Genomic DNA, 111,005 nt, shown 5'->3' with positions numbered 1-111,005 from the left:
GACTCACCGGAAACACGGGCGCCGCGGCGGCCCAGACGCTTCTCGGCCAGGGGGAGCAGGTTCGCGGCCTGGTCCGCGACCCCTCCCGCGCGGCGGACTGGGCCGCGCGCGGCGTCGAACTCGCCACGGCCGACCTGCGCGACACCGCGGCGCTGACCGAGGCCATGCGCGGCGTGGCGGGCGCCTATCTGCTGATCGCCGCCCCCGTCCAGGCGGAGGATGTGATCGGCGACTACATCACGATCGCCACCAGCATCCGCGCGGCGGCGCGGGCGGCGGGGTTGCCGCGCCTGGTGTTCCTTTCCTCGGAGGGCGCGCACCTCGCCTCGGGCACCGGCGCCGTGCGGGCGCTGTACATGGCCGAGGCGCTGCTGGCCGATGCGGCGCCCAGCGTCACCTTCCTGCGGCCTTCCTATTTCCAGGAGAATTGGCGCGGCGTCTTCGACGCGGCGCGGCATGAGGGGGTGCTGCCCAGCTTCCACCCTGAGGACGCGCCCCCGCGCGGCATGGTCGCCACCCGCGACATCGGGGCCGAGGCCGCCCGGCTGCTGACCGAATCCGCGCCGCCGCCGGTGGTGGAGTTCACCAGCGCCATCCAGGCCACCGACGCAGATGCCGCCGCCGCCGCCGCCCAGGTTCTGGGCCGCCCGGTCCAGGTGGTGCGCCCGCCGCGCGAGGCCTGGGAGGGCATCCTGCGTGGCGCCGGGCTGGGTGCCGATTACGCGCGGCTGCTGAGCGGCCTTTATGATGGCCTTCATTCCGGGCAGTTGCGCTTCAGCGGTGCCGCGCCCCTGCGCACCGGCCCCACCACCCTCTCCGAGACCATGCGCGACTGGGTGTAGCGGGGCGCTGCGCCGGCATGGCAGCCTGATGGCCATGCCGGACCCCGACGACATCGCCCATCTCCGCCACGCCTTCACCGTCGCCCGCCGGGCGCGGGCGAATGGAAAGCACCCCTTCGGCGCCACCCTGGTGGACGAACAGGGCCGCGTGCTGATGGAACAGGAGAACGCCTTCGACACGGAAGGCCGCACCGGCCATGCCGAGACGGTGCTGTCCCGCCGCGCCTGCGCCGCCTACAGCGCCGAGGAGTTGGCCCGGACCACCATGTATGTGAGCGCCGAGCCCTGCGCCATGTGCGCGGGTTCCCTCTACTGGGCCGGCATCGGCCGCCTCGTCTACGCGATGAGCGAGGAGAAGCTGAAGCGCATCATCGGCCCCCACCCCGACAATCTGACGCTTGATTTGCCCTGCCGCGTGGTGCTGGAAAGCGGCCAGCGGCCCGTGGAGGTGATCGGGCCCCTGCTGGAGGACGACCCCGAGGCGGCCGCCCTACATGACGGGGTCTGGGACCGCCCCCCCGGCTGCCATTGAAGCCCCACCCCCCGGGCTGTAGAACGGCGCCAACCCCCCTTCGCGCCGACAGGAATTGCCATGCCCGCCTACCAGTATGTCTATGTGATGAAGGACCTCACCAAGAGCTATCCGGGTGGGCGCGAGGTCTTCAAAGGCATCACCCTCTCCTTCCTGCCCGATGCCAAGATCGGCGTGCTCGGCCCCAACGGCGCGGGCAAGTCCACCCTGATGCGCATCATGTCAGGCCAGGACACGGATTACGGCGGCGAGGCCTGGGTCGCGGAGGGCGCGCGCGTGGGCTACCTCTCGCAGGAGCCGCAGCTCGACCCCGACAAGAATGTGGGCGAGAACGTCCGCGCCGCCTTCACGGAGCTTGAAGCCCAGCTCAAGCGCTTCAACGAGATCAGCGAGAAATTCGCCGAGCCGATGGAGGAGGACGAGATGAACGACCTCCTCGCCGAGCAGGGCCGCCTGCAGGAGGCCATTGATGCTGCCGATGGCTGGGACATTGATCGCCGCGTGGACATCGCGCTGGACGCCCTGCGCTGCCCGCCGGCCGAAAGCGCGGTGACCAACCTCTCGGGCGGTGAGCGCCGGCGCGTGGCGCTGTGCCGCCTGCTGCTGGAAAAGCCCGACCTGCTGCTGCTGGACGAGCCCACCAACCACCTGGACGCCGAGAGCGTCTCCTGGCTGGAAACCACGCTGCGCGAATACCAGGGCGCCGTGCTGATCGTGACGCACGACCGCTACTTCCTGGACAACGTCACCAACTGGATCCTGGAAGTGGATCGCGGCCGCGGCTTCCCCTACCAGGGCAACTACTCGGCCTACCTCGACCAGAAGCGCAAGCGGCTGGAGCAGGAGAACCGCGAGGACCAGGCCCGCATCCGCGCCCTGGCGCAGGAGCAGGAGTGGATCGGGCGCAGCCCCTCCGCCCGCCAGGCCAAGAGCAAGGCGCGCATCCAGCGCTACGAGGAGCTGCTGGAAAAGAGCCAGGAGCGTGGCCCCGGGGAGCTGGAAATCCTCATCTCGCCGCCGCCGCGCCTGGGCAACACCGTCATCGAGGCCGAGGGGCTGCGGAAGGCCTATGGCAACCGCCTGCTGATCGACGACCTGTCGTTCAAGCTGCCGCCCGGTGGCATCGTGGGCGTGATCGGGCCGAACGGCGCGGGCAAGACCACGCTGTTCCGCATGATCACCGGCAATGAGGAGCCCGATGCCGGCAGCTTGCGCATCGGCGAGACGGTGCAGCTGGGCTATGTGGACCAGTCGCGCGACAGCCTGGATGACAAGAAGTCCGTCTGGCAGGAAATCTCGGGCGGCGATGATGTGATCAACATCGGCAAGCGCTCCATCCCGTCGCGCGCCTACACCGCCGCCTTCAACTTCAAGGGCGCGGATCAGCAGAAGCGCGTGGGGGTGCTCTCGGGCGGTGAGCGCAACCGCGTCCATCTCGCCAAGATGCTGCGCACGCCGCACAACGTGCTGCTGCTCGACGAGCCGACCAACGACCTCGACGTGGACACGCTGCGCGCCTTGGAAGAGGCGCTGATGGAATTCGCGGGCTGCGTCGTGGTCATCAGCCACGATCGCTGGTTCCTCGATCGTCTCGCCACCCACATCCTGGCCTTCGAGGGCGACAGCCATGTCGAATGGTTCGAGGGCAACTTCCAGGCCTATGAGGCGGACAAGAAGCGACGCCTGGGCAAGGACGCGGACCAGCCGCACCGGATCAAGTATCGCCCTCTCGAACGCTAATCGCGTTCCCCGCAAAGTCGCTTCGCGCCTTTGCGGGGGCCCCGGTTTGGTGCCTTTCCTGAGCCCCTGCGCCAGTTGGCGCGGCGAAGCCGCGCCGCCTTCCTGCGCGGGCGCGTGGGTGGGACCTGCCTGTTCTTTTCTGTTCCTCTGGGGACGTCATGACGCACCAGCTTTTCCGTGCGCCGCGCACGGTCACCACGCCGCGCCTGTCCCTGCTGCCGCCGGGGCCGGAGCACCTGCCGGACCTCATCCGCCTCAAGGGGGATGAGGCCGTGTTCGGCTACATGCTGCACGGCACCCGCAGCGCCCAGCGCACGCGCGAGGAACTCGAGGACGACATGGATTTCTGGCAGGTGCGCGGCTACGGCACCTGGTCGGTCTTCGAGCGCGGCACGGGCGAGTTCCTGGGCATCACGGGGCTGATGGAACGGCCGGACGGGCGCGGCGTGGCCGTGCGCTTCGCCCTCTGGCCGCAGTGCCGCGGCAAGGGCTATGCGCGCGAAGCGGCCCGCGCCGCACTCGATTTCGGACATGCGGCGGGCCTGCCGCGCATCATCGGCGTGGCGCGCGAGACCAACCTCGCCTCGCGCGCGGTGCTCACCGATTGCGGGATGACGCTCTGCGCCGAGTTTCCGCATCGCGGCCACAACATGCTGGTCTACGAAAGCCTCGCGTAAGGCTTCGGGCCCTGATCTTCGGGCCCTAATCTTCGGGGCTGGGCGAAGCGCGGCGTATCGGCGCAGTCTATCCTCCGCACATGTCCAGCCTCGCCGCCATCGCCGCCCTGATCGGCGACCCCTCCCGCGCCGCCATGCTCCAGGCCCTGCTGCCGGGCGAGGCACTGACGGCCGGTGAACTCGCCCGCGTGGCCGGGATCGGCGCGCCCGCGGCCTCATCGCACCTGAAGGCGCTGGTCGAGGCGGGCCTGCTCCGCGTCCATGCCCAGGGCCGCCACCGCTATTTCGCCCTGGGTGGGGAGGAGGTGGCGGCGGCGCTGGAAACGCTGCTTTGCCTCGCGCGCCCTGCCGTTTCGGTGCGGCCCCCCTGGCCGCATGGCGAAGCTTTCCGCACGGGGCGCCTGTGCTGGCACCACCTGGCGGGGCGGCTTGGCGTGGCCCTCTACGCCCGCCTGACGGAAGATGGCTGGCTGGAACCCGCCCCCGGCGGCTGGGCCACCACGGCGCGGGGCGAGGCACGCTTTACGGAACTCGGCGTGGACCTCGCCGCCGCCCGGGCCGCCACCCGCTTCGCCTGTGACTGCATGGACTGGTCCGAACGCCGGCCGCATCTGGCGGGCGGGCTGGGGCGCGAGGTCACCTCCCTGCTGCTGCGCCGACGCTGGCTGAACCGCATCGAGCCCCGCGCGGACGAGGCCTTGCGCCGCCGCCGCCTGGAATGCACGCCCGAGGGGCGGCGCGCGCTGGAATCCGAATTCGGGCTGGCCGCGTGAGCCCTTCGGCGCGGCTGGGCCTCGGGCCTTCGGCGCGGCTGGGCGTGGCGCTCGCGGGCATGACGGTGGTGTCCCAGTTCCATCGCGCGGCGGTGGGGGTGGTGGCGCCGGAACTGGCGGCCGATCTCGGCATGGGGCCCGGTGCCCTGGGCGCCGCCAACACCGCCTTCTTCGGCGCGCTGCTGCTGGCGCAGATCCCCGTCGGCGTGGCGCTCGACCGGATGGGGCCGCGGCGCCTCGTCCTGGCGTTGACGGCCATCGCCGTGCCGGCCGCGCTGTTGCAGGCGCTGGCGCAGGATGGCGCGCAATTCCTCGCCGCGCGCTTCCTGCTGGGCCTGGGCTGCGCGGCCAGCTTCATGTCGGTGGTGGTGCTGGCCGGGCGCTGGCACCGGGGGCCGGCCATGACGGGGGCGGTGGCGCGCATCTTCGCCTGGAGCCAGTTGGGCATTCTCGCGGCCGGGGCGCCGCTGGCGGTGGTGTCGGGTGTCATTGGCTGGCGGGGGGCCTATGCGGCCTCGGCGGGGCTGACCCTGATGCTGGGCCTGCTGTGGTGGCGCTTCGCGGCCGATGACCCGCCTGGTGCCGCCCCCCGCATGGCCCCGCGCGAGACGCTGGCCGAGGTGCTGGCCGGGCAGTTCCAGGTCTGGGTCACGCCCGGCCTGCCGCGCATCCTCGCCCTGCACACGGTGGGCTATGGCGTGATGGCGACGTTGCTGGCCCTCTGGGCCGGGCCCTACCTGAACGATGTGCATGGGCTCGACCCCGCCGCGCGCGGGGCGGTGCTGCTGGCCATGGGCATCGCGGTGCCGGCGGGGCAGCTCGCCCTGCCGATGGCCGAACGTGCCCTGGGGCGGGAGCGCACGGTGCTTGCCATGGCGGGTGTCGCGCTGGTGGCGCTGCTGGCGTTGGCCTGGCCGGGGTTGGCGCTATGGCCGGCGGCGGTGCTGCTGGTCGCGGTGTGCTTCTTCTCGGCCTACCCCATCCTGCTGGTGACGCAGGGCAGGGGGCTGTTCCCCGAGCATCGGGTGGGGCGGGGCGTCACCACGGTGAACCTGGCGCAGGTGCTGGGCTCGGCGCTGCTGCCGGTGCTGGTGGGGGTGGCGCTGGACGGGTTCGGCGTGGCGGAGGCCGGCTACCGGGCGGGCTTCCTGCTGCTGGGGGGCGCGTTGGCGGCGGGGATGGCGGGGTACCGCTTCCTGCCCAGAGGTTAGTACATCGTGGTGCGGATGCGTTCCGGGTAGGTGGCGTCCACATCCTCGGCCGCCACGCGCCCGCCCATATGGCTGGCCATCAGCTGGCCCATGGTCGGCACGCCCTCGGGCCGCTTGCGCCCGTCCCACAGCTTCGAGCGCATCAGCGCCTTGGCGCATTGCATGAACAGGCTCTGCACCGCGATGACCAGCAGCGTGGCCGGCTCCTTGCCCTGGGCCACATGGGCGGCGCGCAGGGCGGGGTCGGTGGTGATGTGGGCGGTGCCGTGAACGCGCAGCGTCTCGGCCACGCCGGGCACCAGGAACAGCAGCGAGACCCGGTTGTCCTCCATCAGGTCGCGCAGCCCGTCAATGCGGTTGTTGCCGCGCCGGTCCGGCAGGATGAGGGTCCGCGGGTCCGCCACCGTCACGAAGCCCGGCGCGTCGCCGCGCGGCGTGATGTGCAGGCCGCGCGACCCGCTGGTGCCCATCAGCAGGAAGGGGCTGGCGGCGATGAAGGCGGCGGTTCGCGGGTCCACCTGATCCGTCACCTTGTTCTTCGCCAGTTCCGACACGGGTCCGTAGAGGGCTTCCAGCTCGGCCAGGGTGGAGATGCCGTGCGGGTCGGGAATGTGCGCGTCCATGGGGGCATGGTGGCGCAATGGGGCCGGGGCCGCTATATCAATCTCTTCCACCAATATCTGAAGTTTGCCATGGCCGGCCATTCGCAATTCAAGAACATCATGCACCGCAAGGGGGCGCAGGACGCGAAGCGCGCCCGCATCTTCTCCAAGCTGGGGCGCGAGATCACGGTCGCGGCCCGGATGGGGCAGCCCGACCCCGCCTTCAACCCGCGCCTGCGCGCCGCCCTCATCGCCGCCCGCCAGGCGAACATGACCAAGGATGCGGTGGAGCGGGCCATCAAGAAGGCCAGCGGTGCGGGCCAGGGCGATGACTACACCGAGGTCCGCTACGAGGGCCGCGGCCCCGCCGGCGTGGCGCTCATCGTGGAAGGGCTGACCGACAACCGCAACCGCACGGCGAGCGACGTGCGCTCCATGTTCAGCAAGCATGGCGGCGCGCTGGGCGAGACGGTGGCCTTCCAGTTCGACCGGCTGGGGGTGGTGCGCTACCCGGCCAGCGTCGCCGATGCCGACACGGTGCTGGAAGCGGCCATCGAGGCCGGCGCGCAGGACGTCATCAGCGGGGAGGAGGCGCATGAGATCCTCTCCGCCCCGGAAGATCTCAACACCGTGCGTGACGCGCTGGAGGCCCGCTTCGGCGAGGCGCTCTCGGCCCGGCTCGACTGGCGCCCCAACCTGACCGTGCCGCTGGATGAAGAAGGTGCCACCGCCATCTTCAAGCTGATCGAGGCGCTGGACGACCATGACGACGTGCAGAACGTCTATGCCAATTTCGAGGTGAGCGACGCCGTGCTGGCCAAGCTCTCCGAAGGCTGACCGCTGCCGCCCGTCCGCATCCTGGGGCTGGACCCTGGCCTCACCCATACGGGCTGGGGGGTGGTGGAGAGTGCCGGGTCGCATCTGCGCTTCATCGCGGCGGGCGCCATCAGCACCACGCCGGCCGAGGAGCTCTCCGCGCGGCTGGTGGTGCTGCATCGCGCACTGGCGGCGCTGATCGGCGAATGGACGCCCGATGAGGCGGCGGTCGAACACACCTATGTGAACAAGAACCCCGCCGCCGCGCTGAAGCTCGGCCAGGCGCGGGGCGTGGTGCTGCTGGCGCCCGCGCTGGCCGGCCTGCCCGTGGCCGAATACCAGGCGATGGAGGTGAAGCGTGCGGTCGTCGGCACCGGCCATGCCGACAAGGTGCAGGTGCAGGACATGGTGAAGCGCCTGCTGCCGGGTGCGGTGCTGAAGCGCGCGGACGCGGCCGATGCGCTGGCGATCGCCATCTGCCACGCGCATCACCGTGGCACGCGCGCCGCACTCGCCCGGATGGCGGCGCTGCCATGATCGCCTCGCTGACCGGCACGGTGCAGTCCACGGGCGAGGGGCAATGCGTGCTGGAGGTGGGCGGCGTGGGCTATCTCGTCGCCTGCTCGCGCAAGACGCTGGACCGGCTGACAGCGCGCGAGGGCATGCAGCGCCTGCTGGTGGAGGCGCGCTTCGCCGCCGAGACGGGCCTGACCCTCTACGGCTTCCTGGATGCGGCCGAGCGTGAGGCCTTCCGCGCGCTGAACGAGGTGAAGAACGTGGCCGCCAAGACGGCGCTGGCCGTGCTCTCCACCCTCTCGCCCGAGCAACTGGCGCGGGTGATCGCGGCCAAGGACCGCAAGGCACTCTCCGCCGCCAAGGGGGTGGGGCCCACCACCGCCAATCGCATCATTGACGAACCGGCCATGCAGAAATGGGCCGTGGGCCGCGCGACGCCGGAGGAGGGGGGCGAGGCCACGCTGGCCGCGCCCCTGCCGGCGCAGGGCGTGGAGGCGGATGCGGTCAGTGCGCTGTCCAATCTCGGCCTCAAGCGGCCCGAGGCGGAGCGCGCGGTGGCGCGGGCCAAGGCGCTGCTGGGGGAGGGGGCTGAGCTGAACGCGCTGATCACCCTGGCGCTTCGGGAAAGCGCGAGATGAGTGAACGCCTCACCTCCGGCGCCCGCCAGGATGAGGACGCGGGCGAGGCCTCCCTCCGCCCGCAGCGCCTCGCGGAATTCACCGGCCAGCAGCGGCTGCGCGAGAACCTGCTGGTCTACATCCAGGCCGCCTCCGCGCGCGGCGAGGCGCTGGACCATGTGCTGCTGCACGGGCCGCCTGGCCTCGGCAAGACCACGCTCGCGCAGATCGTGGCGCGGGAGATGGGCGTGGGCTTCCGCGCCACCTCCGGCCCCGTGTTGCAACGCGCGGGGGATCTCGCCGCCATCCTGACGAACCTGCAGCCGCGCGACGTGCTGTTCGTGGATGAGATCCACCGCCTGCAGCCGGTGATCGAGGAAACCCTCTACCCGGCCATGGAGGACTTCCAGCTCGACCTCATCATCGGCGAGGGGCCGGCGGCGCGCACCGTCCGCATTGATCTGCCGCCCTTCACCCTGGTGGGGGCCACCACGCGCTCGGGCCTGCTCTCCACGCCGCTGCGCGACCGCTTCGGCATTCCGCTGCGGCTGAACCTCTACGCGCCGGAGGAACTGTTCGGCATCCTGCAACGCGGCGCCGTGAAGCTTGGCTTCTCGCTCAGCGAGGAGGGGGCGCGCGAAATCTCGACCCGCTCCCGCGGCACCCCGCGAATCGCGGGAAGGCTGCTGCGGCGCGTGCGGGACTTCGCGGCGGTGGGCGGCCGCGTGGCCGACCGCGCGCTGGTGGACATGGCCCTGGACCGGCTGGAGGTGGACGCCAAGGGCCTGGACGCGATGGACCGCCGCTACCTCCGCCGCATCGCGGAGCACCACAATGGCGGGCCCGTTGGCGTCGAGACCCTGGCCGCCGCGCTGTCCGAAAGCCGCGACACGCTGGAGGATGTGATCGAGCCCTTCCTCATCCAGGAGGGTTTCGTGCTGCGCACCCCCCGCGGCCGCATGCTGGGCGAACCGGGGTGGCGGCACCTGGGCCTGACGCCGCCCGCCGGCACCACCGTCCAGCCGGACCTGCTCGATGAGTGACTTCGCCCATCGCCACACACTGCGCGTCTATTACGAGGACACGGATGCGGGCGGCATCGTCTATCACGCCGCCTACCTCCGGTTCGCGGAACGGGCGCGGACCGAGGCCCTGCGTGACATCGGCCTGCCGCATTCGCGGATGCAGGAAGAACATGGCTGCTTCCTGGTGGTGAAACGCGCGGCGCTGGAGTATGAGCGGCCCGCGCGGCTCGACGATTCGCTGGTGGTCATCACCCGGATCCGCCGCGCGGCCGCCTCGCTCCTGCTCGACCAGCAGGCCTGGCGGGGGGAGGAGAGGCTGGTGCGCATCGAGGTGAAGCTGGCCTGCGTGGACCAGGCCACCTTGTCCGCGCGCCGGTTGCCCGAACCCTGGCTGGGCGCGCTCCGCGCCCGCATATCCGACTGTCCCGCCGAAGGAGGCCTCGCGCCGTGAACAACGTGACCACCGCAGCGCTCGGCGCCACGCACGACATGTCGGTGCTCGGCCTCTTCATGATGGCCGACTGGGTCGTGAAGACGGTCATGATCGGGTTGCTGCTGGCGTCCATCATCGTCTGGGCCATCGCCTTCGACAAATACGGGCAGCTCCGCCGCGCCAAGCGCGACGCCGACACCTTCGAGGACGAGTTCTGGAAGGGCGGCAGCGTGGATGAGCTCTACAAGCGCCATGGCGAGGCGCCCACGCACCCGCTCGCCGCCGTGTTTTCCGCCGGCATGGGCGAATGGCGGCGCAGCACCGAGGCGGGCACCAGCCCCTTCCTGGTGGTCGGCACCAAGGAACGCGTCGAGCGCGCCATGTCCGTCACCATCCAGCGTGAGATGGAGCGCATCGAGAAGCGGATGACCTTCCTGGCCTCCACCGGCTCGGCCGCCCCCTTCGTCGGGCTGTTCGGCACGGTCTGGGGCATCATGAACAGCTTCACCGCCATCGCCGGCATGCAGAGCACGAACCTGGCCGTGGTCGCACCCGGCATCGCGGAGGCGCTGCTGGCCACCGCCATCGGCCTCGTCGCCGCCATCCCGGCCGTGATCCTCTACAACAGCCTCTCCTCCGAATCGGCCAAGTTCGCTGGGCGGCTGGAGGGTTTCGCGGCCGAATTCGGCGCCATCCTGGCCCGCCAGACCGAGGCCGCCGCCCAGGCGCCCCGGGCCGCGGCGGAATAACGTCATGGCAGGCCCCCTGATGAAGCGCGGCGGCGGTGGCCGCTCCCGCTACCGCCCCATGTCCGACATCAACGTGACACCCTTCGTGGACGTGATGCTGGTGTTGCTGATCATCTTCATGGTCGCCGCGCCCATGATGACCACGGGCGTGCCCGTGGACCTGCCGCGCACCGCCGCCCAGCCGCTGAACCAGGAGCAGGAGCCGCTGACCATCTCGGTCAACAGCGAGGGCGCCATCTTCCTGCAGGAGACCGAGGTGCCGTTGGATGGCCTCGTGGCCCGGCTGCAGGCCATCGCCCAGGCGCGGCCCGAGGGCACGCCGGAGCCGCGCATCTTCGTGCGCGGTGACCGCGCCATCTCCTATGGCCGCGTCATGGAGGTGATGGGCACGATCAGCGCGGGCGGGTTCAGCCGCGTGGCGCTGCTGGCCGAGCAGCAGCAGGCCGCGCCGGCACCGCGCCGCTGACCATGCCGCTCGGGACCACGGAGGAGGGGCGGTTTCGCCTGTGGGTGGGGGCGTCGCTCGCCCTGCACCTGGCGCTGCTCGGCCTCGCTTTGGTCCAGTTCGATTCGCGCCGGCTGGAGGAGCCGCGTGAGACGGCGATCGCGGTGGAACTCATCGCCCCCGCCCAGGTGGCGCAGGGCGATGAGCCCGCGCCCAGCCCGGCCCCTCCGCAGAATGTCCCGCAGCCTCCCACGCCGGAGCCGCCCGCGCCCGAGGTGACGCAGGCGACGCCGAGCCCACCGCCGCCTCCCCCTCCGCCACCGCCGGCCCCCGCGGCCTCGGCCGCGCCGCCCGCGCCCACCCCGCCCGCGCCGACGGTGATGCTGCCGGCCCCGCCGCCGCCCACGCCGACGCCGCCCGCTCCGGCCGCGACGCCGCCCACGCCCGCGACCCCCACGCCGCCCACCCCGGCCCCCGCGCCCACCCCGCCGCGCCCGGCCACCCCGCCGCCGCCGCCCGCCGCCGCGCGCCCCACGCCCGCCCCGCCCTTGCCCACGCCGCCGCCGCCCACCCCGCCGCCGCCGCAGCCCGCCCAGACGCCGGGCACCGGCCGCACGCCGCCCGTGGCGCGGCCGGAGGAGCGCAGCCAGAGCGTGCTGAACACGCTGGAGCGCCTGCGCCAGCAACAGCAGCAGCAGGAACCGCCCCGCGCCCGGCCCAGCCCGCCCCAAGGCGCCCCGCAGCGCGGCGGTGGCGCGCCCACGGGGTCCGCGCCGCTCACGGCCGGTGAGCGCACGGGCATCGCCGACCGCATCGCGGAATGCTGGGTGGTGGATGCCGGCGCGCCCAACCTGCGCGACATCATCGTGGAACTGCGCGTGCAGGTGGACGCGCAGGGCATCGTCCGCGTGGTGACGCCCAATGGCGCGGTGCCGAGCGACCCGCGCGCCCGCATGGTGTTCGAGGCCGCGCGCCGCGCCCTGCTGGACCCGCGCTGCAACCCCATGCCCCTGCCGCCCGACCGCCTGGCCGCGCTGCGCGACGCCGTCTTCCGCTTCAACCCGCGCGATGTGGGAATGCGCTGACGCGCGTCCGCAACCGTGTCTGCGTGAAAGCGTTACAGTCGCGCCCCTTGACCCATGCCTTGGACCGGCCGAAGTGCGGGCGGAGTATCAATGCGGTTGGAGTTCCGTCCCGGTGAAGACACCCGCCATCCATCGCCGTGCCCTCTTCGCCAGCGCGGCCGCCACGCTGGTGGCCCCTGGCATCTGGTCCACGCCGCTGCCCGCCGCGGCGCAGGGGACGGGCGGAACCGTGATCGACATCACGCGCGCCCGCACCGAGCCCATTCCGATCGCCGTGCCCGACATGGCGGGCGCGGGACCGGACGCGCAGCGCATGGGGCAGAACATCGCCCGCGTCATCGTGAACAATTTGCGCAGCTCGGGCCTGTTCCGCCCCATCGAGCGCGCGGCCTTCATCCAGACGCCCGAGGCCGCGGCCCAGGCGCCGCGCTTCCAGGACTGGCGCGTGCTGGGCGCCGTGGCGCTCACCACCGGCCGGGTGGAACTGTCGGGCGACCGGCTGCGGGTGGAGTTCCGCCTGTGGGACATCCTGCCCGAGCAGCAGGCGCTGGGCACCGCCTACAACGCCACCGCCTCCAACTGGCGGCAGATCGCGCACATCATCTCGGATGACATCTACAAGCGGCTGCTGGGCGAGGACGGGTATTTCAACACCCGCGTCGCCTATGTCAGCGAAAGCGGGCCTCGCGACCGCCGCACCCGGCGCCTCGCCATCATGGACCAGGATGGCGAGAACCATCGCTTCCTGACCGACGGCCAGTTCCAGGCCCTGACGCCGCGCTTCCACCCGAACGCGACCCAGATCGCCTTCATGTCCTATCTGCGGAATGAGCCGCGGGTCTATCTGTTCAACCTCCAGACCGGGCGGCAGGAGGTGCTGGGCAATTTCGGCGGCATGACGCTGAGCCCGCGCTTCTCGCCCGATGGGCGGTCGGTGATCCTCTCCGCCATCCGGGGCGGGGATGCCTCGATCTTCGTGGTGGATTTGGCCTCGCGGCGCGAGCGCCAGCTGACCAATGCGGCGGGCCTCGACGTGTCGCCCTGCTTCTCGCCGGATGGGCAGCAGATCGTGTTCAACTCGGATCGCGGCGGGGACCAGCAGCTCTACGTTATGGACGCCAATGGCGGCGGGGTGCGGCGCATCAGCTTCGGCAATGGCCGCTACGCGACGCCCGTCTGGTCGCCACGCGGGGACCTGATCGCCTTCACGCGCATCGGGCGCGGGCAGTTCGCCATCGGCGTGATGCGGCCCGACGGCTCGGGCGAGCGCATCCTGAGCGAGGGCTGGTCCATGGAAAGCCCCACCTTCGCCCCCAATGGCCGGGTGCTGATGTTCTACCGCGAGACCCCGGCACGCGACGCGCGTGGCGCGGGCTTCTCGGCGCGCATCTCCTCCATCGACATCGCCGGTTTCAACGAGCGCCAGGTCGTGACGCCCAATGACGCGACCGACCCGTCCTGGTCGCCGCTGCTCAGTTGACACCAATGGTTACACAATCACGGCACGCCGCCGTCTTCCCGCCATGTTTGCGCCATGCCCGCGCACCACTGGCCACGATTGATTAGAGGTTGCCGCGCATTTCTGCCGCCGCCCCCGGGATGGTCCGGGGGTGCGTGGCGCAGCCCCGCGCTGCTAGACAGGAGTTCATGATGTCCACCGCCAAGACCCTTCTCTCCCTGATGGCCGCCACCGGCCTTCTGGTTGCCTGTTCGAACACCGAACAGGCCGCCGTGACGGCCGGTGCGGGTGCCGGCGGCGCCGGCCAGATCCGCCCGGGCAGCCAGGAGGATCTCGTCGCCAATGTCGGTGACCGGGTGTTCTTCGACACCGACCGCAGCACCATCCGCGCCGACCAGCGCACGGTTCTGGACCGCCAGGCCTCCTGGATGCAGCAGAACGCCGCCGTGCAGGTGACCGTGGAAGGCCATGCGGACGAGCGCGGGACGCGCGAATACAACCTGGCGCTCGGCCAGCGCCGCGCCAATTCCGCCCGTGACGTGCTGGTGGCCGGCGGCGTCGCCCCCGCGCGCATCCAGACCATCAGCTACGGCAAGGACCGTCCGGAGGCGCTGGGCTCCAACGAGGACGCCTGGGCGCAGAACCGCCGCGCCGTCACCGTGGTGCGCTGAGGCATGACCATGCGCGTGGCCGCCACCTTCATCCTGGGGTTGACCCTCCTGGCCGGGCCGGCGGCCGCGCAGATGGAAAGCCGCGAGGGTATCGCGCTGCAAAACCAGATCCTGCAGTTGCGGCAGGAGATGGAGCAGGCGCTCCGCGGCCGTGGCGCGGCCCCGCCGATGGCCGGGCCCTCCATGGCCCCGCCCATGACGGGGTCCGCCAATGACCTCGTGGCCCGGCTGCTCGACCGGGTGAACGTGCTGGAGGAGGAGGTGCGCCGCCTGCGTGGCCGCACCGATGTCCTGGAAAATCAGAACACCCGCCTGCGCGAGGACCTGGAAAAGCTCCAGGGCGACATGGAGTTCCGCTTCAGCCAGCAGGGCGCGCCCGCCGCGGCCCCGCCGGCGGCAGCGCCCTCCCGCCCCGCCGCCCCGGCGGCCGAGCCCGCCGCCCGCCCGCCCCGCACGCCGGAGCGCGCGCTGCAGGAAGGTCAGACGGCGCTGGCCCGGCGTGACTTCCCCACCGCCGAGGCCGCCGCGCGCGAGGTGATCGCGAGCCGTGCCGCGCCCCAGCAGGTGGCGGCGCAGTTGCTGCTGGCCGAGGCCCTGTCCGGCCGGCGCGACCATGCCAATGCGGCCATTGCCTACAATGAGGCCTATGTGCGCGCCCGCACCGGCCCTCGCGCACCCGAGGCGCTGCTTGGCCTCGCCAACTCCTTCGCCGCGCTGAACAGTCGGCGTGAGGCCTGCGACACGCTGAATGATTTGCGCAGCCAGTTCCCCAACCTGCGCGCGCCGATCTCCGAACAGGCGGCGGCCGCGCGGCAGCGGGCCGGCTGCCGCTGACGGCCCCGGCCGAGCCCATCGGCGCGGCGGAATTCGCCGCGCTGATGGCGCCGCTCGGCCCCTTTGTTTTTCCCATTGCCATCGCCTGCTCGGGCGGGCCGGATTCGCTGGCCCTGACTTGGCTGGCCCATCGCTGGGCTGGGGGGAGGGTGATGGCGCTGATCGTGGACCATGGGCTGCGACCGGAAAGCGCCGCCGAGGCGGCCGGCGTCGCTGCCCAGTTGGCCGAACACGGCATCGCGGCGCGGGTGCTTGCGCTGTCCTTGCCGGGCGGCGCGGGCCTGCAGGAACGCGCCCGGGCCGCACGGCGGGCGGCGCTGCTGGAGGCCTGCCACGCGGCCGGCGCCGTCCATCTGCTGCTGGGCCACCACGCGCGCGACCAGGCCGAGACCATCGCCTTCCGTGCCCTGCGCGGCAGCGGGGCGCGCGGGCTGGCGGGCATGGCGCCGCTCTCCGTGGCGGCCGAGGCCCTGCTGCTGCGGCCCTTGCTGGACGTGCCGCAAGCGCGGCTGTTCGCCACCTGCGCGGCGGCGGGGCTGCGTCCGGTGACGGACCCCTCCAATGCCGACCCGCGCTTCGCCCGCGCCCGGTTGCGCCAGGTGGGTGGGCTGGAGGCCCTGTTGGCCGCCGCCCCCGCCTTCGCCGCGCGGCGCGCGCGAGAGGAGGCGGCGGTGCTGGCGCGCGCCGCGACCTGCCTGCGCCTGCTGCCCGAAGGTTGTGCCTTCCTCGACCACGCGGCCCTGGGCCGGGATGCCACGGCCCGCGCCCTGCTGGCCGCCCTGGTGCGGATGGTGGGTGGGCGGCCGCACGCGCCCTCCTCCAACGCCGTGGCGCGGCTGCTGGCGGCGGGCCAGGGCAGCCTGGGCGGCTGCGTCTGGCGGGGTGGCTGGCTGGCGCGTGAGGCCGCCGCCCAAACCATCCCGGCCCGGCCCGGCGCGTTGTGGGATGGGAGGTTCCGCCTGCCCCGCGACCCCTCCCTGGAAGACGGGCAGGTGGCCGCCCTGGGCCCGGCCGCGGCGGCTCGGATGCGCGCCCGCCACCGCCATCTGCCGAGCCTCGCCCTCGCGGCACTTCCCGTCCTGCGCGGGGGGGATGCAATGCTGGCCAAGGCCGCCCATCTCCCCTACCGTGAGACGTTGTGCGCGGGCTTGTCCGCCGCGCGCTTCACGCCCCTCGGCGGGCCGCTTGCGGGTTGAGTTTTTCCCGGCGGCCATTTCCGAACCAGGCGTAGACACTATCTCTAGGACGAGCCGGCCAGGGTCGCCGGTGAAGGGGAATGCGGATCGTGAGCAATTTCGGCCGGAACCTGGCCTTGTGGGTGATCGTGGCGCTGCTGCTGGTGGCGCTGTTCAACCTGTTCCAGCCTTCGGGCGGGCAGAACCGCGCCCAGCTCCAGGTGGCCTACAGCGACTTCCTGAATGAGGTGAACCAGGGCCAGGTGCGTGACGTGGTGATCCAGGGCCGCACCGTGTCGGGCCAGCTCACCGACGGGCGCAGCTTCACCACCTTTACCCCGGAGGACCCGGCCCTCGTCTCGCGCCTGACCGAGCGCGGCGTGCGCGTGGTGGCCCGGCCGGAGGAGAGCGACGTGAACCCGCTCTTCCAGATCCTGATCTCCTGGTTCCCGATGCTGCTGCTGATCGGCGTCTGGATCTTCTTCATGCGCCAGATGCAGGGTGGCGGCGGGCGCGCCATGGGCTTCGGCAAGTCCAAGGCCAAGCTGCTGACCGAGAAGCATGGCCGCGTGACCTTCGAGGACGTGGCCGGCATTGACGAGGCCAAGGCCGAGCTGGAGGAGATCGTGGACTTCCTCCGCGATCCCCAGAAGTTCCAGCGCCTGGGCGGCAAGATCCCCAAGGGCGTGCTGTTGATCGGGCCGCCGGGCACGGGCAAGACGCTGCTGGCCCGCTCCATCGCCGGCGAGGCGAACGTGCCCTTCTTCACCATCTCGGGCTCGGACTTCGTGGAGATGTTCGTGGGCGTGGGCGCCTCCCGCGTGCGCGACATGTTCGAGCAGGGCAAGAAGAACGCCCCCTGCCTGATCTTCATCGACGAAATTGACGCCGTGGGCCGCCATCGTGGTGCGGGCCTGGGCGGCGGCAATGACGAGCGCGAGCAGACGCTGAACCAGATGCTCGTGGAGATGGACGGCTTCGAGTCGAACGAGGGCGTCATCATCATCGCGGCCACCAACCGGCCGGACGTGCTGGACCCCGCGCTGCTGCGTCCCGGCCGCTTCGACCGCCAGGTGGTCGTGCCCAACCCCGACGTGAACGGGCGCGAGAAGATCCTGCGCGTGCACATGCGGAAGGTGCCGCTGGCCTCTGACGTTGACCCCAAGACGATCGCGCGCGGCACGCCCGGCTTCTCCGGCGCGGACCTGGCGAACCTGGTGAACGAGGCCGCCCTGCTGGCCGCGCGCACCGGCCGCCGCACCGTGGGCATGGCCGAGTTCGAGGCCGCCAAGGACAAGGTGATGATGGGTGCGGAGCGCCGCAGCCTCGTCATGTCCGAGGACGAGAAGCGCATGACCGCCTATCACGAGGCGGGCCACGCGCTGGTGGCGATGCACGAGCCGGAGTGCGATCCGGTGCACAAGGCCACCATCATCCCGCGCGGGCGCGCGCTGGGCCTCGTCATGTCGCTGCCCGCCGGCGATCGCTACAGCAAGCACAAGTCCAAGATGAAGGCCGAGCTTGCGATGGCCATGGGCGGTCGCGTCGCGGAGGAGGTCGTCTTCGGCTCCGACAAGGTCTCCAACGGCGCCTCGGGCGACATCAAGATGGCCACCAACATGGCCCGCATGATGGTCACCGAGTGGGGCATGTCCGACAAGATCGGCATGGTGGCCTATGGCGAGAACAGCCAGGAGGTCTTCCTCGGCCATTCGGTCACCCAGTCGAAGAACCTGTCGGAAGAGACCGCGCGGATCATCGACAGTGAAATCCGGGGCATCATCGACAGCGCCTATGTCCGCGCCAAGCACATCCTGACCGAGAACCGGGAGGAGCTGGAGCGGCTGGCCAAGGGCCTGCTGGAATACGAGACCCTCTCGGGCGACGAAATCCGCCAGGTGCTGCGCGGCGAGCCGGTGGTGCGCGTGCGCCCCGACGAGCCGACCAGCGCGGGGCGTGGCAGCGTTCCCAGCTCGGGCGGCGGGCGGACCCCGCGGCCGGACACGGGGGGCGGGCTTTCGCCCCAGCCCGCGGGCTGAGTTGACGCTGATCGAGCCGCACGGCCTGCTTGACGGGCCGGCGGCAGAGGCGGCGATCCGTGAGGGGCTCGCCCTGCCATTGCAGGGCGGGCCCTTTGCCTTCATGGGGCTGCGCGATGACACCGGCGCGCCCTTGCCGCTTGCCGCCGCATCCGCCGCGCTGACCGCCCCGCCCGCGCCCTTCGCCGGCATCGCGCGCCACCGCTTCCGGCCGCTGGTCATGGGCATCGTCAACTGCACGCCGGACAGCTTTTCCGGGGACGGGCGCGCGGCGCATGCGACCGCCATCGCCCATGGCCATGCGCTGCGGGCCGAGGGCGCGGACATCCTGGATGTGGGCGGCGAAAGCACCCGCCCCGGCGCCGCCCCCGTCACGCCCGAGGAAGAGCAGGCGCGCATCCTGCCCGTCATCGCGGCCCTGGCCTCGGGCGGGCCGGTCAGCGTGGACACGCGTCACGCCGCCACCATGCGCGCCGCACTCGCCGCCGGGGCCAGCATCGTGAACGATGTCAGCGCGCTGGCCCATGACCCGGAGAGCCTCGCCACCGTCGCCGCCGCCGGCTGCCCGGTGGTGCTGATGCACATGCGGACGCTCGACCCGCGCACCATGCAGCAAGGCGTCGCCTACACGGACGCCGCGCGCGAGGTGGCCGCGCACCTGGCCGCCCGCATCGCCGCCTGCGAGGAAGCGGGCATTTCCCGCGCGCGCATCGCGGTGGACCCCGGCATCGGCTTCGGCAAGCGGGTGCGGGACAATCTGGACCTCGTGGCGCGGCTGCCGCTTTTGGCCGCCTTGGGCTGCACCATTCTGGTGGGGGCCTCGCGCAAGGGCTTCATCGGGCGTATCACCGGCGTGGCCGAGCCTTCGCGCCGCGTGGCGGGAAGTGTCGCCCTGGCCCTGGAGGCGGCGCGGCGCGGGGCCCATATCCTGCGGGTGCATGATGTGGGCGCCACCGTCGAAGCACTGAAAATCCAGGAGGCCGTGACCATGGGCTGGACCGAATGAGCGATTGGCTTCCCCTGCTGGGCTTCTTCGCCGCCTGCTTCGCCACCGCGGCTTCGGGCGCCATCTTCACGCCGGGCGCCTGGTATGAGGGGCTGCGCAAGCCCTGGTGGCGTCCGCCCAACTGGCTGTTCGGCCCGGCCTGGGGGGTGTTGTTCTGCTGCATCGCCGTGGCCGGCTGGCTGGTGTGGCGCGAGGTGGGGTTCGGGCTGGCGCTGGCGGTCTATGGCGTGCAGCTCGTGCTGAACTTCGCCTGGTCCGCGCTGTTCTTCGGGATGCGCCGGCCGGACCTTGCCTTCTGGGATCTCTGCGCGCTCTGGGTGAGCATTGCCGTCTGCATTGCCCTGTTCGCGCCCATCAGCGCCGCCGCCGCCTGGCTGTTCGTGCCCTATCTGGCCTGGGTGAGCTTCGCCGGCTTCCTGAACCTCACCATGTGGCGACTGAACGGTCCCCGTCCGGCCTGAGCCGGGGGCTGGGGAGGGCAGCGCCCTACTCCCTACTCTCCGGATAGGCCGCGCGAAGACGGTCCAGCAGCTCGGCCACCCGGCTGCGGGCGTCGGGGTGGTTGTCGCGCAGCGCGCGCATCGCGGCGCGGGCCTCTTCCACGAAGCCCGCCCCGCCCAGGTGGCCCACGGTGCCCGCGATGGCGTGCACGGGGCCAAGAAGTGGCAGGTCGTTCACCAGGGCGGCGTCCAGCTCACGCAGGCGGGTGGCGAGTTCGCTCCGGAAGAGTGGCCGCAGCGCCTCCTCCTCCGGCAGGTCGCCCTGGCCGAGGGCGAGGACAATGCCGCGCATGAGTCCCACCCGCTCCACGGGCTTGGGCACATGTCCCGTCATGCCGGCCGCGTGGCAGGCGGCGATGTCCTCGGGGAAGCTGCTGGCGGTGACGGGGATGACGGGCACCTGGCCCAGCGCCCCGGGCAGGGCGCGGATCCGGCGCGTGCATTCCAGCCCGTCCATGCCCGGCATCACCACATCCATCAGCACGGCGTCGAAGGGTTGCCCGCTGGCGGCGGCGGCGGTGAGGGCCTCCAGCGCCGCGGGGCCATCCGTCACCGTCTCCAGCGTGAAGCCCGTATTGGAGAGCAGCGCGCGCAGGACGGAGAGGTTGGCGGGCGAATCATCCACTCCCAGCAGCCGAAGCCGCCCGCTGGGCCAGGGTGCCGTGGGCGGCTGGGACAGGGGCAAGGGTGCGGCCGCGGGCGGGGGCGGCGCCGCGGGGGGCGGCACCTCGCTGTAGAGGCCCAGGCGGAAGCCGCCTGGCAACGTCGCCGTACTGGCCAGCACCCAACGCCCATCGGGCTGTGGCTGCGGCTTGGGGCCTGGCGGAGGCGGCGGGTCGGTGAAGAGCGCGCCATAGCGGCTGTTGCAGCGCAGCAGCCGTCCCTTTCCATCCCAGAGGGCCACGGCGTGCGGGCTGCTTTCGAAGCCCGCAACGACGGGGCGATAGTCGGGGGAGGAGGGGGGGCGCCGGGGTTGGGGGCGCGTCCAGGCCAAGGCCAGCCCCGCGCCCAGCGCTACGCCGACGGCCATCAGGCCGACCGCACGCAAGGCCCAGCCAGATTCCTCCAGCAGACCGGGAAGCATCATGTGGCGCCAGCACCGGCGAAGGCGCGAGGCTCCGTCGGTCTGGCGCGTCGGCGGTGCAACATCTGGTTCCTGCGGCGCCTGGCGGCCGCCAGGGGATGGCCACCCCCATAGCGGCCATGCCCTGCCAGAATGTCAGGCGCGGGTTAAGCCTTCCCGAACACCCTCACGGCCTGATCAGCGTGCCGGCCCCGCCATCGGTCAGCAACTCGCGCAGGACGGCGTGGGGCAGGCGGCCATCCAGGATGACGGCGCCCTTCACCCCCTGCTCGACCGCATGGATGCAGGTCTCGACCTTGGGGATCATCCCGCCCGCGATCCATCCGGCCGCGATGCCGGCGCGCGCCTCGGCCACCGTCATCTCGGGGATGAAGTTCTTGTTCGCGTCCATCACGCCGGCCACGTCGGTCAGCATCAGCATCCGCTCGGCCCGGAGCGCGCCCGCGATGGCGCCCGAGACCGTGTCGGCGTTGATGTTGTAGGTCTGCCCATCCGCCCCCACGCCCACGGGCGCGATGACGGGGACGATGTCCGCATGGATCAGCAGTTCCAGGACGCGGGTGTCCACGCTCTCCGGCTCGCCCACCAGGCCGAGGTCCAGCACCTGCTCGATGTTGGAGCCGGGGTCCTTCATGGTGCGGGTGGCCTTGCGGGCGCGCACCAGCCCGCCATCCTTGCCCGAGATGCCCACCGCCATGCAGCCCGCCCGGGTGATGGCGGAGGCGAGCTGCTTGTTGACGGTGCCGGCCAGCACCATCTCGACCACCTCCACCATCTGCGCGTCCGTCACGCGCAGGCCCTGGACGAAGGTGGACTTCACGCCGAGGCGCGAGAGCATCGCGTTGATCTGCGGCCCGCCGCCATGGACCACCACGGGGTTCACGCCCACCTGCTCCAGCAGCGCGATGTCGCGGCCGAAGCGGTCGGCGGCGTGCTCCTCGCCCATGGCGTGGCCGCCATACTTCACGACGACGATCTGGTCGTCATAGCGCTTCAGGTAGGGCAGCGCGCCGATCAGGGTCTGCATCTGGGTGAGCGCGTCATCGGCCATCTGGCATTCCTCGAAACCTTGCCCGCGCTATCCGGCGCGGGGCGCGATCCGTCAAGCGAGGGCGGCGAGTTCCGCGCGCAGTTCATCCATGCCGCGGCCGGTGCGGCTGCTGGTGGTCAGCACCAGGGGGTGTCCGGCGGGGTGCTTGCGGGCCAGCGCTTCCACCTCCGCCTGGCGGGCGGCCAGGGCCGTGGGCTTCACGTCATCGGCCTTGGTCAGCACGAGCTGGAAGGCGACGGCGGCCTTGTCCAGCAGGTCCATCACCGCGTTGTCGGAAGGCTTGGTCTCGATGCGGGCATCGAGCAGCAGCAGCACACGGCGCAGATTGGGCCGGCCGCGCAGGAAGTTGAACATGAGGCCCTGCCAATCCTCCTTCACCGACTTGGCGGCCTTGGCGAAGCCGTAGCCCGGCATGTCCACCAGGGTGAGGCGGCCTTCGATGGTGAAGAAGTTCAGCTGCTTGGTGCGCCCGGGCGTGTGCGAGACGCGGGCCAGGGCGTTTTGCCCCGTCAGCGCGTTCATCAGCGAGGACTTGCCCACGTTCGAGCGGCCGGCCAGCGCCACCTCCACGCCGTCCGGCGGTGGGAGGTGGTCCAGCGCCTGGGCGGCGGTGAAGAAGGTGCAGGGCCGGGCGAAGAGCAGGCGCCCGGCCTCGATGAGGGCGGCGCGCTCCTCCTCGTCGCGCGCCTCCAGCAGGCCGCCGGCGGGAAGCTCCGTCACTTCTTCGCCGCGGCCGGGCCGGCCAGCTTGCCGCCCCCCTTGGGAGCGGGCGGGGGCGCGCCACCCGTGCCGCCCTGGGCCGGCGGCTTGGCCGCCTGCGCCTTGGCGTCGAGCCGCATGATGTACCACTGCTGCGCGATGGAGAGCAGGTTGTTCCAGGTCCAGTAGATGACCAGGCCCGCGGGGAAGCTCGCCAGCATGAAGGTGAAGATCACCGGCAGCCAGGCGAAGATCTTCTGCTGGATCGGGTCGGGCGGCTGCGGGTTCAGCTTCTGCTGCACGAACATGGTCAGGCCCATCAGGATCGCCCAGACCGGCAGGTGCAGGAACAGCGGCGGATCCCAGGGAATGAGGCCGAACAGCGTGAAGGCGTTGGTCGGGTCCATGTCCGAAAGGTCACGGATCCAGCCGAAGAAGGGCGCGTGGCGCATCTCGATGGTGACGAAGAGCACCTTGTAGAGCGCGAAGAAGACGGGAATCTGCACCAGGATGGGCAGGCAGCCCGAGGCGGGATTGATCTTCTCGCTCTTGTAGAGCGCCATCATCTCCGCTTGCATCTTCTGCGGGTCTTCTTTGTAGCGCTCGCGGATTTCCTGCATCTTCGGCGCCACCAGCCGCATACGGCTCATGGACTTGTAGGCCTTGTTGGCCAGCGGGAAGAACAGGATCTTGAGCGCCAGCGTGAAGATCAGGATGGCCACGCCGAAATTGCCGGTCAGGATGAACAGATAGTCCAGCGCATAGAAGAACGGCTTGGTGATGAAGTAGAACCAGCCGAAATCAATCGCCTTGTCGAAATCCTGGATTTGCAGACGGTCGCGGTAATCGTCCAGCAGGCGCACTTCCTTGGCGCCGGCGAAGAGGCGGCTGCCGAAGCCCGCACTCTGCCCGGGCGCGATCAGCTGCGGCGCGGCGGGCGCGATGTCCACCTGCCAACGGTCCACCCCGGCATCGGGGATGTGGCGGAAGGCGCTGCGGATACGCTCATTGCTGTCCAGGCGGGTCAGCGCCGTCAGCCAGTACTTGTCGGACAGGCCGGCCCAGCCTTCGGCCGCCTCGTTCTCCCAGGCCGAGCCCAGGGCGCGGCGGGAATTCCCCTGGTCGCGCCCGTTGCTGTAGGTCATTTCCGTCAGGCGGCCATCCTGCACGGCGATGAAGCCCTCATGCAGGATGAAGAAGCCCTGCACCTGGGGCGTGCGCTCGCGGCGGATGCGGGCCCAGGGCAGCACGGTCACGGCCTGATCGGAGGTGTTCTCCACCGATTGCCGCACCTCGAACATGTAGTTCGCGTCGAGCCAGACCACCGCCTGGAAGATCTGGCCCTGGCCATTCTCCCAGCGGAAGGTCACGGGGCTGTCGGGGCCGAGCGGGCCGCCCGTGATGGTCCAGTCGGTGTCGTTGTCGGGGACGGGGGTGCGGCCATCGGCCTGGGTCCAGCCCCATTGCGCGAAGTAGCCCTCCGGCCGGCCGCGCGGAGCCAGAAGGGTGACGTTCGGGCTGTCACGCTCCACCGTCTCGCGGTAGTCGCGCAGGATCAGCTGGTCGAGCGAGAGGCCGCGGGCCGAGAGGGCGCCCTGCACGCGGGTGTTCTCCACCTGCACGCGCTGCGCCGGGATGGCGGGCGGGGCGGCGGTGACGGCGGTCTCACCAGGGCTGGCCGCTTGCGGCGCGCCAGGCACCGCACCCGGCACCCCCTGGGGCGTGGCGGGCGCGGGCACGGCCGGCAGCGGCACATCGGCCTGCTGCGTGGCCACCGGGCGCGGCGGCGGCACCGGGGCGTTGCCGCGGTTCCACATCTCGAACAGCAGCAGGATGCCGACGGAAAGGGCGATGGCCGCCAGGAGGCGCTTCTGGTCCATGGGTCTCGATCAACTCTCGGGGCGGGTCGCTGGGCTTATGGAGGGGGGGCCGGCGGAAGGGGAGGCGGAACTGAGGCGATTGAGGCCCGGCCTGCGCGGCGGCACGGGATCATAGCCGCCGGCATTCCAGGGATTGCAGCGCAGGATGCGCCAGGCGGACATGGCGGCACCCTTCACCGCGCCGTGTTCGGTCACGGCCTCGATCGCATAGTGCGAGCAGGAGGGGTGGAAACGGCAATTCGCCCCGATGAAGGGGCGCAGCGTCCACTGATAGGTGACGATGGCGCCCTTCAGCACATGCTGCGCGGGGTTCATGTCGCGCGCACCCCGGCCTTGGCCAGGGCCGATTCGAATTCGGCCCGCAGGGTGGGGAAGGGGCAGGTCGCGGTCCCGTCACGGGCAATGAGCACCAGGTCCCAGCCCGGGGCCGGGGTGGCGTCCAGCGCCAGGCGCGCCATGGCGCGCAGCCGGCGCTTGGCACGGTTGCGGACCACGGCGTTGCCGATCTTTTTCGTCGCGGTGAAGCCCAGCCGCGTGGCCTCGTCGGCGCGCGGCAGGGCCTGCACGACAAGCGTCCCGCGCCCGACCTTGCGGCCTTCGCGCGCAGCACGGAGGAATTCCGCGCGGCGCTTCAGCCGTGCGGGCGGGGCAGCTGGCATCGCGGGGTCTCCCGCGCCGCGTGTGGCGCGATCAGGCGGAGAGCTTGGCGCGGCCCTTCGAGCGGCGGTTGGCCAGGATCTTGCGGCCCGCCACCGTGGCCGAACGGGCACGGAAGCCATGGCGCCGCTTGCGGACGAGCTTGGAGGGCTGATAGGTGCGCTTCACGGCAGGCTCCTGAACGGGCGTAAGGCAAATGGAAAGGGCGGGACCGCCATAGGCTGTCCCGTGCTGTGGCGGGTATAGGAAGGGGGCGGCCTCCGCGTCAACCTCCGGCCCACCCGGCACTGCTCGGGATCCCCCGGGGGGACGGGTTGTTGATGCGGTGCAGCAATGGGCCTATCCACGCGTTGTAAGGGTTTGGAGACAGGCGGCATGGAACGCATCCTCGAAGGCCAGGCGGCCCTCATCACCGGATCCACCTCGGGCATCGGCCTCGGCATCGCGCGGCTTTACGCCGAGGCGGGTGCCAAGGTGATGCTGAACGGATTCGGCAAGCCCGAGGAAATCGCCAAGGCCCGCGCCGAGATCGGCGCGCTGATGGGCGGCGGCGAGTGCCCCTACAGCCCCGCCGACATGTCCAAGCCCGCCGAGGTGCGCGCCATGGTGGCCGCGGCCGAATCCGCCTTCGGGCGGCTGGACATCCTGGTGAACAATGCGGGCATCCAGTTCGTCTCGGCCGTCCAGGATTTCCCGGACGAGAAGTGGGACGCCATCATCGCCATCAACATGTCGTCCAACTTCCACGCCATCAAGGCGGCCATGCCGGGGATGCTGGCGCGGAAATACGGGCGCATCATCAACGTGGCTTCGGCGCACGGCCTGGTCGCCAGCCCCTACAAGAGCGCCTATGTGGCCGCCAAGCACGGGGTGGTGGGCATGACCAAGTCCATCGCGCTGGAGATCGCGGAAAGCCCCATCACCTGCAACGCCATCTGCCCGGGCTTCGTCCGCACGCCGCTGGCCGAGGCGCAGGTCAAGCCGCTGGCCGAGAAGCACGGCGTCTCGGAGGAGGTGGCGTTGAAGGACCACCTTCTCGCCAAGCAGCCCTCCAAGCGCTGGGTCGAGGTGGAGGAGGTGGCGCGCATGGCGCTCTATCTGGTCGGCCCCGGCTCGGGCGGGGTGAATGGCGCGGCGCTGTCCATTGATGGCGGTTGGCTCGCGGCATGACGCCTTCAGAGGTCTCGGCCCCCGTCATGGTCGAGGAGGTGGCGGCCAAGCCCCCGGCCGCGCCCGCCTTGCGCGAGGTGAAGCCCCGCCGCGTCAACCTCGCCCTGCAGGGCGGCGGCACGCATGGCGCCTTCACCTGGGGCGCGCTGGACCGCCTGCTGGAGGAGGAGTCGATTGACTTCGACGGCCTCTCCGGCACCTCCGCCGGCGCCATCAACGGCGCCGTGCTGGCGCTGGGCCTGCTGGAAGGTGGGCGCGAGGGCGCCAAGGCCGCGCTGGACCGCTTCTGGCGGGCGCTGGGCGCCAAGTTCGCCGTCTCGCCGCTCCGCTCCACCCCCTTCGAGAAGGCGCTGTGGGGCTGGGACCTGACCTACAGCTTCGCCTACAACGCCTTCGACACCGCGACGCGGATGCTCAGCCCCTACCAGTTCAACCCCTTCCCGATGGAGTTCAACCCGCTGCGGAAGGCGCTGGAACAGAGCCTGGACCTTGAGCGCCTGCGGGCCGACCGCAGCGCCATGCGGCTCTATATTTCCGCCACCAATGTCCGCACGGGCAAGCCGCGGGTGTTCAATCGCGCCGAGATCACGGTGGATGCGCTGCTGGCCTCGGCCTGCCTGCCCAACATCTTCAAGGCCGTTGAGATTGATGGCGAGGCCTATTGGGATGGCGGCTACCTGGGCAACCCGGCGCTTTGGCCGCTCTATCATGACCGCCCGGCATCGGACATCATCATCGTCCAGTTGAACCCGCTCATCCGGCCCGAGGTGCCCACCACCTCGTCGGACATCATGAACCGGCTGAACGAGATCACCTTCAACGCCAGCCTGATGAGCGAGATGCGGGCCATAGACTTCGTGCAGCGCATGCTCGAATCCGGCCGGCTGGAGCAGCCGCGCTATCGCCGCATCTACCTGCACGCCATCGAGGACGAGGCGCGGATGCGCGCCTTCAAGCTCAGCACCAAGTTCAATGGCGACTGGGATTTCCTCTCCACCCTGCGCGACTACGGGCGCGAGGCGGCGGACAAGTTCCTGCGCGAGGACGCGTCCAGGCTGGGGCGCGAAAGCACCCTCGACATCCAGCGCTATCTGTAGCAAAGCCCGAGTCATGGACATGGGCATTGTGCTCCGCATCGGAGCGGGGGCGGTGGTGGCGTTGCTGGGCCTCGTGCTGGCGACGCGGACCACGATCGAGCTGCGGGTGACGCAGGAGCAACTGGGGGTCGTGCTGATCCTCGGCGGGGTGTTCTTCGCCTACCGGGCGGTGAAGGCCTGGTTCGACGCGGCGGACCATGACCGCCACGGCGACTGAGGCTTGGCGTCCGATCGTCCTCGGTGGGAAGCACCGAGGGCGTGAATCGGCCGCTGAGGCATGGCGTCCGATCGTCCTCGGTGGGAAGGCACCGAGGGCGTGAATCGGCCGCTGAGGCATGGCGTCCGATCGTCCTCGGTGGGAAGGCACCGAGGGCGTGAATCGGCCGCCCGGCAACGCCCTCAGGCGCAGACGCGCAGCCGCGCCGGCTGACCCTTTCGCAGCACCAGGATCGCCGCCTGCCGAAACCGTCGGGCCAGCACCGTCACCGCGCGCGGGTTCGCGGCCAGCAGCAGATTGTGTTCCTGCCAGCGTTTGGTGCCACTGAACCCTTCCGCGCGCGCCCAGCGCCGCGTGGCCGCGCGCAGGCGCTCCTGGGCGCGGTCGTTCCAGCCGCGCGGATGCCAGCGGCACATCGGGTTCCAGGCGGTGATGATGGCACCCGCCCGCGCGCCATGGGCCGCCAGCCAGGCATCGGCCGAGGGCGAACGCCGCCCGGCCCAGGCCACCACCGGTCCCGCGCGATAGGTCGAGGCGCGCCAGGCCCCTTCGCGCGTCATCGCAGCTGGAACAGCAGCGCCTTGAGGTAGGCGCTCTCGGGCAGCAGGGGATGCACCGGGTGGTCCGGCCCCGCGCCGCCCTGGAACAGCAGCCGCGCCTCGCGCCGCGCCCGCCACACCCCTTGCGCCACGGCATCGGCGAAGTCGGGCGGCGCCACATGGTGGGAGCAGGAGGCGATGAACAGCACGCCCCCCGGCGCCACCAGCTGCGCGCAAAGCCGCGCGAGGCGCAGATAGGCCCGGAGTGCCGCTGGGATGTCCTTGCGCGCCTTGGCGAAGGCGGGCGGGTCGGCCACCACCACGTCGAAGCGCCGGCCAAGGCCGACCATGCGTTCCAGCGCCTCCAGCGCCTCCCCGCGCTGGGCGGTGACGCGCTCGCCCAGCCCATGCGCGGCGGCGGTGCGCTGCGCGAGTGCCAGCGCGGGCTCCGAGCGGTCCAGCAGCGTCACATGCGCCGCACCCGCCTGTGCCGCCACCAGCCCGAAGCCGCCCGTGTGGCAGAAGGCGTCGAGCATGATGGCCCCCGAAGCCAGGGCGGCCACGCGGGCGCGGTTCTCGCGCTGGTCGTGGAACCAGCCGGTCTTCTGGCCGGAAAGCAGGTCCATTTCGAAGGCGAGGCCGCCTTCCTCGATGCGCGCCGTGGCGTCGGCGCCGTGCAGAAGACGGGATTCGAGGGCCAGGCCTTCCAGCGTCCGCACCGGGCTGTCATTGCGCGCCACCACCGTGCGGGGGGCGAGAAGGGCGTGCAGCGCCTCCAGCACCAGCGGGGTCGCGGCCTCCATGCCGGCGGTGTTGGCCTGCAGCGCCACCGCATCGCCGTGGCGGTCCAGGATCAGGCCGGGCAACCCATCGGCCTCGGCATGCACCAGGCGGCAATGGCGGGCCACGCCCAGGCGTTCGCGCAGGGAAAGGGCCTCGGCGATCCGCGCCCGGAACCAGGCGGCGTCCGGGCGCGCGGAGGGCTCGCGGTCCAGCACGCGGGCGGCGATCAGGCTGTGCGGGTTGAACTGCCAGATGCCGTGCTTCACCCCGTCATCGCCCTCCAGCCGCACCGCGCCGCCGGGGGGCAGGGCGCGGGCCTCGGGCGACATGGCCACCTCGTTGGAATAGGCCCAGGGGTGGCCCCCTTTCACGCGCCGGTCACGGCCGGGCAGCAGGCGGAGCAGGGGAAGGTCCATAAGTTACAATTCCAATCAGTGACGCGGGCGGGCGGGCGGCGGGCGCACCGCCAATGCCACGCCCAGCACGATGCAGGCCAGCGCCCCCCATTGCCGCCAGCCCAGCGCCTCGCCCACCAGCCAGGCGGCGCCGAGCGTGCCCACCACGGGCGTCAGCAGCGTGCCGAGTGCCGCGGTCGAGGCCGGCAGGCGCCGGAGCGCGCCGAACCAGGTCATGTAGGCGATGCCGAGCGGCCCCACCGCCATCCAGAGGAAATACCCCCAGCCGGCGGGGGAAAGCGCGGCCCAATCCACCTCCTCCCACAGCGAGGAGATGACGAACAGCGGCAGGCTGCCCAGCCCGAGCTGCCAGGTCACGGCCGAGAGCGGCGGCAAGGCCAGCGGCTTGCGCTTGGCGATGACCGCGCCCAGCGCGAACAGGAGCGCCGCCGCCAGAAGCATGACCCCGCCCAGCACCTTGTCCGGCCCGATGGCCACCTCCTGCGGGGTGAAGAGCAGTGCCACGCCGAGCGTGCCCAGCGCCAGCGCCGCGACCTTGGCCCAGCCCAGCGGCTCGCCCAGGATCAGCCAGGCCAGCAGCGCGGCCCAGACGGGCATGGTGTAGGCGATGATGGCGGCCTCGCCGGCGGCGAGCCAGAGCAGCGCCATCGAGGCGAAGCCCATCCAGGCCGTGACGTTCAACAGGGCGAAGAGCCAGACGCGGCCCCACTGCTCGCGCGGGACGGCGAGGCTTTCACCCCGCGCCAGCGCGATGACCCCCACCAGCGCCGCCGCGATGAAGCCCGCATAGGCGCGGGCGCCGAGCGGCGGCATCTCGGCCAGCAGCAGCTTGAGCAGCGGCCAGTTGGACCCCCAGCACAGCGCCGTCACGAACAGGAGAAGGAGGCCGGTGCTGCGTTGGGTCACGAAAGCGAGGCTAGCGTCTGATCCGCGAAGGCGTAATCGCCGAAGCGGTGAATCAGCCGCGAAAAGATGTCAGCCTCAATCCGGGAAGCCGGCCATGGCGCGTACCTCGGCGGGGCTGCGCCCGGCCTCGCGCAGGGCGCGCAGGGTGGGGGCCTTGTCGCGTTTCGCCAGTCGCCTCCCTTCGCCGTCGCGGATCAGGGTGTGATGGGCGTAGGAGGGTTCCGGCCAGCCCATCAGGGCCTGGAGCAGGCGGTGGATGTCGGTGGCCTCCAGCAGATCCTCGCCGCGGGTGACGAGGGTGACACCTTGCAGGGCGTCGTCATGCGTCACGCAGAGATGGTAGCTGGCCGGGATGTCCTTGCGCGCCAGCACCACATCGCCCTGGGCCGTGGGGTCGCAGCGGCGGGGGCCGTGGATCAGGTCCTGGAAGGTCAGTGGCCCGGTTTCGGCCAAGGCGCGCGCCATGTCGAGGCGCAGCGCATGGGCCTCGCCGGCGGCCACGCGGACGGCGGCCAGGCCCGGGTCCAGCCCGCGGCAGGTGCCCGGATAGATATGGGCCGGCCCGTGCTGGGCGGAGACGGCGGCGGCGATGTCGGCCCTGGTGCAGAAGCAGGGGTAGAGCAGGCGGCGGGACTGGAGACGGTGCAGCACCGCCCGGTATTCCGCGAAATGCGCCGATTGCACCCGCACCGGTTCCTCCCAGCGCAGGCCGAGCCAGGACAGGTCCTCGAAGATGGCCTCGGTGAACTCCGGGCGGCAGCGGGTGGCGTCGATATCCTCGAGGCGCAGCAGGAAGCGGCCCCCCGCCCGCGCGGCGAAGAGCGCCGCATGGGCATGGCCCAGATGCAGCAGCCCGGTGGGCGAGGGGGCGAAGCGGGTGACGGCGCCCTGGATCATGCCGACCATCCTCTCGCGCCCTTTCCCCGTGCCGGCAAGGGCTTGGTCGCGCGCGGATGTGACGGGCCGGTGAAACCGCCAAGCCCCGTCCGGCGCTTGGCTTGCGGCAGTGCGGCATCCCTGTCATGCCTGCATCGCAGTTGTGGCGCAGAACCGAATCGGGAGCGCGCCCGCTCCCTCCGGGTCCGGCTTCCGCGCCACGCGAGACGTGGAGGAGCTTCGCTTGCCCGACGGCAGCCTCATTCCGCAGATCACCGGCCCCGGCGGCTTCCCCGCCTTGGTGCTGAACGCGGATTTCCGCCCGCTATCCTATTTCCCGCTCTCGGTCTGGGCCTGGCAGGACGCGGTGAAGGCCGTGGTGCTGGACCGGGTCTCGGTGCTGAGCGAATACGAGACGGAGGTGCGTTCCCCTTCCTTCTCCCTGCGCCTGCCCTCGGTGATCGCGTTGCGGGAATACATCCCCGCCGCGCGACGCCCGGCCTTCACCCGGTTCAACGTGTTCCTGCGCGACCGCTTCGAATGCCAGTATTGCGGCGATGGCCAGCCGGCGCAAAACCTGACCTTCGACCATGTGATTCCGCGCAGCCGCGGCGGCCGCACCAATTGGGAAAACGTGGTCGCCGCCTGCGGCCCGTGCAATCTGCGGAAGGCCGACAAGCTGCCGCGCGAATGCCAGATGCTGCCCCGCGCCACCCCGCGCCAGCCGACGAGCTGGGAATTGCAGGAAAACGGCCGCGCCTTCCCGCCCAACCATTTGCACGAGAGCTGGCGGGACTATCTCTATTGGGACAGCGAACTGGAACAGGGCTAATTATTGTCCTAATGCCCTTAACTCTCGCTGTATAACTTCACCCACTTGGTTTGCCCAATTCAAGCTAGCGGGCGGTAACGATATAAGATTGCCAGCTTGTAGTAGATATAAACCGACACCGAGAATGCCGGCATATGCGGCCCGCGATACAGATTTTACTAATTTTGGTCGTAAATCAGAGTGAACATCAGCAACAAAATTTATCCCGTATCGGAGAATTGCTAAACATAAATTTTGGAGACTAGTAAGAGCTGCATATGTAGCGGCTTTTGTTTGTGATCCAAGCGCTTGCTTTATGCGGCGGAAAAATACCTGAGCATCATTTTCGAGAATATCATTTTTTTCCAAGATATTGGAAATAATCTGCTTAATGGATTCAGGATTTGTATCGGAAGATGGAGAAGACTAATAGTTACTCTGAAATTGCGACCATTCAGAGAACTGAGATATATACATCGATATCTGTTCAAGATGATTAAAAATGGTTGCCGTCTGGATACTTGAAAGTTCGTCCGTATCGCAGGCGGCAAGATAAGACATAGTAGTAATGTTTTCTAGACCAACAATAATTATGTTGTTTTCTTTATTTATAGCGTTTCCCAATACTTCGAACTGAGATACAATTTTTCGATCCATATTCGAATTTAATAGCAACATAAGAAGTTCAGAATGTTTTGATATAATGTGCTGCCGAAGTGCAGCAATATTTTCGGTAGATAAGAGGGGGCTTGCATTAGGAGTTCGAGCAATTCGAAGTTTTTCATCGAATATTTCGAATTGAACTGGAGCGAGAATTTGCGGCGGTGCGTTTCGATTCAATTCTATAGCTAGAGATTTTAGGTCGCTATCATTAATATCTGTAATATGTCGAGAAACGATAAAATCGAAATTTCTTATTGCGACTTCCAGTGACATCCCATCGCGCGGAGTTCGCGCCCATATTGATGGTGTTGGCAGAGATGTGTGAGGGCGTACTTTCTCAAGCGGAATTATAGTAAGATCTTTATACTTATCTAAAATATGGCGGCTGGCGCTCTGAAAATCATCTCTAAGTTTTTTAATAAAAATAAGGCGCATTGGAATTGCGGCACTTCCAGAAAATAATGCTCTATACTTATATCGAATTTCTTCTATTTTCATTAAGAAAGTAAATGCTGATCTTGGGGGTGATCTATTTTCGAATTCTCTATCAAATGAATGTTTGATAGAATCGAGAATTTTTCCCAATTCCGCAAAATCTCGTCTCGCTGAGGCGCGTTGTGAATCGCTCATGTCGCATAATTTACCATTTTTGAATTCGAGTGGCCATACGGAATTACACCGTGAGTGCGTATTGGCCTTGCACGCTCAACCGGGGACGGGATGCCAATGACGTTTAATCGTAGGCAAATTTGGTGCGCTTCGTTACCGATTCTGACCGGCGCTACGACTGTCCGCGCCCAGACGCGCGACCGCGTGGTGGTCTCCTCCAAGATCGACACCGAGGGCGCGCTGCTGGGCAACCTGGTCCTGGCGGTGCTGGAACGGGCCGGCGTGCCGGCCGAGGCGCGGCTTTCGCTGGGCCCCACGCGCATCGTCCGCGCTGCCCTGCTGGCGGGCGAGATTGACCTCTACCCCGAATACACCGGCAACGCCGCCTTCTTCCACAACCGCGCCGAGGACCCGGCCTGGAAGAACGCCGACCAGGCGCACGCCCTGGCGCGCGAGCTGGACGCGCCGCAGGGCCTGGCCTGGCTGGGCCGGGCGCCCGCCAACAACACCTGGGCCATCGCGGTGCGGCAGGACGTGGCCCGGCGCGAGAACCTGCGCTCCATGGAGGACCTGGCCGCCGCCGCAGGGCGCGGCGTGCTGCGCCTCGCGGCTTCGGCCGAGTTCGTGGAAAGCGCCGCGGCCCTGCCGAGCTTCGAGCGCACCTATGGCTTCACCTTCCCGCGCGACCGCATCGTGGTGCTGCCCGGCGGCGACACGGCGGTGACCATGCGCTCGGCCGCGCAGCAGATCTCGGGCGTGAACGCCGCCATGGTCTATGGGACGGACGGCGCCATCTCGGCGCTGAACCTCGTGGTGATGACCGACACCAAAGGCGCGCAGATCGTCTATGAGGCCGCGCCCGTGGTGCGCCAGGCCGTGCTGGACCGCTTCCCCGCCATGCGGGCGCCGCTGGATGCCGCCTTCGCCACGCTGGACCTCACCACGCTGCAGCGGCTGAACGCGCAGATCGCGGTGGAGGGCCGCCCGGCGCGCGACGTGGCCCGCGCCCATATGGAGGCCGCGGCGCGCTGAGGTGGCGCCCACCTGGCCGCGCCTCCTGCCGGCCGGGCTGGCGCTGGCGGCGCTGATCCTGGGGCCGGATGCGCTGTCCCTTGCCCCCAACCGGCTGATGCCCGGGGCGCCGCTGTCGGCGCACGATGTATTGCCGGGCTGGGCCTGGCTGGCCGTGCCCTTGCTGGCGCTGGGTGCCGCGCCTTGGCGCCTGGCGCCGCTGGCCGCCGCTGGCGCCTTGCTGGTGCTGTTGGCGGGGTTGGGTGCTGGCGCCGCCGCGCTGCTGGACGGTGCCGCGCCCGCGGCCCGCGCCACGCTGGGCAGCGCCGCCTGGGTGGCGCTTGCGGCCCTGGCGGCGCTGGTGTTCTGGCCGGGACAACGCCGCCTGCTGGCGGCGGCGCTGCTGGTGCTGGGCCTGGGCGTGCTGGCCTGGGGCGGGGTGTTGGACGGGTTCTCGCTCGCCGTCGAGTTCCGCGCGCGGCGCGAGGCGGTGGGGGCGGCGCTGGCCACGCATCTCTGGCTGTCCCTGTCCGCCCTCGGGCTGGCATCGGCGCTGGCCAGCCTGCTGGCGCTGGCGGGGCTCGCCTCCGCCCGGCTGGCCGCCTTCTTCGACGCGCTGCTGGGCGGCGTGCAGGTGGTGCCGGCCATCGCGCTGTTTGGCCTGCTGGTGCCTTTGCTGGCGGCGCTGCTGGGCGCCTTTCCGGGGCTGCGTGCGGCGGGCTTCGGCGCCATCGGGGCCACCCCGGCCTTGATCGGCATCGCGTTGTATCTCTCCCTGCCGCTGCTGCGCGCGCTCCGCACCGGGCTGACCGCGACCGACCCTGCCGTGATCCAGGCCGCGACCGCGCTCGGCATGGGGCGGGGGCGGATGCTGGCATGGGTGCGGCTGCCGCTCGGCCTGCCGCACTTCCTGGGCGGGCTGCGGGTGGCGGCGGTGCAGGCGGTGGGGTTGGTCACGCTGGGGGGGCTTGTCGGCGCGGGCGGCCTAGGTGCCCTGGTCTTCGAGGGCATGTCGCAGTTCGCGACCGACCTCATCCTGCTGGGCGCGCTGCCGGTGGTGGCGCTGGCCCTGGCGGTGGATGCGGGGCTGGGCGCCATGGAACGACGGGCATGATCGAATTCGACGATGTCACGGTGCGCTTCGGCGCGGCGGAGGCGGTGCGGGGCGTCTCCGTCACCATCCCGGCCGGCGCGCTGGCGGTGCTGGTGGGGCCATCGGGCTCGGGCAAGACCACGCTGCTGCGCCTCGTGAACCGCATGGCCACCCCCAGCGCCGGCCGGGTGCGGGTGCGGGGCGAGGATGTGGCGGCGGCCGACCCCGCCCGGCTGCGGCGCTCCATCGGCTATGTCATGCAGTCCATGGGGCTGTTCCCGCATTGGTCGGTGGCGCGCAACATCGGCACCGTGCCGGCCCTGCTGGGTTGGCCGGCGGCGCGCATCGCGGCGCGCGTGGAGGAATTGCTGGCGCTGGTGCGGCTGGACCCCGCGCTGGCCGGGCGCCGCCCGGCGGCGCTCTCGGGCGGGCAGGCGCAGCGGGTGGGGCTGGCGCGGGCGCTCGCCGCCGACCCCGACATATTGCTGATGGACGAGCCCTTCGGCGCGGTGGACCCCATCGTGCGGCGGGAACTGCGCGCGGAACTCACGCGCATCCATGCGGCGACGGGCAAGACCATCCTGCTCGTCACGCATGACCCGATCGAGGCGCTGGAACTTGCCACCCACCTCGTCGTGCTGCGCGAGGGGCAACTGGTCGCGGCGGGCGAGGCGGCGGCGCTGGCGGCACCCCCGGCACCTCCTTTCCTGCGCGCGCTGTTCGGGGCGGAGGCGCTGGCCCTGCGGCGGCTTTCCCTGCTGCGGGTGGAGGGGGCGGCGCTGGACGGCCCCGCGCCGGCGGGCGCGCCCGTGATCGCACCCGAGGCGAGCCTCGCCGAGGCCTGGACCCTGATGCAGGAACATGGCGCGCCCGTGCTGGCCGTGGGCGGGCGGCACCTGCCCTGGTCCGCGCTGCTGCCGCGATGAGGCCGCTTCCGGCCCTGGCCCTGGCGGCCCTCCTGGCCTTCCTGGCCAGCGCGCCGGGCGCCGCGATGCTGGCGCGGGGCCTGGGGCTGGAGGGCACCCCCTTCGACACCGCCCGGTTGCTCGGCCTCGCGGGGCAGCACCTGCTGCTGGTGCTGGGCGGCGCGGGGCCGGCCATCCTGCTGGGCATCGCGGTGGGCCTGTGGGTGACGCGGCCCTCCGGCGCGGGCCGCGCCTTGCGTCCGGTGGCCGATGCGGGTGCGGCCGCGGCCCAGGCCATCCCGCCCGTGGTGGTGGTGGCGCTGGCCTTCCCGGCACTTGGCTTCGGCGCGGCGCCGACCCTGCTGGCGCTGGCGCTCTACGCCGTGATGCCCGTGCTGCGCGCGACCATCGCCGCCGTCGAGGCCACGCCGCCCGATGCCGTGCTCGCCGCCCGCGCCATGGGCATGACGGAGCGCGAGGCGCTGTGGCGCGTCGTGCTGCCGCTCGCCTGGCCCGCCATGCTGCCGGGTGTCAGGACGGCGGTGCTGCTCGCGGCCGCCACCGCCGCCGTGGGCTCGCTCGCGGGGGCGGCGACGCTGGGCACACCCATCATCCTCGGCCTGCAGACGATGAACGAGCTGCTGATCCTGCAGGGGGCCGCGGCCACCGCCGCGCTGGCCTTCCTCTGCGACGCCGCGCTGGGCGGGCTTGCGGCGCGATTGACGGGGGGGCAAGGCGCTGCGATGCAAGCGGGAGGAGACCGAACATGACCTTGCAAGCCACCATCGAAGCCCTCTGGGACAAGCGCGACACGCTCAACAGCGGCACGCGCGGCGAGGCGCGCGACGCCATCGAGAGCGCCCTCGACATGCTGGACCGCGGCCAGGCCCGCGTGGCCGCGCCCACCGACAATGGCTGGGTGGTGAACCAGTGGCTGAAGCAGGCCGTGCTGCTCTCCTTCCGCATCGAGGACAGCGCGCCCATGGCGACCAGCGCCGGCGCCTTCGACAAGGTGCCGCTGAAGTGGTCCGACTGGGGCCCGAACCGCTGGAAGGAGGCGGGCTTCCGCGCGGTGCCCGGCGCCGTGGCGCGGCGTTCGGCCTACATCGCGCCCAACGTGGTGCTGATGCCCTCCTTCGTGAATCTCGGCGCCTATGTCGGCGAGAACACCATGGTGGACACCTGGGCCACCGTGGGCTCCTGCGCGCAGATCGGGAAGAACGTGCACCTCTCGGGCGGCGTGGGCATCGGCGGCGTGCTGGAGCCGCTGCAGGCCAACCCCGTCATCATCGAGGATGATTGCTTTATCGGCGCGCGCTCCGAAGTGGTGGAGGGCGTCATCGTCGAGAAGGGCAGCGTTCTCTCCATGGGTGTGTTCCTCAGCGCCACCACCAAGATCATCGACCGCAACACGGGTGAGATCTTCGTGGGCCGCGTGCCCTCCTATTCCGTGGTGGTGCCCGGCTCGCTGCCCGGCAAGCCGCTGCCCGATGGCACGCCCGGGCCGAGCCTCTACTGCGCCGTGATCGTGAAGCGGGTGGACGCGCAGACCCGCGCCAAGACCGCCATCAACGACCTGCTGCGGGATTGACCGCCATGCCGCTCACCGACCCGATTCCCCTGGCGCAGGACCTGATCCGCTGCCCCTCCGTCACCCCGGCCGACCATGGGGCGCTCGACGTGGTGCAGCGCTTCCTGGAGAGCCTTGGCTTCCAATGCTCGCGCCTGGTGTTCGGGCCGGATGAGTGGCGGGTGGACAACCTCTTCGCCATGAAGGGCGGCGGGGCCTCGCCGCACTTCATGTATTGCGGCCACACGGACGTGGTGCCCCCGGGAGACCCCGCGCATTGGACGGATGACCCCTTCTCGGGCGTGGTGCGGGAAGGCTGGCTCTATGGCCGCGGCTCCAACGACATGAAGGGCGGTGTCGCCTCCTTCCTCGCGGGGCTGAAGGACTATATCGCCGCCCACCCCGACCACCCCGGCACCATCAGCGTGCTGATCACGGGCGATGAGGAGGCGCGCAGCGTGGACGGCGTGGCGCGCGTCATGCCCTGGCTCGCCGAGCGCGACCTCGTGCCCGACATGGCGCTGGTGGGTGAGCCCTCCTCCGCGCGCAATGTGGGCGACGTGATCCGCATCGGCCGGCGTGGTTCGCTGACCGCGCGCATCACCGTGCAGGGCAAGCAGGGCCACAGCGCCATGCCTGCCCGCGCCGACAACCCGGTGCATCGCCTCATGGCCGCGCTGACGCCGCTGCTGGCCGCGCCGCTGGATCAGGGCACGGAGTTCTTCCCGCCCTCCACGCTGCAGATCACGGGCTTCGACGTGGGCAACACGGCGGCCAACGTCATCCCGGCCACGGCGCGGGCGATGCTCAACATCCGCTTCAACGACCTGCACACGCGCGCCAGCCTGATCGAGCGGCTGAACGCCGCACTCACCGCCGCCGGCTGCCGCTACGAGATGCAGGCCGACAGCAACGCCGACCCCTTCCTGACCGAGCCTGGCCCCTTCGTGGACGCACTCCAACGCGCCATCCGCCGCACGACCGGCGAGGAGCCGGAGCTGAACGCCGGCGGCGGCACCTCCGATGCCCGCTTCATCCGCGCCTTCTGCCCGGTGGCCGAGTTCGGTGACATCGGCGCGACGGGCCACCAGGTGGATGAGCGCGCGGGGGTGGAGAACCTCCGCACCCTGTCGCGCGTCTACACGGCCATCCTGGAGGAGTGCCTGGCTTGAACCCCAGCAGCGCCGCGGGCCTCGCGGCCGCATTGCTCTTCGCGCGCGGCCGGCCCGAGGGGCTGGCGCTGCTGCCCAATGACCTCGCCACCGCCCGCGCCTCTTTCCGCGCGGCGCTGATCTGCCTGCCGCTGTTCCTCGTGATGCGCCTGCTCTCCTACGGCACGCGCGGGACGCCGGAGGTGGGCATCCCCACCGCGCTGGTGGTGGAGCTGATCGGCTACACGCTCTCCTGGACGGCCTTCGCCGTGGTCTCGCTGCCGTTGGCGGCACAGGCGGGCCGGGCCGAGCAATGGCCGCAATTCATGGCCGCCTGGAACTGGACCAATGTCGTCCAGTTCATCCTGCTGGTAGCGATGGCCGTGTTGGCCGCGCTGGGCCTGCCGGGGTGGCTCGCGAACATGCTGGGGCTGGCGGCGCTGGGCTATGCCGTCTGGCTCGAATGGTTCGTGGTGCGGGTGGCGCTGAACGTGACCGGCGGCACGGCGGCGCTCTTCGTCATCACGGACCTGATCCTGGGCCTGTTCATCGGCGGCTATTCGGCGCGGCTGCTGGCGGGCTGAGGCGCCAGCTCCCTGAATTCAGCCGAGCGTTTCGAAGGCATCGCCCCGCGGCGCCACGCCCTCGACATGCACCCGGTGCCACAGCGCGTAGAAGAGCAGGTTCCACGCGGCGGCCCCCGCGCGGCGGTCGGTGGCGCGGCGGAACAGCGCCTCTGCCCGGCCCGGCCGGCAGATTTCCGCGACGCCGGGCTGGCGCGCGACCAGGGGCCCGAGCCGCGCCGCCTCCGCCTCCAGCCAGGCGCCGAGGGGCAGGCGCGGCGTCGTGCGCGGCGAGGGGGTGCCCAGCCAGCGGCGCAGCAAATGCTTGCCCTCGCCGCCCCGCACCTTCAGCGCATCGGGCAGGCGGAAGGTGGCGGCGACGACGCCGGCATCGAGGAAGGGCGCCCGCGCCTCGATCCCGTGCCGCGCGCAGCAGCGATCGAGCCCGCCCAGCAGACCGTTGGACAGCCAGTCGCCCATGTCCACCGCCTGGGCCACCTGCAGCCGGCTGCGGCCCGAACCGGCCTCGGCCGTCTCCGCGGCCGCGATGCCGTCGCGCCAGGCGCGGGGCTCGATGCCCAGCGTCTCCAGCCGGTCGAAGGCGCCGCGGGCGCGCATGGCCCGGCCCCAGAGCCACCAGGGGCGCATGGCGGCGCGGTGGCGGCCATGGCCGGCCAGCAATTCGCTCGATCCATCGGGGGTCAGCAGCGCCGGGACCTGCCCCCGCGCCGCCTCCGCCAGCAGCCAGTGCAGCACATGCGCGGGCTCGGCCGAGGGGTCGTCCAGCGCCTGGGCCAGGGCGGGCAGGCAGGCCCAGAAGGCGTCGCGCGTGACGGGGACGGGAATGGCGTCGCCGGGTGCCGCCTGGCCCTCCAGCACGGGCGCGAAGGCGGGCAGGGGGGGTAGCCCGAGGCGCGCCACGCCTGCGACCAGCGCGGCCGCCCCCGCGCCGCCGGTCAGCAGCAGGCCGGGGGTGGGACCTTCCAGCCGGGCGGCGAGGCTGGCCAGGAAGGCGGCCTCGAAACGCGCCAGCGCCTCGGGCTCGGAGATGGCCTCGGGGCCGCCCTCGGGCAGGGGCGGCGCGCGGCGGCGTTCCACGATGGCGCCGCCCGCGATGGCGAGGCATTCGGCCGGGAGCACGCGCTGGATGCCCTCAAAGATGGTCTCGGCGCCGGTGGTGAAGCGCAGTTGCAGCAATTCGTCGCGCGCGGCGGGGCGCAGCCGGGGTGTCGCGAAGCCGGCCGCGATCAGCGCCCCGGGTTCGGAGGCGAAGGCGACCCCCAGCGAGGTCTCCGCGAAATAGAGGGGCGCCAGGCCGAAGGCGTCGCGCGCCAGCACCAGGCGCCGCATGGCGTGGTCGGCGACCGCCAGCGCATGGGCGCCGCCCAGCCCCGCGCCGAAATCGAGACCCCGGCGGCGATAGAGCAGCAGCGGGAGTTCGGCGTCGCGCGCCTCGGGCAGGCCCTGGGCCGTGCGCAGCGCCTCGGGCGAGGCCAGGAGATGGCTTGCCACAAGCATCGCGGCGCCGGCCGAGAGGGGCTCGGCCGGCAGGCCGCGCCCCACCAGCCCGAGGCCCGGGCCCAGCACCGGCGGGCCGGCGGCGGGGCCGCGATGGGCCAGGGCGGCGGACAGCGCCTCCAGCGGCGCCGCATCGGGCACGCGCCGCCCGCGCAGGGCGAGGCCCGCGATGGCGCTCAATCCACGGCTCCGCGCGGGGGCATCAGGTCCAGGAAGCGGCGGGCGATGGCGTCGAGCAGAAAGCCCTCGTGCAGGCGGCGCGCGGCGGCCGCCCCCATGGCATCGGCGCGGGCGGGGTCGTCCAGCAGGGCGGCGAGGCCCGTGGTGACGCTGGCCTGGTCCAGGCCGTCGCAGAGCAGGCCGGTGACCCCCTCCTCCACAGCATCGCCCGCGCCGCCCTCGCGGCCGGCGAGCGAGGGGCGGCCATGCCAGGCGGCCTCAAGATAGACGATGCCGAAGCCCTCCACCGAGGCGCCCTCGCGCCGCACCGGCATGGCGAAGCAGGCGCACTCGGCCAGCAGCGCGGCCTTTTGCGCGTCATCCACCCGGCCCAGGAAATGGACGTGAGGGGTGACGCGCAGCTCGGCGGCCAGGGCTTCCAGCCGGGCGCGGTCCTCGCCCTCGCCGGCGATGGCGAAGGCGAGGCCGGGGTGGCGCGGCAAGAGCGCGGGCAGGGCCGCGATCACCCGGTCCACGCCCTTGCGCTTTTCGAGGCGGCACAGCGTGGCCAGCAGCGGCCCGTGGCCCACCCGCGCGCGCAGGGTGGCCCGCGCCTCGGGGGTGGCATCCGGCTGGGGGGCGATGGGGGGCGGGATGATCTCCATCCGCGCGCCGGGGGCGAGGTAGGGCGCCACCGCCGCCGCCGTGTGGCGCGAGATGGGCAGCACCACGCTCGCCTTTGCCAGGGCGGCCCGGATGCGGCGCACACGGCGCGGGGATGGGTTCGGGGGGAATTCCATGCCCATGGCCGGCACCAGCACGGGGGCGGTGGTGGGGGGCAGGATCTCGGCGCTCTTCCAACTGTCGCAGAGCACGCCGCGCAGGGTGGGGTTGGCCAGCGGCCCGCGCAGCGCCCAGCCCTTGCGCCAGCCGCGCAGCGGGTTGGGGCCGCCGAAGCGGTGCAGGGCGGTGTAGGGGTGGCCCTCAAGCTCAGGCCCGCCGCCGCGGATGCGGTGGGCGAAGACCTCGACGGGCCCCTCCGCCGCCAGCGCGCCGGCCAGCGCGTGCATCACGATGGCAATGCCCCCGATATCCGGCGCGAAATTCTGGGTGACGACGACGAACATGGTCAGGCCACCGGCTCGGGCGCCAGCAATTCGCGCGCACCCGCCAGGGCGGCCGAGACGCTCAAGCCCCGCATGGGCGCATGCCCGGCCCGGCCCGGTGCCACCACCGGGCGCGCGCGTGGGCCGATCGGCGCGTATTCGCTCACCATGGAGGGGCCGAACAGCCCGAGGGTGGGCGCGCCCGCCGCCGCCGCCAGGTGCATCAGCCCCGAATCATTGCCCACATAGAGCGCGGCGCGCGAGAGCAGCGCCGTCACCTCCGGGATGGAGAGCGTGCCGATCAGGGGCAGGGCCTCGGGCAGGGCGGCCAGCAGGGGGGCCGCCATGCGGGCCTCCTCCGCGCCCGGCCCGCCCAGGATCAGGATGGGTGCGCCGGGCAGGGGGCCGCCGGGCGCCGTCAGTTTCTGGGCCAAGGCCACGAAGCGCTCGGTGGGCCACATCTTGGGCGCCCAGGTGGCCGTGGGGCCGAGCACCAGGAAGGGTTCCTGGGGTAGCAGGGGTTCGACGCGCGCCAAATCCTCGGGCGCCCACCACGCCACGGGGCGGGGCGCGGGGGTGACGCCCAGCACTTCCGCGATGTGCAGGATGCGGTGGCCCGGCCGCCTTCCGCCTCGCTTCACCGCGCGCTTTCGCGCCGGCACCGTCCAGGCGAAGGCCGAGCCGCGCAGGTCCACCACCAGATCCCAGCGGCGCGTCACGCATGTCGCCCAGAGGCCCAGCCAATGCGCGGCGAAGCGCCGCTTGCGCAGCACCAGCGTGGCCACGCGCCCTGGCATGCGCTCAAACACCCCGGCCGCGGCGGGGCCGCAGGCGATGGTGAAGCGCGCTTCGGGGTGGGCCAGCCGCAGATGTTCGGCGAGGCCGGTCGAGAGCACGGCATCCCCGATGCGGCTCGAAGTGATGAACAGGATTTCCACCCGCGCGCTGTATCATGCATGGGGTTGAGGCGGGAGGCTCGGCCCCCGATATCCCGTTCATGACCATGGCATTCCTCCCCGAACGGGGCGTTGTGGAGGTGACGGGCGCGGACCGCGTCGCCTTCCTGCAAGGGCTGATCTCCAACGACGTGGCCGCCGCCGACGGGCAGGCGGCCGTCTGGGCCGCGCTGCTGTCGCCCCAGGGCAAGTGGCTGGCGGATTTCCTGCTGGTCGCGGAAGGCGAGGCATTGCTGCTGGACGCCGACCGCGCCCAGGTGCCGGAGCTGGTGCAGCGCCTCTCGCGCTTCCGGCTGCGCAGCAAGGTGGCGCTGCGGGATGCCTCGGAGGAGTGGCATGTCCATGCCGCCTGGGGCGCGGCGCCGGAGGCCACGGGGTTGGTGCGGCGTGACCCGCGCCATCCGGAGGCGGGCTGGCGGGTGCTCTCGCCCGCACCCTTGTCCAGCGACGCCACGGCCCAGGATTACGATGTGCACCGCCTGGGCCTTGGGCTTCCCGACGGCAGCCGCGACATGGATGCGGAAAAATCGGTGCTGCTGGAGGCGGGCTTCGACGAGCTGCATGGCGTCTCCTGGACCAAGGGCTGCTACATGGGCCAGGAGCTGACGGCCCGGACCAAGTATCGGGGCCTCGTGAAGCGCCGCCTGGTGCCGGTGCGGGTGGAGGGGCCCCTGCCGGCGCGCGGCACCCCCGTCACGCGCGGCGGCACGGAGGTGGGCGAGATGCGCTCCGGCCGTGAGGGGCGGGGCCTCGCGCTGCTGCGGATGGAGGCGCTGCGGGACGGCGCGCTCGATTGCGGCGCGGCCCGGCTGATCCCCGAACCGCCCTCCTGGATGACGCTGCCCGAGGGTGCGGCCGATGTCCCCGCCTGAGCAGGACATGCACGGCCCCGGCGTGAAGGTGCCGCCGCCGCTGATGGTGCTGGCGGGGCTGCTGCTGGCCTGGGCGCTGAACTGGCTGGCGCCCGTCATGCTCGGCCCGCCCGCGCCCGAACTCGGCCTGCCGGTGATGCTGCTGGCCTTCCTGCTGATGGGCTGGGCGCTGCTGGTGCTGGTCCGCGCCGGCAATGACCCGCGACCGGACAAGCCCGACAGCCAGTTCGTCGCGCGCGGTCCCTTCCGGCTGGGCCGCAACCCGATCTATTCGGGCTTCCTGCTGGTGGCGGCGGGCATGGCGCTGGTCTGGGGCACGCTGTGGGGGTGGCTGGCCGTGGGGGGCATCTTCCTGGCGCTGGATTTCCTCGTGGTCCGGCGCGAGGAGGCCTATCTGGAGCGCCGCTTCGGCCAGGACTACCTCGACTACAAGGCCAAGGTGCGCCGCTGGTTCTGAGGCTGGGCGGTCGCTTCAGCACGGTGGATCAGGCGCTATTCTCGCCAGTGTTCGGCCACCCAGTCGGGCCGGCGCAGCGACTTGTAGAATTTCTTGTACCACGGCGCGGGCCAGCGCCCGTCCAGCACGTCATGCACATCGGGCTTGCCGGTGAAGGCCACGAGGCGCGTGCCCGGCGCCAGCGCCGCCGGCCGCCACAGCCGCGCGGGCCAGGGCGGCAGCAGGGAATGCTTGAAGCTGACGCACCAGCCCTCGGGCCAGAAGGCGATGCTTTGGACGTGGCGCGAGATGAAGGCCTGCTCGATGCGGTGGGCGGCGAAGATGCCGTCGAAATCCGCCTCCACCGCGGCCAGCAGATGCGCGTTGGATCCCACACGCAGCCGGAAGCAGGAGGTGTTGCCGATGGCCCTTTCGCCAGACACGGGGGCGCGCGAGGTCCAGTTGCGGATCACCACGAAATCCTGTTCGGGCGCGTGGTCGAAGAAGCCATCCACATCGCCGGTCACAACCAGATCGAGGTCGAGGAACAGCACCTGGCCGATCAGGTCGCCCAGGGTCTCGCCCCAGAGCGACATCTTGCGCCAGGGAAAGCGCTGGTGGTGGGCGGGGATGCGGATGGGGGGAAGGGGCTGCACCTTGATGCCCGGGTGAAGGCCCGTGGCATCCTCGGTGAAGCAGACGAAGCGCAGCGGGCGCCTGGTGTTCCGCCGCACCATGGCGTGCAGGCGGTTGGCGTATTCGGGGCCATAGAGCGTGCCCCACTTCATGCAGATGACGGTCTGCACGCTCAGGTCGCCCCGTTGGCCACCGGGCGGGCGGCGAGCGCCAGGCCCAGCCCCATCAGGAAGACCCGCAAGGCCGCCTGGTCTATGCCCGCATAGGCGCCGGCCGTCGCCACCGGCCAGAGCGCGATCAGCGCCGACAGGAAGAGGCCGAGCCGCAGCGGATCGCCCAGCGCCCCACGCCCCAGTGCCCAGAGCAGCGCGAGGCAGGAGGCGGTGAACAGCACCAGCCCTGGAATGCCGGCATCCACCAGCGCCTCCAGGTAGAAATGGTGCACATGCGTGACGCACATCGCGGCCCCGCCGCCATCGCCCACGCCGCCCCAGCCGATGTGGAAGCGCGGGTCGTAGCAGCCGGTGCGGAAGGCCTCGGCGCCGGCGCCGAGCCAGGGATGGGCCTCGACCATGGCCAGCGCGCGGGCCAGGATCTGGCCGTAATGCGTCTCCGGGAAACCCGCCAGCAATTGCGGCAGGTGGACGGCGTAGCGGTAGAAGGTGATGGGGGCGAAGATGGCGGCCAGCCCCAGCATCCCCGCCACCCCCAGCACCGCCAGCAGCGCCGGCACCCGCAATGGCCGCAGCGCCAGCGCGGCGAGCCCGAGCCCGAACAGCACCATGATCAGCGGGCTGCGCTGCGAGGCCAGGATCACCGCCCCCACCGCCAGCGCCACCAGCGCCACCCCCGCGCCCCGCCCCCAGAGCCCATGGGCCGCCAGCGCCACCACCGCCGGCAGCAGCACGGGCCAGAGCGTCACGGAGAGATACCCCCCCGCCCGCGGCCGCAGGAAAGGCCCCGAGAGATAGCCAGGCAGCGCATCGCCCGAGCGAACCAGCCCATGCCCGAAGGTGAATTGCAGCCAGACTTCCAGCGCCACGAAGACCACCGCCCCCGTCAGCGCCCACAGCGCCAGGCGCTGCGCGCGCGCGCTGGCCAGCGCCCAGGTCGCGATGGCGAGCGTGGCCAATGGAAACCGCCCCCAGCCCAGGGCCGCCAGCATCTGGTCGGGGTTGGCGCCGGCCAGCGCCGTCACCAGCACCAGCCAGGCCCAATAGGCGGCCGCGAGCAGGAACCAGGGGGCGCGCAGCGGGGCGGCGTTGCGGGTGGCCAGCAGGTGAAGCACGAAGCCCAGGGCCAGCCCCGCCACCACCGCCTCGGCCACCGAGCGCGAGGCGGTGACCACCCAGGGGATCGCCACCCCCACCGCCATGGCCAGCACGCTGCCCGGCCCGTCGAGACGCCGCAGCCAGTTGGGCGGTGTCGTGCTGGTCTGCTCCACGCGACCTCCCTGGATTGCGGCGCGGTTATACAGGCTGGGGCCGGTGGGCCAAGGCTGGCCCCCCGCCGGTCCATTGTGTAAGCCGGGGACATGTTCGCCCCTCGGCGCGTCGCGATGGTCCTGCCCGCCAAGGAGCGCTTCGGCCCCCGGGGCGCGGGCGGCGTGGCGCTGGTGGTGCGCGACCTGGCCCGCGCGCCCGCGCCGGGCTGGGAGGCCATGGTGCTGGGCAGCCCCCTGCAGGACGCGCCCTTCGAGGGCTGCCGCTTCGAGGGGCTGTCGCCCGGCCCGCTGGCTTTTCTCGGCCGCAATCGCGCCCATGCCCGCGCCGCCGCGCGCCGGCTGCGCACCCACCCGGCCGATGTGGTGGAGGCGCACAACCGCGCCCCCCTTGCCCTGCATCTGGCGCAGGCCCTGTCCTGCCCGGTGGTGCTGGTGCTGCACAACGCGGCCTCGGGCATGGGGGGGCTGCGCCGCGCGGAGGAACGTGCCGCGCTGCTGCGCCAGGTGCGCGCGGTGGCCTGTGTCTCGGATTTCCTGCGGCGGGATTTCCTGGAGGGGTTGCCGGCCGCGCTGGCGCCCCGCGTCCATGTCATGCCCAACCCGCATAACCCTGCCGCCTTCCCGGCCGACCCCGGCCCGCGCGAGGCGCTGATCCTCTTCGTGGGGCGGCTCAATGCCGAGAAGGGCGCCGACAGCTTCGTGGCCGCCTGCGCCCGCGCCCTGCCGCGCCTGCCGGGATGGCGGGCGGAGATGGTGGGGGATGCGTGGTTCGGCGGCCGGGCGGACACGCCCTTCGTCACCACCTTGCGGGGCCAGGCGGAAGCGGCGGGGGTGGAGATGCTGGGCTACCTGGACCACGCCGCCACTCTCGCGCGGATGGCGCGCGCTTCCATCATCGTCATGCCCAACCGCTGGGCGGAGCCCTTTGGGCGGGTTGCACAGGAGGCGCTGGGGGCGGGGGCGGCGCTGGTCGCCTCGCGCCGGGGCGGGCTGCCGGAGGCGGCGGGCGAGGCCGCGCTCTACGCCGACCCGGATGAGCCCGCGGCCATCGCCGAGGCCATCCATCACCTCGCCACCCATCCGGAGGAACGCGCGTGCCGCGTGGAGATGGGGCGCGCGCATCTGGAAGGCTTCCTGCTGCCGGCCATCGCACGGCGATGGGCGGCGCTGCGCGAGGGGCTTCTGGCGGGCTGATGGCTTACCGGCGCGGCCGATTCACGGCTTCGGTGCTTCCACCGTAGCCGATCGGACACTACAGCACGGGCGGCTTCGCGGCCTCCGGGTCCACCGCGCGGACCACATGTTCGTCCATGTCGGGGCGGTAGCGGTTCCACATCAGGCGCAGCGCGGGCAGGGCGGCGTCGGCCAGGTCCACGCGCAGGTCCACATAGGGAAAGCGCTGCTCATGCACCACGAGCAGGCAGGCCGAGAGCAGGGGCCTTCCCTCGCCGCCCGCTTCCTCGCCGGCTTCCAGCGCGCGCATCAGGCGTTCGGCCAATGGTTCGCCGGGGTCCGCGGCGAAGGCGGTGGCCATGGCGGCGGGCACCCCCGTATTGGCCATGATGTTGCCGAGCGCCACGCAGCCCGGCGCATGGACGGCCGCGCGGGCGTGCTTCACCGCCTCGCCGTCGAAATGCGCCGTGCGGCCGGCGCGGTCCATGATGGCGATCTGCCGCCAGCGGTGGTGCGGCGTGCTGGCGACCAGGGCGGCCAGGGCCTCCTCCGCCGAGCAGCCGCTCCGCAGCAGGTCCAGGCCGCGCGGTCCCAGGCGCGGGTCAGTGCGGTGCTGCGTCAGCACGGCGCCCAGCCCCGCCTCGGCGAAGGGCACCCGGGCGCCCACGCCCATGGCCGAGGTGGTGACGGCGCAGCCGAACTGCCCCGTGCGGGCGCAATGGCCGATAAGGGAGAAGGTCATGTCCGATGGTGCGGGCGGCCTGGCGGCATTGGCAAGCCGGCCCCGCCCGCGGTGAAGCGCCCCACCAGCCGGTGCCGCCCGCCCGGGTGCCAGAGCCGCGCGAAAGTGACCGGAATCTCGCCATTCCAGGTGCGGCGTTCCACCACAAGGGCGGGCTCGCCCGGCGCCATGCCGAGGAAGCGGGCGATGCGCGCCGGCGTGCTTGTGGCGAGGATGCTGTGCTCGGCCTCGGTCCAGGCGATGTGGTCCAGCAGCCAGCGGCCGGGCGGGGTCTCGGTGAAGCGCTGCGCCGCCGCTTCGGGCGCGGCCTGGAGGTGGATGCGGCGTTCCTCCAGCTGCACGGGGCGGCCATCGGCCAGGTGGCGGGTGGTCAGGGCCAGGATGGGCGCGCCCTCGGCCACGGTCAGCGCCGCGGCATCGGCGGCGGTGGCGGGGCGCGTCCCGCGGTGCAGGATGTCATGGCTGTGGACGCCCCCCGCGGCCGCGATCTCGGCGCCGATGTCCCAGATCTCGAAGACGGCGCGGCCGCGCGCCTCGGGGCTTGCGGTGGTGCCGGCGCGGCGGTTGCGGCGGACCAGCCCCTCGGCGGCGAGCTGGGCCAGCGCCCGATGCACCGTCATGCGCGAGGCGCCGAACAGCGTCATCAGCTCCGCCTCGGACGGGATGCGCCCACCAGGCGGGATACGACCGGAGAGGATGGAATGTGCCACCGCGCGGCGGATTTGCGCGTGCAGCGGGCCCTCGCCATCCAGCGGGAAGTCGGTCATGCGGCCAGGATGCGGCCCAGCACCGCGGAGACGCGTGCCTCTGCTGCCGCGCGCAGGGGGTGGCGCCCATCCTCCACCACGCGGCGCCCGCGCACCCAGACCTCGCGGATGGGCGAGGTGCGCGTGGCGAAGACCAGCGCGTCCAGCCAGCGGTCGCCCTCGCGCGCGGCCAGCGCGGGGTGTGTGGGGTCGAGCAGCACAAGGTCCGCCCAGGCGCCGGGGGTGATGCCGGCGGGGCCGGCGGCCAGGGCCTGGGTGCCGCCCGCCAGCGCCGCATCCCACAGCGCGCGGCCGGTGGAGGCCCCGCGCGGGGCCAGCGCGTTGCGGGTCCGAAGCGCGAGGCGCTGCCCGTATTCCAGCGTGCGGAGTTCCTCCGCGGCGCCGATCAGCACATTGCTGTCCGTGCCCACGCCGTAGCGGCCCCCCGCCGCGCGATAGGTGGGCGCGGGGAAGATGCCATCGCCCAGATTGGCCTCGGTGACGGGGCAGAGGCCCACCACCGCGCCCGCCTTTGCCACGGCCGTAAGTTCCGCCTCGGTGCCGTGGGTCGCATGGATCAGGCACCAGCGCGCATCGAGGCCCACATGGTCCAGCAGCGCCTGGAGGGGCGGCGCGCCCAGGATGGCGCGGCACGCCTCGACCTCGCGCAGCTGTTCGGCGGCGTGGATGTGCAGAGGCTCGCCTGGGGCCAGCATGGCGGCCACATCGCGGATTTCCGCGAAGGTGGCGGCGCGCAGGGAATGGGGAGCGGCGCCCAGGACGGCCCCCGGCAAGGGGGCGATGGCGGCGCGGCTGGCTTCCAGCAGGCGGGCGAAGCCGTCGCGGTCGTTCAGGAAGCGGCGCTGCGCGGGCAGGGGGGCGCCGCCGCCCGCTTCGCCATGGGCATAGAAGCTGGGCAGCAGGGTGAGGTGGATGCCGGTGCCCTGCGCGGCGGCGGCAATGCGTTCGGCCAGTTCCGCGGGATTGGCGTAGGGGCGGCCCTCGGCATCATGGTGCAGGTAGTGGAATTCGCCCACACGGGTGAACCCCGCCTCCAGCATCTCGGCATAGGCCAGGGTGGCGAGGGCCTCGACATCCTCGGGCGTGAGCCGGCCCAGGAAGCGATACATCAGCTCGCGCCAGGTCCAGAAGCTGTCCTCGTTGGCGCCGGCCTGTTCCGTGAGGCCCGCCATGCCGCGTTGAAAGGCGTGGGAATGCAGGTTGGGCAGGCCGGGGAGGGCGATGGCGTGCTGGCATTCGCCGCCGGTTGCGTCAGGCTCCACGGCGGAGATGCGGCCCGTGGCATCGAGCGTGACCAGCACCTTGCGGCGCCAGCCTTCGGGCAGCAGGGCATGGGCGAAAAGCAGCTTGCGCATCGGCCATCTCCGAAGCAGATTATGTCTATACATTATCGCGCGGGCCGCAGGATAGCGGCACGTCCACCCATCGCAAGGAACCAACGTAAGGATTGGCGCATGGCGGGCATCCCGGCCGATCTGCTGTTCGAGGGCGCGCGGCTGGCCACCATGGGGGGCGCGGGCCTCGGCGTGGTCGAGAATGGCGTGCTGGCGGTGCGGGCGGAGCGCATCGTCTATGCCGGCCCGCGCGACGGCGCGCCGCGCTTCGACGCGGCCGAACGGGTGGATTGCAACGGCCGCTGGATCACGCCCGGCCTCGTGGATTGCCACACGCACCTCGTTTTCGCGGGCGACCGGTCGGAGGAATTCGCGCGGCGCCTGGCCGGCGAGAGCTATGCCGAGATCGCGCGCTCGGGGGGCGGCATCGCCTCCACCGTGCGCGCCACCCGCGCGGCGGATGAGGCGGCACTGCTCGCCGCCGCCCTGCCGCGGCTGGATGCGCTGCTGGCCGAGGGCGTCACCACCGTCGAGGTGAAGTCCGGCTACGGGCTCGACGAGGAGACCGAGCGGCGACAGTTGCGCGTGGCGCGTGCCCTGGCGGGGCAGCGGGCGGTGACGGTGCGCGCCACCTATCTCGGCGCCCATGCCGTGCCGGCCGACAACACGCGCGCCGGCTACCTCGACCTGGTGTGCGACCGCATGATCCCCGCCCTGGCCGCAGAGGGGCTGGCGGATGCGGTGGATGTCTTCCAGGAGGGCATCGCGTTCACCGGCGCCGAATGCGCCCGCGTCTTCACCGCGGCGCGCGCGGCGGGGCTGCCGGTGAAATCCCATGCCGAGCAGTTGAGCGACACGGGCGGTGCGGCGCTGGCCGCGCGCTTCGGCGCGCTGTCGGCCGACCATCTGGAATACTGCTCCAATGCCGGGGCCGCGGCCATGGCACAGGCGGGCACGGTGGCCGTCATCCTGCCCGGCGCCTTCCTCATGCTGAACGAGGCGCGCAAGCCGCCCATCGCGGCCTTCCGCGCGGAAGGCGTGCCCATGGCGGTGGCGACGGACCTGAACCCGGGTTCCTCGCCCATCGCCTCGCTGCGCGTCTCGGCGACACTCGCCTGCGTGCTGTTCGGCATGACGGTGGAGGAGGTGTGGCGCGGCATGACGCTGCACGCCGCCCGCGCGCTGGGGCTGCAGGCGGAGGCGGGCAGCCTGGAGGCGGGCAAGCGCGCGGACCTGGCGCTGTGGTCGGTGGACAGCCTGGCGCAGGTGGTGGCGCAAATCGGGCCCTCGCCGCTCTGGGCACGGTATCATGGAGGGGTGCGGGCATGAGCCTGACGCCGGGCGCGGTCACGCTGGCACAATGGCGCGCGGTGCTGGAGGGGGCGGCGACGCCGCTCGACGAGGGTGCGCGGGCGGCGGTGGAGCGTAGCGCGGCCGCGGTGGCGGGCGTCATCGCGCGGGGCGAGACGGCCTATGGCGTGAACACGGGCTTCGGCAAGCTGGCCTCGGTGCGGATCGGCGATGCGGACCTCGCGGCCTTGCAGCGCAACCTGATCCTCTCCCATGCCTGCGGGGTGGGGGCGCCGCTGCCGGCACCCGTGGTGCGGCTGATCATGGCGATGAAGGCGGCAAGCCTGGCGCGCGGCGCCTCGGGCGTGCGGTGGGAGGTGGTGGCGCAGATCGAGGCCATGCGCGCGCGCGACGTGCTGCCGCTGATCCCGGCCAAGGGCTCGGTCGGCGCCTCGGGCGATTTGGCGCCACTGGCGCACATGACGGCGGCGATGCTTGGCGAAGGCGCGGTGCTGCCGAACGTCCCGGCCACGCGGGCGCTGGCGGGCGCGGGGCTTTCGCCCGTGGCGCTCGGCCCCAAGGAGGGACTGGCGCTGATCAATGGCACGCAGGTGTCCACGGCGCTGGCCTTGGCGGGGCTCTTCGCCGCGCACCGCGTGTTCCAGGCGGCGCTGGTTTCGGGGGCGCTGACGGTGGACGCGCTGCGCGGTTCCGACACGCCCTTCGACGCGCGCATCCATGCGCTGCGCGGCCATGCCGGCCAGCGCGACGTGGCCGAGGCGCTGCGCGGGCTGATGGCGGGCAGCGCCATCCGCGAAAGCCACCGCGAGGGTGATGACCGCGTGCAGGACCCCTATTCGCTGCGCTGCCAGCCGCAGGTGATGGGCGCGGGGCTGGACCTGCTGCGCTTCGCGGCCCGCACCCTGGCGGTGGAGGCGAACGCCGTCACCGACAACCCGCTGGTGATGGAGGATGGGTCCATCCTCTCCGGCGGCAACTTCCATGCGGAGCCGGTGGCTTTCGCGGCCGACCAGATCGCCCTTGTGCTCGCCGAGATCGGCAACCTGGCCGAACGGCGCATCTCGTTGCTGGTGGACCCGGTGATGTCCGGCCTGCCGGCCTTCCTGGCGCGGGATGCGGGGCTGAATTCGGGGCTGATGATCGCGCAGGTGACGGCGGCGGCGCTTGCTTCCGAGAACAAGCAGCGGGCCGCGCCGGCCTCGGTGGACAGCATCCCGACCTCGGCGAACCAGGAAGACCATGTGTCCATGGCCACCCACGCCGCCTACCGCCTGCTGGAGATGGCGGAGAACGCGGCGGCCATCATCGGCATCGAGGCGCTGGCGGCGGCGGAGGCGCTGGAGCATCGGCGCCCGTTGACCTCCTCCGCCCCGCTGGAGGCCGCGCATGCCGCCATCCGCGCGCGCATCGCACCCCTGGTGGCGGACCGTTTCCTGGCCCCCGACATCGCCGCCGCCACATCCCTGGTGCGGGACGGCACGCTCGCCGCGGCCACCGCCCACCCCCTGCCCGAGCTGGACACCGACGCATGAGCCGCATGGCCAACAGCCGCATCATCACCGCCCCGCACGGTCCCGAACTCACCTGCAAGAGCTGGGCGGCCGAGGCGGCGATGCGGATGCTGATGAACAACCTCGACGCCGCCGTGGCCGAACGCCCGCAGGAATTGGTGGTCTATGGAGGCATCGGCCGCGCCGCGCGCGACTGGGAAAGCTTTGACCGCATCGTGTCCAGCCTGAAAGGGCTTGAGCCGGATGAGACGCTGCTGGTGCAGTCGGGCAAGCCCGTCGGCATTTTTCGGACCACCGAGGATGGGCCGCGCGCCTTGATCGCCAATTCGAACCTCGTGCCGCATTGGGCAACTTGGGAAAAATTCCACGAGCTCGATCGCATGGGGCTGATGATGTACGGCCAGATGACGGCCGGTTCCTGGATCTACATCGGCAGCCAGGGCATCGTGCAGGGCACCTACGAGACCTTCGCGGAAGTCGGGCGCCAGCATTACGGCGGCTCGCTCGCCGGGCGCTGGGTGCTGACGGGGGGGCTTGGCGGCATGGGGGGCGCGCAGCCGCTGGCGGCGACCATGGCGGGCGCCTCGATGCTGGCGGTGGAATGCCAGCCCTCGCGCATCGAGATGCGGCTGCGCACGCGCTACCTCGACACGCAGGCGGGGACGCTGGATGAGGCGCTGGCCATGATCGAGGCCGCGCGCGTCGAGGGCCGCGCCGTCTCGGTGGGACTGCTGGGCAATGCGGCGGAGGTCTTCCCGGAAATTCTGCGCCGCGGCATCCGGCCCGACGTGGTCACCGACCAGACCAGCGCGCATGACCCGCTGAACGGCTACCTCCCGGCGGGCTGGACGCTGGCCGAATGGGAGGAACGGCGCGAGCGCGACCCGGATGGCGTGGTGCAGGCGGCCAAGCGCTCCATGGCCGCCCATGTCGAGGCGATGCTGGGCTTCCACCGCCTGGGCATTCCCACGCTCGACTACGGGAACAACATCCGCCAGATGGCGCAGGAAGCCGGGGTGGCGGACGCCTTCGACTTCCCGGGCTTCGTGCCGGCCTATATCCGGCCTCTGTTCTGCCGCGGCATCGGGCCCTTCCGCTGGGCCGCGCTCTCCGGCGACCCGGAGGACATCGCGCGCACCGACGCCAAGGTGCGCGAACTGATGCCGGATGACGCCAACCTTCACCGCTGGCTGGACATGGCCGCGCAGCGCATCGCCTTCCAGGGCCTGCCCGCGCGCATCTGCTGGGTGGGGCTGGGGGACCGGCATCGGCTGGGCCTCGCCTTCAACGAGATGGTCGCGAAGGGCGAGCTGAAGGCGCCCATCGTGATCGGACGGGACCACCTGGACAGTGGTTCCGTCGCCTCGCCCAACCGCGAAACGGAGGCGATGCGTGATGGCTCGGACGCGGTGTCGGACTGGCCCTTGCTGAACGCGCTGCTGAACACGGCCTCCGGCGCCTCCTGGGTGTCGCTGCACCATGGGGGTGGGGTGGGCATGGGCTTCTCGCAGCATGCGGGCATGGTGATCGTGGCCGACGGAACGCAGGCCGCGGCGAAGCGCCTGGCCCGGGTGCTGTGGAACGACCCCGGCACGGGCGTGATGCGCCATGCCGATGCTGGCTATGAATTGGCCATCGAGCACGCCCGCCGCACAGGCTTGAAGCTGCCGGCGCTGGGAATCGGCACATGAGGCCGCGGCACCGCTTTACAGGCTGACACCGCAACCGCAGCATCGCCGCGCAGGGAGAGACCCGCATGGACCAAGCCGCCACCACCACCGACCCCGAGGTTCAGGCCTTCGCCGAGGATGGCGCCATCCTTCTGCGCGGCGCCTTCGCCGAGTGGGTGGAGAAGCTGCGCGCCGGCATCGAGACGCTGATGGCCCATCCCGGCCCCAATGAGCGCAGCTACACGCCCAAGGATGGCAGCGCGCGCTTCTTCCAGGACCTGTGCAACTGGCAGCGCATCCCTGAATTCCGCGCCTTCGTGGAACAGGGGCCGGGCGCCGCCATCGCCCGCCGCCTGATGGGCAGCCAGGGTGCGCGCTTCTTCCACGACCATGTGCTGGTGAAGGAGCCGGGGACGAGCCTCGTCACCCCCTGGCACCAGGATTCGCCCTATTACTGCGTGGAGGCCGAGCAGAGCGTCAGCTTCTGGATTCCCCTCGACCCCGTGGGGCGCGATGTCACGCTGGAATGCGTGGCGGGCAGCCATCTCTGGACCAAGGCGCTGAAGCCCAAGCGCTTCGACGGCACGGACCTCTATGAGGGCGATGACCGCGAGGACATGCCCGACATCGACGCCGAGCGCGCGCGCCACCGCATCCTGGGCTGGGAGATGCAGCCTGGCGATGCCGTGGCCTTCCACTACCGCACCATGCACGGCGCGCCGGCCAACACCTCGCCGCAGCGGCGGCGGCGCGTGTTCTCGGCGCGCTGGGTGGGCGATGACGCGGTGTTCCGCGACCGTGGCGGCCGAGGCTCACCTCCCATGCGGCATCTGCGCCTGGCCGATGGCGCGCCCCTCGAAGGGCCGGACTTCCCCCGCTTCACCTGACACCACCCACAAGAACACAAGAGGCAGAGACGAAGATGCAAAGACGCACCATCATCGGTTCGGCCGCGGCCGCGACCGCCGCGACATTGGCCACCCCCGCCCTCAGCCAGGGCCGGATCGAGTGGCGCATGGTCACCATCTGGCCGCGCAACCTGCCGGGGCCGGGTGTCGCGGCACAGCGCTGCGCCGACCGCATCGGCCAGATGTCGGGCGGGCGGCTGACGGTGCGTCTGTTCGCGGCCGGCGAGGTGGTGCCCCCCGCCGGCGCCTTCGACGCGGTGGCCGCCGGCACGGCCGACCTCTACCACGGCGTGCCGTCCTTCTGGATTTCCAAGTCGCCCGGCATCGGCTTCTTCGGCAGCTTCCCCTACGGCATGACGGCCTATGAGCGGCAGGGCTGGATGATGCATGGCGGCGGCCAGGCCATGTATGACGAGATGTATGCCCGCTTCGGCGTGAAGGGCTTCATCGTGGGCGACAGCGGCCCGCAATGGATGGGCTTCTTCCGCCGCGAGCTGAACAGCCTCGAGGACTTCCGCGGCCTGCGCTACCGCACCGCCGGCCTGGGCGGCGAGATGTTCCGCCGCGCCGGCGCCTCGGTCGTGTCGCTGCCGGCCGGGCAGATTTTCGCCGCGCTCCAATCGGGCACCATTGATGCCGCCGAGTTCGTCGGCCCCTTCTCGGACCTGCCGCTCGGCCTGCACCAGGTGGCGAAGAACTACTACTACCCGGGCGTGCAGGAACCGTCCTCCGCCGAGGAAATCGGCATCAACATGGGCCGCTGGAACGCCCTGCCGGACGACCTCAAGGCCGTGGTGCGCTTCTGCGCCCTGTCGCTGCACGAGGAGACGACCAGCGAATACGACGTGCGCCACCCCATCGCGCTGAATGAGCTGGTGACGCGCCATGGCGTGCAGGTGAAGGAAGTGCCGCGCGACATGCTGATCGCCTTCGGCAACATCGCGGGCGAAATCCTGGCCGAGCTGCGCGCCCACCAGGACCCGCTGGTGAAGCGCATCGCCGACAGCTACGCGGAGTTCCGCAACCGCAGCGCCGCCTACATGCTGCAATCCTACGCGGGGAACTTCAACTCGCGCGCCCTGCCCATCCGCTGGGGCTGAGCGGCTTGCGCTTTCTGCTGCGTGCCGCCGACGCGCATGACGCCCTGAGCCGCTTCCTGGCCCAGGGCGTCAAGTGGCTGGCGCTGGGCGTGGTGCTGGTGCAGTTCATCGTCGTGGTGCTGCGCTACGCCTATGGGTCCTCCTTCGTCTGGATGCAGGAGAGCGTGATCTACATCCATGCCACGCTGTTCATGCTGGTCATGGGCTATACCTGGATGGTGGACCAGCATGTGCGGGTGGATGTCTTCTACGCCGGCTGGTCCGTGCGGCGGCAGGCGGCGGTGGACCTCGTCTGCGTGATCGTTGCGGCACTTCCCTTCTGCGCGCTGGTGGTCTGGGCGTCCTGGGACTACGCGGCGCGGTCCTGGATGCAGAATGAGGGGCCCATGGCGCTGGGCGGCGTGCCCTTCGTGCCCGCGCTGAAATCGCTCATCCCCGCCATGGGGATATTGCTGGGCTTGCAGGCCGTCTCCATTGGCATCCGCTGCGTGGCGGTGCTGACCGGGGTGGCCACGAACCACTTCCCGCACCGCCAAAGGCAGGGCGAGGCATGAGCACCGCCGCCATCGGGCAGGTGCTGGACCTGCTCATGTTCGCCTCGCTCTGCGGGCTGATCCTCACCGGCATTCCCGTGGTGTTCCTGCTGGTGGGCTGCGCCATCGTCTTCGGCACGGCGGGCATCCTGCTCGGCGTCTTCGACACCTTCCTGCTCGCGGCGCTGGCGCAGCGCATCTTCGGCACCATGACGGGCGAGACGCTGGTCGCGATCCCGCTGTTCGTCTTCATGGGCATCATGCTCGAACGCTCCCGCATCGCGGAGGAGCTGCTGGAGGCCATGGGCCGCCTCTTCGGCACGGTGCGGGGCGGGCTTGCCATCAGCGTCTCGGTGGTGGGGGCGCTGCTGGCGGCCTCCACGGGCATCGTGGGGGCCACCGTCGTCACCATGGGGCTGATCGCGCTGCCGGCCATGTTGCGGCGCGGCTATGACAAGCGCTTCGCCTGCGGCACTGTGTGTGCCGCGGGGACACTCGGGCAGATCATCCCGCCCTCCACCGTGATGGTCATCCTGGGCGAGGTCATCTCGGCCGCCTACCAGCAGGCCCAATTGGCGCAGGGGCTGTTCTCGGTGCAGACGGTCTCGGTGGGGCAGCTCTTCGCCGGCGCCATGATCCCGGGGCTGATGCTGGTGGGGCTCTACATCCTCTACCAGTTGCTGCTCTGCCTGTGGCGGCCCGAAATGGGCCCGGCCATGGCGCCCGAGGAGGCCGGGCGCATCACCACCGGCCAGCTGCTGCGCGCGCTGCTGCCGCCCATCATTCTGGTGGTGGCCGTGCTGGGCTCCATCCTGGGCGGGGTGGCGACGCCGACCGAGGCCGCCTCGGTGGGGGCCATTGGTGCCACCTTGCTCGCGGGGCTGCGCCAGGCGGGCCCGCGCGGCTGGATGATCTGGCTGGCGGGGCTGGCCGCGGTGGGCCTCGTGATGCTGGGCATCTTCTTCGACATGCGGCTGGGCCGCGCCGCACCCCCGCTGTCCGATCGCATCGCCATCGGCGTCGCCGGCGTGCTGGTGGTGATCCTGGCGGCGGGCATCGCGCTGGCGCTGTGGCGCACCTTCCGGGGCGGCGTGCTCTCCGCCGTGTCGCATTCCACCATGACCATCACGGCCATGATCTTCGCGACCCTGATCGGCGCCACGCTCTTCTCGCTGGTGTTCCGGGGCCTGGGCGGCGACGAGACGGTGAAGGAGCTGCTCTCGCTCATCCCCGGCGGCGCGCATGGCGCGCTGGTCGCGGTGATGGTGCTGATCTTCCTGATGGGCTTCTTCCTCGACTTCGTGGAGATCACGATCATCGTGGTGCCCATAGTGGGTCCGGTGCTGCTGGCCATGGGGATAGACCCCATCTGGCTCGCGGTGCTGATCGCGCTGAACCTGCAGACGAGCTTCCTCACGCCGCCCTTCGGCTTCTCGCTGTTCTACCTGGGCGGGGTGGTGCCGGCGGGGGTGGGCACGGGGGACATCTACCGCGGCGTCGTCCCCTATGTGCTGTTGCAGTTGCTGGCCATCGCGCTTGTCATGCTCTTCCCGGCGCTGGCCACCTGGTTACCCGCGCAACTCTTCTGAGGCGGCGCGTGGTTTCAGAAGCGAGGACAACAACCTATCTGGCATGACTGTTGCTGCCGGACAATAAACCGCAAGTGTGCCATTTTTACTTCACTGTAACTGCTTGGCCCAAGCCTGAAATGCAGGCCGGAGGTGTGGCGGCGGGCGGGGTTTCTGTGTAGCTTGGCTGCCGCATCATACGGAAAGACCGAGTTCATCGCCTTCCCTCTGGACAGCCGAAGGCGCGCGACGTGACCCACGCCTCCAAATCCGCCGAGCTTCGGGTCACGGCCACGCCAAACGGCAGCATGCCGTCAGCCAGGCCGCGGGGCGATGCCCGGGCCGGCCTGCCGGATTCCCTGCGCGGCAATAGCCGGGCGCCACAAACCCGTGGCACGCGCCTCGTGCAGCTCCTGCCCCTCATGGCCGTGCTGCTGCCCCTGTGCATGCTGGGCGGCGGCGGGTGGGTGATGTGGCGCCTCACCTGGGCCGAGGCGGGCGAGGAACTGCTCCGCTCGGCCGAGGCCACCGCCGAATATGGCGCGCGCGCGCTCACGGGCTATGCCGTGGGTGCTGGCCGCATCAATGAGCGCCTGCGCGGGCTGACGGATGAGCAGGTCCTCAACGCGGGGCCGGGCTTGCAGGGCGAACTCGGCCGCATCATCCGCGAATTGCCGCATGCCGCCTTCGGCCATGTGGTGAGCAGGGAGGGCAGGGCGCTGCTCATCACGGGCCTGCCCATGCCGGAGGCGCCCGTCTCCATGGCGGACCGCGATTATTTCGAGGCCCTGCGCGCCGAGGACGCGCCGCAGGTCTTCGTCAGCCAGCAGTTCAGCGGCCGCGTCCAGGGCTCGCTGCTGTTCACCGTGGCGCGCCGCCGCGAGGACACCGGCAATGACCTCCCCTCGGGCGAGACCTTCGATGGCCTGATCGGCGTCTCGGTGGACCCCAACACCCTGGCCGAGGGCATGCGCCGCCTGCAGGCGCCGACGGACAGCCTGGCTCTCGTGCGCGACGATGGCTATGTGCTCAGCCGCAGCGTGGGGCAGACGGAGCCGCTGCCCCAGGTGTCGCGGGAAAGCCCCTTCCACGAGATCGCGGCGGGGCGGCGCCATTCGCACGTCTACATGTCCACGCGGACGCAGGACGGCCTGCCCGCGCTGTTCGCGGCCTATCCCATCGAGGGCTTCGACGCCCATGCGGTGGCGCTGCGCCCGCGGCAGGAGATCGTGGCCCGCTGGCAGCGCGCCATGCTGGGCTACTTTGTCTTCGGCCTGCCCGCCAGCGCGGCCCTGCTGTGGCTGAGCCTGCGCGTGCGCGCGGACCAGCTGCGCCTGCGCGCCGCCAATGCCGCCCTGGGCCGGGACCTGGAGCGCGACGCCGACCGGCTGAACCGCGCCGCGCGGCTGGGCTTGGTCGGCACCTTCGAGGTGGACCTCGCCACCGGCGTCAGCCTGCGCTCGCCCGAATACATGTCGCTGCAGGGCCTGGCCGCGCGCGCGGCCGTGGAAGGGCATGCCGACTGGGTGCGCCGTCTGCACCCCGATGACCGTGATCGGGCGGAATCCACCCTGCTGGAAGCCGTCTCCGAGACGAGCGGCATCACCGACTACGCGCAGAGCTATCGCATCGTGACGCCGGCGGGCGAGGTGCGCTGGATCGCGGCGCGCGGCGAGATCCAGCGTGACGCCGACGGCCATCCCCGTGTGCTGCGCGGCGCCCATGTGGACGTGACGCCGCTGCGCGAGACGCAGATGGCCCTGGCCGAGAGCGATGCGCGGCTGCGCCTGGCGCAGGAGGCGGTGGGCATCGGCACCTGGGAATGGTTCCCCGCCAGCCGCACCCTCAACTGGTCGCCCAAGATGATCGAGCTGTGGGGCTTCGACCCCGCCGAGGGCCAGCCCGACCTGCAGGAGGCGATGCGCCGGCTGCACCCCGCGGACCGGATGCGGGTGCGGCGCGAGATGGCGATGGCCAACCGCGCCGGCTGGCTGCGCAGCGAGTTCCGTATCAACCGTCCCACGGCGGAGGGTGGCGTCGAGACCATCTGGGTCATCGTGCGCGCGCGCCTCGTGCCGCCCGAGGGCGGACCCGGCGCACGGCTGATCGGCGTGGCCTATGACGTGACCGAGCGCAAGGAAGCCGAGGCGCACAGCGAGATGCTGGCGCATGAGGTCGAGCACCGCGCCAAGAACGCGCTCGCCGTCGTCACGGGCCTGCTGCGCGTCACGACCGCCGACACGCATGAGGAATATGTCGAGGTGCTGGAGGCGCGCATCCGCGCCCTGGCCGGCACCATGGCGCTGCTGGGCCGCCACCGCTGGAAGGGCGCCAGCGTGGGTGAGCTGCTGCGCCATGAGCTGGAGCCCTTCGGGATGGGTGAAGAGGATGCGCCCGTCACCCTGGACGGGCCGGAGGTGCTGGTCGGGCCCCATTTGGCGCAACCCCTCTCCATGGCGCTGCATGAACTCGCCACCAATGCCGCGAAATACGGCGCCCTCTCCACCGCCGACGGGCGGCTGGAAGTGCGCTGGTCGCTGCGCGGGCAGGAGGTGGTGCTGCACTGGCGCGAGAGCGGGGGGCCGCCGCTGGACGGCCCGCCGGAGCGCGTCAGCTTCGGCTCGCAGATCATCACCCACAGCTTCGAGGGCTCGCTGGGCGGAACCATCGAGCGCCAGTGGCGCCCCGAGGGGCTGGCCTGCGACATTCGCTTCTCGACCGACCGCGAGGCGCCCGTCGCCGGGTTGCGCGGCTGAAGCTGAAACCTCGCGGCCCGCGGGCCGTTGAGCGGGGAGATGAAGGAGATCCCCGCCATGGCGTCCCACGCCGCCTCTACCTGGCCGAACCCACCCCCGCCGGAGGTGCCGCCCGCCCCGCCGCCCGGGCCCGATGTGCCCCCGCCGGCGCCGGGCCCGGACCTTCCGCCCATTCCGCAGGAAATGCCGCCGCAGACGCCCGATGGCCCCACCGCGCCGCCGCCCGCGGGGCCGATGCTGGAGGGTAGCCGATGAAGGTCATCTGGTGGATCATCGTGCTGGCCATCGTCTCGATCGTGGCCGGCGTGCTGGGTTTGAGCGGGGTGGCCGCGGCCGCGGGCGGCGTCGCCAGCATCCTGTTCTGGGCGCTGATCATCTTCGGCGTGGTGGCGCTCCTGGCGGGGTTCGTCCGGCGCCGATAGCCGGCTGGCGAGCCGGGTTCCGGGAGACCATGGCGTGACCTTCGAACAGGAGCTTCTGGCGCTGCTGCCGCGTCTGCGGGCCTATGCCCGCAACATGGCCCGTAATGCGCATGACGCCGATGACCTGGTCCAGGATACGGTGCTGCGCGCCCTTTCGGCGCGGGAGCGCTTCGTGCCGGGCACCAATATGCGTGCCTGGCTGTTCACCATCCTGCGCAACCGCTTCTTCAACACCGTCGCGGCGCATGGGAGAAACAATGTTCCCCTGGAGGATGCGCCGCCCGAGGCCCTGGTTACGCCCCCGGCCCATGAATGGGCCTTCCGCCAGTCGGAGCTGCGGCTGGCGCTGGGCAAGCTGCAACACCTCCAACGCGAGGCGCTGCTGCTGAGCGTGGGGGCGGAACTGAGTTACGCCGAGATCGGCGAGATCATCGGCTGCCCGGTGGGCACGGTGAAGAGCCGCGTCTTCCGCGCACGGCAGGAATTGGCGGCGCTGCTGGACCATTCCAGCACCCTGGAACCGGACTCGGTCTGAACCCGTAACCCCGCCCACCCGCCGCGCGTTCAATGGCGATGGACATTCCCGCACAACCCCTGTCGGCCAGCCTGGACGCGCGCGCCCTGGACGTGGCCGCCTCGCTGCGGGCCGCGCCGCCGCGCGATGCCGCCGCCGCCCTGCGCCACTTGGCACCCTTGCTGCCGCTGGCGCGGGCCGCGCCGCATGCCTTTTGGCAGGCACTGGTGACGCTAGGCCATGCCGATCTGAGCGCGGGGCGGCTGTTCGAGGGACATGTGAACGTCCTCCGCCTGCTGGACGAGCATGGCGACGCCGCCCAGCGTCGGCGGGCGGAGGGGGTGGGGCTGCTCGCCATCTGGGGCGCCGACGACCCCGCGGCGCCCGTGCTGCTGGAGGGCGGGCGAATGTCGGGCCGCAAGCTGTTCTGTTCGGGCGCCACCTCGGTGGGCGCCGCGCTGGTCACGGCGCGCACGCCCGAGGGCCCGGTGCTGGTCTGGATCGAGCGGCCCGAGACGGCGCGCTTCACGGATGGACCGGCCTGGCCCATCGGCGGCATGCGCGCCAGTGAGAGCCGCGCCTGCGCGCTGGACGGGCTGCAGGTGCGGCCAGGGGATGTGATCGGGGGGCCGGGAGACTATTTGGCGCAGCCGTCCTTCTCGGGCGGCATCTGGCGCATCCTGGCGCTGCAACTGGGCGCGATGCGGCGGCTGGACGAGGCCCTGCGGGCGCACCTGCTGGCGCATGACCGCGCCGGCCACCCGGCGCAGCGCGCGCGGCTGATGGAGAACGCGCTGGACCTGGAGAGCACCCGCCTCTGGACGCTTTCGGCCGCCGAGGCGGTCGAGGCAGGCCATGACACCGAGGCCGCGCTGGCCCGGGTGGGCTTGGCGCGCGAGGTGACGACGCGCGCGGCCGAGGGCGTCCTGGCCCGCATCCGGCGCGGCATCGGGCTGCCCGGCAGCGTGATGGACGCAACCCCCGGCGGCGCGCCGATGGAGCGCCTGGCCCGTGACCTCGACAGCTTCCTGCGCCAGCCCGGCCCCGATGCGGCGCTGGACCGCGCGACGGACATCCTGATCGCGCGCGGCGCGGGGGTGCTGGCATGAGCCGCCCCTCGGTGCCTGCTGCCTATTTCGACCAGCTCTACCGCGAGCGGCCCGATCCCTGGGACTTGGCCGGCAGCGACTATGAGGCGCGGAAATATGCCGCCACCGTGGACGCCCTGCCGCCGCGGCACTTTGCCCGCGGGCTGGAGGTGGGGTGTTCCATCGGCACCCTCTCCGTCCTGCTGGCGCCGCGCTGCGGGGAGTTCATGGGCATTGACCACGCCGAGGCACCGCTGGCCGAGGCGCGGCGGCGCTGCCCGCGAGGTGTCTTCCACCATATGGCCGCGCCCGGCGAATGGCCGCAGGGCCGCTTCGACCTGATCATGTTATCGGAGATGCTCTACTACCTCGGCTTCGCCGATCTCGACGTGCTGGCGCGCCGTTGCGAGGACAGCCTCGCCCCCGGCGGCGTGGTGCTGCTGGTGAACTGGCGCGGTGAGAATGACGGCACCATGTCGGGCGATGCGGCGGCGATGGGCTTCCTGGCCGCGCTGCCGGCGCAGTGGCCCGCGCGGAACCTGGCGCTAGGGCCGCGCTACCGGATTGATGTCGCGGAGGCTGGCTAAACCAGCGCCCCCTCCGGCGGCGCCTCGGGCAGGGGGATGCCAAGGCGGCGCAGGGCGCGTTCGGCGGCCCGCGTCTGGCGCGCCAGTTCGAGGGCGGGCACGGGCACGGGTCGCAGGCGCGGCGCCGCGGAAAGCAGCCTGGCCCAGCTCTGGTCCTCTGACAGCCCTGCGGTGAGCGCCTCGGCCTCGGCGCCTGCAAGGCCGAGCCGCCCCGCCAGCCGCTCGATCTCGACACCCTCGCGCAGGGCGCGGCGCAGGCGGTGGCGGCGCAGCGCATTGGGCACGGGTTCGATGGAGGCGTCGCAGAAGGGGTCCGCATCGGCGGCGCGACGGCGGAGCGCATCGGCCATCCCCCCCGCCGCGCGCCCCTTCAGCCGGGCCGAGACATGCACCACGCAGTCGGGCGCGTGGCGGATGCGCGCGCCGATCTCGGCGAGGCGCGCGAAGAGCAGGCGGTCCTCTGCCAGCGGCACGTCGGGCACGCCGCCGCAGCGCCGATAGGCCTCGCGCCCCACGGCGAAATTGGCGCCGGAATGACCGGTGTGGCGGGGCCAGGGGTCCCAGGGCAGGGGGTCCAGCACGCTCGCCATGCGGTCGAGAAGTTGCGCGAGTCGTGCTTCCGCCCTGGCCCGCGCGCGCACGGCGGGCGGCAGGGCGCGGGCCGAGGCGCGGTCCATGATGGCCCAGCCGGCGATGGCATCCGAGCCTGCCGCATGGTGCCGCGCGAGCCCGGCGAGCCAGCCGGGCGCCGGCGTGGCGTCGGCATCGGTGCCGGCCAGAAGGCCTTGCTCGCCCAGCAGGGCGGCGGCGCGGGCCATGGCCAGGCCGCGCGCATGGCCCGCATGGCGGTCACCCACCGGCAAGGTCACTTCTTCCACATGGAGCGCGTAGGGCAGGCGGGGGGCGAGGCGCCGCGCCACCCCCGCCGTGTCGTCGGCGCAGTTGTTGGCCAGCACCACCACGGCGAAGGGCGGGGCGTCGCGCTGCGCGGCGAGGGCGGCTAGGCAGCGCGGCAGCATCCGCGCCTCGTCATGCGCGGGGATGGCGACGGCGAGGGTGGGGGTCACTTGGTCAGCCGCCGGATCGCGTCGTTGAGGGGAATGGCGGCGGCGTCGAAGCCGCGCCAGGGATCGCGCGGCATGGGCGCCTCTGCCAGGGCCGGCAGGGTCAGGGCGGCGGGGTCCAGCCCCGGCTTCACCGCCGACCAGACGATGGGGTGGGCCACCGCCGCACCCGGCCGCGCCCGAGGCGACCAGTTGGCGATGGCCGTCGCCAGCCTGTCGTTCCGCAGATAGTCCAGGAAGATCTTTCCTGTCCGTGCCTTCTTCGCCAGCGTCACCGTGTAGCGATCGGGTGCGTCACGCACCATCAGCGTGCAGAGCAGGCGCGCGAAGGATTTGGCCGCCGCCCAATCGGCCGCCGCCCCCCGCGCGGGGATGGCCAGCGGCACCACCAGGTGCAGCCCCTTGCCCCCGGTCACGCGCGGGAAGGCGGTGAGGCCCAGCGCCTTCAGCCGCGCTCGCAGCTCCTTGGCGCAGGCGATGATGGCGGGCATCTCCACGCCCTCGGCGGGGTCGAGGTCGAAGACCAGGCGGTCCGGGATTTCGGGGCGGGCGGCGGTGGCGCCCCAGGGGTGCAATTCCAGCGCCGACATCTGCGCCAGCGCGGCCAGGCCCGCCGCGTCGTCCACGGCCATGTAGGGCTTGTCCTGGCCTACGATGTGGACCTCGCGCAGGGCCGGCGAGGGGGCGTTGCCCGCATGGCGCTGGAAGAAGAGCGGCTTGCCGAGCCCGCCCGGCGCCCGCAGCACCGAAAGCGGCCGGCCCGCGACATGGGCCAGGATGCGGTCGGCGAAGCGTTCGTAATGTGCGGCCAGCGCCTCCTTCGTGATGGCGGGTGGGCCGGGCCAGAGGACGCGGTCGGGATTGGAGAGGTGGGCGCTGGTGGTGCGGCGCGGGGCAAGGGGCTTGGCGGGCGGCGCGGCCTCGACCTCCTCGGCCGGCTTGTCCTCGCGTTCCCCCAGGAAGCTGGCGTGGCGGAGAATGCCGTCCTCGGTCCAGCCGCCATAGGCGACTTCCACCACCAGCTCAGGTTCCACCCAGGTCACGTCGCGCAGGCGGGCGGGGGCGCCCTGTTCGAAGGGCGTGGCCTTGCGGCGCAGCGTCCCCAGCCGCTTCAGCAGGCGGGTGGAGGCGGCCGCGTTGAACCCCGTGCCGACGCGACCGGCATAGGCGAGGCGCCCCTCCCGTTGCAGCCCGACCAGCAACGCGCCGAGCCCCTTTCCCGAGGCCTGGGGCGAGAAGCCCCCCACCACGAATTCCTCGCGTCCGCGGCACTTGGACTTCACCCAGGCGCCGCCCCGGCCCGAGGCATAGGTCGCGTCCTGCCGCTTGGAGACGATGCCCTCCAGCGCCAGGCGGCAGGCGGAGGCCAGCATCTGCGCGCCCGGTGCGTCGAAATCCTCGACGAAGCGCCAGGGGTCGGCCTTGGGCAGCCATTCGCGCAACGCGGCCTTGCGGGCGTGCAGCGGTTCGCCCCGCAGGTCGCGCGTGCCGTCATGCAGCAGGTCGAAGGCGTGAAAGAGCAGGGGCGCGCGGCGTTCCCCCGCCAGATGCGCCTGCAGGGCGGCGAAGCTCGTCTCGCCCTTGCGGTCCAGCGCCACCACCTCGCCATCCGCCAAGCCATCGGGCAGGGCGCGGGCGGCGCGGGCCAGCGGGCCGAAGCGCGCCGTCCAGTCGAGGCCGGTGCGGGTCAACAGTCGCGCCTTCCCGCCCTGCACGCGCAGCTGCACGCGGTAGCCATCGAGCTTGGGCTCGTGCCGCCAAGCGCTGCCGCCGGGTGGCGTGTCCACCAGCCTGCAAAGCTGCGGTTCCACGAAGTCCGGGATGGCGGCGGTGCCGGCCTCGATGGCGCCGCCCTCTATCGCGGCAAGCGTCCTGCCGGTGGCGATGGAGGTCTCGGCCTTGAGCACCGCATCGCCCTCGCCCGGCCGGGCCATGCTGTCGCGCTCCTTGATGAGCAGCCAGTTGGGCTGGCGCGGGTTCTCGCCGCGCCGGGGCTTGAGGCGCACCAGCAGGAAGCCGCCACGCAGGCGTTCGCCGGCCAGCACGAATTTCAGCTCGCCCTTGGCGAGGTTCTCCGCCACGCGGTCGGCGTCGAGCGGCGCCCAGGCGCCCCGGTCGAACAGCTGCACCACGCCCGCGCCATAGCCGGGCTTGGGGATGACGCCCTCGAAGCCGGCATAGTCGAGCGGGTGGTCCTCCACCTCCACGGCCAGGCGCTTGTCGGCGGGGTCGAGGGAGGGGCCGCGCGTGACGGCCCAGGACTTCAAGACGCCCGCCCATTCGAGGCGCAGGTCGTAGTGCAGCCGGCGCGCGGCGTGGCGCTGGACGACGAATGCAAGGCGCCCCTGCTTTGCCGACGTGCCACCCTCCGGCTCCGGCGAGCGGCGGAAGTCGCGCTTGGCGCGGTAACGGTCCAGGGTGGCGCGGGGCATGGCTCAGCCGGCGGCGCGGCGCCGGGGGCCGGGCTTGGGCTTGGGTTTCGCGGCTGGCTTGGACTTGGCTTTGGACTTCGCGGCGGGCTTGGCCTTGGCCGCCGGGCGGGCCTTCGCGCCCTGGCCCTTGCCGCCACCCTGCTCCAGGCTGCGGCGCAGCGCCTCCATCAGGTCAATCACATTGTCCTCGCGCGGCGGCGCCGCCGTCACCCCGCCGCCATCGCCATCCTCCTTGGAGGCGATGAGCGCGCGCAGCGCCTCCTCGTAGCGGTCATTGAAGGCGGCGGGGTCGAAGGGGCCCTGCTGCTGCGCGATGATCTTCTCCGCGATCTCGATCATGGGCGCGTTGCGCTTGGTGGAGGGGATGTCGCCGAGGATTTCCTCCTCGTCGCGCATTTCGTGCAGGGCGCGCAGCGTGGTCACCAGCATGCCGCGCCCACGCGGCTCGATGGCCACGACGCGTTCGCGCGTGGTCAGCACCAGGCGCGCCAGCGCGACCTTCCCCGCCTCCTCCATCGCGGTGCGGATGACGGCGAAGGCGTCCAGCCCCGCCTTGCCGTCGGGCACCATGAAATAGGGGTCGCTCCACCAGATGCGGTCGATCTCCGAGGCATCCACGAAGCGTTCGATCTCGATGGCGCGGGTGCTCTCCAGGCGGACGGATTTCAGTTCCTCGTCGGTCAGGAGGATGTGGCGGTCCTTCTCGACCTCATAGCCCTTCACGAGGTCGCGCCGCTCCACCTCGCCCGCCTCGGGGTCGATGGTCTGCATGCGGATGCGGTTGCCGGTGGCGGGGTTGATGAGATGGAAATGCACCTCGTTCCCGGCGGTGGTCGCCGGGAACAGGGAGACGGGACACGCAACGAGGGACAGCTTCAGATGCCCCCGCCAACTCGGCCGCGACGCCATGGATGAACCTCCTGCTGCCAGGCCGGAACGCCGCGCCGCCCGCGGCGTTGCGCCGCGTCCCTGCGAGGGGCGCGACGCATGGCGGCTCAGGCCGCGACCTTGTTCACTTCCCGCGTGGCGATGCGGTTCAGCAGGGTGTCGGCCTTCTTCTCTTCCTCGAGCGTCTGGCGGAGAAGCTGGGCGGCCTCGTCATGGCCCATCATGGTGGCCCAGGCCGCGAGCGTGCCATAGCGTGCCATCTCGTAATGCTCGACGGCCTGGGCGCAGGCGATGAGGCCGGCATCGCGCACCTGGCTGGGTTCGGTGGCTTCCTCCAGCAGCTCCTCGGCTTCCTCGATCAGGCCCAGCATCGCCTGGCAGGTCTGGCCCTGGGCGCGCTTGCCGATGATCTCGAAGACGCGGGTAAGACGCGCCACCTGCTCCTGGGTTTCCTCGCGGTGGTCGGTGAGGGCTTGCTTCAGCGTCTCGCTCTGCGCGGCGCGTGCCATCTTGGGCAGGGCCTTCAGCAACTGGCGCTCCGCGAAATACACGTCCTTCAGGGTGGTCAGGAACAGCTTGTCCATCGAATACATGGGCGTTTCTCCGTGCATGAATCGGGCGTGTCGCCCGTGCTTCCGGAACCGGCATCGCGGCGGGAGGTTCATCCATGAAGTTTCAGACACCCAGGGCAACCCGTTGGCCCGGCTTTCGTTCCGGTTCGCGTCGGGTGCGGGAGGGGCGGCTTGATGGGGATGATGGAAAAATTGCCGGCGGGACGTTTCGCGGCCTCGCTGCGCGCGTCCGGCCCGGGCGCCGTGCTGCTGAGCGCGGGGCAGAACATGGGCCTCGCCGCGGCCGCGGCGCGCGACCTCGCGCGGGCCGGTTGGGACGTGCTGCTGCTGCACGCGCCCGCCGATGAGGCTCAGGCGCTGTCCGTGGCGCTCGATGTGGAGGCCGAGGGCCGGCGCTGCGAACTGGTCGAGGGCACCCTGGACGACATGGAGACCTGCGAGGAGGCCGCGCTGCACGCCGCCTTCCTGGGCCGTGGCCGCATCGCGGCGCTGGTCTGCGTGGAGGGTTCGACGCCCGGCGCGCGGCGTGAGGTCGCGGGCTTCGGCGCCGTGCTGTGCGCGGCGGTGCCACTGCTGGCGCCGGATGCGCGGGTGGTCCACCTCCAGCCCGAATTGCCGCGTGATGCGGGGCGAGAGGCGCTGTCCGCGCGGCGTCTGCTGCGGCGTTCCGCGCGGCGGATGCTCGGCCGACTGCGGCGTGAGCACGGGCTGCACGGGTTGCGCATGACCGCCGCCGTCGGATGGGGATGGGCGGCCGAACAGGGCCGCGCGGGGCTGGAGGCCGGATCCTGGGCACCTTCCGCGGGCTGAACGGGTAACCAACGCCGCCGCGTTGCGTTCTCCCTGCAAGCTGCCTCGTGCAGCGCAAGCAGGAGGATGACATGACCCAACGTAATTTCACGCGGCTACCGCTGCTCGCCGTCACGCTGACGGGTGGTCTCGCGCTTGGTGGCGCGGCCTTCGCGCAGCAGGCGCCCAATCCCACCGCCCCGCCCGCTTCGGCCACGCCGGGCGCGCCCCCCGTGGGCACCCAGGCACCGGCGACCGCCGGGCAGGGCCAGCAGGCGCCCGTTCAGCGCCAGGCGCAGCCCCCGGCCTCGGGTGAATCCGTGCGCCCCGCTCCGGCGGAACGCGGCGGCGTCGCGCCCGGCGGCATGGTGCCGGGCACGCGCGCGAGCGATTACCCCGGCATGCGTCCGCGTACGCAGCAGGATGGGGCCCAGCAGGGTGGAGCGCGGCAGGGTGGCGCGCAGCAGGGTGGCGCGGCGGGACAGGCGCCCGGTACGGGTGCCGGTGCCGCCACGACCGCCCCCACCGCCTCGGGTGGGCCGGCCGGCCCTAGCCCCGGCAGCCCGACCGCGACCACCGACCAAGGCGCGCCGGTGCCGCAGCAGCGGCAGGGCCAGCCGCCTGTCTCCTATGGCACGCCGCAGAATCCGGACAACCCCGCGGCCGCGGCGGCGCCCGGCCCGACCGGTGCGCCGGCTGCCCAGCCGCAGGTGAGCCCTGGCGCGGCGCAGACCCCCGCCACCCCGCCGCAGCAGCCGGACCGGACGCCCACGCCGCAGCAGCCCGCGCCCGCCGCGGGTGGCACACAGCCGGGCGGCTGAGGCCATCTTCCCACCGGGGCGGCGTTCCTCACGCCGCCCCTTTTCATGTCTGGAGTATTGCGTGTGTCGTTGCACCAATTGATCGGCCTCACCCTGCGCGGGACGGACCGTCACGTGCTGGGCCAGGTGGTGGACATTGTCTTCGTGCCCGTGACCCCCGGCCCGATCGAGGTGCCGCGGCACCAGGTCGAGGGCGGACTGGTGGCGTGGGCGATGGTGGCGCCGCCCGGTGGCGATGCCCGCCCCATGCCGTTCGAGATCACGCGGCTCGAGCATGACCCCGCGGGCGATGGGATCATCCCCGCCGCCTCAGCCGGCTAAGTGCATGAAGAACGGGGCGCATGAAAAATGGGCCGGGGCTGATGCCGCCGGCCCGTTTGATGTCCTGTGAGATCCTGTCGCGCGATCAGCGCAGCCCCAGGAAGCCCAGGATGAAGAGGACGATGACGACGGCGCCCACGATATAAACGATGCTGTTCATGGCATATCTCCTTTCCGATGGTGGGCTAACGGGAGTGACGCGACACGGTTGCAGCGCCGTCACGTTCAAGCTGCGAAAAATGAACGCCCAGTGGATCACTAAATATGCAATTGCACGCGTATGGAGCGTTTTCAGGCGTGGCGGCCAAGAAATGCCGATTTTCAAAACGTAAAATTTAGCTCGTGCCGCGGCGATGCACATAACCTCCAGGTGGTTTCACCCCCCGTGAGGACGCCATGCGCGAACCCAGCCATTCCGTCACCCGCCGCGGCCTGTTGGCCGCCCCCTTGGCCGCCGGGTTGACCGCCCCCTTGGCGGCGCCCGCCCTCGGCCAGCAGGCGCCGATCCGGGTCGGCGTGCTGCACTCGCTGTCCGGCACCATGGCCATCAGCGAGACCGCGCTTCGCGACACGGTGCTGATGATGGTGGAGGCACAGAACGCCCAGGGCGGGCTGCTGGGCCGGCGCCTGGAGGCCGTGGTGGTGGACCCCGCCTCCAACTGGCCGCTGTTCGCGGAAAAGGCGCGCGAGCTGTTGCAGCTCTCCCGCGTGGACGTGACCTTCGGCTGCTGGACCTCGGTCTCGCGCAAGTCGGTGCTGCCGGTCTTCGAGGAGCTGAACGGGCTGCTCTTCTACCCCGTGCAATATGAGGGCGAGGAGGAGAGCCGGAACATCTTCTACACCGGCGCCGCGCCCAACCAGCAGGCCATCCCGGCCGTGGAATACCTGCTGGGCGCCGATGGCGGCGAAGCCAAGCGCATCGCGCTGCTGGGCACCGACTATGTCTATCCGCGCACCACCAACCGCATCCTGCGCGGCTTCCTGAACTCCAAGGGCATCGCCGACGCGGACATCCTGGAGGAGTACACCCCCTTCGGCCACAGTGACTGGCAGGGCATCGTGGCGCGCGTGAAGCGCTTCGCGGGCGAGGGCAAGAAGACCGCCATCGTCAGCACCATCAACGGCGACGCCAACGTCCCCTTCTACCGCGAGCTGGGCAACCAGGGCATCCGCGCCGAGGACATCCCCTGCGTCGCCTTCTCGGTGGGCGAGGAGGAGCTGGCGGGCATCGACACCCGCCCGCTGGTGGGGCACCTTGCCGCCTGGAACTACTTCATGTCCGTGCAGTCGCCCGCCAACACCGAGTTCCTGACCATGTGGCGCAACTACATCCGCAACCCGCGCCGCGTGACCAACGACCCGATGGAGGCCACCCTCATCGGCTTCAAGATGTGGGCGCAGGCCGTCACCGCCGCGCGCGGCACGGGCGTGGATGCGGTGCGCGAGGCGCTCTACGGGCAGAAGGTGGCGGCCCCCTCGGGCTATGAGGTGGAGATGCACCGCAACCACCACCTCTCGAAGCCGGTGATGATCGGCGAAATCCGTGCCGATGGGCAGTTCGACATCGTGAGCCGCACGCCCACCGCCATCGTGGCCGAGAATTGGTCGCCCTTCATCCCCGAGAACGCGAACCGCCGCCGCTGAGGCGCAAGCATGGGGGCGGCTCCGCGCCGCCCCGTCCCGTCCCGTGGCGCGAAGAAGGGAAGCGGCTGACCTGATGCCCTGGCTCATCCCGCGCGGCCTCGCCGCCGCGCTGGCCTTGTTGTTGTTCCTCTCCGCGCCCGCGCGGGCGCAGGAGTATGAGGCGCTGCTGCCGGGCCTGGCCGGCGGCTTCGCGCAGCAGGCCGAGACGGTGGAGCGGCTGGGCCTGCTGGGCGACCCGCGTGCCATTCCGCTGTTGCAGGCCATGGCCGATGCGCGGCTGTTGCGCCTGGCGGATGGCAGTCTCGCCCCACAACAGGGTGCCACCCCGCCGGAGGGCGCCACGCTCATCCGCATCAACAACCGCGTGCGCGGCGCGTTGCGCGGTGCGCTGGGGCGGCTGCAACTGGTCTCGCCCGACCCGGCCGAACGGTCGCGCGCCGCGGAGGGTATCCTGCGCAACCGCAGTGCCGCCGACATCCCGCTGATCGAGGCCGCGCTGGCGCGGGAGGCGCAGCCGCCCATCCGCGCGCGGCTGGAACTGGCGCTGGGCGGGGCGCGCCTCGCGTCGGAGGATGTGGCGGTGCGGCGGGAGGGGATCGCGGCGCTTGGCGCCTCCGCCTCGCCCGAGGCGCGGGGACAGTTGCTCGCCGCCCGCGCCGCGAACGCCGAGTTGCTGCCGGACATCGAGGCCGCCATCGCCGCCATCGATCGCCGCCTGCAACTGCGCCGTGCGGCGGAGACGGTGTTCCAAGGGCTCTCGCTCGGCTCGGTGCTGCTGCTGGCGGCGCTGGGGCTCGCCATCACCTTCGGCGTGATGGGCGTCATCAACATGGCCCATGGCGAGTTCGTGATGCTGGGCGCCTACACCACCGTGGTGGTGCAGGAACTTTGCCGTGGCATTCCCGAACTCGCGCCGTGGTCGCTGCCCTTGGCCGTGCCGGCCGCCTTCCTGGTGACGGCCGCCATCGGCGCCGCGATGGAGCGCGGGCTGATCCGCCACCTCTACGGCCGCCCGCTGGAGACGCTGCTGCTGACCTTCGGCGTGGGGATGATCTTGCAGCAGGTGGTGCGCCTCGCCTTCGGCGCGCAGAACCGCGAGGTCATCAGCCCCGACTGGATGATGGGCACGCTGCTGCTGCCCGGAGGCGTCGCGGTCACGCAGAACCGCCTCTGGATCATCCTCTTCGCGTTGGCCGTGCTGCTGGCCTGCTTCGCCGCCATCCGGCTCACGCGCTTCGGGCTGGAGATGCGCGCCGTGGTGCAGAACCGGCGCATCGCGGCCACCATGGGCATCCGCACGGGGCGTGTGGACGCGATGACCTTCGCCTTCGGATCGGGCCTTGCGGGGTTGGCCGGCGTGGCGCTGAGCCAGATCGACAATGTCTCGCCCAACCTCGGCACGGGCTACATCATCGACAGCTTCATGGTGGTGGTGTTCGGTGGCGTGGGGTCGCTGATGGGCACGCTGATCGGGGCTTTCAGCCTGGGCCTGCTGAACAAGGTGCTCGAGCCCTATGCGGGCGTGGTGCTGGCCAAGGTGGCGGTGCTGGTCGGCATCATGCTGTTCATCCAGCGCAGGCCCAAGGGCCTGTTTGCGCTGAAGGGGCGCGCGGCCGACCAATGAACCGTCGCCTCGTCCTGATGCTGTGCGTGCTGGCGCTGGCGGCACTTCCGGCCTTCAACGCGCTGCCGGCCGACCATCCGCTGCATGTCCCGGATTTCCTCGTGAGCGTGGTGGGCAAGTGGATCTGCTACGCCATTCTCGCCTTGGCCATTGATCTCGCCTGGGGCTATGCGGGCATTCTCTCTCTGGGCCATGGGGCCTTCTTCGCGCTGGGCGGCTACGCGATCGGGATGCACCTGATGCGCCTGATCGGCCCGCGCGGCGTCTATGGCCACCCGGTGCTGCCGGACTTCATGGTGTTCCTCGGCTACACCGAACTGCCCTGGTATTGGCTCGGCTTCGACTGGTTCGCCTTCGCCTTCCTCATGGCGTTGGTCGTGCCCGGGCTGCTCGCGCTGGTGGTGGGCTGGCTCGCGTTTCGCAGCCGCATCACGGGCGTCTATCTGTCCATCATCACCCAGGCCATGACCTATGCGCTGATGCTGGCCTTTTTCCGCAACGACATGGGCTTCGGCGGCAACAACGGCTTCACCGACTTCAAGGAATTGCTGGGCATGCCGCTCAACACCGGCGCCACGCGCGCGGTGCTGTTCTATGCCTCGCTGGTGACGCTGGTGCTGGTGTTCTGGGGCTGCGCGCATCTGACGCAGACGAAGCTTGGCCGCGTGCTGACAGCCATCCGTGACGCCGAGAGCCGCACGCGCTTCCTGGGTTACAACGTGACCCGGCACAAGCTCTTCGTCTTCGTGCTCTCGGCCATGATCGCGGGGCTCGCCGGCGCGCTCTACGTGCCGCAGGTGGGCATCATCAACCCCTCGGAATTCTCGCCGGGCAACTCCATCGAGGCGGTGGTCTGGGTGGCCTTCGGCGGCCGCGGCACGCTGGTGGGGGCGGTGCTGGGCGCCTTCTCCGTCAATGCGCTCAAGACCTGGCTGACCTCGGTGGCGCCGGACCTCTGGCTGATCGTGCTGGGGTTGCTGTTTGTCATCGTGACGCTGTTGCTGCCCAAGGGGCTCATCGGCCTGTTGCGGAGGCGCGGGTCATGACCAGCCAGGGCCTCTATGTGGACGGCGTCACCGTCACCTTCGACGGCTTCCGCGCGCTGAACAACCTCTCCCTGCTGGTCGAACCCGGCGAGCTGCGCGCCGTCATTGGCCCCAATGGCGCGGGCAAGACGACGATGATGGACGTCATCACCGGCAAGACGCGGCCCGACACCGGCATCGTCCGCTTCGCCGCGCGGGATCTCACGAAGCTGGACGAGGCGGCCATCGCCACGCTGGGCATCGGGCGGAAATTCCAGAAGCCCACGGTGTTCGACGCGCTGACCGTCTTCGAGAATTTGGAACTGGCGCTGAAGGCCCCGCGGGGGCCCATCGCCTGCCTGCGCTGGGTGTTGTCCGGGGTCGCCCGCGCGCGCATCGAGGCCACGATGGAACAGATCGGCCTTGCCGCCCGGCGCGAGGATCTGGCCGGCCTGCTCAGCCATGGCCAGCGCCAATGGCTGGAGATCGGCATGCTGCTGATGCAGGAACCCGAACTCCTGCTGGTGGACGAACCCGTGGCCGGCATGACCGACCACGAGACCGAGCAGACCGCCGCCCTGCTGCGCGGCATCGCGGGCACGCGCAGCGTGGTGGTGGTGGAGCACGACCTGGAATTCGTCCGCGCGCTCGATTGCCGGGTCACGGTTCTGCACGAGGGCAGTGTGCTGTCCGAAGGTTCCATCACCCATGTGCAGGCGGACCCGCGCGTCATCGAAGTCTATCTGGGGCGTTGAGCCATGCTCTCCGTGGAAACCGTGGATCTCTCCTATGGCGCGAGCCGCTGCCTGAGGGGCGTCTCGCTGGCGGTGAAGCCCGGCGAGGTGGCCGCGGTGCTGGGGCGCAACGGGGTGGGCAAGTCCTCGCTGCTGCGCGCCATCATGGGGCTGGAGCGCATCCAGGGCGGCAGCATCACCTGGGAGGGGCGGAACCTCGCGGGCCTCTCGCCCGCCGACCGCGCGCGGGCGGGCATCGGCTATGTGCCGCAGGGGCGTGAGATCTTTCCCTTCCTCACCGTGCAGGAGAATTTGGAGACGGCGCTGGCCGCCGCGCCCCGAGGCAGCAAGGTGGACCCGGAGGTGTTCGACCTCTTTCCCATCCTGCGGCAATTCCTGCGGCGGCGGGGTGGCGATCTGTCGGGGGGGCAGCAGCAGCAGCTCGCCATCGCGCGGGCGATGACGGCGCGGCCGCGCATGCTCATTCTTGACGAACCCACCGAGGGCATCCAGCCCAATGTCATCAAGGACATCGGCAAGGTGATCCGCCATCTGGCGCGGGACCGCAACTTCGCGGTGGTGCTGGTCGAGCAGTATTTCGAATTCGCGCGCGACCTCGCGGACCACATCACCGTCATGGTCCGAGGCGAGGTGGCGCTGGCTGGCCCTACCCCTGCTCTGGACGAGGCCGCGGTGCGCCGGCTGCTGACGGTGTGACCTACAGCTCGGGCCGCTGGTCCAGATAGAGCCGCTGCACCATGATCATCACGACCACCATCAGCGGCGTCGCCACCAGCACGCCCATGAAGCCGAACAGCGTGCCGAAGACCAGCACGGCCATGATGGTCAGCAGCGGCGGCAGCGCCACCGCCCAGCGCTGGATGAGGGGCGTGATCACCTCGCCCTCCAGCTGCTGGACGGCGATGCACAGCAGCAGGACGTAGAGCGCCTGCATTCCCCCCTGCGTGAAGGCGAAGATGACGGCGATGGCCGTGAACAACGCGGCCCCGATGAAGGGCACGAAGCCCAGCAGCCCCGCCAGCACGCCGAGCGAGGCCGCCATGGGCACGCCCAGCAGCCAGAGCCCCACGCCGCTCAGCACGCCGATCACGGCCATGGACATGACCTGGCCCAGCAGCCAGCCTTGCAGGCCCTCGCCCGCCGCGCGCATCGCGTCCGCCACGCGCGGCCGCAGGTCATGGGGCATGAGCGAGACGAAGCCGCGCAGGTAGAAGTCGGGTGTCGCGGCCAGATAGACGCCCATGAAGCCGATCAGCACCGCGTTCACCACGCCGCCCACGCCGATGCCGACATAGGCCGCGAGGCTGGCCCAGGGCACGGTCGCGGTGGCATCGGCCGGATCGCCCAGCACCTCGCGCAGGCCGATGCCGAGGCCCGAATCCTCCCGCAGCCAGGCATCGGCGGTGTCCAGCGCCTCGGGCAGCGCGGTGCGGAGTTCGTTCACCTCGCGCACCATCTGCGGGCCCATCAGCGCCACCAGGCCGAGGAGCAGCGCCGGGATCCCCAGGACCACCACCGCCAGCGCCAGCCCGCGCGGCAGCCCCGTCAGGCGCGACAATGCGTTCGCCAGGACCGCGCCGGCGGTGGCCAGCAGGATGCCGGCAAAAAGCAGCAGCAGCACATGGGACAGCAGCCATAACAGCGCGAAGGCGCTGGCCACGGCGCCGAACTGTATGAGGCGGCGCGTGAAATCGTCGAGGCGGGGCAGTGGGGTATTCCTTCGCGGTGCGTGGTCCGTCGCTGCAACGCGCTACCCTGGGTGGGCGTTGCCCCGCGGCTTTGACATTCCCGCGACCCATCGCCGCCGTGGAATTGCCATCCGCACCGCCCATATGCGCGTGCATGACCGGAGGACGCCCCGCTTGATCGAGACCGTCGAAGCCTGGCTCACAGCCCATGGCGGCTGGGCGCCTCTCGTGGTGTTCCTGCTCACCTTCCTCGAATCACTGCCCGGCGTGAGCCTGCTCGTACCGGCCACGGCGCTGCTGGTGATGACCGGCGCGCTGCTGGGCGCCGGCACGCTCGACCCCTGGGGGGTGGTGGGCGGTGCCATCGCGGGCGCCATATTGGGCGATGCGGTGGGGTTCTGGCTGTCGCGCTGGCTGGGGCCGCGGGCGGTGCGCCGCATCCTGCCGCGCAGCCAGCGGCGCAACTACGCGCGCGGCCTGCTGCTGTTCCGCCGCTGGGGCTGGGCCGCGGTGTTCTTCGGCCGCTTCCTGGGCCCCATGCGGGCGGTAGCCCCCCTGCTGGCCGGCGTGGCCCGCATGCGGGAGCGGCATTTCCAGTCCGCCAACATCGCCTCGGCCTTCCTCTGGGCGCCGGCCATGCTGCTGCCTGGCTATGCGGCGGCGCGCGGGCTGGAGCAGGTGGCGGCCTCCGACCACCCCTTGCTGCTGGGTGCGGCCCTGTTGACGCTCGGGGGCCTGGCCTGGTGGGGATGGCGGCGCTGGCAGCGGCGCGTGCTGCCGGCGGATTGACCGGGTGCGCGTGACGAAGGGTAACCCTCCGCTGGCCAGGACGGGACCGCGCGTTATCTGCGAAGCATGACCTCCGCCCTTCTACGCCGCACGCTTCTGGGCCGCACGCTTCTGGCGGCGCCCGCGCTGATCCTCGCCCGTCCCGCCATCGCGCAGGAGGATGTGCGCGCCGCCGCCGCGCGGCTGGAGCCCCTGCGCGGCCTGATCGTGGCCCGCCAGGGCGAGATTTTGTTGGAACAGCGTATCGCGGGCCCGGCGCTGGACCGGCCGGTGAATGTGAAATCCGTCTCCAAGGCCATCATCGCCGCACTTGCGGGTGCCGCGATCGCGCGCGGGCTGCTGGAGGGGCCGGACCAGCGCATCGCCCCCCTTCTGGCCGACCGCCTGCCGCGCGATGCCGACCCGCGGCTGCAGCGCATCACGCTGGACCACCTGCTCTCCATGCGGTCGGGGCTGGAGCGCACCTCGGGCGTGAACTACGGCCGCTGGGTGGCCAGCCCCGACTGGGTGCGCCACGCGCTGGCGCGGCCCTTCGTGGCGGAGCCAGGCGGGCCCATGCTGTATTCCACGGGCAATTCGCATCTGGTCTCGGCCATCCTGACGCGCGTCGCGCGCCGCTCCACCCATGCGCTGGCCGAGGAATGGCTGGGGCGGCCGCTCGGCATCGCCATCCCGCCCTGGCCGCGCGACCCGCAGGGCATCTTCTTCGGCGGCAATGACATGCTGCTCTCGCCGCGTTCCATGCTGGTCTTTGGCGAGATGATCCGCGCGGGCGGCCTGCATGAGGGCCGCCGCGTGTTGCCCGAGGGCTGGGTGGCCACTTGCTTCGCGCCGCGCACAGCCTCCGTCTTCACGGGGGCGGCGCATGGCTATGCCTGGTTCACCGCGACCGGCCCCGGGCCGGTACGGCACTACGCATGGGGTTTCGGCGGGCAGATGATCCATGTGGTGCCCTCTCTGGGCGCCACGGTGGTGATGACCTCGGACCCGACCCAGCGCTCGGGCGGCGCGCAAGGCCATGCGCGGGCGCTGCACGGGCTGATGGAAGGCACCATTCTGCCACTGCTGGCGCAGGGCTGAGGCGCGGCGCGCCTCACCGCAAGGGGAGGTGGTGGCCGTGGAACAGGAGGGCCGCCAGCAGCGCGGCGGCCCCCACCGCCGCGAATGCCAGGGCCCACCCACCGGCGCGTCGCCGCAGCAGCGCGACCAGCAGCGCCGCGACGGTCCAGATACCCGTCAGCGCGAACAGCAGGAGGGCATGGACCGGTCCCGACAGGTCATAGCCGCCGCCGCCGATCCCGGGGGAAGCGGCCCCGAAATCGCCCAGCAGACCGAACAACAGGACCGTCGGCGCGCCAAGGACGATGACCCAGGCGAAGAATGCCCCGCGGCTCATCCGCGCGGGCCCCGTGGCCAATGGGGGTGGATGTTCCTGGGCTGCTGTGTGCTTTCGCCCATGGGCGGTGGAATGGCATGGGCGATCCTGCGGGCTTTCCCCAGGCTGGAGGCTAGACGGCAAACTCCGCCGCGGGAACGTGCCCCTCGGTCTCCGCCCCGGCTGGCCAGGGTGAGCGCTGGCCGTGCGAAGGGCGCGCGGACACCAGCGGTGGAAGCCCGGAATCCAACCGGCACCTGCGGTTCCTTGTGTCGCCGCACGGGTTGCGGCCCCTTGCCGCATGGCTTTTCCTGCCGGCCCAACCGGCTGGGAAGGAGACCGCCATGCCTCGCCTGGCGCCTGTCATCGCCGCCCTGGCATGGCTCTGCCTCGGCCAGGCCGCCGCTGCCCGCCTGGTCATTGCCTGCGGCGCGGTGGGCACGGAGGCCGCGCTGTGCCGCGAGGGCGCCGAGGCCTGGGCCCGCGCCGAGGGGCGTGAGGTGGCGCTGGTCGCCATGCCGGCCGGCAGCACCGAGCGCCTGGCGCTGATCCAGCAGCTTCTGGCCGCGCGGTCGGCCGATATCGACGTGTTCCAGCTCGACATCGTCTGGCCGGGCATCCTGGCGCGGCATCTGCTGGACCTCGCCCCGCATCTTCCGCCGGAGGAGGTGGCGGCCCACCTGCCATCCCTCATCGCCAACAACACGGTGGGCGGGCGGCTGGTGGCGCTGCCCTGGCTCGCCAATGCCGGGCTGCTCTACTACCGCGCCGACCTGCTGGCGCGGCATGGGCGCGGCGTGCCCGAAAGCTGGGAGGCGCTGGAGGAGATGGCGCGGCACATCCAGGCGGTCGAGGGCGGCTGGGGTCTCGTCTTCCAGGGGCGTGCCTATGAGGGGCTGACGGTGAACGCGCTGGAATGGCTGCACGCCGCGGGTGCGGGCCGCATCGTGGAACCCGATGGCCGCGTTAGCATCGCCACCCCCGAGGCCGCGGCCGTGCTGCGCCGCGCCGCCGGCTGGGTCGGCACCATCGCGCCGCGCGGCGTGCTGAACCACGCGGAGGAGGATGCGCGAGGCATCTTCCAATCCGGCCAGGCCGTCTTCATGCGGAACTGGCCCTATGCTTGGCCGCTGCTGGAGGCGGAGGGCAGCGCCGTCGCGGGCCGCGTGGGCGTGGCACCGCTGCCCGGCGGCGGCGCCGTGCTGGGTGGCGAGCAACTGGGCGTCTCGCGTCATTCGCGCCAGCCCGAGGCCGCCATCAGCCTGGTGCGCCACCTGACCGGCGCGGCCGAGCAGCGCCGCCGCGCGCTGGCGGCCGGCGCCCCGCCCACGCGGCCGGCCCTGTATGACGACCCCGAGCTGCAGGCCGCCAACCCGGCCTTCGCCCTGCTGGCCGTCGCGCTGGAGGGGGCGGTGGCGCGGCCATCGGCGGTGACGGGCAACCGCTACAACCAGGTCTCGGCGGAGTTCTGGAACGCGGTGCACAACACGCTTTCGGGCCGGCTGGAGGCGGAGGTGGCCCTGGCCCGGCTGGATCGCATCCTGGCGCGCGTGGGGCGCGACGGCCAATGGTGACGCCGCGCACCGCCTGGCTGTTCCTGGCCCCCGCGCTGCTGGTGCTGGCGCTGGTGGCGGGCTGGCCGCTGGGGCGCACCATCTTCTTCTCGCTGACCGATGCGCGGCTGGATGCGCTGGAGGAATGGCGGTTCGCGGGCCTCTCCAACTACGCCTTCCTGCTGACGGACCCCGACTGGTGGGGCGCGGTGCGGGTGACGCTGGTGTTTGCCGTGGTGTCCGTCTCCATCGAGACGATGCTGGGCCTCGTCATCGCGCTCACCTTGAACGCGCGCATGCGGGGCAGGGGGCTGGTGCGGGCGGCCATGCTGGTGCCCTGGGCCATTCCCACCGTGGTCTCGGCGCAGATGTGGGCCTGGATGCTGCATGACCAGCACGGGGTGGTGAACGCGGCGCTGATGGGAATGGGCGTGATCGCGCAGCCGCTGGCCTGGACGGCGGAGCCGGGCCTGGCACTCGCCGCCGTCATCGCGGTGGATGTGTGGAAGTCCACGCCCTTCATGGCGCTGCTGATGCTGGCCGCGCTGCAACTCGTGCCCAATGAACTGTATGAGGCCGCGAAGGTGGACGGGCTCGGCCCCGTCGGCACCTTCTTCCGCATCACCCTGCCGCTGATCTGGCCCGCGCTGCTGGTGGCCATCCTGTTCCGCACGATGGATGCGCTGCGCGTCTTCGACCTGATGTATGTGCTGACGGGCAACAGCCGCGCCACGGCCTCCATGTCCGTCCATGCGCGGCAATTGCTCGTGGACTTCCAGGATGTGGGTTATGGCTCGGCCGCGGCCACCATGGTGGCGCTGGTGGTGGCGCTGGTGGCGGTGGCGCTGGTGACGCTCGGGCGGCTGCGGCTTTCGCCGGCGGGGCGGGCATGAGGCGCTGGGCCGGCAAGCTGGGTTTCGCGCTGCTGGTGGCGCTGATCCTGTTCTACACGCTGTTCCCCTTCTACTGGGCGGTGGTGTCCTCGCTGAAATCGGGGGCGGACCTCTTCCTCGTGGAGGCCTGGCCGCGCGCGCCCGCCTGGGGGAACTACACGGCGGTGTTCCAGGACCAGCCCTTCGGGCGGAACATCCTGAACTCGGTCTTCGTGGCCGGGGCGGTGGTGCTGGTCTCGCTGGCGCTGGCGGCCTCGGCCGCTTTCGCGCTGGCGCGCGTGAGCTTCCGCGGGCGGGGCCTGCTGCTGGGCACGCTGCTCTGTGTCTCGATGTTCCCGCAGGTGGCGGTGCTGTCGGGGCTGTTCGAACTGATCCGGGCGCTGGGTCTCTACAACAATCTGCTGGGCCTGGTGCTGAGCTATCTCATCTTCACGCTGCCCTTCACCATCTGGGTGCTGACCGCCTTCCTGCGCGAATTGCCGCTCGAACTGGAGGAGGCGGCGGCGATGGATGGCGCCACCCCCTTTGTCACATTGACCCGCATATTCCTGCCCCTGATGGCGCCGGCTATGGTCACGACGGGTCTGCTCGCCTTCATCGCGGCCTGGAACGAGTTCCTCTTCGCGCTCACGCTCACGCTGACGAACGAGATGCGCACCGTGCCCGTCGCCATCGCGATGATCACGGGGTCGAGCCGCTATGAATTGCCCTGGGGGCTCATCATGGCGGCTTCCGTCATCGTGACCGTGCCGCTGGTGCTGCTGGTGCTGGTGTTCCAGCGGCGGCTGGTGGCAGGGCTGACGGCGGGTGCGGTGAAGGGCTGAGACAAGCCCGTCGCGCAACCTTGGGCAGGGCGCCGCGCTGATGAGGTGACGCGGGGCCTGCTGCGGCCTGTGCCGCGCGCACCGCCGGGGGAAGCCAGGAGTATTGCCGTGTTCGACCAGTTCAATGCCGCCGCGCGAAGTGTCGTGCTGATGTTCTCCTGGGCGCCGCCATTGGTTGTCAGTGCAGGCGTGTTGATCGTGGCGGTCCTGGTCGCGCTGGCGCTGCATCGGCTCGTATTCCGCGGAATGACGCGGCTCGCGCGGGACCAGGACCTGTTTTGGCGCTCGATCGTCGCGCGGACGCGCGGGCCCACGCGGCTGGCCATCATCATGTTCTGCCTGTCCATCGCCGCGGGGATCGCGCCGCTCACACGGGTCGAGACCGGCATGGTGCGCCACTTCCTATTGATCTGCTTCATCTTCCTGGTGGGCTGGGTCGCGCGAACGGCCATCCATATCTGGTCCACCCTCTACCTGCGCCGCTTCAAGCTGGACGCGGAGGACAATCTCCTGGCCCGCAAGCACACCACCCAGCTTTCCATCCTGAAGCGGGTGGCGACGCTCCTGGTGCTGGTGCTGACCTTCGCGGCCGCGCTGATGACCTTCGACGGCGTGCGGCAATATGGCGTGAGCCTACTGGCCTCGGCCGGTGCCGCGGGCATCGTGGTGGGCTTCGCCTTGCAGCCGCTGCTGCGGAACCTGGTGGCGGGCATCCAGCTCGCCATCACGCAGCCCATCCGGATTGATGACGCGGTGATCGTGGAGAATGAGTGGGGCAATGTGGAGGAGATCTCCTCCACCTATGTCGTCGTGCGGCTGTGGGACTGGCGGCGCATGGTGCTGCCACTGACCTATTTCATCGAGACGCCCTTCCAGAACTGGACGCGCGAAAGCTCCTCCCTGCTGGGCACCGTGCTGATTCATGTGGACTACACGGCGCCCGTGGCCGCCATGCGCCGCAAGCTGGAGGAGATCACGGCCGCCTCCGCGCTATGGGACCGTCGCGTGGCCGGGCTGCAGGTGCTGGAGCTGCGGCAGGACACGATGGAAATCCGCATGCTGGTCAGCGCCACCAGCGCCGGCCGCGCCTTCGACCTGCGCTGCGAGGTGCGCGAGAAGTTGATCGCCTGGCTGCAGGCCGAATATCCGGGCGCCCTGCCGCGCCGCCGCACCGAGATCGCGAGCCTGCCCGAAGGCGCGGCCTGGATGCCCGATGCGCCGCCCAAGGCACGGGCAGCCTTGGACGGGAATTGAGGCGCGGGCCTCAGTTCGCGGAGGCGGTGGGCCGGATGGTGATCTCGGTGGTGTCCACATTCGCCGGCGCCTCGATCACCTGGCGCACCGCGTGGGCAATGTCGGCCGGCTGGAGGGCCGTGGCACGGTAGCCCGCCATCATCGCCATGGTTTCGGCGTGGGTGATGGTGGAGGCCAGTTCACTCTCGACCACGCCGGGATTGACGCAGGTGACGCGGATGTGCCGGCTTTCCTGTCGCAGCCCGTCCGAGATGGCCCGCACGGCGAACTTGGTCGCGCAATACACCGCCGCCGTCGGCACCACCTGCAGGGCCCCGATTGAGGCGATGTTGATGACGTGGCCGCTGGCCTGCGCCTCCATCACCGGCAGCACGGCCCCGATGCCCCACAGCACGCCCTTGATGTTGACGTCCACCATCCGCTCCCACTCATCCTGCTTGCCGGCCGCGAGCGGCGATAGGGGCATGACGCCCGCATTGTTGATCAGCACATCCACGCGGCCCCATCTCTCCACCGCCGCCTGCACGAAGGCGGCCATGGAGGGGCGGGAGGTGACGTCCAGCTTCCGCGCCTCGGCGATGCCGCCCATGGCCTGGATCTGTGCCGCGATGGCCTCGATGCGGTCCAGCCGGCGCGCGCCCAGCAGCACCTTGGCACCCGCGCCCGCCAACTCCCGCGCCAGGCCTTCGCCGATGCCGCTGGAGGCGCCCGTGATGAGGATGATCTTGTCCATGTCCATCTCCTTGAACGGTGTGTGGGAACAGATGGACCCGGCGGATTGGTGCTGGTATCCGCCTTCTGCTGGACTTGGTGGTTAGCTACGCTGGACAATGAAGACCGACCTGAACCTCCTGCCGCTGTTCCTGGCCGTGGCGAAGGAACGCGGTTTCCGCGCCGCCGCGGATCGGCTGGGTGTGACGCGCTCCGCCGTCAGCCAGGCGATCCGGCGGCTGGAGGATGGGCTCGGCATCGCGCTGGTGATGCGGACCACGCGTTCCGTCCATCTGACGGAGGCGGGGGAACGCCTGCATGCCGCCCTCTCGCGCCCGCTGGGCGAGGTGGCGCAAGCCCTGGAGGATGTGGCGGCCCAGGACGCGCCGCATGGTCTGCTGCGGATCGCGGTCACCTCCATCGCGCAGCGTTTCCTCTCGGGGCCGCTCATCGCCTCCTTCGCGGCCGCCCATCCGGGCGTCACCCTCGACGTGACGGTGACGGATGAGGAATTCGACATCGTCGCCGCCGGCTATGATGCGGGTGTCCGGCTGGGCGAGGTGATCGCGCAGGACATGATCGCCATCCCCGTCACCGGGGAGCAGCGCGAGATGGCGGTCGCGAGCCCGGCCTACCTGGCGGCGCATGGCGCGCCCGCGCATCCGCGCGAGCTGGTGCGTCACCGCTGCATCGGCTGGCGCCCCGCGCCCCAGGTGCCGCCCTATCGCTGGGAATTCGCGGAGGGTGGCATTCCCTTCGACGTGGCGGTCGAGCCGCAGGTCACCACCAATGACCTGACGCTGATGCTGCGCACCGCACTGGCGGGGGGTGGGATCACCTTCGCGCCGGAGGATGTCTTCCGGCCCCATGTCGAGGCGGGCGAACTGGTGCCGCTGCTGGGCGACTTCCTGCCGCCCTTCCCGGGCTTCTTCCTGTATTTCCCGCAGCGCCGCCACATGGCGCCCAAGCTGCGGGTGCTGATCGAGCATGTGCGACGGGCTGGTGCCGCATGAGGGGGGCACGCGGCGCGGCAGGAGCGCGGTGGCTGTGGGTCGGGTTCAGGCAAGCCGCGATGCGAGAGCTGGCACGATGGCTCCGGCGGTAGGCCGCGTTACCGCCCTACTCCCCGTCGGCAAGTGGCGTGAGGCTGTCGGGGTCCGGCACCACACGCACCGCGTCGCCCTGCACCGGGCGGGCGCCGCGGTTCAGCAACGCCACCTGGAACAACGCGCCATCCGGCAGGCGCACCGTCACGTCGAGCGTCGTGCCGTGGTAGGCGACGTCGGTCACCACGCCTTCCAGCCCAGGCCCCCCGCCCGGCGCGGCCAGCGTGGCGCGTTCAGGGCGGTGGCAGAAGGTGAAGCTGTGCGCGCCATCCGGCAGCGCCGGCGTGGCAATCTCCGTTCCCGCCAGCACCGGCCCCCCTGTGTGGAACATTCCGGCGCGCACCTCGCCATGCAGGCGCAGCAGGTTGCTGCGCCCCAGGAAGCCCGCGACGAACTGGTTCACCGGCCGGGCGTAGAGCGCCTCGGGCGGGCCGATCTGCTGGATGCGGCCATGGTTGAGGATGGCGACCTGATCGGAGAGGAACAGCGCCTCCTCCTGGTCATGCGTGACATAGATGAAGGAAAGGCCCAGCTCGCCATGCAGCCGCTTCAGCTCCTCCTGCATCTCGGCGCGCAGGCCGCGGTCCAGCGCCGAAAGCGGCTCGTCCAGCAGCAGCAGCCGCGGCGAGAACACGATGGCGCGCGCCAGTGCCACGCGCTGCTGCTGCCCGCCGGAGAGCTGGCGCGGCAGCCGCGACGACAGCCCCTCCAGGCGCACCATGGCCAGGGCGTCGGCCACGCGCCGCTCGCGCTCAGCGCGGCCCATGCCGCGGATGCTGAGGGGAAAGGCCACGTTCTCCGCCACGCTGAGGTGGGGAAACAGTGCGTAACCCTGGAACACCATGCCGAAATCCCGGCGCTCGGGCGGCAGTTCCAGGATGGAGGCGCCGTCCAGCGTGATGTCGCCCCGCCCCACCGCCTCGAAGCCCGCGATGCACATCAGCAGCGTGCTCTTGCCCGAACCACTGGGGCCGAGCAGCGTGACGAAGCTGCCCGGCCGCACGTCGAGCGAGACATCGTGCAGCACCTCCACCGCGCCATAGCTCTTGCTGACGGCGCTGATGCGCAAGCCGCCGGCCTGGGTCGCCGTGGCGTTGGCTTCGCGCGGAAGGTTCATGTCCATCCGCATCACTTCCGCGCGCTGGTGGCGTAGAAGGGCGTGGGCGCCGCGTCGGGCAGATAGCCGCGGTAGAAGTCGCGCATATAGGGCGCCACGCGGCGGGAAACGCTGCGGCGCAGCTCCTCCTCCGGTGTGCGCGGGCGGCCCGTGCGCGCGGCCAGCTCCGCCAGCGCGGCATCCTTGTCCACGCGGGTGAAGCGGCGGTCGCGGTAGATGACCTCGCCCTCCACCATCACGGTCTCCACGCCGCCCGTCTTGGCGCGCTGGACCACGGCGGAGAGCACATCCGTGTCCTCGTCCAGGAAAGGGTAGGCCAGCTGGCGCCAGTCGAGCAGCACCACATCCGCCCGGGCGCCCGGCACCAGGCGGCCGATGCTCTCACCGAAGCCGGTGGTGGCCGCGCCGTGCTCGGTGGCCATGCGGAAGACCTGGGCCGGCGTGGGGACGTCCTCCGGGTCCATGCCGGGCGTGCGGTGCTGGCGCAGCACCATGCGCATCTCCACCAGCATGTCGCGGTCGTCGTTGAGCCCCGCCTCGTCAATGCCGATGGCGACGCGCACGCCGCGCTTTTCCCAATGGTTCAGCGCGGCTACGCCCGAGCGAAGCCGCAGGTTGGAGGAGCAGTTGTGGCAGATGCGCGTGCCCGTCTCGGCCACGCGCTCCACCTCCGCCTCGGTCAGCCAGACGCCATGACCCAGCGTGCAGTGTGGCCCGAGCAGGCCCGCGCGATCGAGCTGCGCCAGGGCACCCATGCCTGCCCGCCTGTGGGCGTATTCCTTCTGATACTGCGTCTCCAGCAAATGAATGTGGTGCGGCACGCCGGTCGCCTCGCAGACCTGCCGCACGCGTTCGAGTGCCGCGTCGCTGCACCAGTGCAGGTTGGCCGGCGAGACCTGGATGGAAATGCGCGGATCATCGGCGAACTTCGCGCGTAGCGCGTCAAACAGAGAAAAGTTGTCTTCGAGTGGCACGAGCTGCCGCGCCAGCATCGGCGCCAGGTCGCGCGCCAGGTCGGGCGGGAGGCGTGCGAGAAAATCCTGGTCGGCCTCGTAGACCAGCAGGTTCTGGTCGCGGATGGTGTGCGCGTAGGAGACGCGCATGCCGATGTCCTGGTAGGCGCGCAGCGTGTCCGAGGCACCGGCCACCATGCTGTCCAGCGGCGGCGGCAGGCGGCCTTGCAGGTGCTGAACGGTGGTGATGCCGCTCTCCACCATCTCGAAGGCGGAGTAGAGCGTGTCCAGGTGCAGGTCCACCGGGCGCGCGGCGAGCCGGCTGCCGAACCACAGCTCCAGCGGCAGGTCGGGCGAACCCAGCTGCAGCGGCGTCAGCCCGACGTGGTGGTGCGCGTTCACGAAGCCGGGCATCACCACGTGCTGGTCTGACCCCAGCATGTCCGCCTGCGGGTGGCGGCGCACGAGGTCCTCGAAGCCGCCGACCTCCACCACCATGCCGTCGCGGACCAGCACCGCGCCGTGCTCAATGATCTCGGCGCGGTCCCGGTCGAGCGCGCGGCAGATCACCCATTTGCCGCGGATCAGCGTGGTGGTCATGGACGGTCCTTCAGTTCGGCGCGGGCGCGGAGGGCCAGACGCGGCTGTAGAGGAAGCGCAGCGCCTCACCCGACTTCATCTCGTCGAACTTCGGCGGGTTGTCGGCGTCCACGCAGGTGGGCAGCGGGCGGATGATGGTGTGGTAGTCCGGGTTGGCGAAGACACCGACCGAGAAGCGCTCGCGCCCATAGCGGTTCACCACGCGGTGCAGCGTGGAGGCGTAGCGGTGGTTGGTCCACATCTTCATGCTGTCACCGATGTTGATGACGAAGCTGTTCTCCACCGGTGGCACCACGAGCCATTCGCCCGAGCGGCTCTTGATCTCGAGGCCGCCCACATCGTCCTGCTGCAACATGGTGAAGCCGCCGGCGTCGCAATGGGCACGGCTGTCGCCGCCCTCCAGCGCGTCGATGTCCTCCTTGTGCGGCAAATAGTGAAGCAGGCGCAGCTGGATCAGCGGCTTCTTGTAGAACTGCGCGAAGTAGTCGGCCGGCATGCCCAGGCCGCGCGCAAACAGGCTCGCCATCAGCCCCGCGAAGCCCACCATGGTGGTGTGGTAGCCCAGCACCGCCTCCTTGAAGCCCGGCAGGTCGGCCGGCCACTGGTTGGGGCCGTGCAGCGGCGTGCCGGCGCCCACGTCCGCATCGTCGGGCGCGGGCTCGGCCGCAACCTGGAAGGCCTCGTTGCGGTTGGGCTTGCGCGCCTTCAGCTTCTCGCCGGTGATGTGCTGCTGGAAGCCGGGCACGGCGGCGCCCGCGAAGTTGCGCTGGTCGGCCCCCTGGTCCATCGGCAGGAAGCCGCGGAAGTTGCGGGAATTGCCCATCCAGCTCTTCATCTTCTCGGCCTCGGGCAGGGCGAAGAAGCGCGCCGCCTGATGGAAGATGTCCTTGATCTGCGCGGCCGGCACCGGGTGGTTCACCACCGTCAGGAAGCCGATCTCGCGGCAGGCGGCATCCACCTCGCGCGCCACCGCCTCGATGGCCGAGGCGTTGCCGCCGGCCAGCGGGGCGAAGTCGATCACCGGCAGTTCATTGGGCGTGGCCCAGCGCGCGAAGGCGGGCGCGGCGGGCCCGGATGCGGCCTCGGTGACGTTGGATGACATGGCGGTTCCTCCTCTTTGCGGGTGGGGTTCAGGACGAGATGGCGTCGAGATATTGCTGCAGGGCGTTGGTCGCGTGCTCGGCGTACCAGGCGACGCCGCCGGGCAGCATGCGCGCGTAGTTCTCTTCGCGGCCGGGGTCGAGCGGGCGCAGATCCTCGGGCAGGGCCGCGGAGGCGGCGGGGTTCACCGGGCCGTAGCCGTTGCTGCGCAGCAGCTCGATCTGGCGCTGCGGTTCCTGCGTGGAGGCGATGAATTCCCAGATGGCGCGGCCACCTTGCGCGCCCTTCGGCACCATCCAGGCCGCAACCCAGACGATGCCCTCGTTGAAGGTGTAGTCGCACACGCCGTTGGTGTCGTTCTTCAGTGGCCAGGACCGCGTATTGAGCAGCAGGCCCAGCTGCACCTCGTTGTCGCGGAAGGCCGCCTGCCCCTCGGCGATGGCATTGTAGTAGATGGTCTGGTTCTTGATGGCCTTGTGGCCGTCCAGCGCGCGCTTCATGTCGATGGGATAGATGCTCTCCTTCGCCACGCCATCGGCCATCAGCGCCGCCTCCAGCGCGCCGTCGATGGTGCGGCGGAAGGCGCGGCGGCCGGGGAAGCCGCGCAGATCCCATACGTCCTTCCAGGTGGTGGGCACGCGCCCGCCCCAGCGGCGCGTGTTGTAGGTCAGCACATGGGCATAGGTGTAATTGCCGATGCCCCACTGGTTGGCATGCTCCGGCCGCACCTTGGAGCGGTCCACGATGGCGTAGTCGATGTCCTCCAGGATGTTCTCGCGGCCGAGTTCCAGCGCAGTGTGCAGGTTGCGGTCCATCACGTCCCAGGTGACGCGGCCGCTCTGCACCATCAGCCGGATGCGGCCGGAGGAAGGGCCGGTGCCGTCGATCGCCACGCGGCGGCCGGGGTTGGCGCGGATGTAGGGCTCGACGAAATGCGCGCGCATGCCGCGCACCGCATCACCGCCCCAGTTCACCAGCACCAGCTCGCGGTTCGTGCCCTGGGCGGCGGCGGGCGTCAGCCGCGCCAACCCCGCGGGCATGCCGATGGCCGCGCAGATAGCAAGGAAGCCTCGGCGGTCGATGACACGGCCTTCCGTGCGCTCGCGGAAGTGGTCCAGTGCGTCGAGGTGGTCCTGGGCGGGCTCCTGGGTCATCGCGGGGTCTCTCCTTGGGGGATCAGGTGTCGCGCGCGGCGCGGAACTGGCGGCGGCGGCGCAGGCCGAGCTCCACCAACAGCACTGCCAGCGTGAAGAGGATGAGGGCGGAGGCGACGGCGGCGATGGCGGGGTCGAGGTTCTCGTTGATCCCGTCCCAGATCAGCTGCGGCAGCGTGAAAAGCTCCCGCCCGCCGATGAAGATGACGATGATCAGCTCGTCCCAGGAATGGATGAAGGCGAAGATGCCGCCCGAGAGGATGCCCGGGATGATGTTCGGCACGATCACCCGCGTGAGCGTCTGTGGCACGCTCGCGCCCAGGCTGCGCGCCGCGCGCTCCAGCGCCGGGTCGAGGTTGGCGAGCGAGGCCGTCACCGTCAGCACCACATAGGGCAGGCCGGTCACCGCATGGGCGAGGATGACGCCCAGCATGGTGCCGATGAGGTCCAACTCCACGTAGAAGCGGTAGATGCCCAGCGCGTAGACGATGGTCGGGATCATCAGCGGCAGGATCATGGCCGAGCGCACCATGTCGGTCAGGCGCGAGCCCAGGCGCCAGCAGCCGATGGCGCAAGCCGTTCCAGCCGCCAGCGCCAGGGCGGTGGACAGGGACGCGATCAGCACGCTTTCCCTGATGCCACTTAGCCACACCGGGTCTGTGAACAGGGTTTGCCAATGCTGCCAGGACACGCCGCCGCTGGGCAGCGACAGGTAGCGGTTGGGCGTGAGCGAGACCGGGAACACGACGAAGGCCGGCAGCACCAGGAAGGCCAGGATCAACCCGGCCAGCACCCGGCGCAGCGCCCCGCCATCCTGCGCCATCAGGCGGGCCCGAACAGGCGCTTCACGTCCAGCACCCGCGACATGAGCCACATGATGCCCATGACGCTGATACCAAGCGTGGTGGCGAGCATGGTGCCCAGCCCCCAGCGCAGCGTCTCGTTGATCTGCAGCGCGACGTATTCCGCGATCATCAGCGTGCGGCCGCCGCCCAGGATGGCGGGCGTCACGTAGAAGCCGAGCGAGATGATGAAGACGAGGACGGTGGCGCCGAGGATGCCTGGCCGCGTCATCGGCAGGAACACGCGAAGGAAGGCCGCAACCGGTCCTGCGCCCAGGCCGCGCGCCGCCGTCATCAGCCTGAGGTCGATGCCGCGCATGTTCGCGTAGAGGGTGAGGATGGCGTAGGGCAGCATGGCGTGGACCATGCCGATGAGCACGCCCGTCTCGTTGCGGACGAGCATCAGCGGCTCCTCGATCAGGCCTGTGCCGCGCAGCGCGGTGTTGAGGACGCCCTCGCTGCGCAGGAGAGTGATCCAGGCGAAGCTGCGCACCAGCACGGAGATCCAGAAGGGGAACAGCACGCAGAACAGCATCCAGCGCTGCGCGCCCTCCGACGCCATGCGCATGGCATAGGCGACGATGTACCCGAGGATGAGCGTGATGAGTGTGGTCAGCACCGCGATGCGCCCGGTGGTCCAGAGCGCCCGCTGTACCGAGGCGCTGGTCAGCAGCAGTTCGTAGTTGCCGAGCCCTGGGCGCGGCTCCGTCACGCTGATGAGCACCACGCCGAACAGCGGCAGCACGTAGAGACCAAGTAGGAGCACCAGCGCCGGTGCGAGCATGAGCACGTAGAAGCCGCGAAAGCCGCGCCGCGGTTGTGCGGCGAAGGTGGTGCTTGCGGCACTCAATGTCGGGAGCCTGGAGCTGGCCGATGGCGCGAAGGATCCATGGCCAAAGTAGTTCACGCCCTGCCTGATCGTATCAAGGCCAAAAGTAGAAAAATGCACAAAAAATAGGATGTCTTACCATGCACCGCACGCTGCATGTGCAATTGATAAAATAGCATGCAGATACGGGATGCCGCGACGTCAGATGCTGGCGCGGGCACGCGCCCACAAGGCGGCGGCGGCATCCCCGCCTGCCCGCATCACCTCCTCCATGTCGCAGCGTGTGGGTCTTCCGTCCTCGACCACGACCTCGCCCTCCACGACCACATGGCTGACGTCGCGCCCCATGCCGGTGTGCACCATGGTTCCCAGAGGGTCATTGTGCGGCACCAGATGCGGGCGGCGCAGGTCCAGCGCCACGCAATCGGCGCGGAAGCCCGGCGCGATGCGGCCGATCTCCGCCTCCATGCCCATGGCCGCGGCGCCGCCGGCGGTGGCGGCGTGCAGCATGTGCTCGGGCTGCCAGCCATCCTCCACCGCGCCTGTCTGCACCCGGCCCATGCACAGCGCCCAACGCAGCACCTCGACCATGTCGGCGTGCATGTTGTCAGTGGCGAGCGTGAGGCGCGCACCGGCCTCCACCAAGCGCCGCGTGGGCGCGATGGTGCCGCCCGTCGCATTGCCCTTGGGGATGTGCGCAACATGGACGCCCGCGGCGCCGATACGGGCGATGTCACTGTCGGTCAGGTGGATGCAATGCGCGGCGACCAGGCGGTCGTTCAGCAGTCCCACGCTCTCCAGCAATTCGGGCGGGGTGCAGCCGTCGCGCTCACGGATGCGCGCGACCTCCACCTTGCTCTGGCTGACATGCGTCTGCACGCGCAGCCCGGTGCGCTGCGCCGCCTGCGCCACATCGCGCAGGAAGGGGGTGGAGCAGGTGTCCGGCGCGTGCGCCGCCAGCTGCACGCCGGTGCGCGCATCTGGCTTGCCATGGAAGCGCTGCGCGAGGCCCAGCGCCTGGTTCAGCGTCTGCTCGCCGATCCCGCGCTCATGCGTCCAACGGCCGCGCGAGACGCCGGAGAAATCCACGTCGTGGATGCGGTTGCAGGAGTAGACACGCAGGCCCAGATCGGCCATCGCGGGCAGGGTAAGGTCGGTGTGGACATAGGTGTCATTGATGAGGGTGGAGCCCGCCAGCATCGCCTCCAGCGCGCCCAGCCGCGCCAGCGCTACCGCCTCGTCCTCGCGCACCATATGGCCCTGCGGCACGCCGGGCGTGTAGGCGGGCGCAAAGCCCATGTCCTCCGCCACGCCGCGCACCATGCTCAGGATGGTGTGGGTGTGGACGTTGACCAGCCCCGGCACCACCAGGTGCCCCGCCAGACGCAACCGCCTTGTGGCGGTGGCGCCCAAGGGCAGGTCCGCCGCGCGGCCGACGAAAGCGAAGCGCCCGCCGGTGATGCCGAGTGCCGCGTCCTCGATGGGCGCGGCGAAGGCGTCGGGGACGAGGGTGATGCCCTCGATCAGCAGGTCGAAGGCCTCAGCGGTCATGATGCGGTTCCAGGTGGCGGAGGAAGCGGCGCAGGCGCTCGTCGCGCGGGGCGCCGAAGAGATCGTTCGGCACGCCCTGCTCCACAATGCGGCCATCGGCCATGAAGACGGCACGGTGGGCCACGCTGCGTGCGAAGCGCATCTCGTGCGTGACCACGACCATGGTCATGCCCTCGCCGGCCAGCGCGCGCATGGCGTCCAGCACCTCCTGCACCAGCTCGGGGTCGAGGGCGGAGGTGGGCTCGTCGAACAGGATGACGCGCGGGTCCATGGCCAGCGCGCGGGCGATGGCCACGCGCTGCTGCTGCCCGCCGGACAGCTGGCCCGGCCGCTTGCCCACATGCTCCGCGAGGCCGAGCCGCGTCAGCTCATGAACCGCCCGCGCCTCCGCCTCCGCGCGCCGCACGCCCAGCACGCGGCGCGGACCCAGCGCCACGTTCTGCATGGCCGTCAGGTGCGGGAACAGGTTGAAGCGCTGAAAGACGAAGCCGAAGAGGCGCCGCTGCTGCGACAGCTCCCGTTCATCGGCTGGGCGCCCGTCGCTGCGCCGGCCCAGCGTCACGTCGGCGATGCGCACCTGCCCGGTCTCGGGCGTCTCCAGCCGGTTCAGGCAGCGCAGGAAGGTCGTCTTGCCGGAGCCCGAGGCGCCGATGATGACCACCGTCTCGCCCTCGTGCACGTCGAGGTCCACATCCTCCAGAACCGTGCGCGGGCCGAAGCGCTTGGTGATGCCGCGCGCCTCCACCAGGACGGGCGTCACCATGATGGCAGCGCCGCCTCGATGCGGCGCGAGACCCAGGCCAGGGCCGAGATCAGTGCCCAATAATACAGCGCCAGCAGCAGGAAGATCTCGAAGGGCGCGAAATGCGTGGCGATGATGGCCTGCCCCGCCCGCGTCAGCTCATAGACCGAGATCACCGACAGCAGGGAGGAGTTCTTGGTCAGCGTGATGAGGTCATTGGTCAATGCCGGCAGCATGGGGCGCCAGGCCTGCGGCAGCAGCACCCACAGCAGGGCGCCGCGGCGCGTCATGCCGATGGAGAGCGCGGCCTCGCTCTGGCCCTTCTCGATGCTGCCGACGGTGCCGCGCACCACCTCCGCGATGTAGGCGCCGGCGTTCAGCGCCAGCGCCACCACGCCGGCCCAGAACTCCGGCAGGCGCACGCCCACGACGGGCAGCGCAAAGAACACCAGGAAGATCTGGATGAGCAGCGGCGTCCCGCGGATGAACTCCACATAGAAGCGGATTATGCCGCGCAGCAGCAGGCTGTTGGACAGCGAACCCAGCCCCGCCGCCAGCCCGATGACGAGCCCGAGCACGGCTGCGACCGAACTGACCTGCAGCGTCATCACCACGCCATGCGCCAGTAGCGGCGCGGCGTACTGCACCACTGCCCAATCGAAGATCATGGCCGCAGCGGGCCGGTCACGCCGCGGGTGTCGGGATGGCGTCGGGCAGGTTGAACTCCAGGCCGAACCACTTCATCTGCAGCGCCTTGAGCGAGCCATCCGCGCGCATGGCCATCAGCCGCTCGTTCAGCCAGGCCAGCACCTCGGGGTCCTCGCGGCGCAGCGCGATGCCGGCCCAGTTGTCCGCACCGATGCCGCGCACGATGCTGAAACGGCCGGGCTGGCTTCGCACCACGAAGGCGAGCGTGGGCAGCGTGTTGAGCACGCCATCCACCGTGCCTTGCATCAGAGCCAGGTAGGCCGCCGGGTGCTCGTCATAGGTGCGCACACCGCTGAAGGGCTGGCCGCCATCCGCGCGCATGCGCTCCGCGAGGCGCGGGTGAAGCGTCTCGCCGGGCGAGCCCAGCTTCACGCCCAGGCTGCGCCCGCCCATGTCGGCCAGGGTGCGGATGCGGCCCTCGTCGCGGCCGCGGATGAGCAGCGCCTGGCCGGCCTCGGCATAGGGGATGGTGAAGGCCACGCGCTCCATGCGGGCGCGGGTGTAGCTCATGGACGACATGATGATGTCGAAGCGGCCGGCATAGAGCGCGGGGATGACGCCGGACCACTGGGTGTCGATGAACTCCGCCTCGACGCCGAGGCTGCGGCACATGGTCGTGGCCAGTTCCACGTCATAGCCGGTGATGACGCCGGCATCGCGGTAGGTGAAGGGTGGATAGGTGGCCTCGCAGCCGATGCGCAGCTTTCCGTTGCGGCGGATCTGCTCGAGCGTCAGCGGGCCCGACTGCGCGGCGGCCGCGCCTGCGGCCAGTAGGAAGGGCGTGGCGAGGGCGGTGCGGCGACGAACGGACATGATGGACCTCCCGGTTGCGCTGCCTGAGTGGGGCGGAACCTCTCGCGCCTCAAGCTGTAACCGTAAGCACAATGGCGCCGCCGCACTAAAACAGCTTGCTGGATGAGCATCCATGCCCCTCGCGTAAGCAAGTCGCATTGAAGCTCGTTATCCCGCTATGCGGATTGTCCCGCGCCCGCGCAGCACGCGCCCCAGCATCAGCATCGCCCCCAATGACAGCAGCACTAGCATGACTGAGGCCGCCGCCACCGCCGGCGTCGCGGTAAATTGGATGTGCTGCATCAGCCGGAGCGGCAGCGTGTCCCCGCGCGAAAGGAACAGCGAGAGCGCCACATTATCGAAGGAGAGTAAAAAGGTGCAAATTGCGGCGGAAACGATTCCCGGCCTGATCAGCGGCAAGGTTACGCGCAAGAAGCTGCGCCATGGCCCCACGCCAAGCGAGGCCGAGGCACGGTCCAGCGCCGGGTCATATTGCGCGAAGGCGGCGAGCACGAGGTAGGCGCTGTAGGGGATGCCGACCACCGCATGGCCGAGCACGGTTGCCCAGAAGCCCGGGCGCAGCCCCAGCATGATTGCGGTGGGCAGCAGCGCCAGCCCCAGCACGATGCCGGGGATGGCCAGCGGCAGCATGATGAACGCCTGCACCCAGGCACGGCCGGCGAAGCGGCCCTGCCCTTGGGTTAGCGCCACGGCGGCGCCGGTCCCCGCGACCACCGAAATCACAGTCGCCGCGAGCGCCACCCACAGGCTGCGCGCCGCGGCATCTCGGAACTGTTCATTGCCGAGCGCATCGGCGAACCAGCGCAGGCTGAGGCCGGGCGGCGGGAATCCGATGCGCTCGCCGCTGCTGAAGGCGACGGCGATCGCGATGAGCAAGGGGCCTAGAAGGAACAGCAGCACCAGTGCCACGAATGCGCCCAGGAGCCAGGCGCTCCTCACAACGTGCGCGCCCAGGGCGCCAGGCGGCGCACCGCGAGGTTGCCCAGCCCCAGCATCAGCACGACGAGAAGCAGGGCACAGACCGCCATCGCGGCGGCCGTGGCGGTGGCGAGGTTGGTCACGGCCTCGTCATAGAGCGCGGGCGCAAGCATGCGGAAGCGCGTGGTGCCCATCAGCGTGGGCAGCACGTAATCGCTTAACACACTGGCGAAGACGAGCTGAAACCCGATGACCGCGCCGGGCAGCGATAGCGGCAGGATGATGCGCAGGATGCCCTCCCCAGGACCCGCACCGAGACTGGAAGAGGCACGCAGCAGGTCCCACGGCACGCGCTGCAGGGCATTCACCAGCGGCAGCACCATGAGCGGCAGGTAGCGGTGCAGCATGCCGACGCCCATGCCCTCCACCTCGTACAAGATGCGTAGGGGCCGGCTGCTTAGGCCCGTCGCCAGCAGCGCAGCGTTGATGAGCCCACCATCCGCGGTTATGGCGATCCAGCCCAGCACCCGCACGATCACGCTCACCAGCAGCGGCGTGTAGACGGCCCATAGCAGCACGCCGCGCCACCGGGCGGAGCAGCGAACGACCGCGTAGGCATAGGGAAAACCCACCACGAGCGCTGCGAGCCCCACCCCCGCCGCCATCCCTGCGGTGTTGAGGAAGACAGTGGCGTAAAAGGGGTCAGTCAGGACGGAGCCATAGTTTTCCAGCGTGAACACCGGCTCGACGCCGCCGCTCGGCTCATCCCTGCCCAGGCTGTTGCGTAGCAGCAAACCGAGCGGCAGGGCGAAGAAGGGCACCAGCACCAGCAGCGCCGGCGCCAGCCACAGCCATGGGGTGAGGGCGCGCAGCCTCACGCGCCCTCGGCGGTGATGTGGCAGCGCGCAGGGTCGAACTCCAGGAAGACCGATTGACCCAAGGTCAGAACAGGCGCGTCGGCCGCGGCATCCACCACCCAGCGCTGGCCGGCCAGCTCCACCACATAGCGTTCCGCCGTGCCCATGAAGGTGGCGAGCGCCACGGTGCCGGGCGCGTCCCCATGCACCGGCGTGGGGATCGGGGAAAGCCGCACATCCTCGCTGCGGAGCCGTGCCATGATGGGTCCGTCTCGCCGCTCGGGTGTGGGGAAGGCGATGCCGCCCTCGATCCGCGCCACTCCGCCGGCCACCCGGCCAGGTGCCGTGTTGGCCGTCCCGAGGAACCCGTGCACGAAGGCCGAGACCGGCTGGCCATAGACCTCCCGCGCCGGCCCCTGCTGGACGATCCGCCCGCCCTCCATCACCGCAATGCGGTCGGCCAGCGAGAAGGCCTCGCGCTGGTCATGCGTGACCAGGATGGTGGTTATGCCGAGACGCCGCAGCAGCAGCGAAAGCTCGACCTGCGTGGCCTCGCGCAGGTTGCGGTCCAGGGCGCTGAACGCCTCGTCGAGCAGGAGGAGGGCCGGCCGGGGCGCCAGCGCGCGCGCGACCGCCACTCTCTGTTTCTGCCCGCCGCTCAGCGCCGCAGGATAGCGGCCCTCCAGCCCCTCGAGCTTTAGCAGCGCGACGCATTCGGCCACGCGCGCGTCACGCTCCGCCCCGCGTAGCCGCTTCAGTCCATAGGCGATGTTGCTCGCGACCGTCATGTGCGGGAACAGCGCATAGCTTTGGAACACCACTCCGATGCCGCGCCGGTGCGCCGGCTGGTCGCCGATCGAGACGCCGTCCAGAAGCACCTCCCCTGCATCGGGCAGTTCAAATCCCGCCAGCAGGTTCAGCAGCGTGGTCTTGCCGCATCCGCTGGGGCCAAGCAGCGCGAATACCTCGCCGCGGGCAAGCGAGAAGCTGCAATCCGCGACGGCCCGCGTGGCGCCGAAGCGGCGTTCCAGCCCGCGGACCTCCAGGTGCGGAGGCATCGCCGCCTAGGACTGCACCTCGCGCTGCCACCGGCGCGACCATTCGGCGGCCCGGCTGGCGGCGAATTCTTCATCGGGGAACCACACTTTGTCGAGCGGCACGAGGAAGTTCTGCGCCGCCTCCGGCACCGTGGCGCGGCGATGGGAGGGCGCCACCAGCAGCCGCGCGGCCAGGGCGGATTGCTGCGGCTCGGCCAGGCAGAAGTCGATGTAGGCAATCGCGGCCTCGCGGTTACGGCCGTTGTTGACCAGGCAAAGGTCGTAGGGCGCGCCCACCACACCCTCGCGCGGCGAGGCGCGGACGATGTTGGGGTTGCCGCGCATCACCGGCGCGATGCGCCCGGCGAACTGGATGGCGGCCGCCACCTCGCCGCGCTCGATCATCTGCGAGCCCTGCACCGGGTCGCTGTAGAAGGTGCGGATGTTCGGCTTGATCTCGCGCAGCTTGGCAAACGCGGCGTCGATCGCGGCGGGCTGCGTGGGGTCGCCGCCCAGGGCGCGGGCGATCTGCATTACCACAAAATACACCGGCAGGGAGGCGGAGGGCATCGTGACGAGGCCCCGCAGGTCCGGCCGCCAGAGGTCGAGCCAGCTTTCGATCGGGGTCGTGACCTTGGTGCGGTCGTACATGATGTCGATGCCGTCGATCAGCATCGCCGCCCCCCAGTTGCGCGGCGCGATCGCGCCATCCACCAGGTCGCTCCGCGCGGGGTCGAGCGGCGAGAGAAAGCCCGCCCCACCCACACGCCCTGTGAATCCGCGCGAGAGCATCACGATGTCGAAGGGCGGTGCCTCCCGCTGGGCCTGCAGCTTGGTCAGCGCGGTGACGGAGTTCTCCGTCTCGTACACCACGCGCCCGAGCCGCGCGGCGGCGAAGGGCTCGGCGATGACGGAGGTGAGCGCGTTGTAGGGCCCGCCGAAATGGGTGACGCGCAGCACGGGCAGTTCCTGGGCCAGCACCGCCGGCGCCGCCAGCGCGCCTGCCCCCAGCAGCACCGTGCGTCGCCCCATGGATCCCGTCATCAGTCTTTTCCCATTCGCCATACGCCGAGGATATTGGACGCCGCCCCGGGGGAGTGGCAAGCTCAACCTGCATGGTCGCTGTGCAGATACCGTCCTATCTGCCGTAATTGTGCACGAATTGCATTCCAAAGGAGCATTTCATGCCATCGCTGCTGCTGCGCAATATCGGGTGGCTCTACACCTGCGATGACCGGGACCAGGTGCTCCGCGATGCGTGGCTGCGCTGCGAGGATGGCGTGATGGTGGCGCTGGGCGCCGAGCCCTGTCCCTGCCCGGACGCCGATGACGTCCGGGAGATGGCGGGGTGCATCGTGCTGCCCGGCCTGATCAACATGCATCACCACTTCTTCCAGCAGGTGACGCGCGCCACGCCACATGCGCAGCGTGCCGTCACGCTGGAATGGCTGTTCGGCATGTATCCGCTGTGGTCCGAACTGGACGCGGACTGCCTGCACTGGGCGACGCTTGCCGCGGGTGCCGAGATGCTGCTGACCGGCGCGACCACCTCGGTGGACCACTCCTACCTACTGCCTGGCGCGGGAAGCGAGATGATGGAGGCCGAGATCGGCGCGGCGCGCGAGCTCGGCCTGCGGCTACACCTGGTTCGCAGCTGCATGCCCACCATCGAAGGCGACCTCGCCACGCGGCTCAGGCCGATCATGGGCGAGAAGATGGAGGCAATGCTCGACAAGGCCGAGACATTGTTTCCACGCATCGAGCGTGATCTCGCCCGGTTCCACGATGCCTCGCGCCACTCCATGCTTCGGCTCGACCTCGGGCCCACCGTGATCACCTACGCCATGCCGGAAATGATGCGCCGCTTCGGCGAGATGGCAGCCGCCAACGATCTGGGCCTGCACGCCCACTTCCTTCCGCGCGAGATCGAGCGCGCGCTCTGTCGCCAGCATAACGGGATGGAGACAGTGGATTTCCTGCGCAGCGTGGGCTGGCTGACGCCGCGTAGCTGGTTCGCGCACAGCGTCTCGCTTGACGACGCCGAGATTGCGGGGCTGGGTGCGGCCGGCTGCGGCGTGGCGCATTGTCCCCGCACGGCCGTCCGCCTCGGCTACCCGGTGCCGCGCATCGCCGCGATGCGCCAGGCCGGCATTGCGGTCACCATCGGCATCGATGGCGGCGCCAGCAATGATGACGGCTCGATGCTCGGCGACATGCGGCTGGGCCTGCTCTACCACCGCACGAATGCGGGGGCGGAGACGGTGCCGCTGCGCGACTGGCTGAAGCCCTACGACCTGCTGCTGATGTGCACGCGGGTGGCAGCCGGCGTTCTGAACCGGCCGGAGCTCGGCCACCTCGCGCCCGGCATGGCGGCCGATATCGCGGCCTTCGACCTGCGGCGCGCCGCCTATGCCGGGGCGATGCTGGACCCGCTGGGCGCGCTGCTAATGTGCGGGGCCGACAGCAGCGCCAAGTTGACCGTGGTGGCGGGACGCGTGGTGGTGGCCGATGGCCGGCTGCTGAGCGCCGATGAGGGCCGCATCGTGGACGGCACCAACGCCGCAATGGAGAGCCTGACGCAGCGCGCCACACGATCCACGGGGCTGGATTTCCGAAATTATCCAGAAGGGGGCTGACCAAACGCTGAACTTGAGCGTTCGCAGGCTCGGGCGAAGGTCGGAAGCGCGCCTGCGGCGTAGCATCGACGAAAGCAATCCTGTCACCAATGTCGCTACGCGCGCGTGAGACACATAGCGAAATTGCCCTTGTTTTTCATATATCCCAGACGAAGCGAATTCCCCGCACGTGTGCGCGTAGCAGCATCGGTGACAACTGAGGCTTGCCCGGCCTGTTAGGACAATCTCGCTACCGATCGCTGCCGATGAGGAAGGCAAAGACCGTGTAGCTAAGCCGCAAATGCGGCGGCTACCGTAAGATCAACGTTTAGACGGCCGCGCAATCTCGCTCATGACGATCATGGCAGGGGTGGCATGAGTCGCGGCCTGACCGGTGGAGGTGTGGCCGCCGTGGCGAAACTGTAATCTAGCTGCTTGTTCCAGCGCAGCGGTAACGGCTCCATCAGCGCCGGCAGCGTCATCCCCTCAGGTTGCCGCCCGTCCAGGATGGCCTCCACGATCTCCGGCTGCCAGCAGCGTCAGGCGCGGCAAGCGGGACACGTAGGACGAGTTGATCATCTCTGCGGCCGCCAGTTCGTCGATTGTGCCATAGCGCCCCGCCTCCATCATGCGCCGCCACCGGAACGCCCGGGCCAATGCCTTCACCAACGTGATGTCCGCAGCCGAGGAGCCCCGGTTCGTGGTGCTGACCGGCGTCAGCACCAGCTTCCGCCCGCCCCGCTGCTTCCGGGCCGCCAGCGGCACCCGCACGGTCAGCATCTGCGAGGTGCAACTCCGTCCGAGTGTTGCGGCTTGAAGGACCCGTTCGTCGCGCTGATGCTGTGCAGCGGCTTTGGCGGGGCTGCCGCGCCACAGTATCAGTCGCGGCGGCGCCGCACCGGGGCGATCCACTCCCGCGGCGGGACACCGGGCAGCGCCTGCTCGCGCTGGGCGATCGCCGTGTCGGGCGCGTTCGTAAACACCCCATCCACGCCGTTGCGGAACATCAGGGCGTGCAAGTCCGGGTTGGCGTTGGAGAGGGTGTAGACATGCACGAACAGACCCGCCGCCCGCAGCCGGTGCAGGCACTCCGCATTTGCCCGGGCCGCCTGCATGCCGACGCCATCCGCACGCGCGGCGATCGCCGCGGTATCGGCCTCGGACGGGCATTGCGGGGAGAGCTGCACCACCGGCAGCGATGATCCGCGCCCGAGATAGGCCACCACCTCGGGGTCGAAGGATTGCAGGATGACGTTGCCGCGGCTTCCGTCGAACAGCCCGCCATGGCGGGGATGCGCGAGCTCGGCCAGCATGGCATCCGCCAGGGCGCGGTTGTAGGTGTTGAGACCCCCGCCGATCGTCTTCACCTCCGGATAGACGCCCACGATGCGCCCGGTGGAGGCGTGGAGCGCGCGCAACTCGTCCAGCACCTCGGCGAAGCTCGGCACCAACAGGCCCGTGGGGCCGGCCCCAAGCGGCGCATAGGCGGCGCCCCCGCGCGAGGTGGCCTGCAGGCCGCGCAGCTGTTCGAAGGTGATCTGGTCGATGTTGCTCGGCAGGGTGGGGTGGGCGGCGATGTTCGTGGTCAGCGCCAGGGCGCGGTCATGCCGCGCCACCGCGATGCCATCCGCGGTCAGCAGCAGGTCGGGCTCGATGAAATCGGCGCCCTGGCGGATGGCGAGGCGATAGGCCTCCATCGTGTGCTCCGGCAGATACTGGCTGGCGCCGCGATGGGCGATGACCAGAGGGCGCTCGATGGCCGGCTGGGCCGCGGCGGTGCAGGTGAGTGCGACGAACAGCGCCAGGGCGAGACTGGAAAGGTGCTTGGGCATGGCGTGTCCTGGGCCTTGTTCTGGCGCTTGTCTTGCAAGCCCAGCATAGCCCGGGGGCAGCGCCTGCGCCAATTGGCGCCGCCTGGCGTCATCCTCCGCCTCTGACTGTCCATCCAGCGTGGCGCTACGCGGGAAGCTCCGCCTCGCTGGTGGCGAAGTCCATGTCGGGCTGGCCGGGAAACAGCGGCTGGTAGCCCGGCCACTGCCGGATGCGGTCCACCCAGGCGTTCGTGGCGGGATAGGCATCGAGCGAGATGCCGCCCATCGGCGCGAAGCGCGTGTAGGGGTAGAGCGCCAGGTCGGCGATGCTGGGGTGGTCGGCCGTGATGAGCCATCCCGAGGGTCCGGCGCCGGCGAGTTGGCGTTCCAGCAGGGCCAGGGCATGGCGCGCCTGTGCCGACCAGGACAGGATCCGCGGCTCGCCCGGGTCGGCATCCCGGTGCAGCGCCAGGCGCAGCCGGAGCTGGGCCAGCGGTGGCATATGCCGCTCCTGCTCGAAGGACATCCAGGCGAGCGCCTGCGCCTGGGCGAAGGGGTTGGTGGGCCACCAGGGCGTGTCCCGCGCCAGGAACTGCAGGCTGGCGGCGGATTCCGCGAGGAGGCGGCCATCCTCCAGCTCGAGCGCGGGCACCTGCCCGAACGGGAATTTCTGCAGGAAGCCCGGATCGCGCAGATCGCCCCGGTCTATCGACAGCGTCCGGCGCCGGAGCGGCAGGCCCAGGAACCCCGCCAGCAGCCGGACCTTCCAGGCATTTCCCGAGCGGCGCGTGTCGTAGAGGATCATGGTCGGCCCCTGGAGCTGCGATGCGTCGCTTCCGCATGATGGCGCGGGCTGGAACGCTATCGCTGCCCCGCGGGTCGGAGCAAGGCAGTGGCCCGGCGTGGCCTTCGAGCCTTCGGCTGGCGGACGGTCGCTCTCCCGGCGGGAGCCGCGTGCCCGAGCCGGTCGGGGGTCACGACCACCCACTCGCCTTGATCACACGCAGTGTGCTCCCGTGGGCGCGATCAGCTTGCCCCGTACGCGGCAGCCGAGGAGCCGGCAGAACGCCAACCGCTCCATTCATGGCACGCACCCGGTCAACTGACACATCCGCGGCCGCGTATGAGCCAGGCCGGCAACAGAGCCTCGACTTGTGGGCTGGGAGAAGGGCGGGCTGCAAACCCGCAGAAAACCTGGCATGATGGCTCCGGCGGTAGGATTCGAACCTACGACCAACGGATTAACAGTCCGCTGCGCTACCGCTGCGCCACGCCGGATCATGCGGTGGCGGGCTGATACCAGAGGCCGCCCGGTCCCGCAACCACACCCCCCGGCCTTCCTGTGCGGAAAGCGACAAGGAGGATAGGGTGCGCTGGAGGTCCGGGGCGGAATTGAACCGCCGTAGAGGGTTTTGCAGACCCTTGCCTGACCACTCGGCCACCGGACCCCATGCGGGCGCTGTATCGAATGCCCGGCGCCCGGGGTCAAGCGTCCCGGCTTTCCGCGCCGCGCGCAGGCCCGTATAACCGCCGCCGGAAAGGCAGGATGTGACGATGAACGCGCAGACCCAGGCGGAACAGGCAGGGCTTCCCGCAGGCATGGAGGCGCGTCCGCACGACCACGCGGCGGCGCGCCGGCTGATGGTGCTGGGGCAGATCACTCCCAATGGCGTGATCGACCCGCTGCTGATCGAGGCCCTGCGCGAGGTCCCGCGCGAGGCCTTCCTGCCCCCCGCGCTCGCCGTGCGCGCCTATGCCGACGAACACCTGGCGCTGGGCGGCGGACGCGTGATGCTCTCGCCCATGGTGCTGGCGCGGATGATCCAGCTGACCATGCCCCAGCCCGGTGAACGCGCCCTCGTGCTCGGCGCTGGCGTGGGCTATGGCGCGGCCGTGCTGGCGCGGATGGGGCTGTCCGTCACCGCCATCGAATCCGACGCCCGGCTGGGTGACGCGGCGCGGCGCGGCTTCGCGGCCGCGGGCCTTGCCACGGCGCCGGAATGGATCGAGGGCGCCCCCGCCGCGGGAATGCCTGGCGGTGCCCCCTGGCGCCTCATCCTGATCGAGGGCGCGGTGGCGGCACTTCCCGAGGCGCTGACCAACCAGCTGGGCGAGGGCGGGCGGCTTGCCCTGCTGCGTGCCGGCGAGGCGGGCGGCCCTGTGGCGCGTGGCGTGCTGCTACGTCGGGCCGGTGGGGGCTTGAGCGAAAGCTGGGCCTTCGAGACCGCCTCCCACCCCCTGCCGGACTTCGCCGCCCCGCCGCGCTTTAACTTCTGAAAAAGTCGTCATGTCTACTTGCCTCGACTGACGGTTGAGGCAGATTCGTCAGAGTGGCGCGGCGTTTCGCGCCGGTTTAGTGTGCGCCGCATGTCCGACCGCACGCTCCGCCCCCTTCCGGCGCACCTTGCCGCACGCCCGCAGCACTCCCTGGCCCGCGCCGCACGACCGCGAATCGGCTGGGCGGCCGCCACCCTGGCCCTGGCCGGGGCATGGTTGCTGGCCACCCCCGCCTCGGCGCAGACCCTGCAGGAGGCGCTGGCCCGCGCCTACAGCAACAACCCCACCTTGCTCGCCGCCCGCGCCCAGCTGCGCGCCGTGGACGAAAACGTGCCCCAGGCCCTGGCCGGCTGGCGGCCCACCGTGGTTCTCAGCGGCTCCGTCGGCACCGCCCAGACTCGGGTGGACCAGCAGGGCCGCTCCACCACCGTGGAACGCTCCCCCACCGCGCTGACCGCGACCGTCACCCAGCCCCTCTACCGCGGCGGGCGAACCGTGGCGCAGACGCGCCAGGCCGAGAATGGGGTGCTGGCCCAGCGCGCCCGCCTGCTGGCCACCGAGCAGCAGGTGCTGGGCGAGGCGGTGAACGCCTATATCTCCGTGATCCAGCAGGCGGAGCTGGTTCGCCTGAACATCAACAACGAGCAGGTTCTCTCCCGCCAGCTCCAGGCCACCAATGAGCGTTTCCGGGTGGGTGAGATCACCCGCACCGACGTGGCCCAGGCCGAAAGCCGGCTGGCCGGCGCGCGGACCAGCCGCACCCAGGCCGAGGGCAACCTCCAGGTGGCGCGCGCCACCTTCCAGCGCGTGGTGGGCGAGGCACCGGGCCGGCTCGTGAACCCGCAGCCGCTGCGCGTGCCCGTGACCAGCGCGACCGAGGCCCAGGCGCTGGCGGCCACCAACAACCCGACCGTGGTGGCCGCGCTTTTCGCCGCGGCCGGCGCGCGTGACAATATTGATGTGCAGATGTCCACCCTGCTGCCCACGCTCTCCGCCTCGGCCCAGGCCTTCCGGCAGGAGAACCAGCAGACGGCGGGCAACACCACCACGGGCGGCCAGGCCACGTTGAACCTCTCGGTGCCCATCTTCCAGGGCGGGGCCGAGCACGCCCTGGTGCGCCAGGCGCGCCAGACGGCGCAGCAGAGCCTGCAGCAGGTGGACGAGGCGCGGCGCCTCGTGGCGCAGCAGGCCGCCTCCAACTGGGAGAGCCTGCGCAGTGCCCGCTCCACGGTGGAGAGCGTCCGCTCGCAGATCCGCGCGGCCGAGATCGCGCTGGATGGCGTGCAGCGCGAGGCCATCGTGGGCAGCCGGACCACGCTCGACGTGCTGAACGCCGAGCAGGAATTGCTGAACGCGCGCACCAACCTCGTGAACGCGCTGGCCACCGTGATCAACGCCTCCTACGCGCTCGCCGGCTCCATCGGGCGGCTGACGGCGCAGGATCTGGGCCTTCCGGTCGAGCAATATGACATGACGGCCTATTACAACGCCGTGCGGAACCGCTGGGTGGGCCTCGGGGATTACTCCATCCCCGCGGCCGCGCGGCGCTGACGCCATGGCCGCCACACCTCCCTCGGGCTCCGGGGCTGACCCCTCGATGGACGACATCCTCGCCTCGATCCGCAAGATCCTGAACGAGGATGAGGCCCAGCCGGCGGCGGCCACCGCCCCGGCCGCGGTGGAGCCGGCGGAGGAGGCACTCGACCTCACGCCCGACATGATGATCGCGCCGCCCGAGGTTGCGCCGCCGCCCGCTCCGCCCCAGCTTCTGCAAATGGAGCCCGCCCCCCCACCCATGCCACCGCCGCCCGCCCCCCTGCCAGAGCCGCCTGTGGCATCCCCGCTGGTCTCGGCGCCCGCGGCGGCGGCGGCGGCGGCGGCGCTGGGCCAGCTCTCGCGCGCGGTGGCGCAGGATCGCGCTGCCATCATCTCCCGCGCGCCCGGCCTCTCCATCGAGGATGTGGTGCGCGATGAGCTGCGGCCCCTGCTGAAGGAATGGCTGGACACCCATCTGCCACCCCTGGTGGAACGCCTGGTGCGCGCCGAGATCGAGCGCGTGATGTCCCGCGCCGGTTGAGGCGCGGCGCCATCCGCGCCGTTCAGCCCAGACAGGCCGCGCGCACCCCTTGACGCGCGCGCCCGCGCGGTGGACCTCTGGTCCATGCTCGACAAGGCCTTCGACCCAGCCACGCTGGAAGCCCGACTCTACGCCGCTTCGGAGGGCTCCGGTGCCTTCCATGCCGATCCGGCGCGCAATGCCGCGCCCTTCACCATCGTCATCCCGCCGCCCAATGTCACGGGCAGCCTCCATATCGGCCATGCGCTGAACAACACCCTGCAGGACGTGCTGGTGCGCTTCCGCCGCATGCAGGGGCGCGACGCGCTGTGGATGCCCGGCACCGACCATGCCGGTATCGCCACCCAGATGGTGGTGGAGCGCCTGCTGGCGGGCGAAGGCAAGAAGCGGCAGGAGATGGGGCGCGAGGCTTTCCTGGAGCGCGTCTGGCAGTGGAAGGGCGAGAGCGGCGGCACCATCACGCGCCAGCTTCGCCGCCTCGGTGCCTCCCTCGACTGGGAGCGCGAGCGCTTCACCATGGATGAGGGCCTCTCCGCCGCCGTGCTGGAGGTGTTTGTCCGCCTGCACAAGGAAGGGCTGATCTACCGCGACACGCGGCTGGTGAACTGGGACCCGGTGTTCCAATCCGCGATCAGCGACCTCGAGGTGGAAAGCCGCGAGGTGAAGGGGAACCTCTGGACGCTGCGCTACCCGGTGGAGGGCCAGCCCGGCCGCTTCATCCGCGTGGCGACCACGCGCCCGGAGACCATGCTGGGCGATACCGCCGTGGCCGTGCACCCCGAGGATGCCCGCTTCGCGGACCTTGTCGGCAAGCACGCCATCCTGCCGCTGACGGGGCGGCGCATTCCCATCGTCGCCGACACCTATTCGGACCCGGAGAAGGGCACGGGCGCGGTGAAGATCACGCCCGCGCACGACTTCAACGACTATGAGGTGGGCCGCCGCCACAACCTGCCCATGCCGTCCGTGCTGGACGCCGAGGCGCGGGTGATTCTTTCCGAAATTGAGGCCGAGCTCGCCGCCGTGGAAGGCGTGGCCGATCCCGCTTTCGTGCGTTCGCTGGCGGGCCAGGACCGCTTCGCCGCGCGCAAGGCGATCCTGGCCGAGCTGGAACGTCTGGAACTGCTGGAGGCCATCGAGCCGCACACCCACCAGGTGCCGCACGGCGACCGCTCGGGCGTGCCGATCGAGCCGCGGCTGACGCTGCAATGGTATTGCGACGCGGCCACGCTGGCGAAGCCCGCCATCGCGGCCGTCGAGGATGGCCGCACGCAATTCGTGCCGCGGCAATACGAGAACCTGTTCTTCGCCTGGATGCGCGACATCCAGCCCTGGTGCGTCTCGCGCCAGCTCTGGTGGGGGCACCGCATTCCGGCCTGGTATGGGCCGGATGGGCAGGTCTTCGTGGAGCGCAGCGAGGCGGAGGCGCTGGCCGCCGCCACGGCCCATTACGGCCATGCGGCGGAACTCACGCGCGACCCGGACGTGCTGGACACCTGGTTCAGCAGCGCGCTCTGGCCCTTCTCGACGCTGGGCTGGCCCGAGCAGACGGCCGAGCTGAAGAAGCACTACCCGACCGACGTGCTGGTGACGGGCTTCGACATCATCTTCTTCTGGGTCGCCCGGATGATGATGATGGGGCTGCACTTCATGGACGGCGAGGTGCCCTTCAAGCACGTGGTCATCCATGGCCTGGTGCGCGACGCGCGCGGCCAGAAGATGAGCAAGTCCAAGGGCAACGTGCTCGACCCGCTGGAGCTGATCGACCAGCACGGCGCGGATGCGGTGCGCCTAACCCTCTGCGCGCTGGCCTCGCCCGGGCGTGACGTGAAGCTCGACCCGCAGCGGTTGGAGGGCTACCGCGCCTTTGCCACCAAGCTGTGGAATGCCGCGCGCTTCCTGGAGATGAACGGCGTGCGGGTGGATGCGTCCTGGCAGCCTGCGCAGGCCCAGGGCGTGCTGGCCCGCTGGCTGCTGGCCAAGGCCGATGACGCCGCGCGCGATGCCACGGCCGCGCTCGACGCCTTCCGCTTCGACGACTACGCCAGCACGCTCTACGGCTTCACCTGGAACACCTATTGCGACTGGTTCATCGAGTTCGCGAAACCTGTGCTGAACGGCCCCGATGGCGCCGAGAAGGATGAGGTGCGCGGCGTGGCGCAGCATGTGCTGGGGCAGGTGCTGCGGCTGCTGCACCCGGTGATGCCCTTCATCACCGCCGAGCTGTTCGAGAAGTTGGGCTATGGCGAGGCGGTGGCGCTGACCA

General features: G+C 70.8%; 114 protein-coding genes and 2 tRNA genes (2 of these 116 cut by a window edge). 68 read left to right on the top strand and 48 right to left on the bottom strand.

Annotated features, from left to right (window positions below):
• From GGQ83_RS08625 to GGQ83_RS08600, 6 genes are all read left to right on the top strand, one after another.
• Positions 1-842, top strand: partial view of an NAD(P)H-binding protein gene (locus GGQ83_RS08625; protein WP_184383364.1) — the 3' portion only. It extends 16 nt beyond the left edge of the window; 842 of the gene's 858 nt are visible here — the last part of the coding sequence; its start codon lies beyond the left edge, outside the window; it ends in the stop codon at positions 840-842.
• 28 nt (positions 843-870) lie between these two features.
• A complete protein-coding gene (locus GGQ83_RS08620) occupies positions 871-1,374 on the top strand; it encodes a nucleoside deaminase (RefSeq protein ID WP_375781512.1) in 504 nt (167 codons plus the stop codon).
• 60 nt (positions 1,375-1,434) lie between these two features.
• Entirely contained in the window at positions 1,435-3,114 is a 1,680-nt protein-coding gene (gene ettA / locus GGQ83_RS08615) for an energy-dependent translational throttle protein EttA (RefSeq protein ID WP_184383363.1), read from the top strand.
• A 158-nt stretch (positions 3,115-3,272) separates the two neighbouring features.
• Positions 3,273-3,791 carry a GNAT family N-acetyltransferase gene (locus GGQ83_RS08610; protein WP_184383362.1) on the top strand — a complete coding sequence of 173 codons (519 nt, stop codon included), beginning with the start codon at positions 3,273-3,275 and terminating at the stop codon, positions 3,789-3,791.
• Positions 3,792-3,871: 80 nt separating this feature from the next.
• Positions 3,872-4,564 carry an ArsR/SmtB family transcription factor gene (locus GGQ83_RS08605; protein ID WP_184383361.1) on the top strand — a complete coding sequence of 231 codons (693 nt, stop codon included), beginning with the start codon at positions 3,872-3,874 and terminating at the stop codon, positions 4,562-4,564.
• Positions 4,561-5,775: an MFS transporter gene (locus tag GGQ83_RS08600; RefSeq protein WP_184383360.1), complete on the top strand. Its 1,215-nt coding sequence runs from the start codon at positions 4,561-4,563 to the stop codon at positions 5,773-5,775. The genes GGQ83_RS08605 and GGQ83_RS08600 overlap by 4 nt, the downstream gene beginning before the upstream one ends.
• Here the strand turns inward: GGQ83_RS08600 and GGQ83_RS08595 are convergent.
• A complete protein-coding gene (locus GGQ83_RS08595; RefSeq protein WP_184383359.1) occupies positions 5,772-6,398 on the bottom strand; it encodes an MSMEG_1061 family FMN-dependent PPOX-type flavoprotein in 627 nt (208 codons plus the stop codon). The two genes, GGQ83_RS08600 and GGQ83_RS08595, sit on opposite strands and share 4 nt — an antisense overlap.
• Positions 6,399-6,467: 69 nt before the next feature.
• Between GGQ83_RS08595 and GGQ83_RS08590 the strand changes: the two genes are divergently transcribed.
• From GGQ83_RS08590 to GGQ83_RS08520, 15 genes are all read left to right on the top strand, one after another.
• On the top strand, positions 6,468-7,214 hold the full coding sequence (locus GGQ83_RS08590; protein WP_184383358.1) for a YebC/PmpR family DNA-binding transcriptional regulator: 747 nt from the start codon (positions 6,468-6,470) through the stop codon (positions 7,212-7,214).
• 3 nt (positions 7,215-7,217) lie between these two features.
• On the top strand, positions 7,218-7,730 hold the full coding sequence (ruvC, locus tag GGQ83_RS08585; protein ID WP_184383656.1) for a crossover junction endodeoxyribonuclease RuvC: 513 nt from the start codon (positions 7,218-7,220) through the stop codon (positions 7,728-7,730).
• Positions 7,727-8,347 carry a Holliday junction branch migration protein RuvA gene (gene ruvA, locus GGQ83_RS08580; protein WP_184383357.1) on the top strand — a complete coding sequence of 207 codons (621 nt, stop codon included), beginning with the start codon at positions 7,727-7,729 and terminating at the stop codon, positions 8,345-8,347. Before ruvC ends, ruvA begins: the two co-directional genes overlap by 4 nt.
• On the top strand, positions 8,344-9,369 hold the full coding sequence (ruvB, locus tag GGQ83_RS08575) for a Holliday junction branch migration DNA helicase RuvB (protein WP_184383356.1): 1,026 nt from the start codon (positions 8,344-8,346) through the stop codon (positions 9,367-9,369). The genes ruvA and ruvB overlap by 4 nt, the downstream gene beginning before the upstream one ends.
• Positions 9,362-9,802 (top strand): tol-pal system-associated acyl-CoA thioesterase, encoded by a 441-nt coding sequence (ybgC, locus tag GGQ83_RS08570; RefSeq protein ID WP_184383355.1) that lies wholly within the window; start codon positions 9,362-9,364, stop codon positions 9,800-9,802. Before ruvB ends, ybgC begins: the two co-directional genes overlap by 8 nt.
• A 38-nt stretch (positions 9,803-9,840) precedes the next feature.
• Entirely contained in the window at positions 9,841-10,533 is a 693-nt protein-coding gene (gene tolQ, locus GGQ83_RS08565) for a protein TolQ (protein WP_184383655.1), read from the top strand.
• Positions 10,534-10,537: 4 nt separating this feature from the next.
• Complete coding sequence (gene tolR / locus GGQ83_RS08560; protein WP_184383354.1) at positions 10,538-10,999, top strand: protein TolR; 462 nt, start codon at positions 10,538-10,540, stop codon at positions 10,997-10,999.
• A 2-nt stretch (positions 11,000-11,001) separates the two neighbouring features.
• The gene (locus tag GGQ83_RS08555; protein ID WP_184383353.1) at positions 11,002-12,063 is read left to right on the top strand and encodes a hypothetical protein; all 1,062 of its coding nucleotides are present in this window, start codon (positions 11,002-11,004) and stop codon (positions 12,061-12,063) included.
• A 112-nt stretch (positions 12,064-12,175) separates the two neighbouring features.
• Positions 12,176-13,543 carry a Tol-Pal system beta propeller repeat protein TolB gene (gene tolB, locus GGQ83_RS08550; protein ID WP_311727649.1) on the top strand — a complete coding sequence of 456 codons (1,368 nt, stop codon included), beginning with the start codon at positions 12,176-12,178 and terminating at the stop codon, positions 13,541-13,543.
• A 167-nt stretch (positions 13,544-13,710) separates the two neighbouring features.
• Complete coding sequence (gene pal / locus GGQ83_RS08545) at positions 13,711-14,193, top strand: peptidoglycan-associated lipoprotein Pal (protein WP_375781511.1); 483 nt, start codon at positions 13,711-13,713, stop codon at positions 14,191-14,193.
• Between the two features lie 3 nt (positions 14,194-14,196).
• On the top strand, positions 14,197-15,027 hold the full coding sequence (locus GGQ83_RS08540; protein WP_184383350.1) for a tol-pal system YbgF family protein: 831 nt from the start codon (positions 14,197-14,199) through the stop codon (positions 15,025-15,027).
• Between the two features lie 44 nt (positions 15,028-15,071).
• On the top strand, positions 15,072-16,223 hold the full coding sequence (gene tilS, locus GGQ83_RS08535) for a tRNA lysidine(34) synthetase TilS (protein ID WP_184383349.1): 1,152 nt from the start codon (positions 15,072-15,074) through the stop codon (positions 16,221-16,223).
• An 89-nt stretch (positions 16,224-16,312) separates the two neighbouring features.
• Positions 16,313-18,241 carry an ATP-dependent zinc metalloprotease FtsH gene (gene ftsH, locus GGQ83_RS08530; RefSeq protein WP_311727645.1) on the top strand — a complete coding sequence of 643 codons (1,929 nt, stop codon included), beginning with the start codon at positions 16,313-16,315 and terminating at the stop codon, positions 18,239-18,241.
• Position 18,242: 1 nt separating this feature from the next.
• The gene (folP, locus tag GGQ83_RS08525; protein WP_184383347.1) at positions 18,243-19,247 is read left to right on the top strand and encodes a dihydropteroate synthase; all 1,005 of its coding nucleotides are present in this window, start codon (positions 18,243-18,245) and stop codon (positions 19,245-19,247) included.
• Entirely contained in the window at positions 19,244-19,708 is a 465-nt protein-coding gene (locus tag GGQ83_RS08520) for a TspO/MBR family protein (protein ID WP_184383346.1), read from the top strand. The genes folP and GGQ83_RS08520 overlap by 4 nt, the downstream gene beginning before the upstream one ends.
• Before the next feature lie 25 nt (positions 19,709-19,733).
• On the opposite strand, the gene GGQ83_RS08515 is transcribed toward GGQ83_RS08520, so the two are convergent.
• The 7 genes from GGQ83_RS08515 to rpmH all read right to left on the bottom strand — a co-directional run bounded on the left by GGQ83_RS08515 (position 19,734) and on the right by rpmH (position 25,286).
• The gene (locus GGQ83_RS08515; RefSeq protein WP_184383345.1) at positions 19,734-20,777 is read right to left on the bottom strand and encodes a response regulator; all 1,044 of its coding nucleotides are present in this window, start codon (positions 20,775-20,777) and stop codon (positions 19,734-19,736) included.
• 220 nt (positions 20,778-20,997) lie between these two features.
• The gene (argB, locus tag GGQ83_RS08510) at positions 20,998-21,882 is read right to left on the bottom strand and encodes an acetylglutamate kinase (protein ID WP_184383344.1); all 885 of its coding nucleotides are present in this window, start codon (positions 21,880-21,882) and stop codon (positions 20,998-21,000) included.
• Between the two features lie 51 nt (positions 21,883-21,933).
• Positions 21,934-22,602, bottom strand: coding sequence for a ribosome biogenesis GTP-binding protein YihA/YsxC (yihA, locus tag GGQ83_RS08505; protein WP_184383343.1), 669 nt, complete (start codon positions 22,600-22,602; stop codon positions 21,934-21,936).
• Positions 22,599-24,461, bottom strand: a complete 1,863-nt coding sequence (gene yidC / locus GGQ83_RS08500) for a membrane protein insertase YidC (protein WP_184383342.1) — start codon at positions 24,459-24,461, stop codon at positions 22,599-22,601. Before yidC ends, yihA begins: the two co-directional genes overlap by 4 nt.
• A gap of 9 nt (positions 24,462-24,470) precedes the next feature.
• A complete protein-coding gene (gene yidD / locus GGQ83_RS08495) occupies positions 24,471-24,776 on the bottom strand; it encodes a membrane protein insertion efficiency factor YidD (RefSeq protein ID WP_184383341.1) in 306 nt (101 codons plus the stop codon).
• Positions 24,773-25,120 (bottom strand): ribonuclease P protein component, encoded by a 348-nt coding sequence (gene rnpA / locus GGQ83_RS08490; RefSeq protein WP_184383340.1) that lies wholly within the window; start codon positions 25,118-25,120, stop codon positions 24,773-24,775. The genes yidD and rnpA overlap by 4 nt, the downstream gene beginning before the upstream one ends.
• Before the next feature lie 31 nt (positions 25,121-25,151).
• A complete protein-coding gene (gene rpmH, locus GGQ83_RS08485) occupies positions 25,152-25,286 on the bottom strand; it encodes a 50S ribosomal protein L34 (protein ID WP_184383339.1) in 135 nt (44 codons plus the stop codon).
• A gap of 207 nt (positions 25,287-25,493) precedes the next feature.
• Between rpmH and GGQ83_RS08480 the strand changes: the two genes are divergently transcribed.
• The 3 genes from GGQ83_RS08480 to GGQ83_RS08470 are packed head-to-tail and all read left to right on the top strand — an operon-like array spanning position 25,494 to position 27,602.
• Positions 25,494-26,288 carry a 3-hydroxybutyrate dehydrogenase gene (locus GGQ83_RS08480; protein WP_184383338.1) on the top strand — a complete coding sequence of 265 codons (795 nt, stop codon included), beginning with the start codon at positions 25,494-25,496 and terminating at the stop codon, positions 26,286-26,288.
• Positions 26,285-27,385, top strand: a complete 1,101-nt coding sequence (locus GGQ83_RS20300) for a patatin-like phospholipase family protein (RefSeq protein ID WP_277988662.1) — start codon at positions 26,285-26,287, stop codon at positions 27,383-27,385. Before GGQ83_RS08480 ends, GGQ83_RS20300 begins: the two co-directional genes overlap by 4 nt.
• Before the next feature lie 19 nt (positions 27,386-27,404).
• Positions 27,405-27,602, top strand: a complete 198-nt coding sequence (locus tag GGQ83_RS08470; RefSeq protein ID WP_184383337.1) for a hypothetical protein — start codon at positions 27,405-27,407, stop codon at positions 27,600-27,602.
• A 182-nt stretch (positions 27,603-27,784) separates the two neighbouring features.
• Here the strand turns inward: GGQ83_RS08470 and GGQ83_RS08465 are convergent, their stop codons facing one another.
• The 4 genes from GGQ83_RS08465 to gluQRS all read right to left on the bottom strand — a co-directional run bounded on the left by GGQ83_RS08465 (position 27,785) and on the right by gluQRS (position 31,143).
• A complete protein-coding gene (locus GGQ83_RS08465; protein WP_184383336.1) occupies positions 27,785-28,162 on the bottom strand; it encodes a DUF3293 domain-containing protein in 378 nt (125 codons plus the stop codon).
• Complete coding sequence (locus tag GGQ83_RS08460; RefSeq protein ID WP_184383335.1) at positions 28,159-29,340, bottom strand: class I SAM-dependent rRNA methyltransferase; 1,182 nt, start codon at positions 29,338-29,340, stop codon at positions 28,159-28,161. The genes GGQ83_RS08465 and GGQ83_RS08460 overlap by 4 nt, the downstream gene beginning before the upstream one ends.
• A 15-nt stretch (positions 29,341-29,355) precedes the next feature.
• Positions 29,356-30,246 (bottom strand): DMT family transporter, encoded by an 891-nt coding sequence (locus GGQ83_RS20295; protein WP_311727636.1) that lies wholly within the window; start codon positions 30,244-30,246, stop codon positions 29,356-29,358.
• Between the two features lie 75 nt (positions 30,247-30,321).
• Positions 30,322-31,143: a tRNA glutamyl-Q(34) synthetase GluQRS gene (gene gluQRS, locus GGQ83_RS08450; protein ID WP_184383334.1), complete on the bottom strand. Its 822-nt coding sequence runs from the start codon at positions 31,141-31,143 to the stop codon at positions 30,322-30,324.
• Between the two features lie 223 nt (positions 31,144-31,366).
• Between gluQRS and GGQ83_RS08445 the strand changes: the two genes are divergently transcribed.
• The gene (locus GGQ83_RS08445; RefSeq protein WP_221223482.1) at positions 31,367-31,954 is read left to right on the top strand and encodes an HNH endonuclease; all 588 of its coding nucleotides are present in this window, start codon (positions 31,367-31,369) and stop codon (positions 31,952-31,954) included.
• 405 nt (positions 31,955-32,359) lie between these two features.
• Here GGQ83_RS08445 and GGQ83_RS08440 read toward each other — a convergent pair whose 3' ends face one another.
• The gene (locus tag GGQ83_RS08440) at positions 32,360-33,226 is read right to left on the bottom strand and encodes a hypothetical protein (protein WP_184383333.1); all 867 of its coding nucleotides are present in this window, start codon (positions 33,224-33,226) and stop codon (positions 32,360-32,362) included.
• A gap of 183 nt (positions 33,227-33,409) precedes the next feature.
• On the opposite strand from GGQ83_RS08440, the gene GGQ83_RS08435 reads away from it, so the two are divergent.
• The 7 genes from GGQ83_RS08435 to GGQ83_RS08405 are packed head-to-tail and all read left to right on the top strand — an operon-like array spanning position 33,410 to position 39,519.
• The gene (locus GGQ83_RS08435) at positions 33,410-34,237 is read left to right on the top strand and encodes a glycine betaine ABC transporter substrate-binding protein (protein WP_311727631.1); all 828 of its coding nucleotides are present in this window, start codon (positions 33,410-33,412) and stop codon (positions 34,235-34,237) included.
• A gap of 1 nt (position 34,238) precedes the next feature.
• Complete coding sequence (locus GGQ83_RS08430; protein ID WP_207017961.1) at positions 34,239-35,330, top strand: ABC transporter permease subunit; 1,092 nt, start codon at positions 34,239-34,241, stop codon at positions 35,328-35,330.
• Entirely contained in the window at positions 35,327-36,235 is a 909-nt protein-coding gene (locus tag GGQ83_RS08425) for an ATP-binding cassette domain-containing protein (protein WP_184383331.1), read from the top strand. Before GGQ83_RS08430 ends, GGQ83_RS08425 begins: the two co-directional genes overlap by 4 nt.
• On the top strand, positions 36,232-36,984 hold the full coding sequence (locus tag GGQ83_RS08420) for an ABC transporter permease (RefSeq protein WP_184383330.1): 753 nt from the start codon (positions 36,232-36,234) through the stop codon (positions 36,982-36,984). Before GGQ83_RS08425 ends, GGQ83_RS08420 begins: the two co-directional genes overlap by 4 nt.
• Positions 36,981-37,805, top strand: a complete 825-nt coding sequence (gene dapD, locus GGQ83_RS08415; RefSeq protein ID WP_184383329.1) for a 2,3,4,5-tetrahydropyridine-2,6-dicarboxylate N-succinyltransferase — start codon at positions 36,981-36,983, stop codon at positions 37,803-37,805. Before GGQ83_RS08420 ends, dapD begins: the two co-directional genes overlap by 4 nt.
• 5 nt (positions 37,806-37,810) lie before the next feature.
• Complete coding sequence (gene dapE / locus GGQ83_RS08410) at positions 37,811-38,956, top strand: succinyl-diaminopimelate desuccinylase (protein ID WP_184383328.1); 1,146 nt, start codon at positions 37,811-37,813, stop codon at positions 38,954-38,956.
• Positions 38,953-39,519 (top strand): hypothetical protein, encoded by a 567-nt coding sequence (locus GGQ83_RS08405; protein WP_184383327.1) that lies wholly within the window; start codon positions 38,953-38,955, stop codon positions 39,517-39,519. Before dapE ends, GGQ83_RS08405 begins: the two co-directional genes overlap by 4 nt.
• A gap of 18 nt (positions 39,520-39,537) precedes the next feature.
• Here the strand turns inward: GGQ83_RS08405 and GGQ83_RS08400 are convergent, their stop codons facing one another.
• The 3 genes from GGQ83_RS08400 to GGQ83_RS08390 are packed head-to-tail and all read right to left on the bottom strand — an operon-like array spanning position 39,538 to position 43,219.
• Positions 39,538-41,196 carry an asparagine synthetase B family protein gene (locus GGQ83_RS08400; RefSeq protein WP_184383326.1) on the bottom strand — a complete coding sequence of 553 codons (1,659 nt, stop codon included), beginning with the start codon at positions 41,194-41,196 and terminating at the stop codon, positions 39,538-39,540.
• Positions 41,193-42,302, bottom strand: coding sequence for a glycosyltransferase family 4 protein (locus tag GGQ83_RS08395; protein WP_184383325.1), 1,110 nt, complete (start codon positions 42,300-42,302; stop codon positions 41,193-41,195). The genes GGQ83_RS08400 and GGQ83_RS08395 overlap by 4 nt, the downstream gene beginning before the upstream one ends.
• Before the next feature lie 2 nt (positions 42,303-42,304).
• Positions 42,305-43,219, bottom strand: coding sequence for a glycosyltransferase family 9 protein (locus GGQ83_RS08390; protein WP_184383324.1), 915 nt, complete (start codon positions 43,217-43,219; stop codon positions 42,305-42,307).
• A 59-nt stretch (positions 43,220-43,278) separates the two neighbouring features.
• On the opposite strand from GGQ83_RS08390, the gene ygfZ reads away from it, so the two are divergent.
• Positions 43,279-44,109 carry a CAF17-like 4Fe-4S cluster assembly/insertion protein YgfZ gene (gene ygfZ, locus GGQ83_RS08385; protein WP_184383323.1) on the top strand — a complete coding sequence of 277 codons (831 nt, stop codon included), beginning with the start codon at positions 43,279-43,281 and terminating at the stop codon, positions 44,107-44,109.
• Complete coding sequence (locus GGQ83_RS08380) at positions 44,096-44,566, top strand: methyltransferase family protein (protein ID WP_184383322.1); 471 nt, start codon at positions 44,096-44,098, stop codon at positions 44,564-44,566. Before ygfZ ends, GGQ83_RS08380 begins: the two co-directional genes overlap by 14 nt.
• A 35-nt stretch (positions 44,567-44,601) precedes the next feature.
• On the opposite strand, the gene GGQ83_RS08375 is transcribed toward GGQ83_RS08380, so the two are convergent.
• Positions 44,602-45,351: a hypothetical protein gene (locus GGQ83_RS08375; RefSeq protein ID WP_207017964.1), complete on the bottom strand. Its 750-nt coding sequence runs from the start codon at positions 45,349-45,351 to the stop codon at positions 44,602-44,604.
• A gap of 2 nt (positions 45,352-45,353) precedes the next feature.
• Positions 45,354-46,625 (bottom strand): O-antigen ligase family protein, encoded by a 1,272-nt coding sequence (locus GGQ83_RS08370; RefSeq protein WP_184383321.1) that lies wholly within the window; start codon positions 46,623-46,625, stop codon positions 45,354-45,356.
• 90 nt (positions 46,626-46,715) lie between these two features.
• Between GGQ83_RS08370 and GGQ83_RS08365 the strand changes: the two genes are divergently transcribed.
• On the top strand, positions 46,716-47,819 hold the full coding sequence (locus tag GGQ83_RS08365; RefSeq protein ID WP_184383320.1) for a glycosyltransferase family 4 protein: 1,104 nt from the start codon (positions 46,716-46,718) through the stop codon (positions 47,817-47,819).
• Positions 47,820-47,877: 58 nt separating this feature from the next.
• On the opposite strand, the gene GGQ83_RS08360 is transcribed toward GGQ83_RS08365, so the two are convergent.
• The 3 genes from GGQ83_RS08360 to GGQ83_RS08350 are packed head-to-tail and all read right to left on the bottom strand — an operon-like array spanning position 47,878 to position 50,662.
• Positions 47,878-48,540, bottom strand: a complete 663-nt coding sequence (locus tag GGQ83_RS08360; protein ID WP_184383319.1) for a DUF1028 domain-containing protein — start codon at positions 48,538-48,540, stop codon at positions 47,878-47,880.
• Positions 48,537-49,307, bottom strand: a complete 771-nt coding sequence (locus tag GGQ83_RS08355) for a UTRA domain-containing protein (protein WP_184383318.1) — start codon at positions 49,305-49,307, stop codon at positions 48,537-48,539. The genes GGQ83_RS08360 and GGQ83_RS08355 overlap by 4 nt, the downstream gene beginning before the upstream one ends.
• On the bottom strand, positions 49,304-50,662 hold the full coding sequence (locus tag GGQ83_RS08350; protein ID WP_184383317.1) for a formimidoylglutamate deiminase: 1,359 nt from the start codon (positions 50,660-50,662) through the stop codon (positions 49,304-49,306). The genes GGQ83_RS08355 and GGQ83_RS08350 overlap by 4 nt, the downstream gene beginning before the upstream one ends.
• Before the next feature lie 99 nt (positions 50,663-50,761).
• Between GGQ83_RS08350 and hutI the strand changes: the two genes are divergently transcribed.
• The 13 genes from hutI (at position 50,762) to GGQ83_RS08285 (ending at position 64,609) form a co-directional block, all read left to right on the top strand.
• A complete protein-coding gene (hutI, locus tag GGQ83_RS08345) occupies positions 50,762-51,970 on the top strand; it encodes an imidazolonepropionase (protein ID WP_184383316.1) in 1,209 nt (402 codons plus the stop codon).
• On the top strand, positions 51,967-53,484 hold the full coding sequence (gene hutH, locus GGQ83_RS08340; protein ID WP_184383315.1) for a histidine ammonia-lyase: 1,518 nt from the start codon (positions 51,967-51,969) through the stop codon (positions 53,482-53,484). Before hutI ends, hutH begins: the two co-directional genes overlap by 4 nt.
• The gene (hutU, locus tag GGQ83_RS08335; RefSeq protein WP_184383314.1) at positions 53,481-55,154 is read left to right on the top strand and encodes a urocanate hydratase; all 1,674 of its coding nucleotides are present in this window, start codon (positions 53,481-53,483) and stop codon (positions 55,152-55,154) included. Before hutH ends, hutU begins: the two co-directional genes overlap by 4 nt.
• A gap of 65 nt (positions 55,155-55,219) precedes the next feature.
• A complete protein-coding gene (locus GGQ83_RS08330; protein WP_184383313.1) occupies positions 55,220-56,020 on the top strand; it encodes a phytanoyl-CoA dioxygenase family protein in 801 nt (266 codons plus the stop codon).
• Positions 56,021-56,055: 35 nt separating this feature from the next.
• Positions 56,056-57,141 (top strand): TRAP transporter substrate-binding protein, encoded by a 1,086-nt coding sequence (locus tag GGQ83_RS08325; protein ID WP_184383312.1) that lies wholly within the window; start codon positions 56,056-56,058, stop codon positions 57,139-57,141.
• A gap of 5 nt (positions 57,142-57,146) precedes the next feature.
• A complete protein-coding gene (locus GGQ83_RS08320; RefSeq protein WP_184383311.1) occupies positions 57,147-57,695 on the top strand; it encodes a TRAP transporter small permease subunit in 549 nt (182 codons plus the stop codon).
• Positions 57,692-59,263, top strand: coding sequence for a TRAP transporter large permease (locus GGQ83_RS08315; protein ID WP_184383310.1), 1,572 nt, complete (start codon positions 57,692-57,694; stop codon positions 59,261-59,263). Before GGQ83_RS08320 ends, GGQ83_RS08315 begins: the two co-directional genes overlap by 4 nt.
• A 383-nt stretch (positions 59,264-59,646) precedes the next feature.
• Positions 59,647-61,998 carry a PAS domain-containing protein gene (locus tag GGQ83_RS08310; protein WP_184383309.1) on the top strand — a complete coding sequence of 784 codons (2,352 nt, stop codon included), beginning with the start codon at positions 59,647-59,649 and terminating at the stop codon, positions 61,996-61,998.
• Positions 61,999-62,037: 39 nt separating this feature from the next.
• A complete protein-coding gene (locus GGQ83_RS08305) occupies positions 62,038-62,253 on the top strand; it encodes a hypothetical protein (protein WP_184383308.1) in 216 nt (71 codons plus the stop codon).
• Positions 62,250-62,420 carry a DUF1328 family protein gene (locus GGQ83_RS08300; protein ID WP_184383307.1) on the top strand — a complete coding sequence of 57 codons (171 nt, stop codon included), beginning with the start codon at positions 62,250-62,252 and terminating at the stop codon, positions 62,418-62,420. Before GGQ83_RS08305 ends, GGQ83_RS08300 begins: the two co-directional genes overlap by 4 nt.
• A 34-nt stretch (positions 62,421-62,454) precedes the next feature.
• Positions 62,455-62,955, top strand: coding sequence for a sigma-70 family RNA polymerase sigma factor (locus tag GGQ83_RS08295; protein ID WP_184383306.1), 501 nt, complete (start codon positions 62,455-62,457; stop codon positions 62,953-62,955).
• A 38-nt stretch (positions 62,956-62,993) separates the two neighbouring features.
• Positions 62,994-64,043, top strand: a complete 1,050-nt coding sequence (locus GGQ83_RS08290; RefSeq protein WP_184383305.1) for an acyl-CoA dehydrogenase family protein — start codon at positions 62,994-62,996, stop codon at positions 64,041-64,043.
• Positions 64,040-64,609, top strand: a complete 570-nt coding sequence (locus GGQ83_RS08285; protein WP_184383304.1) for a class I SAM-dependent DNA methyltransferase — start codon at positions 64,040-64,042, stop codon at positions 64,607-64,609. Before GGQ83_RS08290 ends, GGQ83_RS08285 begins: the two co-directional genes overlap by 4 nt.
• Here the strand turns inward: GGQ83_RS08285 and GGQ83_RS08280 are convergent.
• The 4 genes from GGQ83_RS08280 to GGQ83_RS08265 all read right to left on the bottom strand — a co-directional run bounded on the left by GGQ83_RS08280 (position 64,606) and on the right by GGQ83_RS08265 (position 69,586).
• On the bottom strand, positions 64,606-65,676 hold the full coding sequence (locus GGQ83_RS08280) for a glycosyltransferase (RefSeq protein WP_184383303.1): 1,071 nt from the start codon (positions 65,674-65,676) through the stop codon (positions 64,606-64,608). The genes GGQ83_RS08285 and GGQ83_RS08280 overlap by 4 nt on opposite strands.
• Positions 65,673-68,105, bottom strand: a complete 2,433-nt coding sequence (ligD, locus tag GGQ83_RS08275) for a DNA ligase D (RefSeq protein WP_184383302.1) — start codon at positions 68,103-68,105, stop codon at positions 65,673-65,675. The genes GGQ83_RS08280 and ligD overlap by 4 nt, the downstream gene beginning before the upstream one ends.
• A 3-nt stretch (positions 68,106-68,108) precedes the next feature.
• On the bottom strand, positions 68,109-69,014 hold the full coding sequence (gene ku, locus GGQ83_RS08270) for a non-homologous end joining protein Ku (protein WP_184383301.1): 906 nt from the start codon (positions 69,012-69,014) through the stop codon (positions 68,109-68,111).
• A gap of 86 nt (positions 69,015-69,100) precedes the next feature.
• A complete protein-coding gene (locus GGQ83_RS08265; protein WP_184383300.1) occupies positions 69,101-69,586 on the bottom strand; it encodes a YciE/YciF ferroxidase family protein in 486 nt (161 codons plus the stop codon).
• 159 nt (positions 69,587-69,745) lie between these two features.
• Here GGQ83_RS08265 and GGQ83_RS08260 point away from each other — a divergent pair, with 159 nt between their 5' ends.
• The 3 genes from GGQ83_RS08260 (at position 69,746) to GGQ83_RS08250 (ending at position 71,496) form a co-directional block, all read left to right on the top strand.
• Complete coding sequence (locus GGQ83_RS08260) at positions 69,746-70,375, top strand: hypothetical protein (protein WP_184383299.1); 630 nt, start codon at positions 69,746-69,748, stop codon at positions 70,373-70,375.
• Positions 70,376-70,446: 71 nt separating this feature from the next.
• Positions 70,447-71,175 (top strand): hypothetical protein, encoded by a 729-nt coding sequence (locus GGQ83_RS08255; RefSeq protein ID WP_184383298.1) that lies wholly within the window; start codon positions 70,447-70,449, stop codon positions 71,173-71,175.
• 78 nt (positions 71,176-71,253) lie between these two features.
• Complete coding sequence (locus GGQ83_RS08250) at positions 71,254-71,496, top strand: hypothetical protein (protein ID WP_184383297.1); 243 nt, start codon at positions 71,254-71,256, stop codon at positions 71,494-71,496.
• Positions 71,497-71,581: 85 nt separating this feature from the next.
• Here GGQ83_RS08250 and GGQ83_RS08245 read toward each other — a convergent pair whose 3' ends face one another.
• A complete protein-coding gene (locus tag GGQ83_RS08245; protein ID WP_184383682.1) occupies positions 71,582-71,857 on the bottom strand; it encodes a hypothetical protein in 276 nt (91 codons plus the stop codon).
• 35 nt (positions 71,858-71,892) lie between these two features.
• Between GGQ83_RS08245 and urtA the strand changes: the two genes are divergently transcribed.
• The 5 genes from urtA (at position 71,893) to urtE (ending at position 77,240) form a co-directional block, all read left to right on the top strand.
• Positions 71,893-73,140: an urea ABC transporter substrate-binding protein gene (gene urtA / locus GGQ83_RS08240; protein WP_184383296.1), complete on the top strand. Its 1,248-nt coding sequence runs from the start codon at positions 71,893-71,895 to the stop codon at positions 73,138-73,140.
• Between the two features lie 73 nt (positions 73,141-73,213).
• Positions 73,214-74,764, top strand: coding sequence for an urea ABC transporter permease subunit UrtB (gene urtB, locus GGQ83_RS08235; RefSeq protein WP_184383295.1), 1,551 nt, complete (start codon positions 73,214-73,216; stop codon positions 74,762-74,764).
• Positions 74,765-74,781: 17 nt separating this feature from the next.
• On the top strand, positions 74,782-75,810 hold the full coding sequence (gene urtC, locus GGQ83_RS08230; protein WP_456315594.1) for an urea ABC transporter permease subunit UrtC: 1,029 nt from the start codon (positions 74,782-74,784) through the stop codon (positions 75,808-75,810).
• Complete coding sequence (urtD, locus tag GGQ83_RS08225; RefSeq protein WP_184383293.1) at positions 75,807-76,544, top strand: urea ABC transporter ATP-binding protein UrtD; 738 nt, start codon at positions 75,807-75,809, stop codon at positions 76,542-76,544. The genes urtC and urtD overlap by 4 nt, the downstream gene beginning before the upstream one ends.
• A gap of 3 nt (positions 76,545-76,547) precedes the next feature.
• Positions 76,548-77,240, top strand: coding sequence for an urea ABC transporter ATP-binding subunit UrtE (gene urtE, locus GGQ83_RS08220; protein ID WP_184383292.1), 693 nt, complete (start codon positions 76,548-76,550; stop codon positions 77,238-77,240).
• 1 nt (position 77,241) lies between these two features.
• Here the strand turns inward: urtE and GGQ83_RS08215 are convergent, their stop codons facing one another.
• Positions 77,242-78,204 (bottom strand): AI-2E family transporter, encoded by a 963-nt coding sequence (locus GGQ83_RS08215; RefSeq protein WP_184383291.1) that lies wholly within the window; start codon positions 78,202-78,204, stop codon positions 77,242-77,244.
• A gap of 202 nt (positions 78,205-78,406) precedes the next feature.
• Between GGQ83_RS08215 and GGQ83_RS08210 the strand changes: the two genes are divergently transcribed.
• Together GGQ83_RS08210 and GGQ83_RS08205 are read left to right on the top strand one after the other, a co-directional pair.
• The gene (locus GGQ83_RS08210; protein ID WP_242534913.1) at positions 78,407-79,021 is read left to right on the top strand and encodes a DedA family protein; all 615 of its coding nucleotides are present in this window, start codon (positions 78,407-78,409) and stop codon (positions 79,019-79,021) included.
• A gap of 66 nt (positions 79,022-79,087) precedes the next feature.
• Positions 79,088-80,101, top strand: a complete 1,014-nt coding sequence (locus GGQ83_RS08205) for a serine hydrolase domain-containing protein (protein ID WP_184383289.1) — start codon at positions 79,088-79,090, stop codon at positions 80,099-80,101.
• Between the two features lie 13 nt (positions 80,102-80,114).
• On the opposite strand, the gene GGQ83_RS08200 is transcribed toward GGQ83_RS08205, so the two are convergent.
• Positions 80,115-80,417 carry a hypothetical protein gene (locus GGQ83_RS08200; RefSeq protein WP_184383288.1) on the bottom strand — a complete coding sequence of 101 codons (303 nt, stop codon included), beginning with the start codon at positions 80,415-80,417 and terminating at the stop codon, positions 80,115-80,117.
• Positions 80,418-80,740: 323 nt separating this feature from the next.
• Between GGQ83_RS08200 and GGQ83_RS08195 the strand changes: the two genes are divergently transcribed.
• The 4 genes from GGQ83_RS08195 (at position 80,741) to GGQ83_RS08180 (ending at position 84,920) form a co-directional block, all read left to right on the top strand.
• The gene (locus tag GGQ83_RS08195; RefSeq protein ID WP_184383287.1) at positions 80,741-81,970 is read left to right on the top strand and encodes an ABC transporter substrate-binding protein; all 1,230 of its coding nucleotides are present in this window, start codon (positions 80,741-80,743) and stop codon (positions 81,968-81,970) included.
• Positions 81,967-82,842, top strand: coding sequence for a carbohydrate ABC transporter permease (locus tag GGQ83_RS08190; protein ID WP_311727612.1), 876 nt, complete (start codon positions 81,967-81,969; stop codon positions 82,840-82,842). Before GGQ83_RS08195 ends, GGQ83_RS08190 begins: the two co-directional genes overlap by 4 nt.
• Positions 82,839-83,666 carry a carbohydrate ABC transporter permease gene (locus tag GGQ83_RS08185; protein WP_184383285.1) on the top strand — a complete coding sequence of 276 codons (828 nt, stop codon included), beginning with the start codon at positions 82,839-82,841 and terminating at the stop codon, positions 83,664-83,666. The genes GGQ83_RS08190 and GGQ83_RS08185 overlap by 4 nt, the downstream gene beginning before the upstream one ends.
• Positions 83,667-83,774: 108 nt before the next feature.
• Complete coding sequence (locus tag GGQ83_RS08180; protein WP_311727609.1) at positions 83,775-84,920, top strand: mechanosensitive ion channel family protein; 1,146 nt, start codon at positions 83,775-83,777, stop codon at positions 84,918-84,920.
• Positions 84,921-84,930: 10 nt separating this feature from the next.
• On the opposite strand, the gene GGQ83_RS08175 is transcribed toward GGQ83_RS08180, so the two are convergent.
• Positions 84,931-85,653 (bottom strand): SDR family oxidoreductase, encoded by a 723-nt coding sequence (locus GGQ83_RS08175; protein ID WP_184383284.1) that lies wholly within the window; start codon positions 85,651-85,653, stop codon positions 84,931-84,933.
• A gap of 97 nt (positions 85,654-85,750) precedes the next feature.
• On the opposite strand from GGQ83_RS08175, the gene GGQ83_RS08170 reads away from it, so the two are divergent.
• The gene (locus GGQ83_RS08170) at positions 85,751-86,644 is read left to right on the top strand and encodes a LysR family transcriptional regulator (RefSeq protein WP_184383283.1); all 894 of its coding nucleotides are present in this window, start codon (positions 85,751-85,753) and stop codon (positions 86,642-86,644) included.
• A 106-nt stretch (positions 86,645-86,750) separates the two neighbouring features.
• On the opposite strand, the gene GGQ83_RS08165 is transcribed toward GGQ83_RS08170, so the two are convergent.
• The 14 genes from GGQ83_RS08165 to GGQ83_RS08100 all read right to left on the bottom strand — a co-directional run bounded on the left by GGQ83_RS08165 (position 86,751) and on the right by GGQ83_RS08100 (position 101,003).
• The gene (locus GGQ83_RS08165) at positions 86,751-87,860 is read right to left on the bottom strand and encodes an ABC transporter ATP-binding protein (protein WP_260170503.1); all 1,110 of its coding nucleotides are present in this window, start codon (positions 87,858-87,860) and stop codon (positions 86,751-86,753) included.
• 5 nt (positions 87,861-87,865) lie between these two features.
• Entirely contained in the window at positions 87,866-89,407 is a 1,542-nt protein-coding gene (locus tag GGQ83_RS08160; protein WP_184383282.1) for an amidohydrolase family protein, read from the bottom strand.
• Between the two features lie 10 nt (positions 89,408-89,417).
• Positions 89,418-90,509, bottom strand: a complete 1,092-nt coding sequence (locus GGQ83_RS08155; RefSeq protein ID WP_184383281.1) for an isopenicillin N synthase family dioxygenase — start codon at positions 90,507-90,509, stop codon at positions 89,418-89,420.
• A 28-nt stretch (positions 90,510-90,537) separates the two neighbouring features.
• A complete protein-coding gene (locus GGQ83_RS08150) occupies positions 90,538-91,662 on the bottom strand; it encodes an extracellular solute-binding protein (RefSeq protein WP_184383280.1) in 1,125 nt (374 codons plus the stop codon).
• 22 nt (positions 91,663-91,684) lie between these two features.
• The gene (locus GGQ83_RS08145; RefSeq protein WP_184383279.1) at positions 91,685-92,485 is read right to left on the bottom strand and encodes an ABC transporter permease; all 801 of its coding nucleotides are present in this window, start codon (positions 92,483-92,485) and stop codon (positions 91,685-91,687) included.
• The gene (locus GGQ83_RS08140) at positions 92,485-93,288 is read right to left on the bottom strand and encodes an ABC transporter permease (RefSeq protein WP_184383647.1); all 804 of its coding nucleotides are present in this window, start codon (positions 93,286-93,288) and stop codon (positions 92,485-92,487) included. The genes GGQ83_RS08145 and GGQ83_RS08140 overlap by 1 nt, the downstream gene beginning before the upstream one ends.
• Positions 93,289-93,534: 246 nt before the next feature.
• The gene (locus GGQ83_RS08135) at positions 93,535-94,884 is read right to left on the bottom strand and encodes an amidohydrolase family protein (protein WP_184383278.1); all 1,350 of its coding nucleotides are present in this window, start codon (positions 94,882-94,884) and stop codon (positions 93,535-93,537) included.
• Positions 94,874-95,647, bottom strand: a complete 774-nt coding sequence (locus tag GGQ83_RS08130) for an amino acid ABC transporter ATP-binding protein (RefSeq protein ID WP_184383277.1) — start codon at positions 95,645-95,647, stop codon at positions 94,874-94,876. The genes GGQ83_RS08135 and GGQ83_RS08130 overlap by 11 nt, the downstream gene beginning before the upstream one ends.
• Entirely contained in the window at positions 95,641-96,294 is a 654-nt protein-coding gene (locus tag GGQ83_RS08125; RefSeq protein WP_184383276.1) for an amino acid ABC transporter permease, read from the bottom strand. Before GGQ83_RS08125 ends, GGQ83_RS08130 begins: the two co-directional genes overlap by 7 nt.
• A gap of 16 nt (positions 96,295-96,310) precedes the next feature.
• Positions 96,311-97,147, bottom strand: a complete 837-nt coding sequence (locus GGQ83_RS08120) for a transporter substrate-binding domain-containing protein (protein WP_184383275.1) — start codon at positions 97,145-97,147, stop codon at positions 96,311-96,313.
• A gap of 147 nt (positions 97,148-97,294) precedes the next feature.
• Entirely contained in the window at positions 97,295-98,056 is a 762-nt protein-coding gene (locus tag GGQ83_RS08115; protein WP_184383274.1) for an ABC transporter permease, read from the bottom strand.
• 26 nt (positions 98,057-98,082) lie between these two features.
• Positions 98,083-98,943, bottom strand: a complete 861-nt coding sequence (locus tag GGQ83_RS08110; RefSeq protein ID WP_184383273.1) for an ABC transporter permease — start codon at positions 98,941-98,943, stop codon at positions 98,083-98,085.
• Positions 98,940-99,980, bottom strand: a complete 1,041-nt coding sequence (locus GGQ83_RS08105; protein WP_184383272.1) for an ABC transporter ATP-binding protein — start codon at positions 99,978-99,980, stop codon at positions 98,940-98,942. The genes GGQ83_RS08110 and GGQ83_RS08105 overlap by 4 nt, the downstream gene beginning before the upstream one ends.
• A gap of 6 nt (positions 99,981-99,986) precedes the next feature.
• Positions 99,987-101,003, bottom strand: a complete 1,017-nt coding sequence (locus GGQ83_RS08100; protein WP_184383271.1) for an extracellular solute-binding protein — start codon at positions 101,001-101,003, stop codon at positions 99,987-99,989.
• 140 nt (positions 101,004-101,143) lie between these two features.
• Between GGQ83_RS08100 and GGQ83_RS08095 the strand changes: the two genes are divergently transcribed.
• Entirely contained in the window at positions 101,144-102,595 is a 1,452-nt protein-coding gene (locus GGQ83_RS08095; protein WP_184383270.1) for an amidohydrolase family protein, read from the top strand.
• 465 nt (positions 102,596-103,060) lie between these two features.
• Here GGQ83_RS08095 and GGQ83_RS08090 read toward each other — a convergent pair whose 3' ends face one another.
• The 5 genes from GGQ83_RS08090 to GGQ83_RS08070 form a co-directional block, all read right to left on the bottom strand.
• On the bottom strand, positions 103,061-103,354 hold the full coding sequence (locus tag GGQ83_RS08090; protein ID WP_311727600.1) for a hypothetical protein: 294 nt from the start codon (positions 103,352-103,354) through the stop codon (positions 103,061-103,063).
• Between the two features lie 98 nt (positions 103,355-103,452).
• A complete protein-coding gene (locus tag GGQ83_RS08085; protein ID WP_184383269.1) occupies positions 103,453-104,406 on the bottom strand; it encodes a glycerophosphodiester phosphodiesterase family protein in 954 nt (317 codons plus the stop codon).
• Between the two features lie 124 nt (positions 104,407-104,530).
• The gene (locus GGQ83_RS08080; RefSeq protein ID WP_184383268.1) at positions 104,531-105,190 is read right to left on the bottom strand and encodes a glutathione S-transferase family protein; all 660 of its coding nucleotides are present in this window, start codon (positions 105,188-105,190) and stop codon (positions 104,531-104,533) included.
• A gap of 398 nt (positions 105,191-105,588) precedes the next feature.
• Positions 105,589-105,663: transfer RNA gene (locus GGQ83_RS08075), tRNA-Asn, on the bottom strand.
• 96 nt (positions 105,664-105,759) lie between these two features.
• Positions 105,760-105,833: transfer RNA gene (locus tag GGQ83_RS08070), tRNA-Cys, on the bottom strand.
• A 106-nt stretch (positions 105,834-105,939) separates the two neighbouring features.
• Here GGQ83_RS08070 and GGQ83_RS08065 point away from each other — a divergent pair.
• From GGQ83_RS08065 to GGQ83_RS08050, 4 genes are all read left to right on the top strand, one after another.
• A complete protein-coding gene (locus tag GGQ83_RS08065; RefSeq protein WP_242534914.1) occupies positions 105,940-106,662 on the top strand; it encodes a protein-L-isoaspartate O-methyltransferase family protein in 723 nt (240 codons plus the stop codon).
• Positions 106,663-106,752: 90 nt separating this feature from the next.
• Entirely contained in the window at positions 106,753-108,213 is a 1,461-nt protein-coding gene (locus GGQ83_RS08060) for a TolC family outer membrane protein (protein ID WP_184383267.1), read from the top strand.
• Positions 108,214-108,217: 4 nt separating this feature from the next.
• Positions 108,218-108,739 (top strand): DUF2497 domain-containing protein, encoded by a 522-nt coding sequence (locus tag GGQ83_RS08055; RefSeq protein WP_242534915.1) that lies wholly within the window; start codon positions 108,218-108,220, stop codon positions 108,737-108,739.
• Between the two features lie 84 nt (positions 108,740-108,823).
• Positions 108,824-111,005, top strand: partial view of a valine--tRNA ligase gene (locus tag GGQ83_RS08050; RefSeq protein ID WP_184383266.1) — the 5' portion only. Its footprint extends 515 nt past the window's final position; 2,182 of the gene's 2,697 nt are visible here — the first part of the coding sequence; its start codon is at positions 108,824-108,826; the stop codon falls past the right edge of the window.

This window comes from Roseococcus suduntuyensis, assembly GCF_014196305.1.
GTDB classification, from domain to species: domain Bacteria; phylum Pseudomonadota; class Alphaproteobacteria; order Acetobacterales; family Acetobacteraceae; genus Roseococcus; species Roseococcus suduntuyensis.
Note: the sequence above shows the minus strand (reverse complement) of the source record. Positions and strands in the feature narration are given on the sequence as shown.

Coding starts and splice junctions, on each gene's coding strand:
- GGQ83_RS08620 (WP_375781512.1), top strand. CDS start 871: ATGGCCATGCCGGACCCCGACGACATCGCCCATCTCCGCCACGCCTTC.
- ettA (WP_184383363.1), top strand. CDS start 1,435: ATGCCCGCCTACCAGTATGTCTATGTGATGAAGGACCTCACCAAGAGC.
- GGQ83_RS08610 (WP_184383362.1), top strand. CDS start 3,273: ATGACGCACCAGCTTTTCCGTGCGCCGCGCACGGTCACCACGCCGCGC.
- GGQ83_RS08605 (WP_184383361.1), top strand. CDS start 3,872: ATGTCCAGCCTCGCCGCCATCGCCGCCCTGATCGGCGACCCCTCCCGC.
- GGQ83_RS08595 (WP_184383359.1), bottom strand. CDS start 6,398: ATGGACGCGCACATTCCCGACCCGCACGGCATCTCCACCCTGGCCGAG.
- GGQ83_RS08590 (WP_184383358.1), top strand. CDS start 6,468: ATGGCCGGCCATTCGCAATTCAAGAACATCATGCACCGCAAGGGGGCG.
- ruvA (WP_184383357.1), top strand. CDS start 7,727: ATGATCGCCTCGCTGACCGGCACGGTGCAGTCCACGGGCGAGGGGCAA.
- ruvB (WP_184383356.1), top strand. CDS start 8,344: ATGAGTGAACGCCTCACCTCCGGCGCCCGCCAGGATGAGGACGCGGGC.
- ybgC (WP_184383355.1), top strand. CDS start 9,362: ATGAGTGACTTCGCCCATCGCCACACACTGCGCGTCTATTACGAGGAC.
- tolQ (WP_184383655.1), top strand. CDS start 9,841: ATGTCGGTGCTCGGCCTCTTCATGATGGCCGACTGGGTCGTGAAGACG.
- tolR (WP_184383354.1), top strand. CDS start 10,538: ATGGCAGGCCCCCTGATGAAGCGCGGCGGCGGTGGCCGCTCCCGCTAC.
- GGQ83_RS08555 (WP_184383353.1), top strand. CDS start 11,002: ATGCCGCTCGGGACCACGGAGGAGGGGCGGTTTCGCCTGTGGGTGGGG.
- pal (WP_375781511.1), top strand. CDS start 13,711: ATGATGTCCACCGCCAAGACCCTTCTCTCCCTGATGGCCGCCACCGGC.
- GGQ83_RS08540 (WP_184383350.1), top strand. CDS start 14,197: ATGACCATGCGCGTGGCCGCCACCTTCATCCTGGGGTTGACCCTCCTG.
- tilS (WP_184383349.1), top strand. CDS start 15,072: ATGGCGCCGCTCGGCCCCTTTGTTTTTCCCATTGCCATCGCCTGCTCG.
- GGQ83_RS08520 (WP_184383346.1), top strand. CDS start 19,244: ATGAGCGATTGGCTTCCCCTGCTGGGCTTCTTCGCCGCCTGCTTCGCC.
- GGQ83_RS08515 (WP_184383345.1), bottom strand. CDS start 20,777: ATGGCCGTCGGCGTAGCGCTGGGCGCGGGGCTGGCCTTGGCCTGGACG.
- argB (WP_184383344.1), bottom strand. CDS start 21,882: ATGGCCGATGACGCGCTCACCCAGATGCAGACCCTGATCGGCGCGCTG.
- yidC (WP_184383342.1), bottom strand. CDS start 24,461: ATGGACCAGAAGCGCCTCCTGGCGGCCATCGCCCTTTCCGTCGGCATC.
- yidD (WP_184383341.1), bottom strand. CDS start 24,776: ATGAACCCCGCGCAGCATGTGCTGAAGGGCGCCATCGTCACCTATCAG.
- rnpA (WP_184383340.1), bottom strand. CDS start 25,120: ATGCCAGCTGCCCCGCCCGCACGGCTGAAGCGCCGCGCGGAATTCCTC.
- GGQ83_RS08480 (WP_184383338.1), top strand. CDS start 25,494: ATGGAACGCATCCTCGAAGGCCAGGCGGCCCTCATCACCGGATCCACC.
- GGQ83_RS20300 (WP_277988662.1), top strand. CDS start 26,285: ATGACGCCTTCAGAGGTCTCGGCCCCCGTCATGGTCGAGGAGGTGGCG.
- GGQ83_RS08470 (WP_184383337.1), top strand. CDS start 27,405: ATGGGCATTGTGCTCCGCATCGGAGCGGGGGCGGTGGTGGCGTTGCTG.
- GGQ83_RS08465 (WP_184383336.1), bottom strand. CDS start 28,162: ATGACGCGCGAAGGGGCCTGGCGCGCCTCGACCTATCGCGCGGGACCG.
- GGQ83_RS08460 (WP_184383335.1), bottom strand. CDS start 29,340: ATGGACCTTCCCCTGCTCCGCCTGCTGCCCGGCCGTGACCGGCGCGTG.
- gluQRS (WP_184383334.1), bottom strand. CDS start 31,143: ATGATCCAGGGCGCCGTCACCCGCTTCGCCCCCTCGCCCACCGGGCTG.
- GGQ83_RS08440 (WP_184383333.1), bottom strand. CDS start 33,226: ATGAGCGATTCACAACGCGCCTCAGCGAGACGAGATTTTGCGGAATTG.
- GGQ83_RS08425 (WP_184383331.1), top strand. CDS start 35,327: ATGATCGAATTCGACGATGTCACGGTGCGCTTCGGCGCGGCGGAGGCG.
- GGQ83_RS08420 (WP_184383330.1), top strand. CDS start 36,232: ATGAGGCCGCTTCCGGCCCTGGCCCTGGCGGCCCTCCTGGCCTTCCTG.
- dapD (WP_184383329.1), top strand. CDS start 36,981: ATGACCTTGCAAGCCACCATCGAAGCCCTCTGGGACAAGCGCGACACG.
- dapE (WP_184383328.1), top strand. CDS start 37,811: ATGCCGCTCACCGACCCGATTCCCCTGGCGCAGGACCTGATCCGCTGC.
- GGQ83_RS08395 (WP_184383325.1), bottom strand. CDS start 42,302: ATGTTCGTCGTCGTCACCCAGAATTTCGCGCCGGATATCGGGGGCATT.
- ygfZ (WP_184383323.1), top strand. CDS start 43,279: ATGACCATGGCATTCCTCCCCGAACGGGGCGTTGTGGAGGTGACGGGC.
- GGQ83_RS08380 (WP_184383322.1), top strand. CDS start 44,096: ATGTCCCCGCCTGAGCAGGACATGCACGGCCCCGGCGTGAAGGTGCCG.
- GGQ83_RS08365 (WP_184383320.1), top strand. CDS start 46,716: ATGTTCGCCCCTCGGCGCGTCGCGATGGTCCTGCCCGCCAAGGAGCGC.
- GGQ83_RS08360 (WP_184383319.1), bottom strand. CDS start 48,540: ATGACCTTCTCCCTTATCGGCCATTGCGCCCGCACGGGGCAGTTCGGC.
- GGQ83_RS08355 (WP_184383318.1), bottom strand. CDS start 49,307: ATGACCGACTTCCCGCTGGATGGCGAGGGCCCGCTGCACGCGCAAATC.
- GGQ83_RS08350 (WP_184383317.1), bottom strand. CDS start 50,662: ATGCGCAAGCTGCTTTTCGCCCATGCCCTGCTGCCCGAAGGCTGGCGC.
- hutI (WP_184383316.1), top strand. CDS start 50,762: ATGGCGGGCATCCCGGCCGATCTGCTGTTCGAGGGCGCGCGGCTGGCC.
- hutH (WP_184383315.1), top strand. CDS start 51,967: ATGAGCCTGACGCCGGGCGCGGTCACGCTGGCACAATGGCGCGCGGTG.
- hutU (WP_184383314.1), top strand. CDS start 53,481: ATGAGCCGCATGGCCAACAGCCGCATCATCACCGCCCCGCACGGTCCC.
- GGQ83_RS08330 (WP_184383313.1), top strand. CDS start 55,220: ATGGACCAAGCCGCCACCACCACCGACCCCGAGGTTCAGGCCTTCGCC.
- GGQ83_RS08325 (WP_184383312.1), top strand. CDS start 56,056: ATGCAAAGACGCACCATCATCGGTTCGGCCGCGGCCGCGACCGCCGCG.
- GGQ83_RS08315 (WP_184383310.1), top strand. CDS start 57,692: ATGAGCACCGCCGCCATCGGGCAGGTGCTGGACCTGCTCATGTTCGCC.
- GGQ83_RS08305 (WP_184383308.1), top strand. CDS start 62,038: ATGAAGGAGATCCCCGCCATGGCGTCCCACGCCGCCTCTACCTGGCCG.
- GGQ83_RS08300 (WP_184383307.1), top strand. CDS start 62,250: ATGAAGGTCATCTGGTGGATCATCGTGCTGGCCATCGTCTCGATCGTG.
- GGQ83_RS08290 (WP_184383305.1), top strand. CDS start 62,994: ATGGACATTCCCGCACAACCCCTGTCGGCCAGCCTGGACGCGCGCGCC.
- GGQ83_RS08285 (WP_184383304.1), top strand. CDS start 64,040: ATGAGCCGCCCCTCGGTGCCTGCTGCCTATTTCGACCAGCTCTACCGC.
- ligD (WP_184383302.1), bottom strand. CDS start 68,105: ATGCCCCGCGCCACCCTGGACCGTTACCGCGCCAAGCGCGACTTCCGC.
- ku (WP_184383301.1), bottom strand. CDS start 69,014: ATGGCGTCGCGGCCGAGTTGGCGGGGGCATCTGAAGCTGTCCCTCGTT.
- GGQ83_RS08265 (WP_184383300.1), bottom strand. CDS start 69,586: ATGTATTCGATGGACAAGCTGTTCCTGACCACCCTGAAGGACGTGTAT.
- GGQ83_RS08260 (WP_184383299.1), top strand. CDS start 69,746: ATGATGGAAAAATTGCCGGCGGGACGTTTCGCGGCCTCGCTGCGCGCG.
- GGQ83_RS08255 (WP_184383298.1), top strand. CDS start 70,447: ATGACCCAACGTAATTTCACGCGGCTACCGCTGCTCGCCGTCACGCTG.
- GGQ83_RS08245 (WP_184383682.1), bottom strand. CDS start 71,857: ATGTGCATCGCCGCGGCACGAGCTAAATTTTACGTTTTGAAAATCGGC.
- urtA (WP_184383296.1), top strand. CDS start 71,893: ATGCGCGAACCCAGCCATTCCGTCACCCGCCGCGGCCTGTTGGCCGCC.
- urtB (WP_184383295.1), top strand. CDS start 73,214: ATGCCCTGGCTCATCCCGCGCGGCCTCGCCGCCGCGCTGGCCTTGTTG.
- urtC (WP_456315594.1), top strand. CDS start 74,782: ATGCTGTGCGTGCTGGCGCTGGCGGCACTTCCGGCCTTCAACGCGCTG.
- urtD (WP_184383293.1), top strand. CDS start 75,807: ATGACCAGCCAGGGCCTCTATGTGGACGGCGTCACCGTCACCTTCGAC.
- urtE (WP_184383292.1), top strand. CDS start 76,548: ATGCTCTCCGTGGAAACCGTGGATCTCTCCTATGGCGCGAGCCGCTGC.
- GGQ83_RS08205 (WP_184383289.1), top strand. CDS start 79,088: ATGACCTCCGCCCTTCTACGCCGCACGCTTCTGGGCCGCACGCTTCTG.
- GGQ83_RS08200 (WP_184383288.1), bottom strand. CDS start 80,417: ATGAGCCGCGGGGCATTCTTCGCCTGGGTCATCGTCCTTGGCGCGCCG.
- GGQ83_RS08195 (WP_184383287.1), top strand. CDS start 80,741: ATGCCTCGCCTGGCGCCTGTCATCGCCGCCCTGGCATGGCTCTGCCTC.
- GGQ83_RS08185 (WP_184383285.1), top strand. CDS start 82,839: ATGAGGCGCTGGGCCGGCAAGCTGGGTTTCGCGCTGCTGGTGGCGCTG.
- GGQ83_RS08175 (WP_184383284.1), bottom strand. CDS start 85,653: ATGGACAAGATCATCCTCATCACGGGCGCCTCCAGCGGCATCGGCGAA.
- GGQ83_RS08170 (WP_184383283.1), top strand. CDS start 85,751: ATGAAGACCGACCTGAACCTCCTGCCGCTGTTCCTGGCCGTGGCGAAG.
- GGQ83_RS08165 (WP_260170503.1), bottom strand. CDS start 87,860: ATGGACATGAACCTTCCGCGCGAAGCCAACGCCACGGCGACCCAGGCC.
- GGQ83_RS08160 (WP_184383282.1), bottom strand. CDS start 89,407: ATGACCACCACGCTGATCCGCGGCAAATGGGTGATCTGCCGCGCGCTC.
- GGQ83_RS08155 (WP_184383281.1), bottom strand. CDS start 90,509: ATGTCATCCAACGTCACCGAGGCCGCATCCGGGCCCGCCGCGCCCGCC.
- GGQ83_RS08150 (WP_184383280.1), bottom strand. CDS start 91,662: ATGACCCAGGAGCCCGCCCAGGACCACCTCGACGCACTGGACCACTTC.
- GGQ83_RS08145 (WP_184383279.1), bottom strand. CDS start 92,485: ATGGCGCAGGATGGCGGGGCGCTGCGCCGGGTGCTGGCCGGGTTGATC.
- GGQ83_RS08140 (WP_184383647.1), bottom strand. CDS start 93,288: ATGCTCGCACCGGCGCTGGTGCTCCTACTTGGTCTCTACGTGCTGCCG.
- GGQ83_RS08135 (WP_184383278.1), bottom strand. CDS start 94,884: ATGACCGCTGAGGCCTTCGACCTGCTGATCGAGGGCATCACCCTCGTC.
- GGQ83_RS08130 (WP_184383277.1), bottom strand. CDS start 95,647: ATGGTGACGCCCGTCCTGGTGGAGGCGCGCGGCATCACCAAGCGCTTC.
- GGQ83_RS08125 (WP_184383276.1), bottom strand. CDS start 96,294: ATGATCTTCGATTGGGCAGTGGTGCAGTACGCCGCGCCGCTACTGGCG.
- GGQ83_RS08120 (WP_184383275.1), bottom strand. CDS start 97,147: ATGTCCGTTCGTCGCCGCACCGCCCTCGCCACGCCCTTCCTACTGGCC.
- GGQ83_RS08105 (WP_184383272.1), bottom strand. CDS start 99,980: ATGCCTCCGCACCTGGAGGTCCGCGGGCTGGAACGCCGCTTCGGCGCC.
- GGQ83_RS08100 (WP_184383271.1), bottom strand. CDS start 101,003: ATGACGGGATCCATGGGGCGACGCACGGTGCTGCTGGGGGCAGGCGCG.
- GGQ83_RS08095 (WP_184383270.1), top strand. CDS start 101,144: ATGCCATCGCTGCTGCTGCGCAATATCGGGTGGCTCTACACCTGCGAT.
- GGQ83_RS08090 (WP_311727600.1), bottom strand. CDS start 103,354: ATGCTGACCGTGCGGGTGCCGCTGGCGGCCCGGAAGCAGCGGGGCGGG.
- GGQ83_RS08085 (WP_184383269.1), bottom strand. CDS start 104,406: ATGCCCAAGCACCTTTCCAGTCTCGCCCTGGCGCTGTTCGTCGCACTC.
- GGQ83_RS08080 (WP_184383268.1), bottom strand. CDS start 105,190: ATGATCCTCTACGACACGCGCCGCTCGGGAAATGCCTGGAAGGTCCGG.
- GGQ83_RS08065 (WP_242534914.1), top strand. CDS start 105,940: ATGAACGCGCAGACCCAGGCGGAACAGGCAGGGCTTCCCGCAGGCATG.
- GGQ83_RS08060 (WP_184383267.1), top strand. CDS start 106,753: ATGTCCGACCGCACGCTCCGCCCCCTTCCGGCGCACCTTGCCGCACGC.
- GGQ83_RS08055 (WP_242534915.1), top strand. CDS start 108,218: ATGGCCGCCACACCTCCCTCGGGCTCCGGGGCTGACCCCTCGATGGAC.